This window comes from Pseudomonas sp. KH_017, assembly GCF_057840285.1.
Genome location: NZ_CM174509.1, coordinates 630,898 through 715,000 on the forward strand (window position 1 = coordinate 630,898; position 84,103 = coordinate 715,000).

Below are 84,103 nucleotides of genomic sequence, written 5' to 3' on the forward strand. Positions count from 1 at the left end.
TGTATGGCAGCACCAGATTGGGCAACACCTGAATCCCGCCCGACAGCCACGCCGGGTTGGCCACTTCGACGTTCTGCGCGCCGAACACCAGGCGAACCAGCTGAATCAGCATCAGGCTGATGCCCCAGGTGGCGAGCAGGGTTTCCAGCGGACGGCCGTAGAGGTGGCGAATCACCGTGCGCTCCAGCGCCATGCCGATGGCTGCGGTGACGAAAAACGCCACGGGCAGCGCGATCAGCGGATAGAACTCGATGGCCTGCGGCGCGAAGCGCTGGAACATCAACTGCACAACATAGGTCGAGTAGGCGCCGAGCATCAGCATCTCGCCGTGGGCCATGTTGATCACGCCGAGCAGGCCGAAGGTGATCGCAAGCCCCAGGGCGGCGAGCAGTAGAATCGATCCCAGTGACATGCCGCTGAATGCCTGGCCGAGCATCTCGCCGACCAGCAGTTTGCGCTTGACTTGAGCGAGGCTGGTTTCGGCGGCGGTACGCACATTCGCGTCGGTTTCAACGCCCGGCTCCAGCAGGCTTTCCAGGCGTGTGCGGGCCAGCGGATCGCCAGTTTCACCGAGCAGGCGTACAGCGGCGAGGCGCACGGCCGGGTCGCTGTCGACCAGTTGCAGATTGGCCAGAGCCAGGCTCAATGCGGCGTGAACGCCTTCGTCCTGTTCGCCCGCCAACTGCTGGTCGAGGAATTTCAACTGCGCCGGCTTGGCACTTTTCTGCAATTGCTGCGCGGCGGCCAGACGGATTTTGGTGTCGGCGGCGAGCAACTGATGACTGGCCAGGGCCGTGTCGATGAGACCCCGCAGGCGGTTGTTCAGACGCAACGTTTTCGGCTGGCCGTTGATGCTCAACTCGCCTTGTTGCAGGGCGTTGATCAATTCGATACGGGCCGGATCGGGTTGCGCGGCCCAGGACTCCAGTAGTCTGGCTTGTTGCACGGGATTGGCGGCGACGAACTCTTCGGTGTCACCGGCGTGAGTGGCCATTGGCAGCAAGAGTGCGATCGCCAGAAGAAATCGGTACAGGGCAGTGGGCATAGAGAGTCGCCTTGCTCGGACTAAATGTGGGAGCGGGCTTGCTCGCGAAGACGGTGTGTCAGTCACATAGATGTTGGATGTGCCGCCGTCTTCGCGAGCAAGCCCGCTCCCACAGGGAGTTGTGTTGGGCCGGAACAATCGTCAGGCCCAATGGCTTAGTTGCTCTTCACCGCATACTCCGGCTTCTTGTCGTTGCCCGGGATGAACGGGCTCCACGGCTGGGCGCGGATCGGGCCTTCGGTCTGCCACACCACGTTGAACTGACCGTCGGCCTGGATCTCGCCGATCATCACCGGCTTGTGCAGGTGGTGATTGGTCTTGTCCATGGTCAGGGTGTAGCCGGACGGCGCGGCAAAGGTCTGGCCGGCCAGGGCTTCGCGGACTTTGTCGACGTCGGTGGATTTGGCTTTTTCCGCCGCTTGCGCCCACATGTGGATGCCGACATAAGTGGCTTCCATCGGATCGTTGGTGACGGCTTTGTCTGCACCCGGCAGGTTGTGTTTCTTCGCGTAGGCTTTCCAGTCATCGACGAACTTCTTGTTCACCGGGTTCTCGACCGATTCGAAGTAGTTCCACGCCGCCAGGTTGCCCACCAGTGGCTTGGTGTCGATGCCGCGCAGTTCTTCTTCGCCGACCGAGAACGCCACGACCGGAACGTCGGTGGCTTTCAGGCCCTGGTTCGCCAGTTCTTTATAGAAGGGCACGTTGGAGTCGCCGTTGACGGTGGAGATAACCGCCGTCTTGCCACCGGCCGAGAACTTCTTGATGTTGGCGACGATGGTCTGGTAGTCGCTGTGACCGAACGGGGTATAGACCTCTTCGATGTCCTTGTCGGCCACGCCTTTGGAGTGCAGGAACGAACGCAGGATCTTGTTGGTGGTGCGCGGGTAGACGTAGTCGGTGCCGAGCAGGAAGTAGCGCTTGGCGCTGCCGCCTTCTTCGCTCATCAGGTATTCAACGGCAGGGATCGCCTGCTGGTTCGGCGCCGCGCCGGTGTAGAAGACGTTTGGCGACATCTCTTCGCCTTCGTATTGCACTGGGTAGAACAGCAAGCCGTTGAGTTCTTCGAACACCGGCAGTACCGATTTGCGCGACACGGAAGTCCAGCAACCGAACACCACGGCAACCTTGTCCTGGGTCAGCAGCTGACGACCCTTCTCGGCGAACAGCGGCCAGTTCGAGGCAGGGTCGACCACCACCGGCTCCAGCATCTTGCCGTTCACGCCGCCCTTGGCGTTGATCTCGTCGATGGTCATCAGCGCCATGTCTTTCAACGACGTTTCGGAGATCGCCATGGTCCCGGACAACGAATGCAGAATACCGACCTTGATGGTCTCGGCGGCCTGGACAGTCCAGGTCATGCCCATCGCGGCGATGCTTGCCGAGAGTGTGAAAGCCTTGATCAAACTGCGACGCTTCATTGTGCGATCTCCATGAACTTATGAGTTTTCTTGGTTGGCAGATGCGGACTACTGAAGGTGTGTTTTGCAAGGGCTGTGCCCGGTCGGCAAAAGGCAGGGAAATGTCGTTTTAGAGCGGTTGAGCGGTTTGATGGCGCACCATGAAGGATCGCGTCTGGCGCGTTGGTGCGAAGAGCTGCGCCAGATTGGGGCGGGTAGTATCGATCAATTGTGGGAGCGGGCTTGCTCGCGAAGAGGGTGTGTCAGACAACATGAATGGCAACTGAAACACCGCATTCGCGAGCAAGCCCGCTCCCACAAGGTCAGCGGCGCATCAACTCAGCTTTTAATGCAGGTTTCAAAACCATGTCCGCCCCCTTCGTACTCCGGGCCGTAGTAGTACTTGGTAAATGAAGTTTTCCCGTCAGGAGTATTAGCAATTTTCGCAATCCCGACGCCGTAATCCTTGAGCGACGGATCCGTATGGGCAAAGTAAATCGCCAGGGAACTCAAGTTGGCGGCAGCAAATCCGTCATACCGGGAGTTGTCGAGCAACGTCAGCGTAAAACCGTAGGCACCGTGTTCGCCGGTACTTTGTTCGGCATTGAGCTTCATGTCGACAACACCTTCAAACGCACCGATATGGCTGTCCATTCCGGTGCATTGATACCGGCCGCTGTAGTCAACGCCAGTAAAGGGTGGCTGCACTGCCCATGCGGGCGCTGAAGCAAGTGCAATGGATGCGATGAACTTCTTGAACATGTTTACCTCTTTCCGCTCTTGTAAGAGTTTTGGCGATTAAGGTGTAGGAATAATCGTCATTGAAGTGAGCGAGCGTTTTGTAGTTGAACTCGCGAGTGCGGAGTATGAACATGATGGTTAACTTGTTAAGCGTTAACTCAATACGAGGTTTTTCCAAGCGTAAATGCAATTTTGAAATTTTTTTAATTAAAGATGGTGTTAACGACGTCGCATCAACCCGATGAAAAACAACCCGCCAATCGCCGCGGTGGCAACGCCGATGGGCAAGTCTTCGGGGGCGATCAGTGTCCGGGCGGCGACGTCGACCCAGACGAGAAACAGGCTGCCGAGCAACACGCACACCGGCAACAATCTTCGGTGTTCAGCGCCGACCAGACGCCGCGCAATGTGCGGCACCATCAGCCCGACAAAACCGATCGAGCCGCTGATCGACACCAGCACCCCGGTCATCAATGACGCAATCAGAAACACTCGCAGGCGCACGCTGCGTGCATTCAGGCCCAGGGTCACCGCAGTCTGTTCGCCGGCCATCAGCGCATTCAGCGGTCGCGCCATGCCCAGCAGCAAAATCAGCCCGAGCAACACACAGGCTGTCGGCACCGCCAGCAGCTCCCAGCGTGCCAACCCGAGCCCGCCGAGCATCCAGAACATCACGGCCGAACTGGCTCGATGGTCGCCCATGAACAGCAGCAAATTGGCAATCGCCATCATCACGAACGACACCGCCACGCCGCACAGCAGCAAGCGGTCACTGTCGAGGCGACCCTGGCGACTGGCGATCATCAGCACCGCCAGCATGCTCAGCAATGCACCGATGAATGCCGCAATCGGCAAGGTCAGCAGGCCAACGATTTCACCGACATGCAGCACCACGATCACCGCGCCAAGTGTGGCGCCGGAAGTCACGCCGAGCAGGTGCGGGTCAGCCAACGGGTTGCGCGTGACCGCTTGCAGTACCGCGCCGATCAACGCCAGCCCGGCGCCCACCAATGCGCCGAGCAGCATGCGCGGCACACGAATCAGCCAGACGATATGCTCTTGTCCGGGGTTCCAGTCCGGCACACCGAAACCGAACAGTTTGTGCAACAGGATGCGCCACACCACATCCAGCGGCACCCGTGCCGGGCCGAAACCCAGGGACACCACGCATGACACCAGCAACAGGGTGCCGAGGGCGATCAGCAACAGGGCGTAGCGACGGTTGATCATTCGCCGTGGAAACCCTTGGCCAGGGTTGCGACCGCCAGCACGTTATCGATCCCCGGCGTGGCCTGCACGTAAGGGATGACGATGAAGCGCTGGTGCTTGATCGCGTCCACCGATTGCAGGGCCTTGTTGCTCAGCAGGAATTGAATCTTCTGTTCGGCAGTGATTTCGCTGTAGTCGACAATCACGATCACCTGCGGATTGCGCTCGACCACGGTTTCCCAATTGACCCGGGTCCAGCTCGCGTCGACATCCTCCAGGACATTGCGCCCGCCAGCGGCGTCGATCAGCGCTTGCGGCATGCCCAGGCTTCCTGAGGTCATGGCCCGGTCTTCGCCGCTGTCGTACAGGAAGACCCGCGGTTTTTCCGCGGGCAGGTCTTTGCCGATGTCCGCCACTTGCGCCTGCATGTCTGCGATCAGGGCATTGGCGCGGTCCTGCACGTCGAAGATTCTGCCGAGGTTGCGCAGGTCGTTGTAGGTGTCTTCGAGGCTGGCCGGCGGGCGTTTCATCACGAAGGCGCAGGATTCGCTCAGCTCGTACACATTGATGCCCAGCGGTTGCAGGGTTTGTGGCGTGAGATCGCCGCCGATACGCATGCCATAGTCCCAGCCGGCGAAGAAGAAATCGACGTTGGCATTGAGCAGGGTTTCCACCGACGGGTACTTGGCCGCCAGTTCCGGCAGGCCTTCGAGAATACCCTGCATCTCGGGCGTCACGGCCTTCCAGCCACTGATGCCGCTGTAACCGGCCATCTGCGGTTTGAGGCCGAGGGCGAGCATCATCTGGGTCATGTTGATGTCGTGGCTGAGGGCGTGTTGTGGTGCCTGCTTGAAAGTCACTTCGCGGTTGCAGCTTTTGATTGTCAGCGGGTAACGGGTGGCTTCGGCCAATGCCTGGGCGCTGCCCAGCAGCATCACGAGAGGGAGGCAGCAGCGCAGCAGGGAACGCAAGGTCATGGTTGGGTTATCCAGGTGATTCGTGGGTAGCCGTGCAGTGGATGTTCATCGATCAGCGCTTGGACGCCGAACACATTGTGCAGCAGCGCAGCTGTCAGGACTTCATTCGGTGTGCCGCTGGCGACGATACGACCATGGTTGATCACGTACAGCCGATCACAAAAAGCCGCCGCCAGATTGAGGTCGTGGATGCTTGCCAGGGTGCCGATGTTCAAGCGCGTGACCAACTGCAAAAGCTCAAGCTGGTAACGCGGGTCGAGGTGGTTGGTCGGCTCGTCGAGGATCAGCAATTGTGGTTGCTGGGCCAGGGCGCGGGCGAGGATGACTCGCTGTTTTTCACCACCGGAGAGAGTGGAGAACCCGTGGTCTTCAAAGCCCTTGAGGCCGACGGATTCCAGGGCCTGATTGATCAGGTCGCGGTCTTCAAAGGTGTCGCCATCGAACAAGCCTTTATGCGGGGTGCGGCCCATGGCGACCACTTCCTCGACGGTCAGGCCAAAGGCATCAGGGAACTCCTGCAACACCACGGCGATGCGTTGCGCGCACCAGCGCGAGGATTGTTTCCAGACGTTCTGGTGATCGAGTCTGACCTCGCCGCTTTCGGGTTTGCTGAAGCGCCAGGCACAGCGTAACAGGCTGGTCTTGCCGCTGCCGTTGGGGCCGATCAGACCGACGAATTCACCGGCAGCCACGTGCAGAGAGGCATCGCGCAGATGGAATTGGTGGTGGCAATGGCCGTGGCCCAGTGGGGACCAGGTGAGGTTTGTGAGGTTCAGCGAGGTCATGCAGTGGCTCTTGAGGTGATGCTGATGGCCCCTTCGCGGGCAAGCTCGCTCCCACAGGAATTGCGCAAATCCTGTGGGAGCGGGCTTGCCCGCGAAGGAGCCCGAAAGGACACCCTGAATGCGAGAGGGTGACGCGCGGGGGAGTTTACAGTGCCTTTCACCCCACGCATCTCACCTGTTTCATGATGAAGATGAGGCGCTCTCAGTCTGCCGGGTGAAGCGCGACAGCAGCACACGATCCAGCACCCACACCGCCACCAGCGAAGCGCCCACCAACGGGAAGGCTACCGCCAGGGCGAACATGATCACCATCGCGGTTTTCCATTTCGGCAGGTCGTGGCGCAGCGGCGGCACGCCGAGTTTTCCTTGCGGGCGGCGCTTCCACCAGATCACCACGCCGCTGACCGCGCTGAGCAAAATCATCAGGCAGATCAGCAACACGACGATCTGGTTGAACACGCCGAACATCTTGCCTTCGTGCAGCATCACGCCGATTTCCGTGGCGCGGGCGACGGTGCCGTAGTGCTCGAAACGTACATCGGCCAGGACCTTGCCGGTGTATTGATCGATGTGCAGCGTGGCGTCATTGCGCGGGTCGTCGGCGAACAGGGCGATGGTGAACACGCCGGTTGCAGTGGTCGGCAGGGTGATGCTGTAACCCGGTTCGACCTTGCGCTCTCTGGCGATGTTTTGTACGTCCTGCAGGCGGATGGTCGGCGAGGCCGGGCCGGCCGCTGCACCGTCGTGGGCCATGTGCTCGGCATGGTCGCCGGACATCGGCATCGGCGTGTTTTCCATGGCCCACGGCACGGTCTGGCGGGTGGCGGTGTTGAGGCTGCGCGCCTCGATATCGGACTTCGGCACGTCATCCCACATGGCGGCCGGGAACACGTTCCACACTTCGGCGTATTGCTTGCCCCAGAAGCCGGTCCAGGTCATGCCGCTGAGCAGCATCACCAGCAGCAGGGACGCGCCCCAGAACCCGGTGACCGCGTGCAGGTCGCGCCACAATACGCGACCACGACTGTTCAGGCGTGGCCACAAAATGCCTGCCGCCTGACCGCGCGGCCACCACAGGAAGATGCCGGACACCACCAGCACCACGCCCCAACCAGCGGCCAGTTCGATCAGCCGATCGCCAATGGTGCCGATCATCAACTCGCCGTGAATCGACCGGGCGATGGCTTGCAGGTTCTTTTTGGCGTCTTGCTCGCCGAGGATGTCGCCGTGGTACGGATCGACGAAAACGTTCAGCTCCTTGTCATCGTTGAGCACGACAAACTGCGCGCTGCGCTCGGCGTTGACCGGTGGCAGGTATTGGGTGACCTGGCCTTGTGGATAAGCTGTTTTCACCCGTGTCAGCAGGTCGTCGGCCGGCACGGTGTGATGACCGGCCGGGACGTTGAGCAGGCTGCTGTACATCAGCGAGTCGAGCTGCGGTTTGAACAGGTAGATAGTGCCAGTCAGGGCCAGCATCACCATGAATGGCGCAACGAACAACCCGGCATAGAAATGCCAGCGCCACGCCAGGTTGTAGAAATTCACTTTGGGCTGTTTCATCACGTGTGCTCCGCTTGGCTGGATCTTTTAGTTGTTTGTTTTGCGGTTGCTGCGCAACCGTTCGCGGGCAAGCCCGCTCCCCTGTAGGAGCGAGCTTGCTCGCGAAGCTTTTAGAAACTCATGTCCACCTTGGTCCAGAGCGTTCGCCCCGGCTCCTTGATGGCTTGCGGGTCATTGGCGGGGTAGCCGAAACCGGCGTTGCCGGCCAGGTTCAAGTGCTCGGCGTAAGCCTTGCCGAACAGGTTGTCGACGCCGCTGCTGACCTTCCAGTTGTTGTTGATCCGATAGGCACCGTTGAGGGAGAACACACCGAAGCCCGGCGTCTTGTCGAAGTCCTTGCCGACCACGTTGCCCTTGTTCTGATCGATGCGGTTTTGCGCGGCAACCACTCTCCACAGTGCGCCGGCGCTCCAGTTGTCTTCGCTATAGGTCAGGCCGAAACGGGCATCCAGTGGCGGCATCTGCGGCAATGCATTGCCATCGCTGCTGTTCTTGCCCCAGGCGTAGGCCAGGGTCGCGTCGGCGTTCCAGTTTTCGGTGAAGTTGTAGGCGGCGCCCAGTTCGCCGCCCATGATTCGCGCATCGATGTTTTCGGCTTGCGAGGTCGTACCCATCATCGTCGGGGTGTAGTTGAACAGGATGTAATCGCGCACCTGCCCGATGTAAGCCGAGGCCCAGGCTTCGAGGGATTCGGTTTTGTATTGCAGGCCGAAATCGAGCTGGGTGGTTTTTTCCGGCTTGATCGAATCGAAGGCATTCACCGAACCGGCGGGGCCGGACTTGGGTGAAAACAGCTCCCAGTAATCCGGGAACCGCTGGGTGTGACCGAGGCCGGCATACAAGGTGGTCGGGCTGTCGGCCAGGTCATGCTCGTAGCGGATGAAACCGCTCGGCAGGGTATCGGCGCGGGTGTCGTCGGCGGTCGGATTCGGGCGGGTCATCATGCCCGAGCCGATGGTCTGCCGAAAATCCTTGGCCGAGGCGCGGTCCAGGCGTGCGCCGCTGATCAGGCGGTCACGGTCGGCGGCGTACCAGGTCAGTTCGCCGAACACACCGTAGTTATGGAAGTCGGCATCCTTGGTGTAGGGCAGGTTCTTGTAGGTGTCGACGCCCATGGCGCCGCGCTGGCGATGCTCGTTGGTCTGCGCGTCAATGCCGCTGACCAGCTGTACATCGGCCCAGCGCCAGGTGGCCTTGACCCGGGCGCCGAGGGTGCGGCGGTCGACGTTGGAGGCCATGGGCCCGGCCATCATCCCGGTACCGGACGGCGTGCGCAGGGTGTAGTTGTCCATCACGTGGTCGGCGTAGTTGTAGTAGACCTGCGCCTCGACCTTATCCAGTACCTCGCCGATATTGGACTGCTCGAAGCGCAGGCCGAGGCTCTCGCGCAGGAACTGCGAACCGTCCATGCCGCGCCCGGCGTAGCGGGCTTCACCGTCGCCACGGCCGGCGGTCAGCTCCAGCAAGGTGTCGGTATTCGGCGTCCAGCCGACAGCCACGTCGCCGTTCCATTTGTCGTAGCTCGACGCCACGGTGTCGTTGTTGCCGTCCTGGTAGTCGTCGGAGTGCGCGGTGTTGCCAATGACCCGCACGTAACCTGACTGACCGCCGGCTGCGGCGTCCACCAGTTTGTCGAAGCGACCGTAGGAGCCGGCCAGCACGCTGGCGTTGACCCGTGTGCCGAGTTCGCCGAAGTGCTCCGGCTCGCGGTCGAACAGGATAGTGCCAGCCGAGGAACCCGGTCCCCACAGCACGGTTTGCGGGCCCTTGATTACGGTGAGTTTGTCGTAGGTTTCCGGCGAGATGTAGGAAGTCGGGGCGTCCATCCGGCCCGGGCAGGCACCGAGCATCATGCCGCCGTTGGTGAGGATGTTCAGCCGCGAACCGAACATGCCGCGCAGTACCGGGTCACCATTGGTGCCGCCATTGCGCACCATGGCAAAGCCGGGGATGGTTTTCAGGTAATCGGCGCCGTCGCTGGCCGGTACCGGCTGGCGCGGGTCCTTGGGGTTGGTGACGATGGTCAATGGCGAACTGGGCGCAACGGCGGTAATCACCGTCGGGCTCAGTTCTTCAGTGTGACCGGAATGTTCATCGGCCAGCGCAGAGGGCGCCAGCAAGGCACCGCACAGGATCGCGGTGGCGTGCCTGAAACGAACGGCGGATTCGTTTAGGGCATAAGAGGCTTGGGCAGGGCTCAAGCACGGGACAGCGGAAAACCGGGACATGACAATTTCCATCGAACAGTCGTAAACGACACGGCCGGCAGCCTGAAGCTGTCCCTGTGGGAGCGGGCTTGCTCGCGAAAGCGGTGTGCCAGACAACATCAACGTTGACTGACACTCCCTCTTCGCGAGCAAGCCCGCTCCCACAGGTTGCGTTGGCTGTCTTGCGGACCGTGTGAAATCAGAAGTGAGTGTTTACGCGACGACGGGCGGGGCGCGGGTGCGGGCGCCGGGGAAGAAGGTTTGCCGGGCATGGCCCTGGCGCGCAGAGGGTGTGGTGAAGGTGTTGACGGGCGCGATGACGAAGTTGGCGAAAGACACGCCACCGGTCAGCGCCGGGCAATTGAGCAGCAGGCTGCAATAGCCACACTTTTCCCACAGCACATGGTGCCCGAGGGCAGGCGGGCAGTGCTCGGCGGCGGCTTGCGTGGCATGGTCGGCATGTTCCATCGCCGACATGTCCATGCTCATACCCGCAGGCATGCTCATTGACATGGCGCGCGAATCCATCGGCATCGACTGAGAGATCAGAGGGCCGATGAAGATCATCAACATGGCGAACAGGCTGATCCAGCTGCCGCGTGTCAGGCTCAATGCCTGATTGCGTGACCTGGATGACCTGGCGCTAAGCGGGCGCATGGGCGTTTTCAGTTCAGGCGATTACGGCTTGTGCACGTGCGCTTGCATGGTGTCCGGCGCCTGCTTCTGCACCGCGACTTCGACCGTCACGTCACCGGACTTCTCGAAGTGCAGCGTCATGGGGAAACGCTTGCCGTCAACAAGCAGGCTGCGGTCCTTGAGGCCCAGCAACATCACGTGATAGGCCATCGGCGCGAAGGTGACCTCGCCTCCGGCGGGCACTTCCACGCTCGGTACGTGCTGCATTTTCATCATGTCGCCTTGCATCACGTGCTCATGCAATTGCGCTTCGCCCGCAATGGGGGTGTCGACGCTGAGCAGGCGGTCGGCGGTCTTGCCTTCATTGTTGATCACGAAATACGCCGCAACGGTGGGCGCATTGGGTGGCAACTCCTGGGACCACGGATGCGCGATTTCCAGTTCGCCGACTTTGTATTCGTGGGCATTGGCAAAGCAGGCAGGCAGCAGCAACGCAGCCAGAACGATGAGTTTGTTCAACATGGCAGTTCTCCGGAACGATTTAAAACGCAGTCAATTGCGAGAAAAATCACACCAGAGGGGACGCGCGGGGATTGAGACTCGGCCATTGCTGGCGCGGTGACGGGCTGTCGAGCGAGGTGGCGGGCAGGCTTCGGTTGGATTCGAAGTGCGCGAAATACAGCTGTGGCGAATGCCCCGGCAACGCCACCAATGGCGCAGAACCCGAGCAGCACCAGCAATGCTGCATGTTGGAATGATCGTCGTTTTGCGGGGCTTTCTGTTCAAGGTCCCCGATGGAAATCGCCACCATCCTGGTGCCGCTGGAGCTGCAGAAACTGCCCCACAACAACTGTTCGGCAGGTGAATTTGCCGTTTGCGCCATCGCTCCGGACATCGGCATGGCGAGCATGTTGAACAGCACTGCGAAGCAGGCTATCCAGGCAATTGCGAGCCGTTGTCGGGACATGGGACAAAATCCGTTTGGGTGGGCGATCAGGCGCGGGCTATTTAGCCTGATCAGGGCCGATAAGTAAAAAGGCGGCGTGCGGTTTGGTGTCGCAGCAAAAAGACGTCAGCTCAGTGCGCGCGTACCGCATGTACTTGTATTTCTACTCCAAGCGTAGCGCGAATTACGGCGAATATTGCAGCCAGGTTGTCCATGCTTGGGTTGCCTTTGGCGGACAACATTCGATGGAGGCTTTTGCTGGGCTTTGCCGTTTCCTTTGCCAGTTCTTCAAAACCAACGGTGGCGTTGATGAGGTCGCGCAGGATGATCCGCGCCATTTCGGGTTCGCCGTTAAGAAACAGAGTAGCAGCCTCATCCAACAGTGCCTGGGCGAACTCGGGATCACGTTGGGCACGCTCGGCAATGGTGTGTTTGTAGCTTCGGGTGAGCGCCATGACGTTATCTCCGGTGTCGTTCAGTCTTTTTTATAGACACTCGGGTATCAAGGGGGCTGGTTTCGTTGTCCTGTACGTATTCTTCGAGTGTGATCACAGGCGGCCCTGATGGTAACAAATAGGTTACTTATCATGCAAGCCAATGATCCTGACCTAATGAGCGAAGACTGACAACGCACCAAGTGTTTCCTCAGGCGTCAGGAACTCCCGATCAACCCCCGGCAACACCGGCCGCTTCAAGACAATCACCGGCACACCACGCTCACGCGCCACTTCCAGCTTCGGTTCGGTCGCCGTGCTGCCACTGTTCTTGCTGATCAGCACATCGATGTTTCGCCGTTCGAACAACTCACGTTCATCGTCGATCAGGAAGGGTCCCCGTGCGCCGATCACTTCGCAGCGATCGTTGCCCGGATACACATCCAGTGCGCGCAGGGTCCAGAACTGCTCCGCAGGAATTTCGTCCAGGTGTTGCAGGGGCTCGCGACCGAGGGTGAACAGCGGCCGACGGAAGGGCTTCAGGGCTTTGATCAGTTCGGCCCAATCGCTGACTTCCCGCCAGTCATCACCCGCCTGGGTTTGCCAGGCCGGACGCCGTAACGCCCAGCAGGGAATGCCGCTCAAGCGCGCGGCGGTGGCGGCGTTCTGGCTGATTTGGGCAGCGTAGGGGTGAGTGGCATCGAGCAGCAGATCGATGCCTTCATCGCCAATGAACTGCGCCAGACCCTCGGCACCGCCGTAGCCGCCGACACGAACCTGGCATTGCAGATCGGTTGGCACCCGACCGACACCGGCCAGGCTGTAGATATGCTGCGGCCCCAGCGTGCGGGCAATGGCCATGGCTTCGGTCACGCCGCCGAGCAACAGGATGCGCTTCATTGAAAGGCTCCCGCATGGCCAACAATCCCGCCCTGGCGATCGATGGCAAAGACTTCCACCTGAACCTGCGCCGGCACCACGCTACGGGCAAAATCCAGGGCGTGCTGACAGACTGCATCACCCAGGGCGACCCCGGCTGCGGCGGCCATGGCCAGTGCCTGCTGGCTGGTGTTGGCCTCGCGGATATTCTGCTGCAACGCCGCATCGGCACCGACCTGCGCCGCCCATAGCGCCAATTGCGGCAGGTCAATGCTCGAATGGCGACTGTGCAAATCCATGTGCCCGGCCGCCAGTTTGCTGATCTTGCCGAAACCACCGCACAGGCTGAGTTTATCCACCGGTACTTTGCGCAGGTGCTTGAGCACGGCGCCAACGAAGTCGCCCATTTCGATCAGGGCGATTTCCGGCAGGTTGTAGACCCGGCGCATGGTGTCTTCACTGGCGTTGCCAGTGCAGGCGGCGATGTGCAGGTAACCGTTGGTTTTCGCCACGTCGATGCCCTGGTGGATCGAGGCGATGTAGGCCGCGCAGGAAAACGGCCGGACGATGCCGCTGGTGCCGAGGATCGACAGGCCACCAAGAATGCCCAGGCGCGGGTTCATGGTTTTCAGTGCCAGTGCTTCGCCGTTCTCGACATTGACCGTGACCTCGAAACCGCCGCTGTAGCCGAGCTCGTCGGCCAGTCGGGTCAAGTGTTCGCTGATCATTTTGCGTGGCACCGGGTTGATCGCGGGCTCGCCGACACCCAGCACCAGCCCGGGCCGGGTCACGGTGCCGACGCCGCGACCGGCCTTGAAGCGAGTCCCCGGTTTGCTGCTCAGGCGCACCTGGGAGTAGAGCAGGGCACCGTGGGTCACGTCCGGATCGTCACCGGCGTCCTTGAGGGTTCCCGCTTCGGCGCCGTCCTCGGTGAGGCGGCAGAACTCCAGGCGCATCTGCACTTGTTTGCCCTTGGGCAACACGATTTCCACCGCATCGGTCGCTGTGCCATCCAGCAGCAGACGCGCGGCGGCGAGGCTGGTGGCCGTGGCGCAACTGCCGGTGGTCAGGCCACTGCGCAGGGGGGCGGGTTGTTCGGCGGTTTCGTCACGCATCGAAGGGCTTCGTCACGTCCAGCAAGGTAATCGGCAAGGCCTGGCGCCAGGTGTCGAAGTCGCCCAGCGGTTGTGCCTGGGCGATATGAATGCGGGTCAACTCCCCGCCGTGTTGCTCGCGCCAGGCCATCAGGGTCATTTCACTTTGCAGGGTGACTGCGTTGGCAATCAGCCGGCCACCGGGTTTGAGTCCGGCCCAACAGGTATCGAGCACGCCGTCGCGGGTGACACCGCCGCCAATGAATATCGCATCCGGCCGCTCCAGTCCGGCCAATGCCTGTGGCGCGCTGCCGCGAACCAGTTGCAGGCCGGGAACGCCGAGGGCATCGCGGTTATGTTCGATCAACGCTTGTCGGCCCGCATCCGCCTCGATGGCCAGTGCGCGGCAACCGGGGTGGGCGCGCATCCATTCGATGCCGATCGAGCCACTGCCGGCGCCGACGTCCCACAACAGTTCGCCAGGGACCGGGCCCAGGCGCGCGAGGGTGATGGCGCGTACATCGCGTTTGGTCAGTTGGCCGTCGTGCAGGAACGCTGAGTCCGGCAACCCGGCCAGTCGCGACAGGCGCAGCGTGTTCGGCTCGGCGATGCACTCGATGGCGATCAGGTTCAGGTCGGCGATCACAGGATCGGTCCAGTCATTGGCGATACCGTCGACACGTCGCTCGGCTTCACCGCCCAAATGTTCGAGCACGGTTATCCGGCTCGGACCGAAACCACGTTCACGCAGCAGTGCGGCGATGGCGGCGGGGCTGCTGCCGTCGTTGCACAACACCAGCAAGCGCACGCCACTGGACAATTGCGCGCTGAGTGCGGCGACGGGGCGGGCAACCACCGACAGCATGACCACTTCCTGCATGGGCCAACCCATTCGCGCCGCGGCCAGTGAGCAGGAGGACGGCGCGGGAAGCGTCAACATCTCGGCTGCGGGGAGTTGCCGGGCGAGGCTGGCGCCGACGCCGAAGAACATCGGATCGCCACTGGCCAACACGCAAACGGGTTCGCCACGGTGCGACAGCAGCGACTCAAGGCAGAAGGGGCTCGGCCACGGCTGGCGCTCGCCGCGTATGCACGGCGGGAGCAAATCCAGATGCCGCTGGCCGCCGAAGATTTTCGCGGCGCGCAACAGCGCATGCCGGGCGTTTTTGCCCAGGCCCTTGAAACCGTCTTCGCCGATGCCTACTACCGTCAGCCAGGGTGTCATGCCATTCCTCAATCACGCGTTCAACGTTGTTGGGCGGCATGATAGCGCGGGTTCCTTGAGCTGACTGCCTTGTCTTCCCGACCGGAGTCTTTTCATGCAGCGAAGTAAAGCAGGCATAATACCGCGCACTTTCGCCGTGAACTGCCTCGCCACCTGAACGGGTCCACCTTGAACGAACGTCCACTGTCCACTGCCTTACGCCCCTCGGCCTGTCCGGGGTTGCTGCGTATTGTCCCGGCGCTGGATGGCGGCATCTGCCGGATCAAGTTGGACGGTGGTTCGATCAGCAGCGACCAGGCCGAGGCCGTAGCGTCTGCGGCCGAGCGTTACGCCAGCGGGGCGATCGAGGCGACCAACCGGGCCAACCTGCAGATTCGCGGCATTGGCAACGAGCAAGCGGCGTTGATCGATAGCCTGCTGGCCGCCGATCTGGGGCCGCGCACGGCGGCTGGCGACGATGTGCGCAACCTGATGCTCAGCCCCGGCGCCGGGATCGATCGGCGCATGTTGTTCGACACTCGCCCGCTGGCCGGGCAAATCCTCGCCACACTGCAAAACCAGGAAGCGTTCCACGACCTCGGTGCCAAGTTCGCCGTGCAACTCGATGGCGGCGAAGACCTGACGATGCTCGAACATCCCCATGACCTGTGGCTCTCGGCGTTTGAACAAGACGGCGAGCAACGGCTGGCGTTCGGTCTGGCGGGATGCCCGACGGACAGACCCGCCGGATCGGTTGCACTGGCTGACGGGCACGCGCTGGTGGTCGCGGTCCTTGAGTTGTTCCTTGAACTGGCGCGCCCCGAGCAGACACGGATGCGCCATTTGCTGGCCGAGTGCCCGATCGAGGGCATTGTGCTTCGACTGGCCGAGCGAGTGCCGCTGCAAGCCGTTGTCGGTTGGCAGCGGGTTTCGGGCTCAAGTGATTTGCACCTGGGTGCCCATCCCCAGGCCGAGTCCGGTGTTGTCTATGTGGGGGCCGTCCCGCCTCTGGGGCGGCTAGATCCGTCGATGCTGCGGGGGGTGGCACAACTGGCACGGGAGTTCGGTGATGCCAGTCTGCGCTTCGCACCCTGGCAAAGCCTGCTGCTGCCCAATGTCCGCATGGAAAACGCCGCCGAAGTCATGGGGCGTTTGCAACGTCTGGGCTTGTCCTGTGAGGCCGGTCAGCCATTATCCCGGTTGATCGCCTGCACCGGTTCCAGCGGTTGCGCCAAGGGATTGGCCGAGACCAAGGGCGATGCCCTGCAACTGGCCGCGTTGCTGCACCGCCATGGACCGGCCCTGAACATGCACCTGAGCGGTTGCCCGCGCTCCTGCGCCGCTGCACATACGGCGCCCGTCACATTACTGGCCGTCGCCCACGGTCACTACGATCTCTATTTTCGCGATGCAGCGCAGCCGGGTTTCGGCGCGCTGCACGCACGCAACCTTACTATTGAAGCGGTCGCGGCCCTGTTCGACGCCCGCTCACGGAGCCCCCTTGATGCTTGATTACATCCGCGACGGTCAGGAGATCTATCGCAACTCCTTCGCGATCATTCGCGCCGAGGCCAACCTCGACCGAATCCCGGCCGATCTGGAGAAACTCGCGGTCCGTGTCATTCACGCCTGCGGCATGGTCGAGGCCATCGACGGCCTGCAGTTTTCCGCAGGGGCGGGCAAGGCCGGGCGTGATGCGCTGGCGGCCGGTGCGCCGATTCTGTGCGATGCGCGGATGGTCTCCGAAGGCGTGACCCGCGCGCGGTTGCCGGCGAACAATCCAGTGATCTGCACCCTGCGTGACGAGAGCGTTCCGGAACTGGCTCGTGAATTGGGCAACACCCGCTCAGCCGCTGCGCTGGAACTGTGGCGCCCGCACCTCGAAGGCAGCGTGGTGGTCATCGGCAACGCCCCGACGGCACTGTTTTACTTGCTGGAAATGCTCGACGCCGGCGCACCGAAACCGGCGCTGATCCTCGGTTTTCCAGTGGGCTTCGTCGGCGCCGCCGAATCCAAGGCAGCGCTGGCGGCCGACAGCCGTGGCGTGCCTTTTGTCATCATGCAGGGTCGCCTGGGCGGTAGCGCCATGGCCGCCGCTGCCGTCAATGCCCTCGCCACGGAGATCGAATGATGCAGCAACCTGGACGTTTGATCGGCCTCGGCGTCGGCCCTGGTGATCCGGAACTGATTACCGTCAAGGCCCTGCGCTTGCTGCGCGAATCGCCGGTGGTGGCGTACTTCGTCGCCAAGGGTAAAAAGGGTAATGCCTTCGGCATCATCGAGGCGCATCTGCAGGAAGCGCAGAATCTGTTGCCGCTGGTATATCCAGTGACCACCGAGGCGTTGCCGGCGCCGTTATCCTACGAGCAAGTGATCAGCGACTTCTACGATGACGCCGCCGACGAACTGGCGACGCATCTCGATGCCGGTCGCGACGTAGCGGTGATTTGCGAGGGCGATCCGTTCTTCTACGGCTCCTACATGTACCTGCACGACCGGCTCGCCGAGCGTTATCAGGCCGAAGTCGTGCCGGGCGTGTGCTCGATGCTCGGCGGCGCCTCGGTGCTCGGTGCGCCGCTGGTGTATCGCAATCAGAGTCTGTCGGTGTTGTCCGGTGTGCTGCCGCATGACGAACTCAAGCGTCGCCTTGCCGATGCCGATGCGGCGGTGATCATGAAGCTGGGGCGCAACTTTCCCAAGGTTCGCCAGGTGCTGGAAGAACTCGGCCTGGCCGAACGCGCGTTGTACGTCGAGCGCGCGACCATGGCCAATCAGAAGATCGTGCCGCTGGATCAGGTCGAGCCGATGTCTTCTCCGTACTTCTCGTTGATCATCGTTCCCGGTGAAAGGTGGCAAGGCTGATGACTCGTCCAGTTCCGGCGATTGTCATTCTCGGCAATGGCAGCCTCGCTACCGCGCGCAGCATTCAGCAGGTGTACCCCGAAGCCCTGATCCACGGCCTGGCCGAGCGGGTCGAAGGCGCGGATCGGATCTATCACGAATTCGGCGCGACCCTGCGCGAGCTCTATCAGCAGGGCACACCGATCATTGCCCTGTGCGCGGCGGGGATCGTGATCCGCACACTGGCGCCCCTGTTGCTGGAAAAGGGCGCCGAACCACCGGTATTGGCGGTGGCTGAAGACGGCAGCGCCGTGGTTCCCCTATTGGGCGGTCTTGGCGGCGTGAATATCATGGCCCGGGAAATCGGCGCTGCGCTTGAGGTATCCGCCGCGATCACCACCAGCGGCGAGTTGCGTTTCGGCACCTGCCTGCTCAACCCGCCGAGCGGCTATGCCCTGGGCGATCTGGAGTCGGGCAAGCGTTTCGTTTCCGATCTGCTGGCCGGTGAATCGGTGCGCATCGAAGGCGCGGCTCCGTGGCTGGCACAGGCGCAATTGCCTGAGGATGCACAGGCCCGATTGGCCGTGCATGTCAGTCATGCCGAGCGGGCACCCGCGGCCAACGAATTGTTGATCTACCCGCGTAATGTGGTGGTCGCTGTGGATGCTGGTCTGGTGAACGTCGCGGGGGCGGTGCGCGAAGCTTTGCATCAGGCGAAAATCGCCGTGCAGTCGCTGGCCTGCCTGTTGGCCGCCGACACCGAAATGGTCAGTTTGGGGTTGCGCGAGGCGGCGCTTGAATTGGGCGTGCCGCTACGCTTTGCCCACGCCGGGAAGGCGCTTGGCGAACGTCTGCGTACTGCCATCGGCCAGCCCGTTTCCATGCTTGGTAGCGACACCGTTGCCATTGCGGTGGCAGAGCAGCCGCTGGACCCGTTGCAGATCGGCCGCCCGCGTGGACGGTTGGCGGTGATTGGCCTCGGGCCGGGCGCTGCCGAGCTGATGGTGCCGGCAGTGAAGGCTGAACTGGCCCGGGCAACCGACGTGCTGGGTTACGAAACCTACGTGCGCATGGCCGGGCCGTTTCGTGCCGACCAGGTGCTGCATTGCACCGACAACCGCGAAGAGATGCAGCGCGCCCGTCACGCTTTCGAACTGGCGGCCCAAGGGCGTTCGGTGGTGGTGGTTTCTTCAGGGGATCCGGGGGTTTTCGCCATGGCTGCGGCGGTGTTGGAAGCGCTGCACGAATCCACCGACGTCCATTGGCACAACGTCGATCTCGAGATTTTGCCGGGGGTTTCCGCCTCGCTGGCGACAGCCGCCCAGGCGGGCGCGCCGTTGGGGCATGATTTCTGCGTGCTGTCGCTGTCGGATAACCTCAAGCCCTGGGCAATCATCGAGAAACGCCTGGACCTGGCTGCGCAAGCCGACCTGGCCCTGGCCTTCTACAACCCGATCTCGCGTTCGCGGCCATGGCAATTGGGCCAGGCGCTGGACATCGTTGCCCGGCACCGCGTACCAGAGACTCCCGTGGTGCTGGGGCGGGATATCGGGCGTCCGGGGCAGACGCTGCGGGCTACCACCCTTGGCCAGTTGACCCCGGATCAGGTCGACATGCGCACCATGGTGTTGATCGGTTCATCCCTGACCTGCGTTTTTCCACGCGCTGGAGGCGGGGACTGGGTTTACACGCCACGCTGGTATGGCAGTAAACCAGTATCCTGAGTTGAAGCGGCCTGGTTTTCCAGGCCGCTGTTTCAAAAAATACAAACTAACGATTAGCCCGCGGTCAATGAAAGTTGTCGTGGGCTTTTTGATATTTGCTATTTGAAATAAGTTTTAAGTGTTTTTGTTTTGAATGGCTCAGTGTTTTTGTTTTAGTTTTAAAGCTGTCGCATGGAGTGGCATGTTAATTAAAATGGAGATTTAAATGAGCGATATAAATATTCCGCCAGTTACTCAAATGGCATTTGATGATGCGGCGCAGGATAAGTACTTCGAAGGCATTGCGGCAGAACTGCAAAACGTCGCGCCAGGGGGGCGGACCAAGCGTTCCACCTCGACCCTGGGGACGGCATCGAGTGATTCGTCGGCGCAAGGTGTGGAGGCTTCGGTAGTTGGGCCCTCGCTGGTGGTCTTCGACCAGGCGCTTTCGGAGGACGACCGGCAGGATGCGCTGGACTGCCAGCAGTTTGCCGAAGCGGTAGTCCGGCGCCTGCCCAAGGGAACCAGCAACGAAGAACGCTACCGGAAGTACAACGAGGCATTGTTGGCGGTGGGCTGGGTGACGGAAAGCTTCACCTACAAGAAGTACGTCAGCAAACAGCTCACCATTACGATGAATGAAGCGATTTTGCAGGTGCTTGAGACCGTTATTTCCGGTGGAGCAGGCAGCGTCCTGAGCCTGGTGGCATCGGGTTTCAGCAAATTGAGGGGCGATAAGGACGCGTTGAAAATTGTCGATGTCGGCAGCAAGAAAAACGACGTCGTCAGCTTCAAGGCTGTGCCCTGCATTATGACGCCAGACGGTGGCATGTCCATGTTGATGGGCGGTCTTGACTTGGTGGACAAGGAGTACAACGGCAACTTTTTATTCGTGACTTACAAGACCCAGGGGGTGCAGATTTTCCAGGGCGCCGGTGTGCGTAATTTTAATCGACGTTCATTCGAACGAGTGAAAAATACGATATACGCGTATAACGACGAGTATGCCGATGGCCTGTTCAAACAATTAATAGGGTAGTGAGGCTGGCTTTTTGTCGGTAATGCCGGTTTCAAGTACTGACTATGAGTGGTGAATATGTCTGTAACTCTCAATGCCGCCGTAGTGGGTGGCTGTCTGTTGTCTTTTGCGCAAAGTGTTAGTCCGCAAGATCAACAGGATATACAGGACTGCTTGATGTACGCAGAGTTGGCCGCTAACGAAAAGTATCCGGGAAAGGTCTCGAAGAAAACCTGGTTCGATTATTTTCAAGGGCGGTTGCTCAAAGCGGGGTTCGCACTGAAAACTATTGTTCCATCCGACCCGATCCGGGTAGCGAGCGTCCGTCAATTGTTAAGCGCCAGTTATACCGTGATGGGCAATTTGGGTGTGGAGCGGTTGGGCCGGTTGTTCGAGGACACCTATAAGGCATTGCGGCTGGATGAGTTTGCCTGGGACTTCTTTCGCGGCAATGTTGCCAATGGCGGCTCGGGTATCCTCAAGTGCGCGCCTTGCGAGCGACTGGCTTCGGGTGAGGTGGCTGTCTGTCTGCTTGGCTTGCGCTACAGCGCGACCGTGATTGAAAGCGACTTTTTCCTGTGGAGCGAGTTCGATCGAGAGCTGGCGATCATTCCCGATGGCGGGGTGTTTGTGTTCGACCGACGGGCGTTTGAAAACTACCGTAAACGGGTCCACGAGAAAATCGAAGCTTATTCAAACAAGGTGTTCGTGCGCAAACTCCAGTCCTGACTGAAAGGCTTTGCACGCAATAAAAGACAAGGCCCTGTGATTGACGCACAAGGCCTTGTTTTTGGAGTGGGGTAAACGTGCTTTAAGGCACCAGATAACCCTTCACCCCAGTGAAGATAATCTGCGCCGCCAGTGCACACACGAACAACCCCATCAAGCGGCTGACGATCTGTAACCCCTGGTCGCCAAGAATGCGCTCGATACGGCCGGACAAAAACAGCACCACGCCCACGGTGAAACTGGCCAGGGCAATGCTGACAATGGCGGTGAGCTTGTCGTCCCAGTGCGGCTGGCTCACGCCCATCACCAGCAAGGCGCCGATGGTGCCGGGGCCGACCGTCAGCGGAATGGTCAGCGGGACGATGGTCACATCCTGCTGCACGTTGTCGGTCTGTACCGCCGATTTGCCTTGCGCCATCCCTAGTGCGGAGATGAACAGGACACTGCCGGCGCCGATGCGAAAGGCATCCACGGTAATGCCGAAGACAGTGAAAATCACTCGGCCGAACAAGTACAACAGAACACTGGAGACCAGGGTGGCGACCGCTACTTTCCAGGCCAGCCGACGCTGTTCCTTGCGCGAATAACCACGGGTCAGGCTGATGAAGCAGGACAACACGAAGAATGGGCTGTAGAGCACCAGCATCTTCAGGTAAACGCTGAACAACACATGGAGCATGGTGCCGGGCTCACTGGCGAGGGATGTCGGGAGGGAGTCTATCAGGGGTTGCGAAGTCTGTCGGCTCAGGACGTTTGGGTTGTGGTGCGATTCTGCTGGTCACGCTGGGCGACCCAGTGCTCGATCAGTTCGCGCAACTGCGACAGTTCCACCGGCTTGGCCATGTGTCCGTCCATGCCGGCCTGGCGCGCACGCTCTTTGTGTTCGGCAAGGATATGGGCGGTCAACGCCACCACAGGGGTGCGAGTCCGCTGGTTGCCGACTTCCCAGGCGCGTAATTGCTGGGTAGCCGAAAAGCCATCGAGGATGGGCATTTCGCAGTCCATCAGCACCAGGTCGTAGCGTTGGGCCTTCATCGCCTGCAAGGCTTCTTCGCCGTTGCAGGCGGTATCCGGTTGCAGGTTGAGCTTGCTCAGCATGCCACGGATCACCTTGGTCGAAATGCTGTTGTCTTCGGCCACCAGAATGCGGAAGTCGCAGGGGACCTTGACCGGCAGGGCCGGATCGCTTTGCACTGGGTGGGTGGCGACGAGACCGTTGTTGCGTTGGGTCAGTTCGTCGGCCAGTGTGGTCTTGAGGGTGTAGCCGGCCACCGGTTTGGCGAGGATGCGCTTGATCCCGGAGTTGCGCGCGATGATCTTGCTCGGTGCGTTGCTGATGCCTGTGAGCATGATCAGCAGGATGTCATGGTTCAGGCTCGGGTCTTCCTTGATCTTGGCCGCCAGTTGCATGCCGGTCATGCCGGGCATGTTCTGGTCCAGCAGGACCACATCGAAGTAATCGCGCAAATGAGCCTTGGTGCGCAGCAGTGCGAGTGCCTCCTTGCCGGAAGGCGCGGCGCTGACATTCAGGCCCCAGGCGCTGCATTGCTGCACCAGCACCTTGCGACAGGTTTCATTATCGTCCACCACCAATACCCGCGCACCTTGCAGCGGGCCGTCGAGGTCGGAGGTCGGGTGTTCGAGGCGATCCGGGTCCAGCGGCAGGGTCAGCCACAGGGTGCTGCCCTGGTTGCTGCCACTCTTGATCCCGAATTCCCCCTGCATCAAGCGGATCAGCTGGCGGGCAATCACCAGCCCCAGGTTGCCGCCCAGGTGGGTGGCCGAAAGGAAATGCCGGCTGTGCAGTTCGGCGTGCATCAGGGCGTCGCGTTCTTCGGCGTTCATGGGCTCGCCGCTGTCCTGCACGGCGATCCGCAGGCGTGGCTTGGTGTTGCGCTCGTCGAGCGCCACGACGATCAGGATTTCGCCCTCATCGGTTTTTTTCAGGGCGTTTTCAAGCAGGCTCAACAGCGTCTGGCGCAGGCGTGTAGGGTCACCGCTGATCACCCGCGGCACTTGCGGCTGGATGAAGCTGATCAGCTCGACGTTTTGCTGCTCGGCCTTGGCGCGGAAGATGTTCAGGCAGTCTTCGATCAGCGCGTTGAGGTCGAACTGCACATCGTCCAGCTCGATCTGCCCGGACTCGAGTCTGGAGATGTCGAGAATTTCGTTGATCAGTGTCAGCAGCTCGTTGCCCGCGCTGTGGATCGTCTGCACATAGTCGCGTTGCTTGACCGAAAGCGGCGTGCCCAGCAGCAGCTCGGTCATGCCGAGGACGCCGTTCATCGGGGTGCGGATTTCATGGCTGATCTTCGCCAGGAACTCTGCCTTGGCGTTGATCTCGGCGTTGCTGGCCGCCAGGTCACGACTGATGCTGAAACGGTCTTCGGTGATGCGGCGCTGGCGCTCGCTCAATGCAATGCTCATCAGCAGGCCGCTGATGCAGATGACCACCAGCAAGGTGGTGAGCAGGCCATGGGGTTCGATCAGGGTCAGCCCCAACAGCGCCGGCAGGATGACCAGTGTCCCGAGGTTGAACACCACCATGGCCGCCACGAAGAGGCGAGCCGGGCGATAACCTTTTTGCCAGTGATAGGCGCTGATGAACAGCATGGTCAGGCCTGCCAGGGCCACCAGGCCATAGGTAATGAAGTTCAGCGGCAAGGTATTGACGAACAGCAGCATCAGGCCGCAGGCGGTGATGAGCAGGACCTCGCCGAGCAGCAACCGATTCAGCGGATGCGGCCCGAGCGGGGAGAAGAAACGATGGGCAAGCATCAGGCCGCAGGGCGCAGTCATTAACAATGCCAGGTAAGCCCCCGGCGTTTGCAGTGCATGCCAGTCCGGTAGCCAGGGGCCGGCGAGGTTCAGCAACAACAGCAGGCTGAGCATCAACAGCCCTTCGCACGTCGCCAACCAGAGGGCACTGTGCGAGCGGGTGTAGGTATAGCGGATGAGATTGTGCAGGATCAACATGGCGATGCAACCGAACAGCAGGCCATAGATCAGCGTCTGAATCTGGTTGGCAGCCGCGAGGATCGCCGATTGCAGGGTGATATAGGGCCGTAACTGGTGATCGGAGGCCAGCCGCAGGTAAACGTCGAGGGGGTTGTCGCTTTGCGGCAGAGCCAGCATGAAGTCGCTGCTGGGCAATGGTCGCTCGGATTGCGGTTGTTCGTTGCCCGTGCTGGATTGATCGATCAGCTTGTCGCCGTCCAGTACGTACATGTTGAACTGGCGCAGGTCGGGCGCGAACACCCGCAGCAACTGTTCGTGTTTGCCCGGTGCGAGCCTGAATCGCAACCATAGCGCGCCATCGGGTTCGGCCGCGGTAATGCGGTCGAGTTCGATGGGGCTGAATTGATTGGTGTAACGTGCGGAACGGATGTCGCTCAGTTGCAGGTCGCCCTGTTCGTCGAGCAATACCGCCCAGCCACTGCCTTGCGTGGCCTGGGCCGGTAGCATGCAGAGCAAGGTCAGCAAAGTGACGGTCAAGCTTATGGCAATCCTGAGCCAGCGCACGGCGAAATCCCTTCGTTAGGTTGATGCCAGAATATAACGATGCGCGACGCCGGAACAGCCAGGCAATAAACCGTGTTCATTGCCTGGCGCGGTGTTTACCTTATTCCTGATTTTCGCCACGCTCGCGGGCAATGGCACGGTAGCCAATGTCCTTGCGATAGAAACAGCCTTCCCAGTCAATCGATGCCGCCAGTTTGTAAGCCTGCTGCTGCGCAGCGTCGACGCTGGCGCCCATGGCCGTGGCGCAAAGCACCCGACCACCGGCCGTTACGACTTGACCGTCCTTGAGCGCAGTACCGGCGTGGAAGACTTTGCCTTCCAGTGCAGCTGCTGCATCCAGGCCATTGATGGCCACGCCTTTGGCGTAGTCACCAGGATAGCCGCCTGCGGCCAGCACGATGCCGACGCTCGGACGTGGATCCCATTGCGCTTCGACCTTGTCCAGCGCCTGCGCCAGAGCCGCTTCGACCAACAGCACCAGGCTCGACTGCAAGCGCAGCATCACCGGTTGGGTCTCAGGGTCGCCGAAGCGGCAGTTGAATTCGATGACTTTTGGGTTGCCAGCCTTGTCGATCATCAGGCCTGCGTACAGGAAGCCAGTGTAGACGTTGCCTTCCTCGGCCATGCCGCGCACGGTCGGCCAGATCACCAGGTCCATGACGCGCTTGTGCACCTCGGCGGTGACCACTGGCGCCGGGGAGTAAGCACCCATGCCGCCGGTGTTTGGCCCGGTGTCGCCGTCGCCGACGCGTTTGTGGTCCTGGCTGGTGGCCATCGGCAGCACGTTCTTGCCGTCGACCATGACGATGAAGCTGGCTTCTTCGCCGTCGAGGAATTCTTCGATGACTACGCGCGAACCCGCATCGCCGAAGGCATTGCCCGCCAGCATGTCGCGCACTGCGTCTTCGGCTTCGGCCAGGGTCATGGCGACGATCACGCCTTTACCAGCGGCCAGGCCATCGGCCTTGATCACGATCGGAGCGCCTTTTTCACGCAGGTAAGCGAGGGCCGGCTCGATTTCGGTGAAGTTCTGGTAGTCGGCAGTCGGGATCTTGTGGCGAGCCAGGAAGTCCTTGGTGAAGGCTTTCGAACCTTCCAGCTGTGCAGCGCCAGCGGTCGGACCGAAGCAATCCAGACCGCGGCTGCGGAACAGATCCACAACACCGGCAACCAGCGGCACTTCAGGGCCAACGATGGTCAGGGAAACGTTTTTCTCGGCAAAGTCTGCCAGTTGCTCAAGCGCCAGTACGTCGATGGCGACGTTCTCGCACTTGGCTTCGATGGCGGTACCGGCGTTGCCCGGAGCCACGAATACCTTCTGCACACGCGGATCCTGAGCCACTTTCCAGGCCAGGGCGTGTTCACGGCCACCGCTGCCAATGATCAAAACATTCATTTCAAAAACCTCGGATGACGCTAATTCTGTTGAGCATCGCAAAGATGCTTTACCTGTGGGAGCGGGCTTGCTCGCGAAAGCGGTGTGTCAGTCACATCAATACTGAATGTGCTGCCGTCTTCGCGAGCAAGCCCGCTCCCACATTTGAATCTGTGTATCAGTGACGGAAGTGGCGCATGCCGGTGAACACCATCGCGATACCGGCTTCGTCAGCTGCTGCAATCACTTCGTTGTCACGCATCGAGCCGCCTGGCTGGATCACCGCAGTGATACCGGCCTTGGCCGCGTTGTCGATGCCGTCGCGGAACGGGAAGAACGCGTCGGATGCCATGACCGCACCCTGAACCTGCAAGCCGGCATGTTCTGCCTTGATTGCAGCAATACGCGCGGAGTTCACGCGGCTCATCTGGCCAGCGCCGACACCGATGGTCTGGCGGTTCTTGGCGTAGACGATGGCGTTGGACTTCACATACTTGGCGACTTTCCAGGCGAAGATCAGGTCGTGGATTTCCTGTTCGGACGGTGCACGCTTGGTCACCACTTTCAGGTCATCGGCGCCGATCATGCCGATGTCGCGGCTCTGTACCAGCAGGCCACCGTTGACGCGCTTGTAGTCCCAGGCCGCCGCGCGGTCAGCCGACCATTCGCCGCAGGCCAGCAGGCGTACGTTGGCTTTGGCGGCGACGATGGCGCGGGCTTCTTCGCTGACCGACGGCGCGATGATCACTTCGACGAACTGACGCTCGACGATGGCCTTGGCGGTCTCGGCATCGAGTTCGCGGTTGAAGGCGATGATGCCGCCGAACGCCGATTCAGTGTCGGTAGCGTAGGCCAGTTCGTAGGCCTGACGGATGCCGCCTTCGGCATCAGGGCTGACAGCCACGCCGCACGGGTTGGCGTGCTTGACGATTACGCAAGCCGGCTTGACGAAGCTCTTCACGCATTCCAGCGCGGCGTCAGTATCGGCCACGTTGTTGTACGACAGTTCCTTGCCTTGCAGTTGGGTCGCGGTGGCGATGCCGACTTCGGCAGGCTTGGCTTCAACATAGAACGCCGCGCTCTGGTGCGGGTTCTCGCCGTAGCGCATTTCCTGGGCCTTGATGAACTGGCTGTTGAAGGTGCGCGGGAACTCGCTGCGACCTTCGGTGCTCAGTGTCTCGGCAGCCTGGTTCACGGTGCCCATGTAGTTGGCGATCATGCCGTCGTAGGCAGCGGTGTGTTCGAAGGCCTTGAGCATCAGGTCGAAACGCTGGGCGTAGGTCAGGCCGCCGGCCTTGAGGTTTTCCAGGACGCTGGCGTAATCGCTGGCGTTGACCACGATGGCCACGTCCTTGTGGTTCTTGGCCGCGGAACGGACCATGGTCGGGCCGCCGATGTCGATGTTCTCGATGGCGGTCGGCAGGTCGCAGCCTGGCTTGCTGATGGTGGCTTCGAACGGGTACAGGTTGACCGCTACCAGGTCGATCGGCTTGATGCCGTGCTCGTTCATGATGGCGTCGTCGATACCGCGACGACCGAGGATCCCGCCGTGGATTTTCGGGTGCAGGGTTTTCACCCGGCCGTCCATCATTTCCGCAAAGCCGGTGTAATCAGCGACTTCCACTGCGGCAACGCCGTTGTCCTGCAGCAGCTTGAACGTTCCGCCGGTGGAGAGGATCTCGACGCCCAGGGCTTCAAGCTCCTTGGCGAATTCGAGGATCCCGGTCTTGTCGGAAACGCTGATCAAGGCGCGGCGGATCGGCAGGCGGGTAGTCTGGTCGGTCATCTCAATTTCCATCAAAAGCAAAGGAAGTCAGCAAAAAAGGCGACCGGTTTTACGCGGGCGCCTTTCTGGTTTGATTGAATGCTTACAGCAAATCGTACTGCTTGAGTTTCTTGCGCAGCGTGCCCCGGTTAAGTCCGAGCAGCTCGCTGGCCTTGGTCTGGTTGCCCTTGACGTAATTCATCACGCACTCGAGCAGGGGAGCCTCGACTTCGGAGAGCACCAGGTTGTACACATCCGTGACGGCAGCGCCCTCAAGGTGGGCGAAATAATTGTGCAGCGCCTTCTCGACACTCCCGCGAAGGGTCTGGCCTTCTTCGCTTGGCGTATTGAGGTGCTGTTTCAAATTTACGTTGTCGCTCACGGGTGTTGTTCCACTCACTAAAGTCTCGGTCATCATCGTCATGCGGCCACCCACTCTCCGTCCCCTGTCAGGCTCTTGTAACGCTCGGCGAAAAACGCCCGAACGTTGGCGCATTGTGTATCCGTACCATCCAAACGATTGAAGTGGGCGCGAAACTCCCTGGCGCCCGGCAGGGTTGCGAGATACCAGCCCACATGCTTTCGAGCAATGCGCACACCCATGACATCGCCATAGAAGGCGTGCAGGGCAGCCAGATGCTCTAGCAGAATGCGTTCCACCTCGATCAGTTCCAGCGCCGGGAGTTTCTCGCCGGTACGCAGGAAATGGTCGATCTCGCGAAAAATCCACGGCCGCCCCTGGGCAGCCCGGCCAATCAACAGGCCATCGGCACCGGTCGCGTCGAGCACGTACCGGGCCTTTTCCGGCGAATCGATATCGCCATTGGCGAAGACCGGAATCGACACCGCCTGCTTGATCGCGGCAATGGTGTCGTACTCGGCTTCACCGGTGTACAGGTCGGCTCGGGTGCGGCCATGCACCGCCAGCGCCGTAATGCCTGCCTGTTCGGCGATCTTCGCCACCGTCAGGCCGTTCTTGTTGTCCCGGTCCCAGCCGGTCCGGATCTTCAGGGTCACCGGCACATCGACCGCAGCCACGACGGCCTGCAGGATCTCGGTGACCAATGCTTCATCCTTCAACAGGGCGGAACCGGCGGCCTTGTTGCAGACCTTCTTCGCCGGACAACCCATGTTGATATCAATAATCTGTGCACCCAGCTCGACGTTGGCCCGGGCCGCGTCCGCCAGCATCTGCGCATCACCACCGGCGATCTGGACCGAGCGTGGCTCGGGATCGCCTTCGTGGATCATGCGCATGCGCGATTTGCGGGTGTTCCACAAACTCATGTCGCTGGTGACCATTTCCGAGACGACCAGTCCCGCGCCCAAGCGCTTGCACAGCTGACGAAAGGGCTGGTCGGTGACTCCTGCCATGGGGGCGAGAATCAAGCTGTTATGTAATGTGTATGGGCCGATGCGTACCGCCGACATAGGACTTCCCTGTTGTGGGGCCGGATCATGAGAGTTCGAAAAAGGGTTGGCATGATACCCGCTCTCGATGACTGGATAAAGGCTGAATTGAACAAAATCTGAACAGTTATTCTGTTATTACCCGTGGTTTGGTTGGCCAGGGGGAGTCAGAAAACCGACGTTAATCCCGGAACGATGAAGCGTTTCACTCCGGAGAGTGAAAGCTCAAACTGTAGTTCACGGCCTTGGCACCAGGGTCGAGAATGTCCAGGGCAATGTGGATCGGCGTTTGCGGAGGCATTTCCGCCATGCCTTCGAGATCGCCATTGAGGTACTCGCCGGGTTTGAAGCGGCGACTGGCGATCAGGTGGCCATTGAGGTCGGCGAAGCGCAGTTCCAGCAGCGGGAAGGGCTGGGAGAAGGGCGCGCGGTTATAGATGATCGCATCGACCACCAGGGCGCCATTGAACTCGGGATGGCTGCGCACCACCAGGTTGCTGCTCTTGATTTTCGCGATGTCGACCTTGGAGGGCACGGTGCAGCCGATTTGCGGGCACAGTTGCTGGAACCACGGGCGATATTGATCCTGTCGCGCCAATTCGTCGAAATGGTAGGCGATGTACTGGCCGGCGAGGGCGCCAGCGGCAATCAGCACCAGCAGCAACCACAACAGCCGTCGCCCCCAGGGCGAGCGGCGTTTTTGCCAGTCAAGTTGAAGCGGATCGTCGGTCAGGTCTTGCAGCACCTCGGCGCGCACGCCCGGCTCGCTGCGTTCGCGTCGCTTGCGCAGCGGTTCGATCGAGGGCAGGTCGTCGTCGATGTCGTTCTCGTCGGCGGCCGACAGGCGTTTGTGGCTCAGCGGTGCATCGAGCGGGTCGTTCAGGCGCAGCTGGGGTGGTTGCTGCTCGTCGTCGAGATCAACCGGTTCCAGGGACAGCGAAGGTTCGGTGCGCGAGGTTTTGCCCGGTTCAGGTGTCGGCTCTGGCGTTTCAAGGCTGTCGAGCGGTTCGTCGGCTGGCGCACGATCGGCCGACGACTCACTGAACAGGCTGTCGGACCACGGCCCCTCGTCGTCTTGCCCGGTGCTATCGCGACGGGCACTCAGCGAGTCGTCGCGATGGCGGCCGAACTCGGTGGTTGGCTGGATTTCCCGCTGTTCGAGACGGGCGAGTTCTTCGTCGAGGTCGAGACTGTCCAGGTCCAGTTCGGTCGCGCTCCATTGCTTTTGGCTGATGGCGCGCGGCGGCGTTGGATCGAGGGGCTCCGCAGGCTGCACAGGCGGGAGCGGCGTCGCGACCGGTGATTCCTTGCCGGCCTGCTCAAGCAACTGCCTGGCGGCATTGAACACCTGCAGGCAGGAGCCACAACGAACCACCCCGCGCGCCACGCTCAACTGGGCATGGCTGACGCGGAAGCTGGTATGGCAATGCGGGCACTGAGTGACGAAGCTATCGGTCATGCGGCGATCCGGATTATGCAGGCGTCCATTCTAGCGCCGACGGCCAGTGATACGCACCCAGCCATCGCGATTGGCGATCGGGTCCAGATCGAAGTCTTTGGCGTAGGCCGCAGCGACTTCATCGCCTTGCTCGGCGAGGATGCCCGACAGCGCCAGGCGCCCGCCCGACTTGACCAGGCCCGACAACTGCGGCGCCAGGGAAACCAGCGGGCCGGCGAGAATGTTGGCCACCAGTACGTCGGCCTGCACCTGCGGCAGGTCTTGCGGCAGGTACAGCGGGAACAGGTGTTCGGCAATGTTGTTACGCCCGGCATTGTCGCGCGAGGCTTCCAGTGCCTGCACGTCGATGTCGGTGCCGACCGCCTCTTTCGCGCCCAGCAGCAGGGCGGCAATCGCCAGAATCCCCGAGCCGCAGCCAAAGTCCAGCACGTTGCAGTCCTTCAGGTCCTGGCCGTCGAGCCATTCCAGGCACAGCGCGGTGGTCGGGTGGGTGCCGGTGCCGAACGCCAGACCCGGGTCCAGCAGCAGATTCACTGCGTCAGGTTCCGGCGCGGCGTGCCAGCTCGGCACGATCCACAGGCGCTGGCCGAAGCGCATTGGCTGGAAATTGTCCATCCAGCTGCGTTCCCAGTCCTGGTCTTCGATCACTTCGCTGTGGTGTTCAGGCAGCGGGCTGCCGGTCAGCAGCTCCAGATGGGCCAGTACCGGGCCGGGCTCGGTGCCACCTTCGAACAGGGCCAGCAGGTGCGTGTGCGACCACAGCGGCGTGGTGTTGAGTTCCGGCTCGAAGATCGGCTGATCTTCGGCGTCCATGAAGGTCACCGACACGGCGCCCACTTCAAGGAAAGCGTCTTCATAGGTTTCGGCTTGTTCTGGGCTGATGGCGAGACGTACTTGCAGCCAAGGCATGGCGGGCACCTTTGAAAAATATTGATTGCAGCCTAGCGGGCTGCGAGAAGGGCGCAAGTTTACGCGAGAGTGCGGGTTTTGTGGGAGCTGCATTCGCTGCGCAGATGTTGAGCGAAGCAGGGCTCTGTGGGAGCGGGCTTGCTCGCGAAGAGGGGGTGTCAGTTAATTAATGTTTGACTGATACACCGCTTTCGCGAGCAAGCCCGCTCCCACAGGGGGGGGTGTGAAACCTTCAGATACAACAAAGCCGCCCGAAGGCGGCTTTGTTGATCGGGTCGAAGCTTAGTGCTTCTCGCCAGCCAGCTTGTGCTCGAGGTAGTGAATGTTCACGCCCCCTTTGCAGAAGCCTTCATCGCGGGTCAGGTCGCGGTGCAGCGGGATGTTGGTCTTGATCCCGTCGACCACGATTTCGTCCAGCGCATTGCGCATGCGCGCCATGGCTTCGTCGCGGGTTGCCCCGTAGGTGATCAGCTTGCCGATCAACGAATCGTAGTTCGGCGGAACCGCATAACCACTGTACAGGTGCGAATCGACGCGAACGCCGTTGCCGCCTGGAGCGTGGAAATGCTTGACCGTGCCCGGGCTCGGCATGAAGGTTTTCGGGTCTTCGGCGTTGATCCGGCATTCCAGCGCGTGACCGCGGATGACCACGTCATCCTGGGTGAACGACAGCTTGTTGCCGGCGGCGATGCTGAGCATCTCCTTGACGATGTCGATGCCGGTGACCATTTCCGAAACCGGGTGCTCTACCTGGACACGAGTGTTCATCTCGATGAAGTAGAAGCGACCGTTTTCGTACAGGAACTCGAAAGTGCCTGCGCCACGGTAACCGATGTCGATGCACGCCTTGACGCAGCGGGCGAGGACTTCCTCACGTGCGTTCTCGTCGATGCCCGGTGCCGGCGCTTCTTCGAGAACCTTCTGGTGACGGCGTTGCAGCGAGCAGTCGCGGTCGCCCAGATGGATAGCGTGGCCCTGGCCATCGGAAAGTACCTGGACTTCCACGTGACGTGGGTTGGTCAGGAATTTTTCCAGGTAGACCATCGGGTTGCCGAAGGCAGCGCCCGCTTCGGTACGGGTCAGTTTCGCGAAGGAGATCAGGTCTTCTTCTTTATGCACAACGCGCATGCCGCGACCACCACCGCCGCCAGCGGCCTTGATGATCACCGGGTAACCGACTTCGCGACCAATGCGCAGAGCGGTTTCTTCGTCTTCCGGCAGCGGGCCGTCAGAACCTGGAACGGTGGGTACGCCGGCAGCGATCATGGCGTGCTTGGCCGATACCTTGTCGCCCATCAGGCGAATGGTTTCGGCTTTCGGGCCAATGAACGCGAAGCCGGATTTCTCGACCTGTTCGGCGAAGTCGGCGTTTTCCGCAAGGAAACCGTAGCCCGGGTGAATGGCGGTGGCGCCAGTCACTTCGGCTGCGGCAATGATTGCCGGAATGTGCAGGTAGGAGTGGGCGGCCGATGCCGGACCGATGCAGACGGACTCGTCTGCCAGGCCCAGGTGCATCAGTTCCTTGTCAGCCTTGGAGTAAACGGCGACGGTCTTGATGCCCATTTCTTTGCAGGCGCGCAGGATCCGCAGGGCGATCTCACCGCGGTTGGCGATCAGAACTTTTTCCAACTTCGCAGTCATCAAAGGCTCTCCGCGGTTCAAACGATGGTGAACAGCGGTTGGTCGTACTCAACCGGCTGGCCGTCTTCGACGAGGATGGATTCGATCACACCGCTGGTTTCAGCTTCGATGTGGTTCATCATCTTCATGGCTTCAACGATGCACAGGGTGTCGCCTTTCTTCACGGTCTGGCCGACTTCCACGAAGGACGGCGAGGATGGCGAAGACTTGCGATAGAAAGTACCGACCATCGGCGAACGGGCAACGGTGCCGTTCAGTGCTGGCGCGGCCGGAGCAGCAGGTGCGGCAGCGGCAGCCGGAGCGGCGGCAGCGACAGGCGCGGCAACCGGAGCATGCATTGGAGCTGGTGCGTAGTACTGCTGAGCCGGGGTCTTGCTATGACGGCTGATGCGTACGGACTCTTCGCCTTCCTTGATCTCGAGCTCGTCGATGCCGGACTCTTCCAGCAATTCGATCAGTTTCTTAACTTTACGGATATCCATGAATCATCAACTCCCAAGGGTCGGTCAGGGGCGGTTAACTTGTTGTTCAAGCTGTTCCAGGGCGGCCTCCAGGGCCAGTCGATAACCGCTGGCGCCAAGGCCGCAGATCACTCCCACCGCTACGTCGGAGAAGTAAGAGTGATGGCGGAAAGGTTCGCGTTTGTGCACGTTAGACAAATGCACTTCGATGAATGGGATGCTCACCGCCAGCAGCGCGTCACGTAATGCGACACTTGTATGTGTAAAAGCTGCTGGGTTGATCAAAATGAAGTCCACGCCTTCACTGCGGGCAGCGTGGATGCGGTCGATCAATTCGTACTCGGCGTTGCTTTGCAGGTGCAGCAAATGGTGACCGGCTTCGCGGGCACGGCGTTCCAGGTCCTGGTTGATCTGCGCCAGCGTCGTGGCGCCGTAGGTGCCCGGTTCACGAGTGCCGAGCAGGTTCAGGTTGGGTCCGTGCAGAACGAGTAGCGTCGCCATCGGCGGTTCCTATGTTATCTGTGAGCAATTGTCAGAACCCGGCGACTATGCCGCAAAGCCTTTGTGACTGTCCAGTTCTCTGCAATAGCCAGCACGATGACCGATGTTTGCGCGAAATATATGACTGCTTGATTAAATTTGGTCATTCGCCCTGGTTACGCGTTCGGCGAAGTCCTTGGCGTTGATCTCGCCGATCACCCGCACATCGGCGCGTTCGACACCGTCCTTGCCGAAAAACATCAGTGCCGGTGGGCCGAACAACTGGTAACGGTCGAGCAGGGCGCGTTGTTCGGCGTTGCTGGCGGTGATGTCGAAGCGGATCAGCCGGTAACCCTTGAGGCGTTCGATGACGATAGGGTCGTCCAGCACCTCACGCTCGATGACTTTGCAGCTGATGCACCAGTCGGCGTACCAGTCGAGCAGCAGCGGTGTGCCGGATGAACGTGCGTCGGCGAGTGCGCGATCCAGTTCGGCCGGCGTGCTGAGGGTTTGCCAGGTGCTGGCGTTTTGCGCTTGTCCGTTGCTGTCAACGATACGGGGCTGGCCAATCGGGTTGAGCGGGTCGGTCTGGCCGCTGAAGGCGCCGTACCAGCAGGCCAGTGCGTAAAACAGCAAAAACATGCCGAGCAATTGGCCCAGGCGTTTGCGCGGCGGTTTATAGACGAACTCCAGCGCCCCCATGAACAAGCCGACGCCGCCAGCCAGCAAACCGATCAGTAGCAAGGTGACCTGACCCGGCAAGACGCGGCCAAGCAGGCCGATGGCCAACCCGAGCAACAACACGCCAATTGCGTTTTTCACGTAGACCAGCCACGGACCACTTTTCGGCAGCCAGGCTGCGCCACCGGTGGCCACCAGCAGCAGCGGTGCGCCCATGCCGAGGCCGAGCATGAACAGTTTCAAACCGCCGCCCAGCGCATCGCCACTGGCGCTAATGTACAGCAGCGCCCCGGCCAATGGCGCCGACACGCAGGGTGAAACCAGCAAGCTGGAGACCACGCCCAACACCGCGGCACCCAACAATGACCCGCCTTTGGTGCGGCCGGCGATATGGTCCAGGCGACTGCTGATGGCGTGCGGCAACTTGAGCTCGAAGACGCCGAACATCGCCAGGGCAAACACGGCGAAAAACATCGCGAACGGCACCAGCACCCAGGCCGACTGCAGTCGCGCCTGTAGATTGAGCTGGGCACCGAACAGGCCCATCAGGGCTCCGAGCAGGGCAAAGCAGGCGGCCATCGGCAGCACATAGGCCAGTGACAGATTGAAACCGCGCCAGCCACCGACCTGACCGCGCAGCACCACGCCTGACAGGATCGGCAGCATAGGCAGCACACATGGCGTGAACGTCAGGCCCAGGCCCGCGAGGAAAAACAGCGCCAGTTCGCGCCAGCTCCATGGATAAACCGTCGCCGGAGCGCTGCTGCCGTCGATGTTCAGGCGCTCGGTTTCCGGCGGATAGCACAGGCCTTTGTCGGCGCATCCCTGATAGGTCACGACCAGGGTGAAGGTGCGTTGATCGGTGCGCGGCAACTCAATGTCGAGAATGCCGTGGTAGACCTCGACATCGCCGAAGTATTCATCGTGCTTTTTCTGACCGTCGGGCAGTTTCGCCGCGCCGAGGACAACATCGGCCGTATCGGCGCGAAACTGAAAGCGGTGGCGGTAGAGGTAATAACCTTCGGTGGCGACGAAACGCAGCTTGATCGATTGCGGCGTGCTGTCTACCAGGCTCAGCCGGAAAGCTTCGCGTACCGGCAGGAAGTCGGCGCTGTTGTTGATCGAACCCAGGCTTGAGCTGGGTCGGTTCTCCAGCAAGCCAGTGGCGCTGGCCGGCAGGGCGAACACTAAAAACAGCAGGCAAAGCAAACGGCGCATGACGATCTCGCGTATCGGAATTGGGGGGGATGATAGCGGACGGTGGGCCGGTGTGCTGGGGGGAGTTTTGCGGTGGTCTTTCTGACGCCTTCGCGAGCAAGCCCGCTCCCACAGGTGACCGCGTTCTTTCATGGGGATGCGGTTAAATGTGGGAGCGGGCTTGCTCGCGAAAGTAGTCTGTCAGACGCGGAAAGCCTGAACGGCCGTATGCAATCGCCCACCCAGCACCAGCAGGTTCTCCCCTTGCGCACGCCCTTCACCAATGCGCAGCAAGTTATCCCCACCCAACTGGTGAATCCGCTCACTGTGGTCACGGATTTCGCTGACAGCGCCGCTCTGCTGGGCAGTGACATCGGCGATGCGTACCGCCGTGTCGGATATTGTCTGGATCGCCCCGACGATTTTATCCAGCGCACCGTCAGCCGCCTGGGCCTGGCTGGCCGTGGCTTCGGCGTGTTCGACCTGGGCGCGCATGCCTTCCACCGATTGCCGCGCGGCGGTTTGCAGCCCTGCGATCAGCGTCTGGATTTCTGCCGTGGCCCCGGCGGTACGTTGCGCCAGTGAGCGCACCTCTTCGGCCACCACCGCAAAGCCTCGGCCCATTTCCCCGGCCCGGGCCGCCTCGATGGCGGCGTTCAAGGCCAGCAGGTTGGTCTGGTCGGCAATCGAGCGGATCACCGTCAGCACGCCGCCGATGGTGGCCGACTCTTCGGCCAGGTGTTCGATCATTTGCGCATTGCCTTGCACTTCATCCACCAGCGCATGCAGGCCGGTGAGGCTCAGGCCGATGACTTTCTGCCCATGCTCCACGGCCAGGCCGGCGTGGCGGCTGGCGTCGGCGGCCTGGCTGGCATCGCCGGCGACTTGTTGAATGGTCGCCTCCAGTTCGCTGAGGGAGTCGCGGATCAGTGCCGTGTCGCCGGCCTGATGCTCGGCACCGTCATGCAGGTCGTTGCTCAGGTCGGCCAGGGTGCGGCTGCTGCCAGCCACCTGTTCGGCGTTGCGACGAATGGTCCCCACCAGGTCCACCAGATAAGCGCGCAAGCGGTTGAGAGAGGCTTCAATGTCATGCAATTCGCGGTTGGTGTTACCCAGTTGAATGTCGCGGCTGAAGTCGCCTTCGGCCCAGGTCGAGAGGGCCGGTGCGAGGTTGGTCAGGGTCCGGGCCAGTTTGCGCTGCAGGGTGTCGATCAGCAGGGCGATCAACAGAATCAAGCCGATCATCACGCCTTGCATCAGCCGCACCTCACCCTGGATCTGCCCGTGCTGGGTGCGCACTACCGGTTCCAGCTCGGCAATGGCCTGTTGCACGTCAGCGATTTTCAGGTGGGTCGCCGCGCTGAGATCGGCGCGTTTGCGGATTTGATCGCGGGTGCGCGAAAGCTCGGACGGGTAGCGGGTGAGCAGGCTGTTGAGCTCGCGCTTGAGGCCGACGCCGGCATCTTCGGCGACGGTTTTTTCCTTGTTCTCAAGGCCCATCATCGAGGCGAAATCATCGGTGTTCGACTCGCTGCTGGTGGTCACGCCCAACAATGGCAGGGCGTCGAGTTTCTCTGCCTGGGCACGGATATTGGCCACTTCGCGTTCGACATCGGCGGCCAGTTCACTGCGGCCGCTGCTGACCAGTTTGTCCCGGGCCAGGGACAATTTACCCAAGTGCTGCGATGCGCTGAGCAGCGGCGTCAGGTAGGCCGCATTGCCACTGGCGTACTGGCTGAGTTGATCGAGACTGGCACCCAGTTCGCGCTCAGCCTGCAGCAGCAAGGCCTGCGGATCGCCTGCCAGTTTGCCGGCGGCCAGCAGATCGGTCTTGCTGAATTCTTCAAGGGTCGACAGGCTGGGACGCAGCGTCTCGGCCAGGGCTGGCGGCAATTCGCCGAGTTCTTTTTTAAGGCTGTCGATGCCTTGGGCGGCGCTGCTCAGGCGCAGCGCATCGCCGCTGCCCAGGTAATCCTCGACGCTGCGGGCGACATCATTCTGAAACTGCTGCGACAGGCCCAGGTAGCGCTCCATTAATAGATACGGACGCTCAAGGGCTTTCTGCGACCACCACAGCGTGGCGCCGAGGGCCACGCACACGGCCACCAGAAGGAGAGTATTGAGATTGGTCAGCAGCTTCAGGCGCATTACGGACTACCAACGGCAGAAATGGTAAGTGCCTGAAGTTATTGCGTTTCTGTTACAGGGTTATGACCGAATGGGTGGATTGAGATGAAAAAGTGGCACTTTGCTTTAACGTCAGTGCCGCCTGGACGCGGTTGCGTCCGGCGCCTTTGGCACGATACAGCGCTTCGTCTGCCTGACTGGCCATCAACAGACTGTCGGAGTCTTCGCACAGCTCGACCACCCCGGCGCTGAAGGTGCACCACAGATCCTGCGGCTGGGCGGGGTAGTGAATTTCGGCAAAGCGCTGACGAATTTCATCCAGTACGTTCCAGGCCGCTTCGAGGTCGGTGTCCGGCATGACAATGGCGAACTCTTCGCCGCCGTATCGACCGATGAAGTCGGTCTTGCGCAACCGCTGCTTGAGGAACAGCGCCAGGCTCTTGATCACCCGGTCGCCCATGGGGTGGCCGTGGCTGTCATTGACCCGTTTGAAATGGTCGATGTCGAGCATGGCAAAGCTCAGCGGCTTGCTTTCGCGACGGGCGCGGAACGAGCAGTCTTCGAGCAATTGCAGGATATGCGTGTGGTTGTACAACCCGGTGAGGCTGTCGCGGACCATCCGTGCCTTGAGGTTGCGTGCCCGCGCCGCGCGGTTGCGCACGGTGGTGATCAGGTGCCGGGGCTTGATCGGTTTGGTCAGGAAGTCATCGCCGCCCTCGCTCATGGCGTCGAGCTGCTTGTCCAGGTCGTCTTCGGCCGACAGGTAAATGATCGGCACGCTGACGTAACGATCATTGTGGCGGATCACCTTGGCCAGTTCCGTACCGGTGCAGGCCGGCATGTACATGTCGAGGATGATCAGGTCCGGCTGGAAATCCGCCAGTTCGGCCATAGCCTGGATCGGCTCAATGAGCGTGCGGGTGACGATCCCGGCGCTGTTGAGCAGGCGCTCGGTGTGCAAGGCCTGGGCGCGGGAGTCGTCGATGATCAGCACTTTATAAGGCTCGTACTGGGCAACGCAGGTCAGGACTTCGATCTTCTCCAGCAGGCTCGACGCATCGAGGGTGCCGGTGAGGAACTCCTGGCCACCGGCACGCACGGCGGCCAGGCGGGTCGGGGTGTCGGTCTCGTGCAGGCTGAAGAACAGCAGCGGCAGCCGATGATCGAGGCCTTCCTGGGCTTCGGCGGCCAGTTTCAGGCCGACACCAGTGCCACAGAAATCCACGTCCATGACAATCGCCGCTGGCAAGCGCTCGACCATCGATGAGCGAAACGCATCTACGCTGTCCAGGGACTGGGCGCTTAGGCCGAAGAATTCCAGTTGCTTGGCCAGGCGCTCGGCGCGGTCGTGATCTTGCAACATCACGTAGATGGGCTTGCGCAGCGGTGGCAGGAAGGTTTGATCGAGTTGGTCGCCATGGCGCAGGCCGGTGCGTGACAGGCGCTGCATCAAGCGATTGAGGTCGGTGATCAGGCCGCTGCTCAGGCGTCCGCGATTGGCGTCGACCGCCTCCAGGGACTGACCGATATGGCGTGCCAGTTGCGTGTGTTCCGGTTGCTCGAAACGCTCGGCGAAACGCAGCAGGCGCAAATTGGCCTCGCTCAGTTCCGAAAGGTCGGCGGTGGACCACTCACTGCGTTGCAGGCGCTGCCATATCTCAAGAATCTGACGAGCCTGATGAATTACCCGCTGGGCAAAGTGGTGCTTGAGGCGCTCGCGGCTGGGGTCTTCTGGCTCGGTCATAACCTGACTACTAGTTAGGGTGCACGCTGAGGTCGAGTGGTGGCTCTATGCTAGCACCACTTTTCCATTGCATGAGTGCTGTACGTCAATAATCTGCAAGGCGACTTCATTCAGTTTGTGACCTGATGGTCTGATTCGAGTCGTTGAAGTCGTGGTGTGCAGGGGGCGAAGTGCTTGAATCAGGGCATTTGGCGGGCGTGGGGTGGGAGTGGGCGAGTGACTGAATTTAGGCCATTCATGATTTTTTGCCAGTGCCGATCGGCCCGGTTTTTTGGATTTCAGAGTATCGGGGATCCCCTTAGTGTGGCAATCCAAACCATTAGTAGGGGGTTTGAGGACCGCAGCGTCGTCGGGTGGGCAGGAACACTTTTCATCCGCAGCCCGGTAATTTTCCGCATCGGTGCAATGGCGGGTGCCGGGCCAAGGCACGTTGTTGTATGGTTGTGGTCGAACCGTTGACCTCAAGAGCTTGAAAGGATATCGCCATGCTGGACTGGAAGAACCGCACAGGCAGTGCGCCTGAACGTGCCGCTGAACCGAAGTCGGAGACCCGCAGTTATCTGGGCGGTCTGTTGTTCAGCCGGGCGCTGGCCACTCTGCTGGGCATCTACCTGTTGGTGGCGAGTGTCCTGGGCTGGTACTGGAGCCAGGAGCCGGCACTGTTCCCGGTCCAGCAAACCGCGCAACTGGCGGCCGAGAAAGAAGGCAAGCAGATGGTCGTCGGCTACACCACGGTGGAAACCCTCAAGACCGTCGCCGGCACCTTGCTGACCAAGCCGGGCGGCTATATTTCCAACGACCGATTCCCGCCAGGCCTGTGGATGGACAACATGCCGAGCTGGGAATATGGCGTGCTGGTGCAGGTTCGCGACCTGAGCCGGGCACTGCGTAAAGACTTCGCCCGTTCGCAGTCGCAGTCCGCCGAAGACGCCGACCTGGCCAAGGCCGAGCCGCGTTTCAACTTCGACAACAAGAGTTGGGTGCTGCCGTCCAGTGAGTCCGAGTACCAGGAAGGCATCAATTCCCTGAGCCGCTATCAGGCGCGCCTGTCCGATCCGAACCAGAAAAGCGCGTTGTTCTATGCCCGCGCCGACAACCTGAACAACTGGCTGGGTGACGTCGGCACCCGTCTGGGCTCGCTGTCGCAACGGCTGTCGGCCAGTGTTGGCCGGGTCAAGCTCAACACTGCGTTGAAGACCGAGGTGGTGGCACCGGGCGTGGCGCCGCAAGTCGATGAAGAAGTCGTCGAAACCCCATGGCTGCAGATCGACAACGTGTTCTACGAAGCTCGCGGCCAGGCCTGGGCCTTGTCGCACTTGCTGCGCGCCATCGAAGTCGACTTCGCCGATGTGCTGGCCAAGAAGAACGCCACGGTCAGCGTGCGCCAGATCATTCGTGAGCTGGAAGCGTCGCAGGAGCCGGTGTGGAGCCCGATGATCCTCAACGGCAGTGGCTTCGGCGTACTGGCCAACCACTCGCTGGTCATGGCCAACTACATTTCCCGGGCCAACGCCGCAGTGATCGATTTGCGTCAATTGCTCAATCAGGGCTGAGTCATGGTCGATAACGCAAGGGAAGCCGCGCACCGTGCGGCTTCCGATGCCGAACAGATTGCCTGGGTCGACGAGCAGGACAACCTGCTCGGCGCTCTGGTCCGTTCCGATTTGCGCGAGCGCGGGCTGATCGGGCGCGGTACCTACATCATGTTGTTCAACTCCGCTGGCGAACTGTGCGTGCATCGACGCACCCTGAGCAAGGCGCTCTATCCCGGCTTCTGGGATGTGGCGGCGGGGGGCATGGTGCTCGCCAGCGAAACCTACGCCGAATCGGCGGCCAGGGAACTGGAGGAAGAACTGGGAGTGAGTGGTGTAGAACTGACCGCCCATGACCACTTTTTCTTCGAAGACACCGGCAATCGCCTGTGGTGTTCGGCGTTCTCGGCGGTGTGGGACGGCCCGTTGATCCTGCAACCGGAAGAGGTGCTCGAAGCGCGCTTTATCCCCATCGATCAGGTCATGCTGGAAATCGAGCAAAAGCCTTATTGCCCGGACTCTCTGGCCGCGTTGAAGCGCTATTTGCGCTCACGCCGGATCGACGTCGCAAAACAGCTATAAATTGGCGCCGATTGGCTCTTAGCAATCGGCGTTTTTGCCGTTACACTGCGCGACCTTTTTAAACTGAACCGGTATTGCTTCACTTGTAGGAGCGAGCTTGCTCGCGATGGACGTCAACGATAACGCGGGCATCCAGAATGAACGCGTCGCCTTTGAGTTCATCGCGAGCAAGCTCGCTCCTACAGTGAAGTGAATGTCGTACCGTTTCAGTAGCGCTGCCCCTGCCTGAGTGGGGCTTCGCGGTCGATAGCCTTCCCAAGTGCTGCGACCAGTCTTTGTCCTCCGAAGAGGATTGCCGGTGGCCAAAAAAGCCGCATCCTTCGCCGCCCTGGGCGGCCTGGTATTTTCCACCGACGCAGGTCGTCATTGCCCGGAATGCAGTAAACCGGTGGACGCCTGCATCTGCAAACAGACCGTTATCCCGGCCGGCGACGGCATCGCGCGCGTGCGTCGCGAAAGCAAGGGCCGTGGCGGCAAGACGGTGACCACCATCACCGGCGTGCCGTTGGCTGAAGACGCGCTCAAGGACCTGGCCACGACGTTGAAGAAACGTTGCGGTACCGGTGGGGCGCTGAAAGACGGTGTCATCGAAATCCAGGGTGATCATGTCGAGCTACTCTTGGCAGAACTGATCAAGCTCGGTTTCAAAGCGAAGAAGTCCGGCGGCTAGCAGCCTCTGTGAAAACCACCCTCGGCTTGATCCGGTCCTGATGACATTCAGGTCCGGCATCGTCTACATGGTTTTCACAGAGCCTGTTCATGACCGGTATCTAAACTCACTGCGGTCGGCGGGGTCTATTGCCTCGTTGACGAACCGTCATTTTCATTCTTTAGACTGCGCCGGCCTGAACCCAGGCGACGCACTATGACTTCTTTATAGGGGACTTCGATGTCCGTACGACGCACACGCAAAGACGATGGCAGCCAATGGACAGTTGCGGACAGCCGCAGTGTTTACGGGATTCGCCATTGGGGGGCCGGGTATTTCGCGATCAATGACGCCGGTCGCGTCGAAGTTCGTCCGAACGGTCCGAGCAGCTCGCCTATCGACCTGTACGAGCAAGTCGACCAGCTGCGCAAAAGCGGCCTGTCCTTGCCGTTGCTGGTCCGTTTCCCGGACATCCTGCAAGACCGCGTGCGTCAGCTGACCGGCGCGTTCGATTCGAACATCGAGCGTCTGGAATACCAGAGCAAGTACACCGCGCTGTACCCGATCAAGGTCAACCAGCAGGAAGCGGTGATCGAGAACATCATCGCCACCCAGAACGTATCCATCGGCCTGGAAGCCGGTTCCAAGCCTGAACTGCTGGCGGTGCTGGCACTGGCGCCGAAGGGCGGCACCATCGTCTGCAACGGTTACAAGGATCGCGAATTCATCCGCCTGGCGCTGATGGGCCAGAAGCTCGGCCACAACGTGTTCATCGTGATCGAGAAAGAATCCGAAGTCGGACTGGTGATCGAAGAAGCCAACTCGCTCAAGGTCAAGCCTCAGGTCGGCCTGCGCGTGCGCCTGTCATCCCTGGCCTCGAGCAAGTGGGCGGACACTGGCGGCGAGAAATCCAAGTTCGGCCTGTCGGCGGCGCAGTTGCTGTCGGTGGTCGAGCGTTTCCGCGCGGCCGGCCTGGACCAGGGCATCCGCCTGCTGCACTTCCACATGGGCTCGCAGATCGCCAACCTCGCGGACTACCAGCACGGTTTCAAGGAGGCGATCCGTTACTACGGCGAATTGCGCAACCTCGGCCTGCCGGTGGACCACATCGACGTCGGCGGTGGCCTGGGCGTGGACTACGACGGTACGCACTCGCGTAACGCCAGTTCGATCAACTACGACATGGACGACTACGCCGGCGTCGTGGTCGGGATGCTCAAGGAATTCTGCGATGCGCAGAGCCTGCCGCACCCGAACATCTTCTCCGAAAGCGGCCGTTCCCTGACCGCGCACCACGCCATGCTGGTGATCCAGGTGACCGATGTCGAGAAACACAACGACGACGTGCCGCAGATCGAGAACAAGGAAGCGCTGCCGGAAACCGTGCAGTGGCTGGTGGACCTGCTGGGTCCGACCGACATCGAGATGGTCACCGAAACCTACTGGCGCGCCACGCATTACATGAGCGATATCGCCGCCCAGTATGCCGACGGTAAGTTGACCCTGGCTGAGAAAGCTTTGGCCGAGCAGTGCTACTTCGCCGTGTGCCGTCGCCTGCACAACTCGCTGAAGGCCCGCCAGCGTTCCCACCGTCAGGTGCTGGACGAACTCAACGACAAGCTGGCCGACAAGTACATCTGCAACTTCTCGGTGTTCCAGAGCCTGCCGGACACCTGGGCCATCGACCAGGTCCTGCCGATCATCCCGCTGCACCGTCTCGACGAAGAGCCGCTGCGTCGTGCGGTACTGCAAGACCTGACCTGTGACTCCGACGGCAAGATCAACCAGTACGTCGACGAGCAGAGCATCGAGACCAGCTTGCCGGTGCACGCGTTGAAAGAAGGTGAGGATTACTTGCTGGGTGTGTTCCTGGTCGGTGCCTACCAGGAAATTCTTGGCGACATGCACAACCTGTTCGGTGATACCGACTCGGTGAACATCTACCAGAACGCCGACGGCAGCGTGTACCACGCCGGTATCGAAACCCACGACACCATCGAAGACATGCTGCGCTACGTGCACTTGTCCCCGGAAGAGCTGATGACCCACTACCGCGACAAGTGCGCCAGTGCCCGCATCAGCGCCACCGAGCGCACGCAGTTCCTCGATGCCTTGCGTCTGGGGCTGACCCGTTCGTCTTACCTGTCTTCTTGAGGTAAGGCGCCGCGCACATCAGGTTGTCTGAAAATTCTCCGTACGCTGCGGAAAACTCAGATGACCTGGTGCGGCGCTTCTTCTTTTTCAAGCGAAATGACCCTCAGACCGGGCTATCCAAGCGATGTGGTCTTCTTTTCGCGTAGGTCATTTCCTAAGTTGTACTTCGGCACTCTACTCGGCCATGTCTCTCAGCGAGAATCCCCGGCCGCCCCTCCTGTAGAGAATCGCCGATGTTCGATCCAGTCAACGAGCCTCCATTTCGTCTGGATGTAGCGGGTCTTCCCGACCCCTTCGAGGTCTTGGCCTTTACCGGCAGTGAAGCCATCAGCGAGCCGTTCGTGTTCGACCTGGAACTGCTGATCGATGACCCGGTGCTTGACCTTGCCAGTTTGCTGTACCGCCCGGCCTCCCTGCATTTCGGGCCAACCGGATGCCTCGTGCATGGACAACTGCATGAGCTCGTCCAGCGTGATCATGTCTCGGGACCCCGACTCTGCCAGGTGCGCCTGGGGCCAAGACTGGCTTGCCTGGCCCAGCGCTTCAGCCAACGAATCTTCAGCGCCCGTTCCGTGCCGCAAATCCTTGACCAGGTGCTCAAGGAGCACGGTATTACCGGCAAGGATCGACGCCTGGAGCTGAGCGGCGAATACCCGCCCCGGGACTTTTGCACGCAATATCGAGAGTCAGACCTGCAATTTCTCCAGCGACTGTGCGCCCAGGAACGGCTTCACTACCACTTCGAACACCGGGCCCGCGGGCACTGTGTGGTGTTTGGGGATGACCAGCAGCATTTTCCAACCGGCGAACCTGCGGAGTTTCGCAGCGAGGGCGGTCGGCCGGCGGTGCGGCAGTTCGAACGTCAGCGCTGTGGTGGGACAGCGGCGCAGTGTGCCGAATGCCGCACGGACCTGGCGACCTTGCGCAGCGGTCGGCTGATGCCGCTGTCCGGTCATCCGGTTGCCGATTGCAATCGGCTCTGGCTGCTGACCCGCGTCGAGCATTGGGGCAGCCAGGATACGCCGACGCCTTACCACAATCAGGTCCGTGCCCTGCACTGGCCGGCATCCTTCGAGCCGCCCTGTGCGACGGTCAAACCACAGATGCATAGCCTGCAACGGGCGTGGGTCGTCGAGGTCGATGAACCAGGCCCCGACCCGGCAAGGCCGGTACCAGTGCAATTCGACTGGCTTTATCAGGGCGAAGGGGCAACGCCCAGTCATTGCTGGCTGCCCCTGGGCAGGCAGTTGCAGGCCGCGACGTTCTCGTCATTGCGCGAAGGAACCGAGCTGGTGGTGAGTTTTATCGAGGGCGACCCCGATCAACCGCAGATAACAGGGGTGCTGCATGCACCGGCAACGATCGAGGTGACGGACGCTGACACCCCACAGCCCATCTGCGGCCATGATGAGGGGCTGGAGCAATGGTTGCGCTCGGGAGAGCCATTACTGGTGTTGTGCCTGCTGCCCGGCGGTGGCAGCTTCAACCATTGCGCACAGGCGATGTGCACCTGTCGTCTGGTGACGAAGCTTGGCCAGAGCTCTGGAGCATGAGCACCACACACACGCCCGAGGCGCCCCCGCAGTGGCTGTTGCTGGATGTGCCGGGCACGCCGCAGGCGGGTGTCACACTTCGGCAGATATTTGCCCAAGCCCGGTGGTCCGGGTTGTTCGAGGGTACGGAGTGGCATGTGCTGCATGAGCAGGGACCGCTCCTGGTCGATCTGCGCACCTGCCCGGCACTGGCCGATTTATGCATCGTCGACGGACAACGCTGGCCCGGTTTGCTGATGGTCAGCGACGCCGGCGCTGCGTCGTTGCTGGCGCATTTGCGGCGCATGCTCACGGTCACGCTTGGCCTGCACCGGGCCCTTTTGAGTTACTACAACCCAATCACAGCCAGCTATTTTTTCGATGCCTGCGATGCCGTTGAACTGAGTCGCTGGCTAGGGCCCATCCACCAGTTACGCTGGTTCGGCGGTAGTTGGGCCGACCGCGCGATGGGATGTGAGGGTTGGCAGCGCTTGTCCAACCCGGGGTTGGCGGTCAGCCCGTTGGCAGTCGAGGAAAGCCTCAGCGCCGGGCAACAGGGAAAACTGCAAACCTGCCTGCTCGAGCAGCATGCCTGGCGTTGGAACCGATCCACCGGTGCCGATTTCCCCCGCCTGTGGGACCATGTGCAGGAGGGGGTGGCGCTGGGTTTCAGCGAGCGCCCGGTGCTTGATGGCTGGATATGGCTACGCTTGCAGTATCCCGACGCCGTGCCCGTGCAGCCGTTGCCGGGCGGGACTCAACAGGAGCGCCTCGATAACCTGCGTCACCTGTGGCAGAACGACCGACCCTGGCCATGAAGTCGAAATTGATGAAGCGGTCTCGGCGTTTGTCGGGGCCTCGCCCGTTCAGTGAGTACTGCCGGCGAACCAGCCATCGTTACGGCGCAGGCGCCAGGCGATCATGCCGAGGGTCAGACTGCGCAGCAGCATGAACAACAGGAAGGTTATCCACAGGCCATGGTTGCCCCCGCCTTGCAGTGCCCAGCCGAAGGGAAGCACCAGCGCCACGGTCAGCAGCATGCCGTTGCGCATTTCCCGGGCGCGGGTGGCGCCGATGAACAGGCCGTCGAGCAGGTAACTCCAGACGGCAATCAGCGGCAGTACGGCGAGGTAGGGCAGGTAGATGAACGCGGTGTCACGCACACTCTGAATGTCGGTCTGCATCTCGATGAACAGATGCCCGGCGAACAGGAACAACGCGGCAAAGCCCAGGCTTGCCAGCAACGACCAGCCACCGGCCACCACCAATGAACGGCGCAGGGCATCGCGGTCACGTGCGCCAAGCGCATGTCCGCACAGGGCCTCGACGGCGTGGGCCAGGCCATCGAGGGCGTGGGCGGTCAGCAGCAGGCCATTGAGCAGCAGGGCATTGGCCGCGACCGTGGCGTCGCCCAGCCGTGCGCCTTGCACCGTGATCAGGAAGAACACCGATTGCAGCGCCAGGCTGCGGATGAAGATGTCGCGGTTGACCGCCAGCAATGGCCGCCAACTCTGCCACAGCGCCAATGCCGCCCAGGCGATATGCCCGGGGTAGGCGCGCAGGGCTTTGCGGGTCATCAGCAAGCCGATCAGTGCACCGGTCCATTCGGCAATCACCGAGGCCCGGGCCGCACCGACCACGCCCCATTCCAGGCCGAGGACGAACCACAGGTTCAGGGCAATGTTGACCAGGTTGGTGCTCAGCAGAATCGCCAGGGGCGCCCGGGCATTCTGGGTGCCGAGAAACCAGCCGACCAGTGCATAACTGGCGAGCGCCGCCGGCAGGCCGAACAGGCGGGTGTGGAAGAACTCGCGGGTCAGTTGATCGAGCTCCGCCGACGGTTGCATGAAGTGCAACGCGACCCCGCTCAACGGCACACCCACCGCCCCCAACACCACGGCCAGGCCGATGGCGAGCAACAGGCCTTGCAATAGAATCTGCCGCAAGGCCGCACCATCCCCGCGTCCGGCCGCCTGGGCGGCGAACCCGGTGGAGCCCATGCGCAGAAAGCCCATGGCCCAGGCGAGAAAGGTGTACAGGCTGGCCCCGACCGCGACGGCGCCGAGTTGATGGGCGTGGGGCAGGTGACCGATGACGGTGCTGTCGACCAGTGCCACCAGCGGTACGGAAATGTTCGAAAGAATCATCGGCGCCGCGAGTGCCCAGACCCGGCGATGGGTAGGGCGGTCGCGCCAGTCGGCGGTCAGGTTGGACATGCAGGCTCCTTGGGAGCAGGCATTGTAGCGGCAGATGTGAAATCCGCCGCTCCCACCTTGGTGGGTGGTGTCAGTGGATGATCCAGCTGAGCAACCACAGCCCCAGCACCAGCCAGATGAAACCCATGATGAACGACGCATTGAGAAAGGCGCGGATCGCCGACCACAGCAGTATCAGCCCGAGGATCAAGGTCACGATGCTCACGACCGAGGTATCCATGCCCAGCGCCTGGGACAAGCCTTCGACAAAATTGCTGCTGGCGTTGCTCAACAGATTGAACAGCCCGCTGAGGCCATCAACGATGAAGCGGATGATCGAGCCGAGTACCTGGCCGAGCCATTCGGAAAAACCTTCTACCTGCATGGAGTGAACGTCCTGATTAAAGAGAATTGAGTCTTGGGCTGTCGATCATGCTGCCGAGTTCCCACAAGCATAGAGGGTTGCACAGACGAGCATGCATCTTCTGCCCCTTGCCTTCACCTGTGATCCCCCCGAAGCTATACGCCTTCAGGAGAGCCCGATGAACCTTGTTGAACTGACCGAACGCCTGCACGCCATCCGTGACCGCAATGACTGGCGGCAATTTCACAGCCCGAAAAACCTCGCCATGGCCGCGAGCGTGGAAATGTCCGAGCTGGTGGAGATTTTCCAGTGGCTGACTGAAGACCAGTCACGCCAGTTGCCGGCGGACAAACTCGCCCACGCCGGGCAGGAAGTCGGTGACATCGTGCTTTATCTTTTATTGTTGTGCAGCGAGCTGGGTCTGGACATGGAAGCCGTGGTGCGCAGCAAACTGGCGGACAGCGAGCGGAGGTTCAGCTGATGAGCGACCGTCATTTCGATCAACTGGCGACCCGTTTCGCCGAAAAAATCTACGGCGGTGCCAAAGGGGCGATCCGTCTGGCGGTGTTGCAGGCCGATCTGGCCGAAATCCTGCCCGACCGGCCGCTGCGTGTGCTGGACATCGGCGCCGGCCTTGGCCACATGTCGTTGTGGCTGGCCCAGCGCGGCCATCAGGTGACCCTCGCCGAGCCGGCCGAACCGATGCTCGAGGGCGCCCGCCAGCGTTTTGCCGAAGCCGGACAGAGCGCCACATTCATTCAGGCACCCTGGCAGGAACTGCTCGGGCAGCTCACCGAACCCTACGACCTGGTGCTGTGCCACGCCGTGCTGGAATGGTTGGCCGAACCCCACGCCATCCTGCCGGTGCTGCATCAACTGACCAAGGCCGACGGCTGGCTGTCCCTGGCGTTCTACAACCGTGACGCGCTGATTTATCGCAACTTGCTCAAGGGCCATTTCCGCAAGATGCGCAAGAACGACATGGCCGGCGAAAAGCAGAGCCTGACCCCGCAGCAGCCCCTTGATCCGCGCGAGCTGGCGGCGCAACTTGAAGGTCTGTGGCAGGTCGAAACCCAGAGTGGCGTGCGGGTTTTTCACGATTACATGCCGGTGGAATTCCAGGCCCGCGTCGAGTTGGCAGACCTGCTCGAAATGGAGTTGGCCCACCGCCGTCATCCGAGCTTTGCCGGGCTTGGGCGTTACTTGCACTGGATCTGTCGGCCTGTCTGATCGGAGCACGCAATGAAAAGTCATTCAGGTGTACTGGTGTTCTGCCTGGGACTGGCCGCCTGTCAGGGCAGCAACCCTTATGTCGCCACCTCGAATCCTTTGCCACCGGCGCCGCCCCAGGCTGCCAACACCTTTGACCGCAGCGCTTACCCGGCGGCACCCCGTGACTATGGACGCTACCGCAGTTGGGCGTGGCTCAATGGGCATCTGCCACCGGGCACCGCCTGGGCCGACTCGGCGCAGGTCGCCGAAGCGGTCAGCAATGCGCTGGATCAACGCGGCTTGCGCCCGCTGCACGACAATCGCCCGGCCGACCTGTTTGTCAGCGCCGACCTGCGGATGGAAACCCGCTTGCGTCAGGTTCGGGACGACTATTACGGCGGCGGTTATGGCGGCTACAACGGCTACGGCCCTGGATATGGCGGATACGCCACAGTGCCGATCATCCGTACCTATCAGGAACAGGTCGTAGTGGTTCAGGTGGACATGTTTGACGCCAAAAGCGGTCAGCCGGTGTGGAGTTCCAGCGCTGAAACCGGTAACCGGGGCAGCGAAAGCGAGCGGGCCGATGCCATACGGGAGGCTGTGGAAAAGGCAATGTCGGCGTATCCTCCTAGTTAGCTTCTTGTAGAATAAGAAGCATTCCACAGGATCATGTCTTCAACCGGAGAATCATCATGTTCCGCCGTTTAGTTTTACTGGCAGTGGCCGCGCTGCTCAGTGCCTGCGCCGCCAACCAGGTCAATCATGACTTCGACGCCAGCCGCGACTTTGCTGCCTATCGCAGCTGGACCTGGAAAGAACCTGCCCTGCAATACCGTCCCGATGATCCTCGAATCAAGAGCGACCTGACCGAGCAGCGCATCCGTCAGGCGGTTGCCGATCAACTGGATCAGCGTGGTCTGCGTCCGGCCGCCGCAGGTGCCAAGGGTGACTTGAATGTGCAGACCTACCTGATTGTCGAAGAGCGGCAGCAACAGGTGACCACCAATTACGGCGGCGGCTGGGGTAACCCGTGGTATGGCTACTACGGCGCACCGATGTACAACGAAACCCGCAATGTCAGCTACAAAGTGGCGACCATTCAGATCGACCTGCTCGATGGCAAGGACGGTAAACTGGTGTGGCGCGGCAGTGACGAGCAGATACTCAGCCGCACGCCGAACCCGACGGATCGTCGCGATGCGATCTGGGAAACGGTCACGCGGATATTGGGCAACTATCCACCGCATGCATCCTAGAATCGGCCGGCCTCTCAACCCCTGTGCTCCTACAGGGGTTTTTTTGGATGGTGTACATATCCATTGCTGCGGTAACGGCGGCTTATGGTTTCGCCCTTACGGCGAGTCCCTTTTGTCAAACGACACAAAAGGAACCAAAAAGTCTCGCCCCTTACGTACGGCCCCTCGCTAAGGCTCGGGGTTCCTTCGCTCCGGTATTCATCCGGGGGCATTGCCCTCCGGTCTGCTTCGCGACGACCTACATGCAATGAGTTCGACTGCGTCGAACGGCGCTGCGCGCCAGTCCCCGGATGAACACCTCCACTCAGCCTCCCGAGGGGGCGGGTGGATCAAGATCAAAAGCTGCAGGCGAGCTAACGCTCGGCCTGATGAGTGGTGAGGAGCAGCGGGTGTGCGCCGATCTGCCTTTGCTTTTTTGTGGGAGCGGGCTTGCTCGCGAAGACGGCCTGACAGCCGACCAATATCTTTCAGATGTACCCGGCCCAACTGTGGGAGCGGGCTTGCCCGCGAAGGCGGCCTGACAGCCGACCAATATCTATCAGATGTACCCGGCCCAGCTGTGGGAGCGAGCTTGCTCGCGATGGCGGCCTGTCAGCCGACCAATCCTGTGTAGTTTTCCTCAAGTCCCGAGGAAACCTCCGACATGCTTTTCAGGTTGTCCGTCGGAAGTGCGATCTCTAGCCTTTGTCCGTCACTGCAAATTCAGTGATCGGGCTGTCGCGGCCTGTTAAGTCTACTTGGTGCATAATCCACCGGCCCAAACCGGAGCGCTTCGGTGCTTGTCGTTTGATGTAATGGTGGCTGTGCGCGGGATACCTTCGGGTATGCCGGGTTTCCAAGTAGCTCGGTCCGCGACCCCGCGTACAGCTGCCACCCTTGATTGCTGTCGCGGCGATCAGTGGCAGCTCCATCTCATACTTGGAGCTTCACCATGTTCAAACCCACCCCAAACCCCCCCGAAACCGACGACCGCGCCCTTGATCACTATCTCAATCCACCCAGGCAATCTGTCACCCACAAGCCCAGCACGATGTTCGTCATTGCCCCGGACATCGACACCGAGACCCTGCTGGCCCACGCTTGTGAATCACTGGCGTCGGCGAGTGTGATGGCGAGTGATTTCGCGGGGTTTCTGGAAGGCTCGCAGCGCAATACGATGCTGGGGATTGCGCAGGTGATCATGCTGGGTGAGCTGGCGGTGAACCGGGCGTTGGACAATCTCGATCCGCAAGACTGACCACGCAGCTTTTGTGGCGAGGGAGCAAGCTCCCTCGCCACAGACATCGGCTTTATCAGGATCAGGCAACCGGCTGCCAGTGCCCGACCATATGCTCCAGATCCCCGGCTCCCACCAACTGCAGATCCCCGCTCGGTCCTGGCGCACTGGCCAGCAACGTCACTTCACTGGGCAACCGTACCGGCTTCTTGAACTGCACCGCGATCTCGACATTCGCTGCAGGTAGATGCCCGGCCAGCGCAGCCAGCGTGCGCGCCTTGTTCCACAGGCCATGGGCGATGGCGGTCGGGAAACCGAAGAGCCGGGCGCTGGCCGCGCTGAGGTGAATCGGGTTGTAGTCGCCGGACACCTTGGCGTATTGCCGGCCGATGTCCGAGGGCGCTTTCCAGTGCTCGACTTCGCTCAGGGTCAGGCTCGGTTCCAGGTTCTCTTCGAGCGGTTCGCCCTCGAGTTTGACGCCGCGGCAGAGCATCCTGCTTTCTGCTTCCCACAACGGGCCCAACTGATCGTCGAGTGTGGTCAGCAAATCGAACGTCGCGCCTTTGGCGTGGGGTTGCAAGTTCTGCACTCGTACGCTGACGCGCACCCGATTCACCCCGCCCATGGGGCGCAGTACACGAATGCAGTTGCTCAGGTGAATCAGGCCCAGCAGAGGGAATGGGAAGTACCTGGCCGTAAGCAACTGCATCTGCAAGGCAAACCCGAGGATGTGCGGATAGGTCGGCGGCAGCAGGCCGTTGTCGGCGAAACCACAGACCTTGCGATAGGCCGCCAAGCGCTTGGGATCGACTTCGACCCAACAACGCAAACCCGAATCGGGCAGGCGGCTGCCAGTGATTTTTCGCCGTGTCGCTGCTCGTGCGTACAACCCCGTCAGGCCGGGTTCACGGTTGAGTGTGTGCCAGTCGGTGATCATGCCTAAGCCCCCAGAGCGTTTTGCCCACACACGCGCAACGCTTGCCCGGTGAACGCGCCGGTGCCAGGTTGCGCGAGCCAGGCCACGGCTTCGGCGACGTCCTGCGGCAGGCCGCCCTGGCCGAGGGAACTCATGCGGCGTCCGGCTTCGCGCAGGCCGAAGGGAATGTGCGCGGTCATCTGTGTTTCGATGAAACCCGGCGCCACGGCGTTGATGCTGATGCCGCGCTCGTGGAGCAGCGGCGCCCAGGCTTGTGCCAAACCGATCAACCCGGCCTTGCTCGCCGCGTAATTGGTTTGCCCGCGGTTGCCGGCGATGCCGCTGATGGACGCCAGCAGGATCACCCGGCCGTTGTCGTGCAGGGTGCCGCTGTCGAGCAGGGCTTTGGTCAGTACTTGCGGCGCGTTGAGGTTGACCGCCAGCACCGCGTCCCAGAATTCCGGGGTCATGTTGGCCAGGGTTTTATCCCGGGTGATGCCGGCGTTGTGCACCACGATGTCGAGGCCGTCGGGCAGTTGTTCGACCAACTGCGCAGCGGCGTCTTCGGCGCAGATGTCGAGGGTGATGCTGCGTCCGCCGAGGCGCGCGGCGAGGGCTTCGAGATCGGTTTTGGCCGGGGGCACGTCGAGCAGGATGACGTCGGCACCATCGCGGGCCAGGGTTTCGGCGATGGCGGCACCGATACCGCGTGCTGCGCCGGTGACCAGTGCCTTGCGCCCGGCGAGCGGGCGCGTCCAGTCGGTGACTGGCGTCGAGCACGGATTCAAACGAATGACCTGCCCGGACACGAAGGCGCTTTTCGGCGAGAGGAAAAACCGCAGCGGGCCTTCCAGTTGCGCCTCGGCCCCTTCGCCGACGTAGATCAATTGCAGGGTGCCACCGCTGCGCAACTCCTTGGCCAGCGAACGGCTGAAACCTTCCAGGGCACGCTGCGCACTGGCGGCGAACGGGTCGCGCAGGGTTTGCGGATCGCGTCCGAGAATCACCAGGTGCGCACAGTGGTCGAGGTTTTTCATCAGCGGCTGGAAAAACTCGCGCAGTTGCTTGAGCTGATCGGTGTGCAGCAGGTCACTGGCGTCGAACACCACGGCCTTGAGTTTCGGCCCGTGGCCGGGAATCCAGGCCGTGGCCAGCGAAGGCTCGGTGCCGTAGCTGTAGATCGCGTCGGTCAGGCGGTTGGCAAAGGCGCTGACATGTTCCGCCAACGGCCCGCCGCCGATCAGCAGCGCGCCTTCGACAGGCCGCAGCCGGCCTGCTTGCCAGCGCTCCAGTCTGCTCGGCACCGGCAACCCCAGGGCGCCGACCAGGCGATGGCCAATGGACGAATTGGCGAAGTCGATATAGCGGTCAGACATGGAACGCGCTCCGAAAGCTGGGGATCAAAGTGTGGACCACGAATGGCGATCAGTCGTTCGATCCACGAGATAAGGCCTACGCTTGGTTACAGCAGAGTAGTTTGATCACGGGATTTGAGTAGCACCACAACCACTGTGGGAGCGGGCTTGCTCGCGAAAGCGGTGGGTCAGCCAACCGCGATGTTGAATGTGCTGGCCCTTTCGCGAGCAAGCCCGCTCCCACAAGGGGCAGTGTTCAGTTCAGATAATTTGTCAGGAGCTTTTCATGACCCAACTGCGCCGCGTCGCGATCATCGGCGGTAACCGGATTCCCTTCGCCCGCTCCAACGGCCCCTACGCCACGGCCAGTAACCAGGTGATGCTCACCGCCGCCCTCGAAGGCCTGATCGAACGCTACAACCTGCACGGCCAGCGCATCGGCGAAGTGGTCGCCGGGGCCGTGCTCAAGTTGTCGCGGGACATGAACCTCACGCGCGAGTGCGTACTGGGTTCGCGACTGTCGCCTGCCACCCCGGCCTATGACATCCAGCAGGCGTGCGGCACCGGGCTGGAAGCGGCGCTGCTGGTGGCGAACAAGATTGCCCTGGGGCAGATCGACTGCGGCATTGCCGGTGGCGTGGACACCACCTCGGATGCGCCGATCAGTGTCAGCGAAGGCCTGCGCAAAATCCTCCTGCAAGCCAACCGCGCGAAAACCACCGGCGACAAACTGAAAACCTTCCTGCAATTGCGTCCCAGACATCTGATTCCCGAATTCCCGCGCAACGGTGAGCCGCGTACCGGGTTGTCCATGGGCCAGCATTGCGAGCTGATGGCCCAGACCTGGAACATCCCTCGTGAAGCACAGGATCAATTGGCGCTGGAGAGCCATCAGAAACTGGCCGCGTCCTACGCCGAGGGCTGGCACAACGACCTGATGACACCCTTCCTGGGCCTGACCCGCGACAACAACCTGCGCCCGGATTCGACGCTGGAAAAGCTCGCCGCGCTTAAGCCGGCCTATGAAAAAAGCGCCAAGGGCACCCTGACCGCCGGCAACTCCACACCGCTGACCGATGGCGCGTCACTGGTGCTGCTGGGCAGCGAGGAGTGGGCCAAGGCACGCGGGTTACCGATTCTGGCCTACTGGCGTGACGGCGAGGCGGCGGCGGTGGATTTCGTCAACGGCGCCGAAGGCCTGTTGATGGCGCCGGTCTACGCCGTGCCACGGTTGCTGGCGCGCAATGGCCTGACCCTGCAGGACTTCGACTACTACGAAATCCACGAAGCCTTCGCCGCGCAAGTGCTGTGCACCTTGAAGGCCTGGGAAGATCCGGAGTACTGCAAAACCCGTCTCGGGCTCGATGCGGCGCTGGGCTCGATCGACCGCAGCAAGCTCAACGTCAAGGGCAGTTCATTGGCGGCAGGGCATCCGTTTGCCGCCACGGGCGGGCGCATCGTCGCCAATCTGGCGAAGTTGCTGGATGCGGCGGGCAAGGGGCGGGGGCTGATTTCTATCTGTGCGGCGGGCGGGCAGGGCGTGACTGCAATCATCGAGCGCTGAGTAAAAACAACTGTGGGAGCGGCGGTGCGGCGATCCGACTTGCTCGCGAAGAGGCCATCAGCTTCAACATCAATGTTGACTGCCATACCGCTTTCGCGAGCAAGCCCGCTCCCACAGGGATTGGTGGTGTGTCGGCTGATCAGGTACGAAACCTGCGCACCAAGCCGTCCAGCTCATTCGACAACCCGGCCAGGCTCTGGGAGTCGAGGCGCGCCGAGTTGGCCAGCTCCGCCACCAATTGCGCATCGCCATGGATCTGGCTGATGTGCCGGTTGATGTCTTCGGCCACTTGATGCTGTTGTTCCGCCGCCGTGGCGATCTGGGTGTTCATGTCGCGGATCACGTCCACCGACTCACGGATCTGCCCGAAGCTGTTGCGCGCCTCGCCGATGCGCGTCACCGATTGCTGGGACACTTCCAGGCTGGCGTGCATCTGTTGGGTCACCTGGCTGGTGCGTTTGGCCAGGTTGCCCAGCAGTCCGTCGATTTCCGCCGTGGAGTCGGCCGTGCGCTTGGCCAGGGCCCGCACTTCGTCGGCCACCACGGCAAAGCCGCGTCCCTGTTCACCGGCCCGGGCCGCTTCGATCGCGGCGTTCAGCGCCAGCAGGTTGGTCTGTTCGGCGATCGAGCGGATGGTCCCCAGGATCGACTGGATGTCGTTGCTGTCGCGTTCGAGCTGTTGCATCGACTGGGCCGACTGTTCGATTTCCTGGCTCAGGCGATCCACGCTGCTCACCGCCGCATCGATCTGCTGCTGACCTTCGCGCGCCTGGCGCTGGCCACTGTCGGCAGACTCCGCCGCCTGGCTGCAAGAGCGCGCGACTTCGTTGGCGGTGGCGACCATTTCGTGGAACGCCGTGGAGACCATGTCCACCGCTTCACGCTGGCGTCCGGCGGCTTCGGCCATGTCGCTGGAGACCTGGGTCGAACTCTTGGACGTGGCGAGGATCTTGCCCGCCGCGCCGCCGATGTTCTGGATCAGGTTACGAATCGCGGTCAGGAACTGGTTGAACCAGTTGGCCAGTTGCGCGGTTTCATCGTTGCCACGGATTTGCAGGTTCTGGGTCAGGTCGCCTTCGCCCTGGGCGATGCCTTCCAGGCCGCTGGCCACGCTGCGGATCGGGCGCACGATGAGGCTGGCAAAACTGGCGCCGACGACGGCGAAGACAACAGCCAGGACGGCGGCGATGATGGCGATCAACCAGGTCAACTGGGTCGCGGAGCTCATCACGTCGTCCTGTTTGATCAGGCCGATGAAGGTCCAGCCCAATTGCTCCGATGGCCAGACGTTGGCCATGTAGTGCTCGCCGTTCAGCTCCACTTCCACCAGGCCCTTGCCGGCCTTGGCCAGTTGCGCGTAGCCGTCGCCAAGGCTGTTCAGCGGTTTGAAGTTGTGTTCCGGTTGTTTCGGGTCCACCAGGACCATGCCGGTGTTTTCCAGCAGCATCAGGTAGCCGGTTTCACCGAGCTTGATCTGCTTGACGATTTCGGTGAGCTGCTTGAGCGTCACATCGATGCTGACCACACCGCCGTTGGTACCCAGCTTGTTGTCGATGGTGCGCACGGTGCTGACGTAGGTCGCATCATCCTGGGCCCAGTAGTAGGCCTCGGTGCGGAACGGCTTGCCCGGTTTGGCCTGGGCGGCCTTGTACCAGGGGCGCTGGCGCGGGTCGTAGTTATTAAGCTTCGGATCATCCGGCCACGACACGTAGCCGCCCGCCGCTGTGCCGAGGATGGCATAGGCGTAGGCCGGGTGGCTGTTGCCCAGGTCCTGGAGCAGGGCGAAGACTTTTTTGTCCGCCTCGCCTTGGGGGACGCTCTCGGCGTTGGCGGCCATGTACGTCTTGAGGCTGTCGTCGGAGTTTCGGATCAGCGGCTGCCTGGCCAGGTAATCGACGTTCTGGCTGATGCCGTCAAAGAACAACTGCATGGCGTTGCTGACCTGACGAATCTCGCGGGCACTGCCGTCGACGAATTCGTCCCTGGCATCACTGCGCAGGTTCAGCACAACGAGGGTGGCGACCAGCACCACGGGCAGGCAGGCGATGATTGCAAACGCCCAGGTCAACTTCTGTTTGATGTTCATCCGCGCTCCAGATTTTCTTGTAGGCCCACGCAGTGCAGATGACTCGCGGTTTATTGGCAGGCGTAAACGTTCTTGGTCAACCCGGGTCCTTGAGTGCGGCATCGCTATTATTGGGGGAGCGATTGTCGGACAAATCACTTTGTCACTAAGGACTTCGGCTGTTGTCGGAGGAAATTGAGGCCCGTTGGGAAAAATCCTACGGAAGGTATGAATGGTGGTGTCAGCTTCTGTCGCAATTGCCCTCAATGCCCTTGCACAACAAGTGACGCAGGCTCGGCTATGATCTGGAACGACCATGGCGGTCGTCGGTTTTACTTGATGAAATCGGTACATTGTGTGCTTCTGCAATGTTCATAAGTCGGCAACCCCTCCCCCCGGTGAGTGGATTGCCGTATAACGAATGACTTTCGCGTGTTTGGTAATAAAGGACCCACAATAAAAGCTGATGAAGACTCCAAAACGCATTGAACCCCTGATCGAGGACGGTCTGGTCGACGAGGTGCTGCGCCCACTCATGAGTGGTAAAGAAGCAGCTGTTTATGTGGTGCGCTGCGGCAACGAGTTGCGTTGCGCGAAGGTCTACAAGGAGGCGAATAAACGCAGTTTCCGTCAGGCGGCCGAGTACCAGGAAGGCCGCAAGGTACGCAACAGCCGGCAGGCCCGTGCGATGGCCAAGGGCTCCAAGTTTGGCCGCAAGGAAACCGAGGACGCCTGGCAGAACGCCGAAGTGGCGGCGCTGTTCCGTCTGGCCAACGCCGGTGTGCGGGTGCCCAAGCCGTTCGACTTCCTCGAAGGCGTGCTGCTCATGGAGCTGGTGGCCGACGAGTACGGTGATGCCGCGCCGCGCCTGAACGATGTGGTGCTGGAGCCGGACCAGGCCCGCGAGTATCACGCGTATCTGATTTCCCAGATCGTGCTGATGCTGTGTACCGGTCTGGTGCACGGCGACTTGTCCGAGTTCAACGTGCTGCTGACGCCGACCGGTCCGGTCATCATCGACCTGCCGCAGGCGGTGGACGCGGCGGGCAACAACCACGCGTTCAGCATGCTGGAGCGGGATGTGGGCAACATGGCGTCCTACTTCGGGCGGTTTGCACCGGAGTTGAAGAAGACCAAGTACGCCAAGGAAATGTGGGCCTTGTACGAGGCCGGCACCTTGCACCCGGCCAGTGTCCTGACCGGCGAGTTCGCCGACACGGAAGAGCTGGCCGACGTGGGCGGAATCATGCGCGAGATCGAGGCCGCGCGCCTGGATGAAGAGCGCAAGCAAGCCGTGCGCGCGGCGGACGATGCTCCGCCGGGCAAGACCGAAGAGCCGCCTCCACCGTGGATGCAGTGATCGGTTAAAGGAAAACCCGGCTTCGGCCGGGTTTTTTGTGGGTATCTACTTGCAAACACTGGAGAACTAATGTGGGAGCGGGCTTGCTCGCGAAAGCGGTGTGTCATGCAACATTGATATCGACTGATACGACGCCTTCGCGAGCAAGCCCGCTCCCACAAGGATCGAGGCTGCCCAAACATGCTTCATACATCCACAAATCCCTGTGGGAGCGGCGGTGCGGCGATCCGACTTGCCCGCGAAGGCGTCAGTACATCCAGCATCAATGTTTCAGGTGCGAACCGGTTCAGCGCAACACCCCGACTCCAGATTCTTCAGAATCGGGCAATCCGGCCGATGATCGCCCTGACAGTGCTCAACCAGGTCCTGCAAGGTGTCGCGCAACTGGCCCAACTCGCGGATCTTCTGGTTCAACTCATCGATGTGCTGGCGGGCCAACGCTTTCACATCGGCGCTGGCGCGCTGGCGGTCTTGCCATAGGGTCAGCAACTTGCCGACTTCTTCCAGAGAAAACCCCAGGTCCCGCGAGCGCTTGATGAACGCCAGCGTGTGCAGGTCGTCATCGCCGTACACCCGGTAACCGCTGTCGGTGCGATGGGCCGCCTTGAGCAGGCCGATGGATTCGTAATAACGGATCATCTTTGCACTCAGGCCACTGTGGCGGGCCGCTTGGCCGATGTTCATCGGTTGTCCTCCAGGTCCTTGGGTTTCCAGGTTTTCAACAGTAGCGCATTGCTCACTACGCTGACGCTCGACAATGCCATGGCCGCACCGGCCAGCACTGGATTGAGGAAGCCGAACGCCGCCAGCGGAATGCCGATCAGGTTATAGACGAAGGCCCAGAACAGATTCTGGCGAATCTTGGCGTAGGTCTTGCGACTGATCTCCAATGCGGCTGGCACCAGTCGCGGATCGCCGCGCATCAGGGTGATGCCGGCCGCATGCATGGCGACGTCGGTGCCGCCCCCCATGGCGATGCCTATATCGGCGGCGGCCAGTGCCGGGGCGTCGTTGATGCCGTCGCCAACCATCGCCACCACGCCGGTTTGTTTCAGTGCGGCGACCGTGGCGGCTTTGTCTGCCGGCAGCACTTCGGCATGCACATCGTGGATGCCCAGCGCCTCGGCCACCACCTTGGCGCTGCCGCGATTGTCGCCGGTCAGCAGGTGGCTGCTGATGTTCCGTGCGCTGAGTTGTTGCACCGCTTGCAGCGCGCCGGGCTTGAGGGTGTCACCGAAGGCGAACAGGCCCAGCACGCGGGGTTCGGGGGATTGCTCGATCAGCCAGGACAAGGTCCGGCCTTCTTTTTCCCAGTCGGTCGCCGAGTCGGCCAACGGCCCGGCATTCAAGTCGCTGTCCTCCAGCAGGCGACGATTGCCCAGCGCCAGGCGACGCCCTTCGAGGTTGCCGGCGATGCCGCGGCCGGTCAGGGATTGGCTGTCGCTGACATCGGCCACCTTCAATCCACGCTCGGCACAGGCATCCAGAACAGCCTTTGCCAACGGATGCTCACTGCCGCGTTGCAGGGCGCCGGCCCATTGCAGCAGGCTCGCCTCATTCCCGTCGATGGCACTCAGATGAGCGATGCGCGGGGCGCCGGAGGTCAGGGTGCCGGTCTTGTCGAATACCACCGCGCTGACTTCATGGGCACGCTCCAGTGCTTCGGCGTCCTTGATCAGAATCCCGTAGCGTGCCGCCACGCCGGTGCCGGCCATGATCGCCGTCGGCGTGGCCAGGCCCAGGGCGCACGGGCAGGCGATCACCAGCACCGCCACGGCGTTGATCAGCGCGGTTTCCATCGGCGCGCCGTACAGCCACCAGCCGATCAGGGTGGCCAGGGCAATCAGCAGTACAGCGGGTACGAACACCTGGCTGACTTTATCCACCAGTTTCTGGATCGGCGCTTTTGCGGCCTGGGCGTCTTCCACCAGACGGATGATCCGCGCCAGCACGGTTTCCGCACCGAGGGCCTGGGTACGCACCAGCAACCGGCCTTCACCGTTGATCGCGCCACCGGTGACTTTGTCGCCGGGCTGCTTGGGCACCGGCAGGCTCTCGCCGCTGATCAGGGCTTCGTCGGCGTGGCTCTGGCCTTCAACCACTTCGCCGTCCACCGGGAAGCGTTCGCCGGGTTTGACCATCACCAGGTCATTGAGGCGCAGGGCGCTGATGGCGACGTCTTGCTCGTGGCCATCGATCACCCGGATCGCCCGTTCCGGACGCAAAGCTTCGAGGGCACGGATGGCGCTGGCGGTCTGGCGCTTGGCGCGGCTTTCCAGGTACTTGCCCAGCAGCACGAGGGCGATCACCACCGCCGAGGCTTCGAAGTACAGATGCGGCATGCGCCCGGCGGCGGTGGCCCATTCGTACAGGCTCAAGCCATACCCGGCGCTGGTGCCCAGGGCGACCAGCAGGTCCATGTTGCCGGCTCCGGCGCGCACGGCTTTCCAGGCGGCGACGTAAAACCGTGCACCGAAGATGAATTGCACCGGCGTGGCCAAGGCAAATTGCACCCAGGCCGGGAGCATCCAATGCACGCCGAATGGCTGCAGCAGCATCGGCAATACCAGCGGCAAGGCGAGGGCAATGGCGATGATCAAGGCCAGGCGTTCGCGATGCAGGCGCTGTTGCTGATTGTCGGTAGGCGGGTGTTCGGCTTCCCAGACGCTGGCGCTGTAGCCAGCCTTTGTCACAGCGGCGATCAAGGTCTGCGGTTCGATCTGGCCAAGCAGTTCTAGGTGGGCGCGTTCGTTGGCCAGGTTGACGCTGACACTTTTCACTCCGGCAACCTTGCCCAGCGCACGTTCGACGCGACCGACGCAGGATGCGCAAGTCATGCCGTCGATGCTCAATTCCAGGCTCTGTTGCGGCACGCTGTAGCCGGCCTTGGCCACGGCATCCATCAAGGCCGGCAGGCTGTCGCTGGGTGCCTGGACCCGCGCCTGCTCAGTGGCGAGGTTGACGCTGACGGCACTGGCGCCAATGACTTTGCTCAAGGCGCGCTCGACCCGCCCGGCGCAACTGGCGCAGGTCATGCCGGCAATCGGCAGGTCGAACGTGGTGGATTCGGACATCGGTCGCACTCCCTGTAGTAGATGACCACAGGATCAACCTTGCCATGCTGGCAAGGTCAAGTGCCAATCTTAAACGTGCCACTGATCTAATGTGGGAGCGGGCTTGCTCGCGAAAGCGGTGTGTCAGGCAAAATTGATGTCGACTGACACGACGCCTTCGCGAGCAAGTCGGATCGCCGCACCGCCGCTCCCACAGGGATTTGTATCAGTAGCCGAGTCCTGCGCGCTTGAGGTACATCCCTTCCTGCGTCATCGCGATCCGGTACTTGAGCACATCCCCGGCCTTGAGCTGGATATCCTGCGAACCCGGCGCGAGCATGCCCGGATTGCAACCCGGGACCTGGCCCGGCAGCAGTTTCAGGCGTAGCGATACAATGCCCGGCGGCAGGTTGAACGAGGTGCTCTGTTCCTGAAACAGCCGCGCCGCCAGTTGATCCTGGATGTACACACCGATTTCGCAACTGGTCGCGACTTCCAGGCGCTCGCGGGAAATGATCAGCACGCCATAATCCTGAGCGGCATTGACCGAAGGCACGGCGGCGAAAAGGCTGAGAAAGCCAAACAGGCTGAAAACTGACCAGCGCATGGCTGAATCTCCTGAGTTCGAGTCATTGATGGACGCAGCTTGGCCGAGCGTCGCCCCGATTGCCAGCCCGGCAGCTAGCTTCAGAACTTGACCTTGCCATGGTGGCAAGCTCGAAACTGGGTTCAACCCTCGGAAAAGGAGTCATCCCATGCAAGTGTTCAACGTTGAAGGCATGTCTTGTGGCCACTGCGTCAAGGCCATCACTCAGGCGGTCCAGGCCAAGGACCCCGCGGCCAGTGTGCGGGTCGATCTGGCGGCCAGGGAGGTCGGTGTCGAAAGTGCGCTGACCGCCCAGCAAGTGATCGAGGCGATCAGCGAAGAGGGTTACGGCGTCAAACTGGCCTGAATTTGATAGTTAGCGAGCTACCGGAATGTTCAAGGCGTCCATGCGCGGCTAGACTGTCGGGCTGCCGACTTCTGCCCCACTGGATGCCTGATGAACTTTCGTACCATTCTGATTCTCGGCGCCTTGAGCGCTTTCGGTCCGCTGGCGATCGATTTCTACCTGCCGGCCTTCCCGGCCATGGCCCTGGCTTTCGGGACGGACGAAAATCACGTTCAGATGACGTTGGCGGCGTATTTCCTCGGCTTGTCCATCGGTCAGTTGGCCTATGGCCCGGTGGCGGATCGTTTCGGGCGACGCATTCCGTTGCTCGTCGGTGTCGGCCTGTTCACCGCTGCATCCGTAGCATGCGCTTATGCGCCGAACCTGGAATGGCTGATCGGCGCGCGTTTCATCCAGGCGTTGGGCGGTTGCGCGGGGATGGTGATTTCCCGGGCGGTGGTCAGCGATAAATGTGATGCGGTGGGTTCGGCGAAAGTCTTTTCGCAGTTGATGCTGGTGATGGGACTCGCCCCCATCCTCGCGCCATTGCTGGGTGGGTTGTTGGTCAACACCACAGGCTGGCAGTCGATCTTCCTGGCCTTGACCGGTTTCAGTGCGCTGGCGGGGCTGGCGGTGGCGGCGGGATTGCCGGAAAGCATGCCGGCCCACATGCCGCGTCAACCGCTGTCGGGTGCGCTGCGTCAGTACGGCCGGTTGCTGGCCGACCCGATATTTCTTGGCCATGCCTTGACCGGGGGCATCGCCATCGCCGGGATGTTTGCCTACATCGCCGGTTCACCCTTCGTGTTCATCAAACTCTATGGCGTCCCGGCTGAACATTTCGGCTGGCTGTTCGGCGCCAATGCGGCAGGTTTCATTTTGGTGGCGCAGGTCAACGCCCGCTTGCTGGCCAAACGTGGCCCGGCGTTTTTGCTGGCGCGCGCCGTGTGGGTTTACCTGGCGGCCGGACTGACGCTGTTCGCGGTCAGCTCCCTGCACACCGCTCAACTGTGGCCGGTGTTGCTCCCGTTGTTCGTCTGCATTGCCAGCCTCGGCTGCATCCTGCCCAACGCCTCGGCCTGTGCGATGAACGGGCAGGGCGCACGGGCCGGCAGCGCGTCGGCGCTGCTCGGTTGTCTGCAATTCAGCGTGGCTGCCGGCGCCTCTGCGCTGGTGGGTGTGCTGCACGACGGCAGCGCCGTGCCGATGGCCATGGTCATCAGCCTGTGTGGATTTCTGGTGGTGAGCGCGGCCGTGCTCACCCGGCGTTTGCAAAATGCCCGGGCGCTGGCGCAAGCCCAGGTTTGAGGCCGGAGTCAGCCGGCTGCACGCTGCGGGAGGAGGACGGGAATCTGGTGAGGGGCCTGGATGCGGGCTTCAAGAGTACGCGTGAAAGCGCGAGCTTCTGCTTCGCTGCGGAACGTCACAGCATGTTGGTCTAAGCGAACTTGCCACTGGGACTTTGCCAGTTCTTTTATCAGGATCTTCATAGCCGATCTCCTCTCGCAAAAGATGTCTCGTAAAAGATGTCTCGTAAAAGACGTTACGCAAAAGAATGCCTCGCAGGAGATTCGATTGTAGTCCCGTATACGGTCACCATTGTGACAAGGATCAACTGTCTGACTGACGGTTTGTAACTAAAAAAAACACGGGTTTTCGAGGGCGTCCGCAGAGGTTGTCGGCGGCCGGAACTACCCGGTCGCCGAAGGAAAACATGAAATCAGCGATGGTTTTTTTCAGCGTTTCAGAACCCTTCCAGCACAATTTTGCCCTTGGTTTTGCCACTCTCCAGCAGGGCATGGGCACGGCGTAAGTTGGCTGCATTGATTGTGCCGAAGTGTTCGCCCACCGTGGTTTTCAGGGTCCCGGCATCGATCAGCCAGGCGACGCGATTGAGCAGGTTGTGCTGCTCGATCATGTCCGCGGTTTCAAACAGCGAACGGGTGTACATGAACTCCCAGTGCAGTGACAGGCTCTTGCGCTTGAGCTTGGTTACGTCCAGCGACTTGGGATCATCGATCAGCGCCAGTTTGCCTTGGGGTGCCAATGCCTCGACCAATTGGTCCAGGTGCTGGTCGGTTTGCGTCAGGCTGGCAACGTGGGTGACCTGATCCACGCCGGCACGTTTGAGTGCTTCGCTCAGTGGCTGGCTATGGTCGATCACCAGATCGGCGCCCAGTTCCTTCACCCAGCTTTGGGTCTGCGCACGCGAAGCGCTGCCGATGACTTTCAGGGCCGTCAGTTGGTGAGCGAGTTGCGTAAGCATCGAGCCCACGCCACCCGCCGCGCCGACGATCAACAGGCTCTGGCCTTCGTCGGTTTTGCCTTCGCGCACTTGCAGGCGCTCGAACAACAGCTCCCACGCCGTGATCGCGGTGAGTGGCAGGGCAGCGGCCTCGGCGAAACCCAGGGTCTTTGGCATGTGGCCGACGATGCGCTCGTCCACCACATGCAACTCGCTGTTGCCGCCCGCACGCGCGATGGAGCCGGCGTAATACACCTTGTCGCCGGCCTGGAACAGCGTCACCTCACTGCCCACCGCCTTGACCACACCGGCCACATCCCAACCCAACACCTTGGCCGCGCCACCTTCGGGCTGAACGTTCTGGCGCACCTTGGTGTCGACCGGGTTGACCGAGATGGCTTTGACTTCTACCAGCAAGTCGCGGGGGCCGGCGACCGGGTCCGGCAATTCGATGTCTTGCAGAGCCTTGTCGTCACTGATCGGCAACGAGGCGTAGTAGGCAATGGCTTTCATGGGCGGCTCCGGAACACTAATAAAGAAGAGATTCGATGGGGCAGATGATTGGCTATTTCTCCTGAAGATAAAACCGGCTAAAAGAGCAGTCTCTTTCAATATTTTTTTGATAATCGGTGCTCTGATGCTGCGTTTCGATGACTTGCAGTTGTTTGTCCGGGCGGCGGACCTGGGCAGCCTGTCCGCCGCCGCGCGGGGCATGGACATGTCGGCGGCGGTGGCCAGCGCGGCGCTCAAGCGCATCGAACAACAGCTCGGCGCCCGATTGTTGGCCCGTTCGACCCGCAGCCTGCGCCTGACCGCCGAAGGCGAGGGCTTTCTCGAATACGCCCGTGCGGCCCTGAGCAATCTCGACGAGGGCCGGCGATTGCTGGCCAGTGGTCAGGACCAGGTCAGCGGGGTGCTGCAACTGTCGGCGCCATCGGACTTTGGCCGCAATCTGCTGCTGCCCTGGCTCGACGAGTTTCAACGCGAGCATCCGAAACTCACCGTGCGCCTGCTGCTGGGGGACCGCATCGCCGATCTGTTTCGTCAACCGGTAGACATTGCACTGCGCTACGGAGAACCTGAGGACTCCAGCCTGGTGGCGCTGCCCATCGCCCCGCAGAACCGCCGGGTGCTGTGCGCCGCTCCCGGCTATCTGGCCCGGCATGGCGAGCCGCGGCATCTGGAGCAACTGGCACAGCACAATTGCCTGTTGTACATGCTCGGCAGCCGGGTCCACGATCACTGGAGTTTTCACGACGGCAAACGCGAAGTCAGCCTGACCGTCAGCGGCGATCGTTTCAGTGACGATGCCGATGTCGTGCGCCTTTGGGCCGTGGCAGGTGCCGGGATCGCTTACAAGTCCTGGCTCGATGTGGCCGCCGATGTACTGGCCGGCCGCTTGACGGTGCTGATGCCGGAGCTGCTCTGTGAGCGCGCACCGTTGAATCTGTTGTGCGCCCATCGCGCACAATTGAGTAAGCCGGTGAACCTGTTGCGTGAAATGCTTGCCAGACGATGCGCGCTTTTGAGCAGTCAATTTCCGGGCTTTGCGGAAATCGATCATTAGTCGCCCAAAAAAAGAGAAATTTCCCTCAGGAACGATCACCACCTACGCCGGGCGGAGGAAAGGATCCGCCGACCAACCCGAATATACTAACGCCCTCATCATGTACGTAGCGTCGATCCCCCAATGGCGGGACCACGTACGAGTCGGCCCGGCTGCACGGTCAACCTTCTGGCCTTCGCAGCATCGGCCAGGCAGCGCTAATGAGTGAGCAAGACGTTGCCGGGCTTATGGCAGTTTCCACGGATTGGCCGACGACACATTACTGGTCAAGATTTCTCTGGGCAGTAGACGAATCGATTCAACAGGGAGTGAATACATGGAACATGCACCTTGCATCAGCCAGATCGCCACATTGCTGGCTGACCCAAAGCGCAGCGCAATGATGTGGGCCTTGATGGATGGTTCGGCGCGAACAACCGAAGAGTTGGCATTGCTGGCCAGCCTGTCACCGTCTTCGGCCAGTGCACACCTGGGACGTTTGTCCGCTGGAGGTCTGTTGAGGGTTGAAAACCGCGGCCGCAAACGCTTCTTCCGCCTGGCCGCTCCCGAGGTCGGGGCGGCAATCGAAGCACTGGCCAGCGCGACCTTCGCCAGCGCACCCCAGGATATTCCGGACGTGTTCAAGCGTAATGCGCCTCTGGTCAAACCCCGGGCGGTGCGTTCGCCATTGTTGAGTGCCCGGCTGTGCGAGGATCACTTGGGGGGCACCCTGTCCGCCGATCTGTATCAGCGACTGCTGGAAGCAGGCTGGATCGAACATTTTGATCAGCGGGTCACGGTCACGCTCAAGGGCGCGACGGAGTTGGCGGCACGGGGCGTGTTCATCCAGGCGCTGGCTCATCACAACGGCAGGGTTGCCTGCGCGTGCCCTGACTGGAGCGAAAGACGCCCGCACTTGGGCGGCTCGCTGGGCGCGGCACTGTTGCAGTTGTTCATGCAGTCGGGGTGGCTGAGCCTGTCCAACGATTCCCGAGCCTTGCAGGTGACGGCCTCGGGGCAACGCGAAATTCATCGCTTTGCCCAGGAAACCGAGTTGGAGATGGCGCTTTAGTGCACCAGTGCGGGAGCGAACGCAATCGCTCCCGCGGGGCTTGGGGCGCTGAACCTTACGGTTTCACCAATCGCGCATCGAGGCTGTTCTGCGCCAGGCGCTTGGCCTGATCCTGGGTCATGCCCAGGTGGGTGTGCAGCGCATGGAAGTTCTCGGTGACATAACCGCCGAAGTACGCCGGGTCGTCGGAGTTCACGGTCACTTTCACGCCGCGTTCCAGCATGTCGAGAATGTTGTGCTGCGACATGTGATCGAACACGCAAAGCTTGGTGTTCGACAACGGGCACACAGTCAGCGGGATCTGCTCGTCGATGATTCGCTGCATCAGGCGCTCGTCTTCGATGGCGCGCACGCCATGGTCGATGCGCTGGATTTTCAACAGGTCGATGGCTTCCCAGATGTACTCCGGCGGGCCTTCTTCACCGGCGTGGGCGACGGTCAGGAAGCCTTCGTGACGGGCACGGTCGAACACACGCTGGAACTTGCTTGGCGGGTGGCCCATCTCGGAGCTGTCCAGGCCCACGGCGACGAACGCATCGCGGAACGGCAGCGCCTGGTCGAGGGTTTTCTGTGCTTGGTCTTCGCTCAGATGGCGCAGGAAGCTCAGGATCAAACCACTGGTGATGCCCAGTTGCTGCTCGCCATCCTTGAGTGCGGCGGCGATGCCGTTGAGCACCACTTCGAACGGGATGCCACGGTCGGTATGGGTCTGCGGGTCGAAGAACGGTTCGGTGTGAATCACGTTCTGCTCTTTGCAGCGCAGCAGGTACGCCCAGGTCAGGTCATAGAAGTCCTGGGACGTGCGCAGCACATCGGCACCCCGGTAATACAGGTCGAGGAACTCCTGCAGGTTGTTGAAGGCATACGCCTTGCGCAAGGTTTCGACGTCGTTCCATGGCAAGGCAATCTTGTTGCGCTCGGCCAGGGCGAACAACAGCTCGGGTTCCAGCGAGCCTTCCAGGTGCAGGTGCAATTCGGCCTTGGGCAGGGCGTTCAGCCAGTCGTACATAATTCTTTTCTCATCAGGTGCAATGGTCGCCATTCTACAGAGGGTTGCCGCAACAATTGGTAAAACCTGACCAGGCGGTTCATCACACCGCTTCCAGCTCCCGTCGATAAGCGTAGGTATCGGCGAAGCGCGAGAGCAGGAACTCGGCGCAGGTGGTGGCCGGGTATTTCGCCGGGTGCATTGCATCCTGACAACCGGGCAGGCATTCGATGCGGGTATCCGGGTGCGGCTCGGCGAAGAACGGCATCGAATAACGATCCACGCCCAGGGGGCTGATCACCCGGTGCGGTGTCGACAGGTATCGGTCGTTGCTCCAGCGCGCCATCATGTCGCCGAGGTTGACCACGAATGTACCTTCGATGGGGGGCGCGTCGATCCATTCGCCTTTGACGTTGCGTACCTGCAAGCCACCGGCAGTGTCCTGATAGAGCAGGGTGATGCAACCGTAATCAGTGTGCGCCCCGGCACCTTGCTGCTCTTCGGAACTGGCGGTGTGGCGCGGCGGGTAATGAATCATCCGCAGCACGCTGACCGGGTCATTGAAGCGTGTGTCGAAGAAATCACGCTCAATCCCCAGCGCGATGGTCATGGCCCGCAATAGCGTTTGCGCCAGGGCATGCATGTCGATGTAGTGCTGTTCCATCAACACTTCCCAGCCGGGCATGGACGGATGACGATTGGGGCCGCGCAAGGGTTTTTCCGCCAGTACGTCAGGGTGCCCGGCCGGCAGGTGCAGGCCCATGTCGAAGGTTTCTTTGAGGTCGCTGGGTTTGCCCGGGTCCAATTGCTCGGTGGCAATGGCGCCGTAACCGCGATGGTGACGGGTCTGGGTGATGTCGATCTTGAGCTTTTCGGCGGTGGGTTGGGCGAAGAAGCGCTTGGCATGGTCAAGTAGGGCATCGATGCGCGCCGCTGAAATCGGATGACCTTTGATGTAGAAAAATCCCCACTCGCGGCAGGCGAGGTCGATTTGATTGGCGACAGTTTGCCAGGCGCGCTGGTCGTCGCTGTAGAGCGGGGCGATGTCGATGATTGGAAGGCTATTCATGCACAATCCTTAAGAACGCTGAAGATCCAATGTGGGAGCGGGCTTGCTCGCGAAAGCGGTGTGTCAGTCGACATCTTCGTTGCTGACACACCGCTTTCGCGAGCAAGCCCGCTCCCACAGGGGTTTTGTGTTCTGGCTGAAGAGTTACTTCGGAATCTCGGCCTTCATGCCTTCCACGTAGTAATTCATCGACGCCAGTTCCGCCGTGGTCGCGCTCGCGCCCGCCGGGATTTTCTCGACCCCGGCCTGATCCTTGATCGGCCCGGTGAACAGTTGCAGCGCACCGCTCTTGATGTCGGTGATGAGCTGCTGGGCTTCGCTCTTCACCGTCGCCGGCACCAGGTCGCTGATCGGCAGCTCAACGGTGCCTTCTTTCAAACCGCCCCAGTGGTCCCGGGATTTCCAGTCATGGTCGATCACGCTTTGGGTTGCCTGAACGTAGTGCGGGCCCCAGTCGTTGACGATGGAGGTCAGCACCGCTTTCGGCCCGAAGTGCGCCATGTCCGAAGCGTAGCCCACGGCGTACACGCCGCGACGTTCGGCCGCCTGGATCGGCGCGGGGCTGTCGGTGTGCTGGAACACCACGTCCACGCCCTGGTCGATCAGCGCGTTGGCGGCATCCGCTTCCTTGCCCGGATCGAACCATGAGTTGACCCACACCACCTTGATCTCGGTACCGGGGTTGTACTTGTTCAGGGCCAACTGGATGGCGTTGATGTCGCGGATCACTTCCGGGATCGGGAACGAGGCGACGTAGCCGATTTTTTTGGTCTTGGTCATCTTCGCCGCGAGGAAGCCGCCGACGTAACGGCCCTCATAAGTGCGCGCCAGGTAAGTGCCAAGGTTCTTGTCCTGCTTGTAGCCGGTGGCATGTTCGAAGGTCACCTTGGGAAACTGTTTGGCGACCTTGACGGTCGGGTTCATGTAGCCGAAGGAGGTGGTGAAGATCAGGTCGTATTTGTCCTTGGCCATGTTGCGGATCACCCGCTCGGCGTCGGCGCCTTCGGCGACGTTTTCCACGTAGTTGGTGGTGATCTGCGCGCCGAATTTTTCCGCGAGTTCCTTACGCCCCTGTTCATGCTGATACGTCCAGCCGTGGTCGCCGATCGGGCCGATATAGACGAAGCCGACTTTCAGCGGCTCGACGGCTGCGACGGTCAGGCTGGCGCTCAAACCGATGGCTGCCGCAACGGCGCAAAGCAGCTTCTTCAACGGACGGTTGTGCATGAATTGGAACTCCATTTTGTTGTGAGGTTGGCTGGGCTCTCTGGCTTGCACAGGGCAATGCAAATTGCTGACCAACAAGACAACAAAACATGAATCCGCGGTGATGCTATCGCGAGCAGGCTCGCGACAGGTCCTTGAAGTCCGATAACAGTGCATGTCCTTGCACAGCTGCCATCCACTGGTGCGCCAATCCAGATGGCCTTGACCCTCCACAAAACCAATGTGGGAGCGGGCTTGCTCGCGAAAGCGGTGTGTCAGTCACATAAATATCGACTGATACAACGCCTTCGTCGGAACGCCGCCCGGAGCAAGCCCGCTCCCACAGTTTTAATCGGTGTTGTATCAGGTCCCGGCAATCAACTGCCGCGCCGCCTGGCTGTGATCGGCAATCAACCCCTTCAGATCCAGCCCTTCGACCTGCCCGTCGATCACCCGCCACTTGCCGCCGACCATCACTCGATCCGCGCGATCAGCACCGCATAGCAGCAACGCCGAGACCGGATCATGACTGCCGGAGAAGCGCAGCTCATCCAGTTTGAACATCGCCAGGTCAGCCTGCTTGCCCACCGCCAACTCGCCGATATCGGTACGCCCCAGCAGGCTCGCCGAACCCTTGGTCGCCCAACCCAACACGCGCTCCGGGGTGATCTTCTCGGCGCCGTAGCGCAGGCGTTGGATGTACAACGCCTGACGCGCTTCGAGCATCATGTTCGAGGCATCGTTGGACGCCGAACCGTCCACGCCCAAACCAAGCAAGGCGCCAGCATCGGTCAACTCGATGCTCGGGCAGATGCCCGAGGCCAGGCGCATGTTCGAACTCGGGCAATGGCAAATGCCGGTGCCGGCGGCGCCGAGGCGGGCGATTTCATCCGGGTTGAAATGGATGCCATGGGCCAGCCAGGTACGCGGACCAAGCCAGCCAACACTGTCCAGATAGTCCACGGTGCGCAGGCCGAAGCGTTGCAGGCAGAAATCTTCTTCGTCGAGGGTTTCTGCCAGGTGGGTGTGCAGGCGCACGTCGAGTTTGTTCGCCAACTCGGCACTGGCCGACATGATTTCCGGGGTCACCGAAAACGGCGAGCACGGTGCCAGGGCGATCTGGATTTGCGCGCCGTCCCCGCGTTCGTGGTACTCGGCGATCAGCCGCTGGCTGTCGGCGAGGATCACTTCGCCTTCCTGTACGGTCTGTTGCGGCGGCAAGCCACCGTCCTTTTCGCCGAGGCTCATGGAACCGCGGGTGAGCATGGCGCGCATGCCCAGTTCGCGAACGCTTTCGACTTGCACGTCGATCGCGTTTTCCAGACCTTCCGGGAACAGGTAGTGGTGGTCGGCCGCTGTGGTGCAACCGGAAAGCAGCAGTTCAGCCAGCGCGACCTTGGTGGCGAGGGCGAGTTTTTCCGGGGTCAGGCGTGCCCAGACCGGGTACAGGGTTTTCAGCCACGGGAACAACGGCTGGTTGACCACCGGCGCCCAGGCGCGGGTCAGGGTTTGATAGAAATGGTGATGGGTATTGATCAGGCCTGGCAGGATCACATGCTCGCGGGCATCGAACACTTCATTGCACGGGGCGGACGGTTGTTGACCGGCGCCGAGTACTTCGACGATCAAACCGTCTTGCAGCACCAGGCCGCCACGGGCATCGAGACCGTTGGAGGTGAAAATGGCGAGGGGATTTTTTAACCAGGTACGGGTCGCAGGCATGTTGGCCGGCTCCTCTGAAAGTTGGGTTCAGGGTTGCCAGCTCAGTGTTGCCCTGTCTGCTGATCCAGGTTCGCCGGGGAGGCGAGGTGCGAAGTGTCGATCAAAATGCCGTTATGGGCAAGCCCGACCCGACAGGACGAAGATTAACCCTGTGGGAGCGGCGGTGCGGCGATCCGACTTGCTCGCGAAGGCGATATTCCAGGCGACACCATCGTTGACTGATACACCGCTTTCGCGAGCAAGCCCGCTCCCACATTTTGATATGGGGTATTACCAGGGAATGGTTTCACCCCGGTAATTGATGAAGTGATGCCCGCCCTTGCCGACATACGCATTCACTTGATCGACCAGGCCACGGGTGCTGGTTTCCACGTCGATGTCCGCGCCTTCGCCACCCATGTCGGTTTTCACCCAGCCCGGGTGCAGCGACAGCACGGTGAGACTGGTTTCGCCCAACTGAGTGACGAAGCTGCTGGTCATGGAATTCAGCGCCGCCTTGCTGGCCTTGTACAGTGCCAGTTCCGGCGCATCGGGCATGGTCACGCTGCCCAGCACCGAACTCATGAACGCCAGCACGCCGGTGTCCGGGCGCAGTTGCTCGACAAAACGCTGGGCCAGGTTGATCGGCGCCACGGCGTTGGTGAAAAACAGCTGACCGACTTCGGCCATTGTCGCGCCGCCGTTCGGCGTCTGGACATCCGGCCCCTTGACCCCGGCATTGACGAACAACAGGTCAAACACATCACCCTTGAGTTGTTGGCTCAGGGCGGACACCGCCGGCTGATCGTCCATGTCGAGCTTTTCGATCCGCACATTGCCCAGGGCCTGCAAGGCTTCGGCTTTTTGCGGATCGCGCACGGTGGCGGTGACTTGCCAGCCATCGGCCAGCAGGGTTTTCACCAGCCCGAGGCCAAGCCCCCGGGAGGCGCCGATGATGAGTGCGGTTTTTGCCTTGGACATGAGTGGCTTCCTTGAAAATTCAGAGTCGTGGATTCAATGGACACTGTTGCCCGAGCCGTTGTTGCAACTCGTCGCGCAGTGCGCCGAGTTCGGCCATGCGGGCTTCGATCAGTTTGAGTTTGTCTTGCAGCAGTTGCGTGACGGCGCTGTCCGGATCGGGCGACTGCCAGATTGTAGCGACGCTGTTGCCGATCTCGCCGAGGGTAAAGCCCAGTCGTTGAGCGGTCTTGATGTACTGCACCAGTTGCACCATGTCGGGCGGATAGTCGCGATACCCGTTGGCGCTGCGTTGCGCCGCAATCAATCCGCGCTGCTCGTAGAAGCGCAGCGTGTCGCGGCTGACGGCGCTGGCCTGGGCTAATTCACCGATGCGCATCATGACGTCTCGAGGGGGCTTGACCCTGGAGCATACTCCAGGCTTTAGCCTTGTTGCTCCCTGAATTGATGGAGCAATGTCGATGTGGACTACAACGCAATATCGCCGGTTGGTGCAAGGCAGTGCCTGGTATGACCTGATTGTGATGCTCGCGTTTGTCACGCCGTGGAGTTTTGCAGCGTTGCATGGGGTTTTGTCGGGGATGAGTCAGGCGTTGAGTTTGCCCGGTGAGCTGCCACCGTTCGAACCGGCGCACATGTTGATGGCGAATCTGCTGGGCTCGATTGTCTGCGTATGGTCGGTGTTGCGGATTCGTGATCCGCAGCAGGTTTATGGGCGTTATGACGCCGTGGGCAGATTCCTGTTCTCGGCCTGGCAGGCCTATGCCCTGATCCATGGCGCGAGTTCGCTGCTAGTGGTTTTCCTGGTGTTTGAATTGGCGTGGGGCGTGGCTCAGGTGTTGCCTGTTCGGACGCCTTCGTCGGAACGCCGCCCGGAGCAAGCCCGCTCCCACATTTGACCAAGTTCACACCCATCCAATGTGGGAGCGGGCTTGCTCGCGAAGAGGCCCGCCCAGACAACCACTAATGCCCGGCCTGCCACGGCTGCCCCAACGTCACCGGCGCATATAACCGTGTTCGCAATGCATCCCGTGACAGCAGCACCAGTACCACAATGGTCGCGACATACGGCAACATCGCCAGCAGACTCGACGGAATCGCCAGCCCCAACCCCTGCGCCACCAGGTGCAGGATGCTGGCGAGCCCGAACAGGTACGCGCCGAGCAGCAGGCGCCACACCCGCCAACTGGCGAACACCACTAGCGCCAGGGCAATCCAGCCGCGCCCGGCGCTCATGTTCTCCGCCCACATCGGTGTGTAGGCCAGGGACAGATAAGCCCCGGCCAACCCAGCCATCGCACCGCCGAACAACACCGCCAGCGTGCGCACAGCCAACACCGGCAAGCCCATGGCGCTGGCCGCATCCGGGTTTTCCCCGACCGCCTGAATGATCAGCCCGACGCGGCTTTTCAGAATCACCCAGGCCACCAGTGCGAACAACGCGAACGACAGATACACCAACAGGTCCTGGGCAAACAGCATCCGCCCGATCAGCGGGATTTCACTCAAATATGGAATCGCCATCGGCTCGAACCCCGCCAGCGGCTTGCCGACCCACGCCGCCCCGACAAAGGTCGACAGGCCCACGCCGAAAATCGTCAGGGCCAGACCGGTGGCCACCTGATTGGCGTTGAACACCAGCGCCACCAGGGCAAACAGCGACGACAACAGCATTCCGGCGAGCATCGCCAGCAACACGCCGAGCCACAGGTGACCGGTGTTGAACGCGACGATGAAACCGATCACCGCGCCAAACAGCATCATGCCTTCCTGGCCGAGGTTGAGGACGCCGCTTTTCTCGCAGATCAGTTCCCCCAGCGCCACCAGCAGCAACGGCGTACCGCAGCGGACCATGGCGTAGAAAATATTGCTCAGCAGATCGATATCCATCACAGCGCTCCTGCTTGTACGGCGGTGGTTTGTGCGCGGCGGGTCCAGCGCAGGTTCAAGCGCGGTCGGTAGAGAATCAGCACATCACTGGCCAGCAGGAAAAACAGCATCATGCCCTGGAACAATTGGGTGATCGCTTGCGGCAGGTTCAGGCTCATTTGTGCGCTTTCGCCGCCGATGTACAGCAGCGCCATCAACAGGCTGGAAAACAGGATGCCGACAGGATTCAGGCGACCGAGAAACGCCACGGTGATTGCCGCATAGCCGTAGCCCGGCGAAACCTGCGGCACCAGCTGGCCGATGGGGCCGCTGACTTCGCACACACCGGCAAGCCCCGCCAGACCGCCGCTGATCAACAGTGCGAGCCAGATCAGGCGCTTCTCGCGAAAGCCGACGAAACCGGCGGCACGCTTGTCCAGCCCGAGCACTTTGATCTGGAAGCCGACAAAGCTTTTTTGCAACAACACCCACACGCTCACCAGCGCGAGCAGGGCGAAGTAAACCCCGGCGTGGACCCGGCCATCTTCCATCAGCAGCGGCAAGCGGCTGGCGTCACCGAACATCGCCGATTGCGGAAAATTGAAACCTTCCGGATCTTTCAGTGGACCGTGCACGCAATACAGCAAAAGGTTCAGGGCGATGTAATTGAGCATGATGCTGGTGAGGATCTCATTGGCGTTGAAACGCGTGCGCAACCACGCCGTCAGCCCGGCCCACGCGGCGCCCGCCAGGGTACCTGTAAGCAGGATCAGCACCAGCGCCCAGCGGCTTTGCATATCGATGATATTCACCGCCAGCGCACTGCCGGCCAACGCGCCGAGCAGCAGTTGACCTTCGGCACCGATGTTCCAGATGCGCGCCTGATAGGCGACGGCCAGGCCCAATGCGCAGAGCAGAATCGGCAGGGCTTTGACCAACAATTCGGAGACGCCATACAGGTCGCTGACCGGCGCGATCAGCAAGGTATGCAAGGTCAGCAGCGGGTCGTGCCCGAGCGCGATAAACAACAAAGATCCACAGCCCAGGGTCAGTGCAGCCGCCAGCAATGGCGAGCACCACAGCATCAGGCGCGATTGCTGGCCGCGGGGTTCAAGAGAAAGCAGCATGTGACACTCCGTTAACGCGAGGCGGATGCGAGTGATTGAGGGGCACCGAACTGGCCGGCCATCCAGCCGCCGACATCGCTCAGGCGCGTATCGACGGTGGCGTGGAGCGCGGACAGCCGACCGCCGCACAAGGCGCCGAGGCGGTCGCTGATCTGGAACAGTTCGTCGAGGTCTTCGGAGATCACCAGGATCGCCGCGCCGGCATCGCGCAAGGCAATCAACGCGCGATGTATGGTGGCGGCCGCGCCGACGTCCACGCCCCAGGTCGGGTGTGCGGCGACCAGCAATTTGGGGTGCTGAAGAATTTCCCGGCCGAGGATGAATTTCTGCAAGTTGCCGCCGGACAGGCTGCGGGCCGGCGCCTGGCTATCGGGTGTCTTGACCCCGAAACGGCGGATGATTTCCTCGGCCAGTGCTTCGACTTTGCCGCGCTGGATCAGGCCGTTACTCACCAATCCTTGCTGGAAAGCAGTCAGCAGCGCGTTGTCCGCCAGGCTCAGTTCCGGCACCGCACCATGACCCAAACGTTCGGCAGGGACGAACGCCAGGCCGAGTTGGCGGCGAGCATCGGGACGCAAATGGGCGACGGGCTCCTGGCCAAATCGGATTGTCGCGCTGGCGTTGCGGGGCAGCAGTTCTTCGCCGCTGAGCAAGGCCAGTAACTCATCCTGGCCATTGCCGGCGACACCGGCGATGCCGACAATTTCACCACGGCGCACTTCAAGGTCGATGTTGGCAAGCGAGCAGCCGAACGGGTCCGGGTTGTGCCAGGACAAGCCACGGACATCAAGGAACGCATCACCTCCAGTAACCTTCGGATAGTCTGCGATCAACTCTGCCGCTTCACCGACCATCAAGCGCGCCAGTTGCTGATCCGAGCACTCGGCCGGCAGGCAATGCCCGGCCACCCGTCCGCCGCGCAGTACCGTCGCGCTATGGCACAACGCACGCACTTCCCCAAGCTTGTGGCTGATGAACAAAATGCTGCAGCCTTCGGCGGCGAGCCGGCGCAGGGTGACGAACAAGTCGTCGGCCTCTTGCGGCGTCAGCACCGAAGTTGGCTCATCGAGAATCAACAGGCGGATGTCCTGCATCAGGCAGCGAATGATTTCCACCCGTTGCCGTTCACCGATCGACAGGCTGTGGACAAGTCGCTCAGGTTCCAGCGCCATGCCGTAGCGCCGGGACACCTCGCGAATCTTCGGCTCAAGCTGTTTGGGTGTGCCTGCCGCCGCACCCATGGCCAGGGCGATGTTCTGCGCCACGCTCAGGGTTTCGAACAGCGAGAAATGCTGGAACACCATGCCGATTCCCAAACCCCGGGCCTGGGCCGGGTTGCGCAGGCTCACCCGCTGACCTTGCCAGATCACCTCGCCGGAATCGGCATGGGTAACGCCGTAGATGATCTTCATCAGCGTGCTTTTGCCCGCGCCATTTTCGCCGAGCAGGGCATGGATCTCGCCAGGGGCAATGGTCAGGTCGATGGCATCGTTGGCCAGGCAACCGGGGTAGCGTTTTGTGATTCTGCGCAGTTGCAGGCGCGGAACCGGGTCGGGGATTGAAGCGTGATTGGGCATGACAGGCTCGGTGCTGTTGGACTTGTGCCTGTGGATAAAGCAATTTTCTGGCCACTAGGTCAGGAAAACGTCGGAGTCCTGTGAGAAGAGGCGTTGAGTACGCAGCTTTCAAATGTGCCACGCAGAGCCCGGCACCACATGGGGGCAATGGTGCAAATCAAGCCCCGATTTTGCTCGTGCGCTTTTGCTCAAAAAATGAGCAATCGACCACAAGCCATACCGTGCAGGGCGCCGAGACGGCCATGAACGGGTTATCCACAGATTGCTCCACAGTATTTGTGTGCAAGCTCAGAGCACGGGCATAAGCACTGAGTGGCTTTCTTCTAAAGGCGATAAACCGTTGTAACTGTTTGTTTTTATTTGAATTTGATGTGCTTGATGGCAGATTGGACGAAAATTGAGCAAAGACCGCAAAGCCGCATGACAGAAGGGTTACAGCCGTATGTGCTCAGGTTATCCACAGGCGGGTGCACAGCAGATGTGGGCAAATATGGAATAAGTGAAAAAGCGGTGTGCCCCAAAAGATCGCAGCCTGTGCTGAGGCTTTTTAGCGCTGCAACAAAATACGTCCGCGACTCAAATCGGCCAGTTGTGACTGCAAGGTGTCGATCTGCGCATCACCCACGGCCAACTGCAACTCGACACCATTGGCGGTGAAACTTTCATCCACAACCAATCCACCTGCCTCTGCCACCCGCAGCTTGACCAGGGCCAACTCGGCAAATCCGCAAGCGCAACGCAGCGGCACCCGGCTGATCAACTCGATCTTTGGCGCCGCTTGCAGGCATTTGTTTGCACCCCCGCCATAGGCCCGAGCGAGCCCCCCGGTGCCCAGCTGGATGCCGCCATACCAGCGAATCACCAGCACCGCGACCTGATCGCAATCCTGCGCCTCGATCGCCGCCAGAATCGGCCGGCCGGCTGTACCGCCGGGCTCGCCATCATCGGTGCTGCGATACTGATCGCCGAGTTTCCAGGCCCAGCAGTTGTGCGAGGCATTCAAGTCGCTGTGCTGTTCAATGAACGCCTGGGCCTCGGCCGGGCTGGAGATCGGCGCGGCGAAGGTAATGAAGCGGCTCTTGCGAATCTCTTCGCGGTATTCGCAAAAACCGCTGAGGGTAAATGGCATAAGTGCTTAGCTGGCAGGTTTCAGGCCGCAGCCTTTGAGAATGATGCGGATCAGGTTGTCCCCGGCGTCTTCCATGTCCTGTTTGGTCAACCTGGTGCGCCCGGTGACGCGGCAGATCTGCGTGGCGAAGTCGGCGTAGTGCTGGGTGCTGCCCCACAACAGGAAGATCAGGTGCACCGGATCGACCGGGTCCATTTTACCGGCGTCGATCCAGGCCTGGAACACGCCCGCGCGGCCCTGGAACCAGGCGCGATAATCCTGGTTGAAGTACTCGGTCAGGCATTCACCGCCGCTGATGACTTCCATGGCAAAAATCCGCGAGGCTTGCGGCTGGCGTCGGGAGAACTCCATTTTCGCGCGGATGTAACGGGTCAAGGCTTCGCTCGGATCGTCCTCGGCGGTGAGGGTGTTGAAGGTGCTGTCCCACAACTCGATGATGTTGCTCAGCACCGCCACGTACAAACCGAGCTTGTTGGTGAAGTAGTAATGCAGGTTCGCCTTGGGCAGCCCGGCATTCTGGGCGATGGTGTTCATGCTCGTGCCTTTGTACCCGTGACGGGCGAACTCGTCTTCGGCGGCTTTGATGATGGTCTCTTCGTTTTTCTGACGAATGCGGCTGACGGGTTTTCCGCCGTGGGCAGGGACTTCAAAGGTCATAGGCACTTCCGAGAAGATGAGTGGGTGCGGCCAGAGCGTTGATAGCGTACCCATCGACTTCAGACAAGGCCTCACACAATAAAACACTGCACCGCAATCTACTGTGGGAGCGGGCTTGCTCGCGAAGACGGTGTGTCAGCTATGCAGATATCGACTGACACGCCCTCTTCGTCGGAACGCCGCCCGGAGCAAGCCCGCTCCCACAGTTTTCAACGCGTCGCCGCGAGACTCTCGAGAAAACTCTCCAGCACCAGATGAGGTCGACGCCCCTTGCGGGTGACCGACGCCAGGCTCAGGTCATAGAAGCGCGTTCTGGCTTTCAACGCGCGCAACCGCCCCTGCTGCACCCAAAGACTCGCGTAGTGATCCGGCAGATAACCGATGTAACGCCCGGTCAGGATCAGGAACGCCATGCCTTCGCGGTCCGAGGCGCTGGCGGTGCAGTTGAGCGCCTGGTAGTGAGCCTGGATCTCCGCTGGCAAACGGAAGGTGGGTGCGATGGCGTCCTGACTGTTCAGGCGTTCGTCGTCCAGTTGCTTGTCGTCGACATAAAACAGCGGATGGCCGACCGCGCAGTACAACAGCGAACGTTCGCTATACAGCGGTTGATACTCCAGCCCCGACAGTGCGCTGGCCTGCGGCACCACGCCGACGTGCAGGCGCCCGTCGAGCACGCCTTGTTCGACTTCATTGGGCGCGATCATGCGGATCTGGATCTGCACGTCCGGGCCGCGTTCTTTCAATTGCGCGAGGGCATGGGTGATGCGCATGTGGGGCAGGGTGACCAGGTTGTCCGTCAAACCAATGATCAATTCGCCGCGCAAGTGCTGGTGCAGGCCATTGACCTCGGTGCGGAAGCTTTCCAGCGCACTTAACAGCTGCAACGCCGATTGATAGACCTCGCGGCCTTCTTCGGTCAGGGAAAATCCGGCACGTCCCCGTTGGCACAGGCGCAGACCGAGGCGTTGCTCCAGATCGCTCATCTGCTGGCTGATCGCCGAGCGACCGATGCCCAGCACGGTTTCCGCCGCGGAGAAGCCGCCGCATTCAACCACGCTGCGGAAAATCCTCAGCAGGCGAATATCAAAGTCGCTGACCTGGGCCAGCGGATCGGGACGGCGAGTGCTCATGCGGGTTACTCAAAGTTTAGTGGTTGGCTGACTGAACATTAGAAGAGTTGGATTTCACAGACTTTATCCCCGTGGCAATTTAGCTGCAACAACGGTTTTCAATCCTTACGCCGCTTATTGCCTTGCGAGGTTTCGCCCATGAACCAGCCTGAAAACGTCCCGACTTCCCTGGCCAGCCAGCTCAAGCTCGATGCTCACTGGATGCCTTACACCGCCAACCGCAACTTCCAGCGCGACCCACGCCTGATCGTTGGCGCCGAAGGCAGCTGGCTGATCGACGACAAGGGTCGCAAGGTATATGACTCGCTGTCCGGTCTGTGGACCTGTGGCGCCGGGCACACTCGCAAGGAAATCCAGGAAGCGGTCGCCAAGCAGCTGGGCACCCTCGATTACTCGCCAGCCTTCCAGTACGGTCATCCACTGTCGTTCCAACTGGCTGAAAAAATCACCGACCTGACCCCGGGCAACCTGAACCACGTGTTCTTCACCGACTCGGGTTCCGAGTGTGCTGACACCGCGGTGAAGATGGTCCGTGCTTACTGGCGCCTGAAAGGCCAGTCGACCAAGACCAAAATGATCGGCCGTGCCCGTGGTTACCACGGTGTGAACATCGCCGGTACCAGCCTCGGTGGCGTGAACGGCAACCGCAAGCTGTTCGGTCAGGCGATGATGGACGTCGATCACCTGCCGCACACTTTGCTGGCAAGCAACGCTTACTCCCGTGGCATGCCGGAGCAGGGCGGTATCGCCCTGGCTGACGAACTGTTGAAGCTGATCGAACTGCACGATGCGTCGAACATCGCGGCGGTCTTCGTCGAGCCATTGGCCGGTTCCGCTGGTGTGCTGGTTCCACCACAGGGTTACCTCAAGCGTCTGCGTGAAATCTGCGACCAGCACAACATCCTGCTGGTGTTCGACGAAGTGATCACCGGTTTCGGCCGTACCGGTACCATGTTCGGCGCCACCACCTTCGGCGTGACTCCGGACCTGATGTGCATCGCCAAGCAAGTCACCAACGGCGCGATCCCGATGGGCGCGGTGATTGCCAGCTCCGAGATCTACCAGACCTTCATGAATCAGCCGACGCCTGAATACGCGGTTGAATTCCCCCATGGCTACACCTATTCCGCGCACCCGGTGGCTTGCGCCGCGGGTCTTGCCGCACTCGACCTGCTGCAAAAGGAAAACCTGGTACAGAGCGTGGCCGAAGTTGCACCGCATTTCGAAAACGCGCTGCACGGCCTCAAAGGCACCAAGAACATCATCGACATCCGCAACTTCGGCTTGGCCGGCGCGATCCAGATCGCCCCTCGTGACGGCGACGCCATCGTGCGTCCGTTCGAAGCCGGTATGGCGCTGTGGAAAGCCGGGTTCTACGTACGCTTCGGCGGCGACACCCTGCAGTTCGGCCCAACCTTCAACAGCAAGCCGCAGGACCTGGATCGTCTGTTCGACGCGGTCGGCGAAGTGCTGAGCAAGATCGACTGATTTGACGAAACACCTGTAGGAGCGAGCTTGCTCGCGATGGACGTTAACGATGATGCGGGCTGCCTGGATGAACACGGCGCTCTCACCATCTTCGCGAGCAAGCTCGCTCCTACAAAAAGCATCTATATAGCAGGCGGTCCGAAACGGGCGCCTGTGGACAACTTTTCAGGAGCTTCCATGAGCGTTATTCCGCATTTGATCA

Annotated in this window: 77 protein-coding genes and 1 pseudogene (2 of these 78 running past the window's edge); 26 read left to right on the forward strand and 52 right to left on the reverse strand. The window is 61.3% G+C overall.

The window, feature by feature from the left end:
* The 15 genes from urtB to cbiE all read right to left on the reverse strand — a co-directional run.
* Positions 1 to 1,045, reverse strand: the 5' portion of a protein-coding gene (urtB, locus tag AC3IT6_RS02825; RefSeq protein ID WP_489354220.1) for an urea ABC transporter permease subunit UrtB. 458 nt of this gene lie to the left of the window's left edge; the window shows 1,045 of its 1,503 coding nt (coding positions 1–1,045); its start codon is at positions 1,043 to 1,045; its stop codon lies beyond the left edge, outside the window.
* A gap of 155 nt (positions 1,046 to 1,200) precedes the next feature.
* A complete protein-coding gene (urtA, locus tag AC3IT6_RS02830) occupies positions 1,201 to 2,466 on the reverse strand; it encodes an urea ABC transporter substrate-binding protein (protein WP_090328640.1) in 1,266 nt (421 codons plus the stop codon).
* A gap of 318 nt (positions 2,467 to 2,784) precedes the next feature.
* A complete protein-coding gene (locus AC3IT6_RS02835) occupies positions 2,785 to 3,207 on the reverse strand; it encodes a hypothetical protein (RefSeq protein ID WP_489354221.1) in 423 nt (140 codons plus the stop codon).
* Between the two features lie 198 nt (positions 3,208 to 3,405).
* Positions 3,406 to 4,416, reverse strand: coding sequence for a FecCD family ABC transporter permease (locus AC3IT6_RS02840; RefSeq protein WP_489354222.1), 1,011 nt, complete (start codon positions 4,414 to 4,416; stop codon positions 3,406 to 3,408).
* Positions 4,413 to 5,372 carry an ABC transporter substrate-binding protein gene (locus tag AC3IT6_RS02845; protein ID WP_489354223.1) on the reverse strand — a complete coding sequence of 320 codons (960 nt, stop codon included), beginning with the start codon at positions 5,370 to 5,372 and terminating at the stop codon, positions 4,413 to 4,415. The genes AC3IT6_RS02840 and AC3IT6_RS02845 overlap by 4 nt, the downstream gene beginning before the upstream one ends.
* Positions 5,369 to 6,157 carry an ABC transporter ATP-binding protein gene (locus tag AC3IT6_RS02850; protein WP_489354224.1) on the reverse strand — a complete coding sequence of 263 codons (789 nt, stop codon included), beginning with the start codon at positions 6,155 to 6,157 and terminating at the stop codon, positions 5,369 to 5,371. Before AC3IT6_RS02850 ends, AC3IT6_RS02845 begins: the two co-directional genes overlap by 4 nt.
* A gap of 180 nt (positions 6,158 to 6,337) precedes the next feature.
* On the reverse strand, positions 6,338 to 7,717 hold the full coding sequence (locus tag AC3IT6_RS02855) for a PepSY-associated TM helix domain-containing protein (RefSeq protein WP_489354225.1): 1,380 nt from the start codon (positions 7,715 to 7,717) through the stop codon (positions 6,338 to 6,340).
* A gap of 110 nt (positions 7,718 to 7,827) precedes the next feature.
* Positions 7,828 to 9,945: a TonB-dependent copper receptor gene (locus tag AC3IT6_RS02860; RefSeq protein ID WP_489354226.1), complete on the reverse strand. Its 2,118-nt coding sequence runs from the start codon at positions 9,943 to 9,945 to the stop codon at positions 7,828 to 7,830.
* A 192-nt stretch (positions 9,946 to 10,137) separates the two neighbouring features.
* The gene (locus tag AC3IT6_RS02865; RefSeq protein ID WP_489354227.1) at positions 10,138 to 10,581 is read right to left on the reverse strand and encodes a DUF2946 domain-containing protein; all 444 of its coding nucleotides are present in this window, start codon (positions 10,579 to 10,581) and stop codon (positions 10,138 to 10,140) included.
* A gap of 21 nt (positions 10,582 to 10,602) precedes the next feature.
* Entirely contained in the window at positions 10,603 to 11,082 is a 480-nt protein-coding gene (locus tag AC3IT6_RS02870; protein ID WP_489354228.1) for a copper chaperone PCu(A)C, read from the reverse strand.
* A gap of 46 nt (positions 11,083 to 11,128) precedes the next feature.
* Positions 11,129 to 11,527, reverse strand: coding sequence for a DUF2946 domain-containing protein (locus AC3IT6_RS02875; protein ID WP_477763624.1), 399 nt, complete (start codon positions 11,525 to 11,527; stop codon positions 11,129 to 11,131).
* Between the two features lie 110 nt (positions 11,528 to 11,637).
* Positions 11,638 to 11,961, reverse strand: coding sequence for a helix-turn-helix domain-containing transcriptional regulator (locus AC3IT6_RS02880; RefSeq protein WP_008016808.1), 324 nt, complete (start codon positions 11,959 to 11,961; stop codon positions 11,638 to 11,640).
* A 153-nt stretch (positions 11,962 to 12,114) separates the two neighbouring features.
* A complete protein-coding gene (locus AC3IT6_RS02885) occupies positions 12,115 to 12,840 on the reverse strand; it encodes a cobalt-precorrin-6A reductase (protein WP_489354229.1) in 726 nt (241 codons plus the stop codon).
* The gene (locus AC3IT6_RS02890; protein ID WP_489354230.1) at positions 12,837 to 13,934 is read right to left on the reverse strand and encodes a cobalt-precorrin-5B (C(1))-methyltransferase; all 1,098 of its coding nucleotides are present in this window, start codon (positions 13,932 to 13,934) and stop codon (positions 12,837 to 12,839) included. The genes AC3IT6_RS02885 and AC3IT6_RS02890 overlap by 4 nt, the downstream gene beginning before the upstream one ends.
* Positions 13,927 to 15,138, reverse strand: a complete 1,212-nt coding sequence (gene cbiE, locus AC3IT6_RS02895) for a precorrin-6y C5,15-methyltransferase (decarboxylating) subunit CbiE (protein ID WP_489354231.1) — start codon at positions 15,136 to 15,138, stop codon at positions 13,927 to 13,929. Before cbiE ends, AC3IT6_RS02890 begins: the two co-directional genes overlap by 8 nt.
* 168 nt (positions 15,139 to 15,306) lie before the next feature.
* On the opposite strand from cbiE, the gene cobG reads away from it, so the two are divergent.
* The 6 genes from cobG (at position 15,307) to AC3IT6_RS02925 (ending at position 21,408) form a co-directional block, all read left to right on the forward strand.
* Positions 15,307 to 16,629: a precorrin-3B synthase gene (cobG, locus tag AC3IT6_RS02900; protein WP_489354232.1), complete on the forward strand. Its 1,323-nt coding sequence runs from the start codon at positions 15,307 to 15,309 to the stop codon at positions 16,627 to 16,629.
* The gene (locus AC3IT6_RS02905; protein WP_489354233.1) at positions 16,622 to 17,248 is read left to right on the forward strand and encodes a precorrin-8X methylmutase; all 627 of its coding nucleotides are present in this window, start codon (positions 16,622 to 16,624) and stop codon (positions 17,246 to 17,248) included. The genes cobG and AC3IT6_RS02905 overlap by 8 nt, the downstream gene beginning before the upstream one ends.
* On the forward strand, positions 17,248 to 17,979 hold the full coding sequence (locus AC3IT6_RS02910; RefSeq protein ID WP_033063580.1) for a precorrin-2 C(20)-methyltransferase: 732 nt from the start codon (positions 17,248 to 17,250) through the stop codon (positions 17,977 to 17,979). Before AC3IT6_RS02905 ends, AC3IT6_RS02910 begins: the two co-directional genes overlap by 1 nt.
* Positions 17,979 to 19,682, forward strand: coding sequence for a precorrin-3B C(17)-methyltransferase (gene cobJ / locus AC3IT6_RS02915; RefSeq protein WP_489354234.1), 1,704 nt, complete (start codon positions 17,979 to 17,981; stop codon positions 19,680 to 19,682). The genes AC3IT6_RS02910 and cobJ overlap by 1 nt, the downstream gene beginning before the upstream one ends.
* Positions 19,683 to 19,887: 205 nt before the next feature.
* Complete coding sequence (locus AC3IT6_RS02920; protein WP_489354235.1) at positions 19,888 to 20,700, forward strand: hypothetical protein; 813 nt, start codon at positions 19,888 to 19,890, stop codon at positions 20,698 to 20,700.
* A gap of 57 nt (positions 20,701 to 20,757) precedes the next feature.
* Positions 20,758 to 21,408, forward strand: coding sequence for a hypothetical protein (locus AC3IT6_RS02925; protein ID WP_489354236.1), 651 nt, complete (start codon positions 20,758 to 20,760; stop codon positions 21,406 to 21,408).
* 82 nt (positions 21,409 to 21,490) lie between these two features.
* Here the strand turns inward: AC3IT6_RS02925 and AC3IT6_RS02930 are convergent, their stop codons facing one another.
* The 14 genes from AC3IT6_RS02930 to gcbA all read right to left on the reverse strand — a co-directional run bounded on the left by AC3IT6_RS02930 (position 21,491) and on the right by gcbA (position 40,179).
* The gene (locus tag AC3IT6_RS02930; protein WP_150755873.1) at positions 21,491 to 22,087 is read right to left on the reverse strand and encodes a MarC family protein; all 597 of its coding nucleotides are present in this window, start codon (positions 22,085 to 22,087) and stop codon (positions 21,491 to 21,493) included.
* 65 nt (positions 22,088 to 22,152) lie between these two features.
* A complete protein-coding gene (locus AC3IT6_RS02935; protein ID WP_489354237.1) occupies positions 22,153 to 24,930 on the reverse strand; it encodes a hybrid sensor histidine kinase/response regulator in 2,778 nt (925 codons plus the stop codon).
* A gap of 100 nt (positions 24,931 to 25,030) precedes the next feature.
* Positions 25,031 to 26,326, reverse strand: a complete 1,296-nt coding sequence (gene purD / locus AC3IT6_RS02940; RefSeq protein WP_095944207.1) for a phosphoribosylamine--glycine ligase — start codon at positions 26,324 to 26,326, stop codon at positions 25,031 to 25,033.
* A gap of 157 nt (positions 26,327 to 26,483) precedes the next feature.
* Entirely contained in the window at positions 26,484 to 28,091 is a 1,608-nt protein-coding gene (gene purH, locus AC3IT6_RS02945; RefSeq protein WP_489354238.1) for a bifunctional phosphoribosylaminoimidazolecarboxamide formyltransferase/IMP cyclohydrolase, read from the reverse strand.
* 82 nt (positions 28,092 to 28,173) lie between these two features.
* Positions 28,174 to 28,494 carry a DNA-binding transcriptional regulator Fis gene (fis, locus tag AC3IT6_RS02950; RefSeq protein ID WP_007907419.1) on the reverse strand — a complete coding sequence of 107 codons (321 nt, stop codon included), beginning with the start codon at positions 28,492 to 28,494 and terminating at the stop codon, positions 28,174 to 28,176.
* Complete coding sequence (gene dusB, locus AC3IT6_RS02955; protein ID WP_150727809.1) at positions 28,491 to 29,501, reverse strand: tRNA dihydrouridine synthase DusB; 1,011 nt, start codon at positions 29,499 to 29,501, stop codon at positions 28,491 to 28,493. The genes fis and dusB overlap by 4 nt, the downstream gene beginning before the upstream one ends.
* Before the next feature lie 184 nt (positions 29,502 to 29,685).
* Positions 29,686 to 30,939, reverse strand: a complete 1,254-nt coding sequence (locus tag AC3IT6_RS02960) for a DUF3426 domain-containing protein (protein ID WP_489354239.1) — start codon at positions 30,937 to 30,939, stop codon at positions 29,686 to 29,688.
* Between the two features lie 30 nt (positions 30,940 to 30,969).
* Positions 30,970 to 31,848 carry a 50S ribosomal protein L11 methyltransferase gene (gene prmA, locus AC3IT6_RS02965; protein ID WP_150727807.1) on the reverse strand — a complete coding sequence of 293 codons (879 nt, stop codon included), beginning with the start codon at positions 31,846 to 31,848 and terminating at the stop codon, positions 30,970 to 30,972.
* A gap of 282 nt (positions 31,849 to 32,130) precedes the next feature.
* Positions 32,131 to 33,489, reverse strand: coding sequence for an acetyl-CoA carboxylase biotin carboxylase subunit (gene accC, locus AC3IT6_RS02970; protein ID WP_489318193.1), 1,359 nt, complete (start codon positions 33,487 to 33,489; stop codon positions 32,131 to 32,133).
* Positions 33,490 to 33,506: 17 nt separating this feature from the next.
* Entirely contained in the window at positions 33,507 to 33,971 is a 465-nt protein-coding gene (gene accB, locus AC3IT6_RS02975; protein WP_489354240.1) for an acetyl-CoA carboxylase biotin carboxyl carrier protein, read from the reverse strand.
* A gap of 24 nt (positions 33,972 to 33,995) precedes the next feature.
* Complete coding sequence (gene aroQ, locus AC3IT6_RS02980) at positions 33,996 to 34,451, reverse strand: type II 3-dehydroquinate dehydratase (protein WP_007971361.1); 456 nt, start codon at positions 34,449 to 34,451, stop codon at positions 33,996 to 33,998.
* A gap of 132 nt (positions 34,452 to 34,583) precedes the next feature.
* The gene (locus tag AC3IT6_RS02985) at positions 34,584 to 36,329 is read right to left on the reverse strand and encodes a protein-disulfide reductase DsbD (protein ID WP_489354241.1); all 1,746 of its coding nucleotides are present in this window, start codon (positions 36,327 to 36,329) and stop codon (positions 34,584 to 34,586) included.
* Positions 36,330 to 36,509: 180 nt separating this feature from the next.
* Positions 36,510 to 38,456 (reverse strand): methyl-accepting chemotaxis protein, encoded by a 1,947-nt coding sequence (locus tag AC3IT6_RS02990; RefSeq protein ID WP_489354242.1) that lies wholly within the window; start codon positions 38,454 to 38,456, stop codon positions 36,510 to 36,512.
* Between the two features lie 52 nt (positions 38,457 to 38,508).
* Entirely contained in the window at positions 38,509 to 40,179 is a 1,671-nt protein-coding gene (gene gcbA, locus AC3IT6_RS02995) for a diguanylate cyclase GcbA (RefSeq protein ID WP_489354243.1), read from the reverse strand.
* Positions 40,180 to 40,664: 485 nt separating this feature from the next.
* On the opposite strand from gcbA, the gene AC3IT6_RS03000 reads away from it, so the two are divergent.
* From AC3IT6_RS03000 to AC3IT6_RS03025, 6 genes are all read left to right on the forward strand, one after another.
* Positions 40,665 to 41,732 carry a DUF2333 family protein gene (locus AC3IT6_RS03000; RefSeq protein WP_489354244.1) on the forward strand — a complete coding sequence of 356 codons (1,068 nt, stop codon included), beginning with the start codon at positions 40,665 to 40,667 and terminating at the stop codon, positions 41,730 to 41,732.
* A 3-nt stretch (positions 41,733 to 41,735) separates the two neighbouring features.
* The gene (locus AC3IT6_RS03005; protein ID WP_489354245.1) at positions 41,736 to 42,293 is read left to right on the forward strand and encodes an NUDIX hydrolase; all 558 of its coding nucleotides are present in this window, start codon (positions 41,736 to 41,738) and stop codon (positions 42,291 to 42,293) included.
* A 298-nt stretch (positions 42,294 to 42,591) separates the two neighbouring features.
* A complete protein-coding gene (locus AC3IT6_RS03010; RefSeq protein ID WP_008053936.1) occupies positions 42,592 to 42,963 on the forward strand; it encodes a translation initiation factor Sui1 in 372 nt (123 codons plus the stop codon).
* A 219-nt stretch (positions 42,964 to 43,182) separates the two neighbouring features.
* Positions 43,183 to 45,096: an arginine decarboxylase gene (gene speA / locus AC3IT6_RS03015; RefSeq protein ID WP_489354246.1), complete on the forward strand. Its 1,914-nt coding sequence runs from the start codon at positions 43,183 to 43,185 to the stop codon at positions 45,094 to 45,096.
* A gap of 233 nt (positions 45,097 to 45,329) precedes the next feature.
* Positions 45,330 to 46,649 (forward strand): contractile injection system protein, VgrG/Pvc8 family, encoded by a 1,320-nt coding sequence (locus AC3IT6_RS03020; protein WP_489354247.1) that lies wholly within the window; start codon positions 45,330 to 45,332, stop codon positions 46,647 to 46,649.
* Positions 46,646 to 47,446, forward strand: a complete 801-nt coding sequence (locus AC3IT6_RS03025; RefSeq protein WP_489354248.1) for a DUF4123 domain-containing protein — start codon at positions 46,646 to 46,648, stop codon at positions 47,444 to 47,446. The genes AC3IT6_RS03020 and AC3IT6_RS03025 overlap by 4 nt, the downstream gene beginning before the upstream one ends.
* A 48-nt stretch (positions 47,447 to 47,494) precedes the next feature.
* On the opposite strand, the gene AC3IT6_RS03030 is transcribed toward AC3IT6_RS03025, so the two are convergent.
* Positions 47,495 to 48,844, reverse strand: coding sequence for an MATE family efflux transporter (locus AC3IT6_RS03030; protein ID WP_489354249.1), 1,350 nt, complete (start codon positions 48,842 to 48,844; stop codon positions 47,495 to 47,497).
* A gap of 70 nt (positions 48,845 to 48,914) precedes the next feature.
* The gene (locus AC3IT6_RS03035) at positions 48,915 to 49,208 is read right to left on the reverse strand and encodes a hypothetical protein (RefSeq protein ID WP_489354250.1); all 294 of its coding nucleotides are present in this window, start codon (positions 49,206 to 49,208) and stop codon (positions 48,915 to 48,917) included.
* A gap of 157 nt (positions 49,209 to 49,365) precedes the next feature.
* Between AC3IT6_RS03035 and AC3IT6_RS03040 the strand changes: the two genes are divergently transcribed.
* From AC3IT6_RS03040 to AC3IT6_RS03060, 5 genes are all read left to right on the forward strand, one after another.
* Complete coding sequence (locus AC3IT6_RS03040) at positions 49,366 to 49,668, forward strand: MazG-like family protein (RefSeq protein ID WP_007971343.1); 303 nt, start codon at positions 49,366 to 49,368, stop codon at positions 49,666 to 49,668.
* Positions 49,668 to 50,417, forward strand: coding sequence for a methyltransferase domain-containing protein (locus AC3IT6_RS03045; protein WP_223447742.1), 750 nt, complete (start codon positions 49,668 to 49,670; stop codon positions 50,415 to 50,417). The genes AC3IT6_RS03040 and AC3IT6_RS03045 overlap by 1 nt, the downstream gene beginning before the upstream one ends.
* A 12-nt stretch (positions 50,418 to 50,429) precedes the next feature.
* A complete protein-coding gene (locus AC3IT6_RS03050; protein WP_489354251.1) occupies positions 50,430 to 51,038 on the forward strand; it encodes a DUF4136 domain-containing protein in 609 nt (202 codons plus the stop codon).
* Between the two features lie 56 nt (positions 51,039 to 51,094).
* Positions 51,095 to 51,658 (forward strand): DUF4136 domain-containing protein, encoded by a 564-nt coding sequence (locus AC3IT6_RS03055; RefSeq protein ID WP_489354252.1) that lies wholly within the window; start codon positions 51,095 to 51,097, stop codon positions 51,656 to 51,658.
* Positions 51,659 to 52,589: 931 nt separating this feature from the next.
* Positions 52,590 to 52,895 carry a DUF6124 family protein gene (locus AC3IT6_RS03060; protein ID WP_489354253.1) on the forward strand — a complete coding sequence of 102 codons (306 nt, stop codon included), beginning with the start codon at positions 52,590 to 52,592 and terminating at the stop codon, positions 52,893 to 52,895.
* Positions 52,896 to 52,956: 61 nt separating this feature from the next.
* Here AC3IT6_RS03060 and AC3IT6_RS03065 read toward each other — a convergent pair whose 3' ends face one another.
* Positions 52,957 to 53,811, reverse strand: coding sequence for a MaoC family dehydratase (locus AC3IT6_RS03065; protein WP_489354254.1), 855 nt, complete (start codon positions 53,809 to 53,811; stop codon positions 52,957 to 52,959).
* 2 nt (positions 53,812 to 53,813) lie between these two features.
* Complete coding sequence (locus tag AC3IT6_RS03070; RefSeq protein ID WP_489354255.1) at positions 53,814 to 55,166, reverse strand: 3-oxoacyl-ACP reductase; 1,353 nt, start codon at positions 55,164 to 55,166, stop codon at positions 53,814 to 53,816.
* A gap of 265 nt (positions 55,167 to 55,431) precedes the next feature.
* Here AC3IT6_RS03070 and AC3IT6_RS03075 point away from each other — a divergent pair, with 265 nt between their 5' ends.
* Entirely contained in the window at positions 55,432 to 56,709 is a 1,278-nt protein-coding gene (locus AC3IT6_RS03075; protein ID WP_489354256.1) for an acetyl-CoA C-acetyltransferase, read from the forward strand.
* A gap of 139 nt (positions 56,710 to 56,848) precedes the next feature.
* Here the strand turns inward: AC3IT6_RS03075 and AC3IT6_RS03080 are convergent, their stop codons facing one another.
* Both AC3IT6_RS03080 and AC3IT6_RS03085 read right to left on the reverse strand, forming a co-directional pair.
* A complete protein-coding gene (locus tag AC3IT6_RS03080) occupies positions 56,849 to 57,616 on the reverse strand; it encodes a methyl-accepting chemotaxis protein (RefSeq protein WP_404821821.1) in 768 nt (255 codons plus the stop codon).
* Between the two features lie 138 nt (positions 57,617 to 57,754).
* Positions 57,755 to 59,128: pseudogene (locus AC3IT6_RS03085) on the reverse strand (cache domain-containing protein); the annotation flags it as partial.
* Between the two features lie 112 nt (positions 59,129 to 59,240).
* Between AC3IT6_RS03085 and AC3IT6_RS03090 the strand changes: the two are divergent.
* On the forward strand, positions 59,241 to 60,134 hold the full coding sequence (locus tag AC3IT6_RS03090) for a PA4780 family RIO1-like protein kinase (RefSeq protein WP_150727786.1): 894 nt from the start codon (positions 59,241 to 59,243) through the stop codon (positions 60,132 to 60,134).
* Positions 60,135 to 60,404: 270 nt separating this feature from the next.
* Here AC3IT6_RS03090 and cueR read toward each other — a convergent pair whose 3' ends face one another.
* From cueR to AC3IT6_RS03105, 3 genes are all read right to left on the reverse strand, one after another.
* The gene (gene cueR / locus AC3IT6_RS03095; protein WP_008050350.1) at positions 60,405 to 60,818 is read right to left on the reverse strand and encodes a Cu(I)-responsive transcriptional regulator; all 414 of its coding nucleotides are present in this window, start codon (positions 60,816 to 60,818) and stop codon (positions 60,405 to 60,407) included.
* A complete protein-coding gene (locus tag AC3IT6_RS03100; RefSeq protein WP_489354257.1) occupies positions 60,815 to 63,208 on the reverse strand; it encodes a heavy metal translocating P-type ATPase in 2,394 nt (797 codons plus the stop codon). Before AC3IT6_RS03100 ends, cueR begins: the two co-directional genes overlap by 4 nt.
* A 205-nt stretch (positions 63,209 to 63,413) precedes the next feature.
* Complete coding sequence (locus AC3IT6_RS03105; protein ID WP_489354258.1) at positions 63,414 to 63,794, reverse strand: hypothetical protein; 381 nt, start codon at positions 63,792 to 63,794, stop codon at positions 63,414 to 63,416.
* A gap of 148 nt (positions 63,795 to 63,942) precedes the next feature.
* Here AC3IT6_RS03105 and AC3IT6_RS03110 point away from each other — a divergent pair, with 148 nt between their 5' ends.
* On the forward strand, positions 63,943 to 64,140 hold the full coding sequence (locus AC3IT6_RS03110) for a cation transporter (RefSeq protein ID WP_150727782.1): 198 nt from the start codon (positions 63,943 to 63,945) through the stop codon (positions 64,138 to 64,140).
* 90 nt (positions 64,141 to 64,230) lie between these two features.
* Positions 64,231 to 65,427 carry a multidrug effflux MFS transporter gene (locus tag AC3IT6_RS03115; RefSeq protein WP_223448311.1) on the forward strand — a complete coding sequence of 399 codons (1,197 nt, stop codon included), beginning with the start codon at positions 64,231 to 64,233 and terminating at the stop codon, positions 65,425 to 65,427.
* Between the two features lie 8 nt (positions 65,428 to 65,435).
* On the opposite strand, the gene AC3IT6_RS03120 is transcribed toward AC3IT6_RS03115, so the two are convergent.
* Both AC3IT6_RS03120 and AC3IT6_RS03125 read right to left on the reverse strand, forming a co-directional pair.
* Positions 65,436 to 65,609, reverse strand: coding sequence for a hypothetical protein (locus AC3IT6_RS03120; protein ID WP_223448310.1), 174 nt, complete (start codon positions 65,607 to 65,609; stop codon positions 65,436 to 65,438).
* Between the two features lie 254 nt (positions 65,610 to 65,863).
* Positions 65,864 to 66,877: a zinc-binding alcohol dehydrogenase family protein gene (locus AC3IT6_RS03125; RefSeq protein WP_489354259.1), complete on the reverse strand. Its 1,014-nt coding sequence runs from the start codon at positions 66,875 to 66,877 to the stop codon at positions 65,864 to 65,866.
* Between the two features lie 124 nt (positions 66,878 to 67,001).
* On the opposite strand from AC3IT6_RS03125, the gene AC3IT6_RS03130 reads away from it, so the two are divergent.
* Positions 67,002 to 67,931 (forward strand): LysR family transcriptional regulator, encoded by a 930-nt coding sequence (locus tag AC3IT6_RS03130; protein WP_489354260.1) that lies wholly within the window; start codon positions 67,002 to 67,004, stop codon positions 67,929 to 67,931.
* Positions 67,932 to 68,247: 316 nt separating this feature from the next.
* The gene (locus tag AC3IT6_RS03135) at positions 68,248 to 68,982 is read left to right on the forward strand and encodes an ArsR/SmtB family transcription factor (protein ID WP_489354261.1); all 735 of its coding nucleotides are present in this window, start codon (positions 68,248 to 68,250) and stop codon (positions 68,980 to 68,982) included.
* A gap of 55 nt (positions 68,983 to 69,037) precedes the next feature.
* Here the strand turns inward: AC3IT6_RS03135 and AC3IT6_RS03140 are convergent, their stop codons facing one another.
* The 6 genes from AC3IT6_RS03140 to AC3IT6_RS03165 all read right to left on the reverse strand — a co-directional run bounded on the left by AC3IT6_RS03140 (position 69,038) and on the right by AC3IT6_RS03165 (position 75,303).
* Entirely contained in the window at positions 69,038 to 69,991 is a 954-nt protein-coding gene (locus AC3IT6_RS03140) for an adenosine deaminase (RefSeq protein WP_150727777.1), read from the reverse strand.
* Between the two features lie 82 nt (positions 69,992 to 70,073).
* On the reverse strand, positions 70,074 to 71,039 hold the full coding sequence (locus AC3IT6_RS03145) for an isopenicillin N synthase family dioxygenase (protein WP_489354262.1): 966 nt from the start codon (positions 71,037 to 71,039) through the stop codon (positions 70,074 to 70,076).
* Between the two features lie 144 nt (positions 71,040 to 71,183).
* Positions 71,184 to 72,266 (reverse strand): BMP family ABC transporter substrate-binding protein, encoded by a 1,083-nt coding sequence (locus AC3IT6_RS03150; RefSeq protein WP_489354263.1) that lies wholly within the window; start codon positions 72,264 to 72,266, stop codon positions 71,184 to 71,186.
* Positions 72,267 to 72,608: 342 nt separating this feature from the next.
* Positions 72,609 to 73,967, reverse strand: coding sequence for an 8-oxoguanine deaminase (locus AC3IT6_RS03155; RefSeq protein WP_008050330.1), 1,359 nt, complete (start codon positions 73,965 to 73,967; stop codon positions 72,609 to 72,611).
* A gap of 270 nt (positions 73,968 to 74,237) precedes the next feature.
* A complete protein-coding gene (locus AC3IT6_RS03160) occupies positions 74,238 to 74,927 on the reverse strand; it encodes an SDR family oxidoreductase (RefSeq protein ID WP_489354264.1) in 690 nt (229 codons plus the stop codon).
* Between the two features lie 19 nt (positions 74,928 to 74,946).
* On the reverse strand, positions 74,947 to 75,303 hold the full coding sequence (locus AC3IT6_RS03165; RefSeq protein ID WP_150756635.1) for a MerR family transcriptional regulator: 357 nt from the start codon (positions 75,301 to 75,303) through the stop codon (positions 74,947 to 74,949).
* An 82-nt stretch (positions 75,304 to 75,385) separates the two neighbouring features.
* Here AC3IT6_RS03165 and AC3IT6_RS03170 point away from each other — a divergent pair, with 82 nt between their 5' ends.
* Positions 75,386 to 75,823 (forward strand): hypothetical protein, encoded by a 438-nt coding sequence (locus AC3IT6_RS03170; protein WP_489354265.1) that lies wholly within the window; start codon positions 75,386 to 75,388, stop codon positions 75,821 to 75,823.
* A 64-nt stretch (positions 75,824 to 75,887) separates the two neighbouring features.
* On the opposite strand, the gene AC3IT6_RS03175 is transcribed toward AC3IT6_RS03170, so the two are convergent.
* From AC3IT6_RS03175 to AC3IT6_RS03200, 6 genes are all read right to left on the reverse strand, one after another.
* Positions 75,888 to 76,814, reverse strand: a complete 927-nt coding sequence (locus AC3IT6_RS03175; RefSeq protein WP_489354266.1) for an ABC transporter permease — start codon at positions 76,812 to 76,814, stop codon at positions 75,888 to 75,890.
* A complete protein-coding gene (locus AC3IT6_RS03180; RefSeq protein ID WP_489354267.1) occupies positions 76,814 to 77,920 on the reverse strand; it encodes an ABC transporter permease in 1,107 nt (368 codons plus the stop codon). The genes AC3IT6_RS03175 and AC3IT6_RS03180 overlap by 1 nt, the downstream gene beginning before the upstream one ends.
* An 11-nt stretch (positions 77,921 to 77,931) precedes the next feature.
* Positions 77,932 to 79,497, reverse strand: a complete 1,566-nt coding sequence (locus AC3IT6_RS03185; protein ID WP_489354268.1) for an ABC transporter ATP-binding protein — start codon at positions 79,495 to 79,497, stop codon at positions 77,932 to 77,934.
* 547 nt (positions 79,498 to 80,044) lie between these two features.
* A complete protein-coding gene (locus AC3IT6_RS03190) occupies positions 80,045 to 80,626 on the reverse strand; it encodes an IMPACT family protein (protein ID WP_223460143.1) in 582 nt (193 codons plus the stop codon).
* A gap of 6 nt (positions 80,627 to 80,632) precedes the next feature.
* Positions 80,633 to 81,283, reverse strand: coding sequence for a TetR/AcrR family transcriptional regulator (locus AC3IT6_RS03195; RefSeq protein WP_489354269.1), 651 nt, complete (start codon positions 81,281 to 81,283; stop codon positions 80,633 to 80,635).
* Between the two features lie 209 nt (positions 81,284 to 81,492).
* Entirely contained in the window at positions 81,493 to 82,413 is a 921-nt protein-coding gene (locus AC3IT6_RS03200) for a LysR family transcriptional regulator (RefSeq protein WP_218430875.1), read from the reverse strand.
* A gap of 138 nt (positions 82,414 to 82,551) precedes the next feature.
* Between AC3IT6_RS03200 and aptA the strand changes: the two genes are divergently transcribed.
* Both aptA and AC3IT6_RS03210 read left to right on the forward strand, forming a co-directional pair.
* Entirely contained in the window at positions 82,552 to 83,901 is a 1,350-nt protein-coding gene (aptA, locus tag AC3IT6_RS03205; protein WP_489354270.1) for an omega-aminotransferase AptA, read from the forward strand.
* Positions 83,902 to 84,078: 177 nt separating this feature from the next.
* Positions 84,079 to 84,103: the beginning of a CoA-acylating methylmalonate-semialdehyde dehydrogenase gene (locus AC3IT6_RS03210; protein ID WP_056725206.1), read on the forward strand. 1,469 nt of this gene lie beyond the right edge of the window; only the first 25 of its 1,494 coding nucleotides appear in the window; its start codon is at positions 84,079 to 84,081; the stop codon falls past the right edge of the window.

Bases quoted from the DNA above. Each gene is read 5' to 3' on its own strand.
- urtA (WP_090328640.1), bottom strand. From the start codon at position 2,466: ATGAAGCGTCGCAGTTTGATCAAGGCTTTCACACTCTCGGCAAGCATC.
- AC3IT6_RS02835 (WP_489354221.1), bottom strand. From the start codon at position 3,207: ATGTTCAAGAAGTTCATCGCATCCATTGCACTTGCTTCAGCGCCCGCA.
- AC3IT6_RS02840 (WP_489354222.1), bottom strand. From the start codon at position 4,416: ATGATCAACCGTCGCTACGCCCTGTTGCTGATCGCCCTCGGCACCCTG.
- AC3IT6_RS02845 (WP_489354223.1), bottom strand. From the start codon at position 5,372: ATGACCTTGCGTTCCCTGCTGCGCTGCTGCCTCCCTCTCGTGATGCTG.
- AC3IT6_RS02850 (WP_489354224.1), bottom strand. From the start codon at position 6,157: ATGACCTCGCTGAACCTCACAAACCTCACCTGGTCCCCACTGGGCCAC.
- AC3IT6_RS02855 (WP_489354225.1), bottom strand. From the start codon at position 7,717: ATGAAACAGCCCAAAGTGAATTTCTACAACCTGGCGTGGCGCTGGCAT.
- AC3IT6_RS02860 (WP_489354226.1), bottom strand. From the start codon at position 9,945: ATGTCCCGGTTTTCCGCTGTCCCGTGCTTGAGCCCTGCCCAAGCCTCT.
- AC3IT6_RS02865 (WP_489354227.1), bottom strand. From the start codon at position 10,581: ATGCGCCCGCTTAGCGCCAGGTCATCCAGGTCACGCAATCAGGCATTG.
- AC3IT6_RS02870 (WP_489354228.1), bottom strand. From the start codon at position 11,082: ATGTTGAACAAACTCATCGTTCTGGCTGCGTTGCTGCTGCCTGCCTGC.
- AC3IT6_RS02875 (WP_477763624.1), bottom strand. From the start codon at position 11,527: ATGTCCCGACAACGGCTCGCAATTGCCTGGATAGCCTGCTTCGCAGTG.
- AC3IT6_RS02880 (WP_008016808.1), bottom strand. From the start codon at position 11,961: ATGGCGCTCACCCGAAGCTACAAACACACCATTGCCGAGCGTGCCCAA.
- AC3IT6_RS02885 (WP_489354229.1), bottom strand. From the start codon at position 12,840: ATGAAGCGCATCCTGTTGCTCGGCGGCGTGACCGAAGCCATGGCCATT.
- AC3IT6_RS02890 (WP_489354230.1), bottom strand. From the start codon at position 13,934: ATGCGTGACGAAACCGCCGAACAACCCGCCCCCCTGCGCAGTGGCCTG.
- cbiE (WP_489354231.1), bottom strand. From the start codon at position 15,138: ATGACACCCTGGCTGACGGTAGTAGGCATCGGCGAAGACGGTTTCAAG.
- AC3IT6_RS02905 (WP_489354233.1), top strand. From the start codon at position 16,622: ATGCTTGATTACATCCGCGACGGTCAGGAGATCTATCGCAACTCCTTC.
- AC3IT6_RS02910 (WP_033063580.1), top strand. From the start codon at position 17,248: ATGCAGCAACCTGGACGTTTGATCGGCCTCGGCGTCGGCCCTGGTGAT.
- cobJ (WP_489354234.1), top strand. From the start codon at position 17,979: ATGACTCGTCCAGTTCCGGCGATTGTCATTCTCGGCAATGGCAGCCTC.
- AC3IT6_RS02920 (WP_489354235.1), top strand. From the start codon at position 19,888: ATGAGCGATATAAATATTCCGCCAGTTACTCAAATGGCATTTGATGAT.
- AC3IT6_RS02925 (WP_489354236.1), top strand. From the start codon at position 20,758: ATGTCTGTAACTCTCAATGCCGCCGTAGTGGGTGGCTGTCTGTTGTCT.
- AC3IT6_RS02930 (WP_150755873.1), bottom strand. From the start codon at position 22,087: ATGCTCCATGTGTTGTTCAGCGTTTACCTGAAGATGCTGGTGCTCTAC.
- purD (WP_095944207.1), bottom strand. From the start codon at position 26,326: ATGAATGTTTTGATCATTGGCAGCGGTGGCCGTGAACACGCCCTGGCC.
- purH (WP_489354238.1), bottom strand. From the start codon at position 28,091: ATGACCGACCAGACTACCCGCCTGCCGATCCGCCGCGCCTTGATCAGC.
- fis (WP_007907419.1), bottom strand. From the start codon at position 28,494: ATGACGATGATGACCGAGACTTTAGTGAGTGGAACAACACCCGTGAGC.
- dusB (WP_150727809.1), bottom strand. From the start codon at position 29,501: ATGTCGGCGGTACGCATCGGCCCATACACATTACATAACAGCTTGATT.
- AC3IT6_RS02960 (WP_489354239.1), bottom strand. From the start codon at position 30,939: ATGACCGATAGCTTCGTCACTCAGTGCCCGCATTGCCATACCAGCTTC.
- prmA (WP_150727807.1), bottom strand. From the start codon at position 31,848: ATGCCTTGGCTGCAAGTACGTCTCGCCATCAGCCCAGAACAAGCCGAA.
- accC (WP_489318193.1), bottom strand. From the start codon at position 33,489: ATGACTGCGAAGTTGGAAAAAGTTCTGATCGCCAACCGCGGTGAGATC.
- accB (WP_489354240.1), bottom strand. From the start codon at position 33,971: ATGGATATCCGTAAAGTTAAGAAACTGATCGAATTGCTGGAAGAGTCC.
- aroQ (WP_007971361.1), bottom strand. From the start codon at position 34,451: ATGGCGACGCTACTCGTTCTGCACGGACCCAACCTGAACCTGCTCGGC.
- AC3IT6_RS02985 (WP_489354241.1), bottom strand. From the start codon at position 36,329: ATGCGCCGTTTGCTTTGCCTGCTGTTTTTAGTGTTCGCCCTGCCGGCC.
- AC3IT6_RS02990 (WP_489354242.1), bottom strand. From the start codon at position 38,456: ATGCGCCTGAAGCTGCTGACCAATCTCAATACTCTCCTTCTGGTGGCC.
- gcbA (WP_489354243.1), bottom strand. From the start codon at position 40,179: ATGACCGAGCCAGAAGACCCCAGCCGCGAGCGCCTCAAGCACCACTTT.
- AC3IT6_RS03000 (WP_489354244.1), top strand. From the start codon at position 40,665: ATGCTGGACTGGAAGAACCGCACAGGCAGTGCGCCTGAACGTGCCGCT.
- AC3IT6_RS03005 (WP_489354245.1), top strand. From the start codon at position 41,736: ATGGTCGATAACGCAAGGGAAGCCGCGCACCGTGCGGCTTCCGATGCC.
- speA (WP_489354246.1), top strand. From the start codon at position 43,183: ATGTCCGTACGACGCACACGCAAAGACGATGGCAGCCAATGGACAGTT.
- AC3IT6_RS03020 (WP_489354247.1), top strand. From the start codon at position 45,330: ATGTTCGATCCAGTCAACGAGCCTCCATTTCGTCTGGATGTAGCGGGT.
- AC3IT6_RS03025 (WP_489354248.1), top strand. From the start codon at position 46,646: ATGAGCACCACACACACGCCCGAGGCGCCCCCGCAGTGGCTGTTGCTG.
- AC3IT6_RS03030 (WP_489354249.1), bottom strand. From the start codon at position 48,844: ATGTCCAACCTGACCGCCGACTGGCGCGACCGCCCTACCCATCGCCGG.
- AC3IT6_RS03035 (WP_489354250.1), bottom strand. From the start codon at position 49,208: ATGCAGGTAGAAGGTTTTTCCGAATGGCTCGGCCAGGTACTCGGCTCG.
- AC3IT6_RS03040 (WP_007971343.1), top strand. From the start codon at position 49,366: ATGAACCTTGTTGAACTGACCGAACGCCTGCACGCCATCCGTGACCGC.
- AC3IT6_RS03045 (WP_223447742.1), top strand. From the start codon at position 49,668: ATGAGCGACCGTCATTTCGATCAACTGGCGACCCGTTTCGCCGAAAAA.
- AC3IT6_RS03050 (WP_489354251.1), top strand. From the start codon at position 50,430: ATGAAAAGTCATTCAGGTGTACTGGTGTTCTGCCTGGGACTGGCCGCC.
- AC3IT6_RS03055 (WP_489354252.1), top strand. From the start codon at position 51,095: ATGTTCCGCCGTTTAGTTTTACTGGCAGTGGCCGCGCTGCTCAGTGCC.
- AC3IT6_RS03060 (WP_489354253.1), top strand. From the start codon at position 52,590: ATGTTCAAACCCACCCCAAACCCCCCCGAAACCGACGACCGCGCCCTT.
- AC3IT6_RS03065 (WP_489354254.1), bottom strand. From the start codon at position 53,811: ATGATCACCGACTGGCACACACTCAACCGTGAACCCGGCCTGACGGGG.
- AC3IT6_RS03070 (WP_489354255.1), bottom strand. From the start codon at position 55,166: ATGTCTGACCGCTATATCGACTTCGCCAATTCGTCCATTGGCCATCGC.
- AC3IT6_RS03075 (WP_489354256.1), top strand. From the start codon at position 55,432: ATGACCCAACTGCGCCGCGTCGCGATCATCGGCGGTAACCGGATTCCC.
- AC3IT6_RS03080 (WP_404821821.1), bottom strand. From the start codon at position 57,616: ATGGCCGAAGCCGCCGGACGCCAGCGTGAAGCGGTGGACATGGTCTCC.
- AC3IT6_RS03090 (WP_150727786.1), top strand. From the start codon at position 59,241: ATGAAGACTCCAAAACGCATTGAACCCCTGATCGAGGACGGTCTGGTC.
- cueR (WP_008050350.1), bottom strand. From the start codon at position 60,818: ATGAACATCGGCCAAGCGGCCCGCCACAGTGGCCTGAGTGCAAAGATG.
- AC3IT6_RS03100 (WP_489354257.1), bottom strand. From the start codon at position 63,208: ATGTCCGAATCCACCACGTTCGACCTGCCGATTGCCGGCATGACCTGC.
- AC3IT6_RS03105 (WP_489354258.1), bottom strand. From the start codon at position 63,794: ATGCGCTGGTCAGTTTTCAGCCTGTTTGGCTTTCTCAGCCTTTTCGCC.
- AC3IT6_RS03110 (WP_150727782.1), top strand. From the start codon at position 63,943: ATGCAAGTGTTCAACGTTGAAGGCATGTCTTGTGGCCACTGCGTCAAG.
- AC3IT6_RS03115 (WP_223448311.1), top strand. From the start codon at position 64,231: ATGAACTTTCGTACCATTCTGATTCTCGGCGCCTTGAGCGCTTTCGGT.
- AC3IT6_RS03120 (WP_223448310.1), bottom strand. From the start codon at position 65,609: ATGAAGATCCTGATAAAAGAACTGGCAAAGTCCCAGTGGCAAGTTCGC.
- AC3IT6_RS03125 (WP_489354259.1), bottom strand. From the start codon at position 66,877: ATGAAAGCCATTGCCTACTACGCCTCGTTGCCGATCAGTGACGACAAG.
- AC3IT6_RS03130 (WP_489354260.1), top strand. From the start codon at position 67,002: ATGCTGCGTTTCGATGACTTGCAGTTGTTTGTCCGGGCGGCGGACCTG.
- AC3IT6_RS03135 (WP_489354261.1), top strand. From the start codon at position 68,248: ATGGAACATGCACCTTGCATCAGCCAGATCGCCACATTGCTGGCTGAC.
- AC3IT6_RS03140 (WP_150727777.1), bottom strand. From the start codon at position 69,991: ATGTACGACTGGCTGAACGCCCTGCCCAAGGCCGAATTGCACCTGCAC.
- AC3IT6_RS03145 (WP_489354262.1), bottom strand. From the start codon at position 71,039: ATGAATAGCCTTCCAATCATCGACATCGCCCCGCTCTACAGCGACGAC.
- AC3IT6_RS03150 (WP_489354263.1), bottom strand. From the start codon at position 72,266: ATGCACAACCGTCCGTTGAAGAAGCTGCTTTGCGCCGTTGCGGCAGCC.
- AC3IT6_RS03155 (WP_008050330.1), bottom strand. From the start codon at position 73,967: ATGCCTGCGACCCGTACCTGGTTAAAAAATCCCCTCGCCATTTTCACC.
- AC3IT6_RS03160 (WP_489354264.1), bottom strand. From the start codon at position 74,927: ATGTCCAAGGCAAAAACCGCACTCATCATCGGCGCCTCCCGGGGGCTT.
- AC3IT6_RS03165 (WP_150756635.1), bottom strand. From the start codon at position 75,303: ATGCGCATCGGTGAATTAGCCCAGGCCAGCGCCGTCAGCCGCGACACG.
- AC3IT6_RS03170 (WP_489354265.1), top strand. From the start codon at position 75,386: ATGTGGACTACAACGCAATATCGCCGGTTGGTGCAAGGCAGTGCCTGG.
- AC3IT6_RS03175 (WP_489354266.1), bottom strand. From the start codon at position 76,814: ATGGATATCGATCTGCTGAGCAATATTTTCTACGCCATGGTCCGCTGC.
- AC3IT6_RS03180 (WP_489354267.1), bottom strand. From the start codon at position 77,920: ATGCTGCTTTCTCTTGAACCCCGCGGCCAGCAATCGCGCCTGATGCTG.
- AC3IT6_RS03185 (WP_489354268.1), bottom strand. From the start codon at position 79,497: ATGCCCAATCACGCTTCAATCCCCGACCCGGTTCCGCGCCTGCAACTG.
- AC3IT6_RS03190 (WP_223460143.1), bottom strand. From the start codon at position 80,626: ATGCCATTTACCCTCAGCGGTTTTTGCGAATACCGCGAAGAGATTCGC.
- AC3IT6_RS03195 (WP_489354269.1), bottom strand. From the start codon at position 81,283: ATGACCTTTGAAGTCCCTGCCCACGGCGGAAAACCCGTCAGCCGCATT.
- AC3IT6_RS03200 (WP_218430875.1), bottom strand. From the start codon at position 82,413: ATGAGCACTCGCCGTCCCGATCCGCTGGCCCAGGTCAGCGACTTTGAT.
- aptA (WP_489354270.1), top strand. From the start codon at position 82,552: ATGAACCAGCCTGAAAACGTCCCGACTTCCCTGGCCAGCCAGCTCAAG.